105 protein-coding genes, 1 tRNA gene and 2 pseudogenes (1 of these 108 running past the window's edge) are annotated in these 114527 nt (G+C 60.5%); 60 read left to right on the forward strand and 48 right to left on the reverse strand.

Annotated features, from left to right (window positions below):
• From OOZ52_RS12010 to OOZ52_RS12030, 6 genes and pseudogenes are all read left to right on the forward strand, one after another.
• On the forward strand, window positions 1–696 hold a 696-nt coding region (locus tag OOZ52_RS12010; RefSeq protein ID WP_274698773.1), incomplete at its 5' end, for an RHS repeat-associated core domain-containing protein.
• Entirely contained in the window at window positions 696–953 is a 258-nt protein-coding gene (locus tag OOZ52_RS12015) for a hypothetical protein (protein WP_274698774.1), read from the forward strand. The genes OOZ52_RS12010 and OOZ52_RS12015, both read left to right, overlap by 1 nt.
• Window positions 954–1448: 495 nt before the next feature.
• Window positions 1449–1748: pseudogene (locus tag OOZ52_RS12855) on the forward strand (hypothetical protein); the annotation flags it as partial.
• 12 nt (window positions 1749–1760) lie between these two features.
• A pseudogene (locus OOZ52_RS12860) lies at window positions 1761–2033 on the forward strand (DDE-type integrase/transposase/recombinase); the annotation flags it as partial.
• A gap of 120 nt (window positions 2034–2153) precedes the next feature.
• Complete coding sequence (locus tag OOZ52_RS12025) at window positions 2154–2606, forward strand: hypothetical protein (protein WP_274698776.1); 453 nt, start codon at window positions 2154–2156, stop codon at window positions 2604–2606.
• Window positions 2599–3615, forward strand: a complete 1017-nt coding sequence (locus OOZ52_RS12030; RefSeq protein WP_274698777.1) for a FecR domain-containing protein — start codon at window positions 2599–2601, stop codon at window positions 3613–3615. The genes OOZ52_RS12025 and OOZ52_RS12030 overlap by 8 nt, the downstream gene beginning before the upstream one ends.
• Window positions 3616–3631: 16 nt before the next feature.
• Here the strand turns inward: OOZ52_RS12030 and OOZ52_RS12035 are convergent, their stop codons facing one another.
• The 3 genes from OOZ52_RS12035 to OOZ52_RS12045 all read right to left on the reverse strand — a co-directional run bounded on the left by OOZ52_RS12035 (window position 3632) and on the right by OOZ52_RS12045 (window position 7189).
• On the reverse strand, window positions 3632–5866 hold the full coding sequence (locus OOZ52_RS12035) for a CHASE2 domain-containing protein (protein WP_274698778.1): 2235 nt from the start codon (window positions 5864–5866) through the stop codon (window positions 3632–3634).
• A 336-nt stretch (window positions 5867–6202) separates the two neighbouring features.
• A tRNA-Leu gene (locus tag OOZ52_RS12040) sits at window positions 6203–6290 on the reverse strand.
• 113 nt (window positions 6291–6403) lie between these two features.
• A complete protein-coding gene (locus OOZ52_RS12045) occupies window positions 6404–7189 on the reverse strand; it encodes a zinc-ribbon domain-containing protein (RefSeq protein WP_274698779.1) in 786 nt (261 codons plus the stop codon).
• Window positions 7190–7350: 161 nt separating this feature from the next.
• Between OOZ52_RS12045 and ftsE the strand changes: the two genes are divergently transcribed.
• Genes ftsE through OOZ52_RS12065 form a run of 4 tightly spaced genes read left to right on the forward strand, consistent with a single transcriptional unit; the run spans window position 7351 to window position 10237 of the window.
• Complete coding sequence (ftsE, locus tag OOZ52_RS12050) at window positions 7351–8076, forward strand: cell division ATP-binding protein FtsE (protein WP_274698780.1); 726 nt, start codon at window positions 7351–7353, stop codon at window positions 8074–8076.
• Window positions 8073–8969, forward strand: coding sequence for a cell division protein FtsX (locus OOZ52_RS12055; protein ID WP_274698781.1), 897 nt, complete (start codon window positions 8073–8075; stop codon window positions 8967–8969). Before ftsE ends, OOZ52_RS12055 begins: the two co-directional genes overlap by 4 nt.
• A 37-nt stretch (window positions 8970–9006) precedes the next feature.
• Entirely contained in the window at window positions 9007–9534 is a 528-nt protein-coding gene (locus tag OOZ52_RS12060) for a YdcF family protein (RefSeq protein ID WP_274698782.1), read from the forward strand.
• A 10-nt stretch (window positions 9535–9544) separates the two neighbouring features.
• Window positions 9545–10237: a lysophospholipid acyltransferase family protein gene (locus tag OOZ52_RS12065; RefSeq protein WP_274698783.1), complete on the forward strand. Its 693-nt coding sequence runs from the start codon at window positions 9545–9547 to the stop codon at window positions 10235–10237.
• On the opposite strand, the gene OOZ52_RS12070 is transcribed toward OOZ52_RS12065, so the two are convergent.
• Window positions 10234–11037 carry an Nmad3 family putative nucleotide modification protein gene (locus tag OOZ52_RS12070; protein ID WP_342454960.1) on the reverse strand — a complete coding sequence of 268 codons (804 nt, stop codon included), beginning with the start codon at window positions 11035–11037 and terminating at the stop codon, window positions 10234–10236. The genes OOZ52_RS12065 and OOZ52_RS12070 overlap by 4 nt on opposite strands.
• A gap of 16 nt (window positions 11038–11053) precedes the next feature.
• Between OOZ52_RS12070 and putA the strand changes: the two genes are divergently transcribed.
• The 3 genes from putA to dcd all read left to right on the forward strand — a co-directional run bounded on the left by putA (window position 11054) and on the right by dcd (window position 15939).
• A complete protein-coding gene (gene putA / locus OOZ52_RS12075; protein WP_274698785.1) occupies window positions 11054–14161 on the forward strand; it encodes a bifunctional proline dehydrogenase/L-glutamate gamma-semialdehyde dehydrogenase PutA in 3108 nt (1035 codons plus the stop codon).
• Window positions 14162–14373: 212 nt separating this feature from the next.
• Window positions 14374–15252, forward strand: coding sequence for an NAD-dependent epimerase/dehydratase family protein (locus OOZ52_RS12080; RefSeq protein ID WP_274698786.1), 879 nt, complete (start codon window positions 14374–14376; stop codon window positions 15250–15252).
• A gap of 132 nt (window positions 15253–15384) precedes the next feature.
• Window positions 15385–15939, forward strand: a complete 555-nt coding sequence (gene dcd / locus OOZ52_RS12085; protein WP_274698787.1) for a dCTP deaminase — start codon at window positions 15385–15387, stop codon at window positions 15937–15939.
• A 395-nt stretch (window positions 15940–16334) separates the two neighbouring features.
• On the opposite strand, the gene OOZ52_RS12090 is transcribed toward dcd, so the two are convergent.
• Window positions 16335–18479 carry a TonB-dependent receptor gene (locus OOZ52_RS12090; protein WP_274698788.1) on the reverse strand — a complete coding sequence of 715 codons (2145 nt, stop codon included), beginning with the start codon at window positions 18477–18479 and terminating at the stop codon, window positions 16335–16337.
• Window positions 18480–18606: 127 nt separating this feature from the next.
• A complete protein-coding gene (locus OOZ52_RS12095) occupies window positions 18607–19974 on the reverse strand; it encodes a glutamate--tRNA ligase (RefSeq protein WP_274698789.1) in 1368 nt (455 codons plus the stop codon).
• A 116-nt stretch (window positions 19975–20090) separates the two neighbouring features.
• Here OOZ52_RS12095 and OOZ52_RS12100 point away from each other — a divergent pair, with 116 nt between their 5' ends.
• Window positions 20091–21653 (forward strand): hypothetical protein, encoded by a 1563-nt coding sequence (locus OOZ52_RS12100; protein WP_274698790.1) that lies wholly within the window; start codon window positions 20091–20093, stop codon window positions 21651–21653.
• A 31-nt stretch (window positions 21654–21684) separates the two neighbouring features.
• Here the strand turns inward: OOZ52_RS12100 and OOZ52_RS12105 are convergent, their stop codons facing one another.
• The 4 genes from OOZ52_RS12105 to rpoB form a co-directional block, all read right to left on the reverse strand.
• Window positions 21685–22137, reverse strand: coding sequence for a hypothetical protein (locus OOZ52_RS12105; RefSeq protein ID WP_274698791.1), 453 nt, complete (start codon window positions 22135–22137; stop codon window positions 21685–21687).
• Window positions 22138–22221: 84 nt separating this feature from the next.
• Entirely contained in the window at window positions 22222–22725 is a 504-nt protein-coding gene (locus OOZ52_RS12110) for a hypothetical protein (RefSeq protein ID WP_274698792.1), read from the reverse strand.
• An 86-nt stretch (window positions 22726–22811) separates the two neighbouring features.
• On the reverse strand, window positions 22812–27098 hold the full coding sequence (rpoC, locus tag OOZ52_RS12115) for a DNA-directed RNA polymerase subunit beta' (protein ID WP_274698793.1): 4287 nt from the start codon (window positions 27096–27098) through the stop codon (window positions 22812–22814).
• 69 nt (window positions 27099–27167) lie between these two features.
• Window positions 27168–31364 carry a DNA-directed RNA polymerase subunit beta gene (gene rpoB, locus OOZ52_RS12120; RefSeq protein WP_274698794.1) on the reverse strand — a complete coding sequence of 1399 codons (4197 nt, stop codon included), beginning with the start codon at window positions 31362–31364 and terminating at the stop codon, window positions 27168–27170.
• 261 nt (window positions 31365–31625) lie between these two features.
• On the opposite strand from rpoB, the gene OOZ52_RS12125 reads away from it, so the two are divergent.
• From OOZ52_RS12125 to OOZ52_RS12155, 7 genes are all read left to right on the forward strand, one after another.
• Window positions 31626–32363, forward strand: coding sequence for a hypothetical protein (locus tag OOZ52_RS12125; RefSeq protein WP_274698795.1), 738 nt, complete (start codon window positions 31626–31628; stop codon window positions 32361–32363).
• A 36-nt stretch (window positions 32364–32399) separates the two neighbouring features.
• Complete coding sequence (locus OOZ52_RS12130; RefSeq protein WP_274698796.1) at window positions 32400–33032, forward strand: LuxR C-terminal-related transcriptional regulator; 633 nt, start codon at window positions 32400–32402, stop codon at window positions 33030–33032.
• A gap of 313 nt (window positions 33033–33345) precedes the next feature.
• Entirely contained in the window at window positions 33346–33477 is a 132-nt protein-coding gene (locus OOZ52_RS12135; protein WP_274698797.1) for a hypothetical protein, read from the forward strand.
• A 24-nt stretch (window positions 33478–33501) separates the two neighbouring features.
• Entirely contained in the window at window positions 33502–34029 is a 528-nt protein-coding gene (locus OOZ52_RS12140; RefSeq protein ID WP_274698798.1) for a DUF2975 domain-containing protein, read from the forward strand.
• Entirely contained in the window at window positions 34029–34268 is a 240-nt protein-coding gene (locus OOZ52_RS12145) for a helix-turn-helix domain-containing protein (protein WP_274698799.1), read from the forward strand. Before OOZ52_RS12140 ends, OOZ52_RS12145 begins: the two co-directional genes overlap by 1 nt.
• A 174-nt stretch (window positions 34269–34442) precedes the next feature.
• Entirely contained in the window at window positions 34443–36299 is a 1857-nt protein-coding gene (locus OOZ52_RS12150; protein ID WP_274698800.1) for a serine hydrolase domain-containing protein, read from the forward strand.
• 82 nt (window positions 36300–36381) lie between these two features.
• Window positions 36382–36657: a hypothetical protein gene (locus OOZ52_RS12155; RefSeq protein WP_274698801.1), complete on the forward strand. Its 276-nt coding sequence runs from the start codon at window positions 36382–36384 to the stop codon at window positions 36655–36657.
• A gap of 97 nt (window positions 36658–36754) precedes the next feature.
• Here OOZ52_RS12155 and OOZ52_RS12160 read toward each other — a convergent pair whose 3' ends face one another.
• Window positions 36755–37480 carry a hypothetical protein gene (locus OOZ52_RS12160; protein WP_274698802.1) on the reverse strand — a complete coding sequence of 242 codons (726 nt, stop codon included), beginning with the start codon at window positions 37478–37480 and terminating at the stop codon, window positions 36755–36757.
• A gap of 433 nt (window positions 37481–37913) precedes the next feature.
• Here OOZ52_RS12160 and rplJ point away from each other — a divergent pair, with 433 nt between their 5' ends.
• The 3 genes from rplJ to OOZ52_RS12175 all read left to right on the forward strand — a co-directional run bounded on the left by rplJ (window position 37914) and on the right by OOZ52_RS12175 (window position 39579).
• A complete protein-coding gene (gene rplJ / locus OOZ52_RS12165) occupies window positions 37914–38429 on the forward strand; it encodes a 50S ribosomal protein L10 (protein WP_274698803.1) in 516 nt (171 codons plus the stop codon).
• Window positions 38430–38507: 78 nt separating this feature from the next.
• Complete coding sequence (gene rplL, locus OOZ52_RS12170) at window positions 38508–38885, forward strand: 50S ribosomal protein L7/L12 (RefSeq protein WP_274698804.1); 378 nt, start codon at window positions 38508–38510, stop codon at window positions 38883–38885.
• A gap of 136 nt (window positions 38886–39021) precedes the next feature.
• A complete protein-coding gene (locus OOZ52_RS12175) occupies window positions 39022–39579 on the forward strand; it encodes a hypothetical protein (RefSeq protein ID WP_274698805.1) in 558 nt (185 codons plus the stop codon).
• Between the two features lie 23 nt (window positions 39580–39602).
• On the opposite strand, the gene OOZ52_RS12180 is transcribed toward OOZ52_RS12175, so the two are convergent.
• Window positions 39603–41069, reverse strand: a complete 1467-nt coding sequence (locus OOZ52_RS12180) for a serine hydrolase domain-containing protein (RefSeq protein WP_274698806.1) — start codon at window positions 41067–41069, stop codon at window positions 39603–39605.
• Between the two features lie 149 nt (window positions 41070–41218).
• Here OOZ52_RS12180 and OOZ52_RS12185 point away from each other — a divergent pair, with 149 nt between their 5' ends.
• Window positions 41219–41710, forward strand: a complete 492-nt coding sequence (locus OOZ52_RS12185) for a MarR family winged helix-turn-helix transcriptional regulator (RefSeq protein WP_274698807.1) — start codon at window positions 41219–41221, stop codon at window positions 41708–41710.
• A gap of 86 nt (window positions 41711–41796) precedes the next feature.
• On the forward strand, window positions 41797–42822 hold the full coding sequence (locus tag OOZ52_RS12190; RefSeq protein ID WP_274698808.1) for a S41 family peptidase: 1026 nt from the start codon (window positions 41797–41799) through the stop codon (window positions 42820–42822).
• On the opposite strand, the gene OOZ52_RS12195 is transcribed toward OOZ52_RS12190, so the two are convergent.
• Window positions 42819–43364 (reverse strand): acyloxyacyl hydrolase, encoded by a 546-nt coding sequence (locus OOZ52_RS12195; protein ID WP_274698809.1) that lies wholly within the window; start codon window positions 43362–43364, stop codon window positions 42819–42821. The genes OOZ52_RS12190 and OOZ52_RS12195 overlap by 4 nt on opposite strands.
• A 141-nt stretch (window positions 43365–43505) precedes the next feature.
• Between OOZ52_RS12195 and OOZ52_RS12200 the strand changes: the two genes are divergently transcribed.
• The 5 genes from OOZ52_RS12200 (at window position 43506) to OOZ52_RS12220 (ending at window position 49546) form a co-directional block, all read left to right on the forward strand.
• Window positions 43506–43913, forward strand: a complete 408-nt coding sequence (locus OOZ52_RS12200; protein ID WP_274698810.1) for an STAS/SEC14 domain-containing protein — start codon at window positions 43506–43508, stop codon at window positions 43911–43913.
• A 139-nt stretch (window positions 43914–44052) separates the two neighbouring features.
• Window positions 44053–45462, forward strand: a complete 1410-nt coding sequence (locus tag OOZ52_RS12205) for an MATE family efflux transporter (RefSeq protein WP_274698811.1) — start codon at window positions 44053–44055, stop codon at window positions 45460–45462.
• Window positions 45463–45594: 132 nt separating this feature from the next.
• A complete protein-coding gene (gene groES / locus OOZ52_RS12210; RefSeq protein ID WP_274698812.1) occupies window positions 45595–45882 on the forward strand; it encodes a co-chaperone GroES in 288 nt (95 codons plus the stop codon).
• Window positions 45883–45934: 52 nt separating this feature from the next.
• Window positions 45935–47584 carry a chaperonin GroEL gene (gene groL, locus OOZ52_RS12215; protein ID WP_274698813.1) on the forward strand — a complete coding sequence of 550 codons (1650 nt, stop codon included), beginning with the start codon at window positions 45935–45937 and terminating at the stop codon, window positions 47582–47584.
• A gap of 129 nt (window positions 47585–47713) precedes the next feature.
• Window positions 47714–49546, forward strand: a complete 1833-nt coding sequence (locus OOZ52_RS12220) for a DUF885 domain-containing protein (RefSeq protein ID WP_274698814.1) — start codon at window positions 47714–47716, stop codon at window positions 49544–49546.
• A gap of 88 nt (window positions 49547–49634) precedes the next feature.
• Here the strand turns inward: OOZ52_RS12220 and OOZ52_RS12225 are convergent, their stop codons facing one another.
• The 6 genes from OOZ52_RS12225 to OOZ52_RS12835 form a co-directional block, all read right to left on the reverse strand.
• On the reverse strand, window positions 49635–50717 hold the full coding sequence (locus tag OOZ52_RS12225) for a transporter (RefSeq protein ID WP_274698815.1): 1083 nt from the start codon (window positions 50715–50717) through the stop codon (window positions 49635–49637).
• A gap of 32 nt (window positions 50718–50749) precedes the next feature.
• Window positions 50750–51091 (reverse strand): hypothetical protein, encoded by a 342-nt coding sequence (locus OOZ52_RS12230; protein ID WP_274698816.1) that lies wholly within the window; start codon window positions 51089–51091, stop codon window positions 50750–50752.
• A gap of 164 nt (window positions 51092–51255) precedes the next feature.
• On the reverse strand, window positions 51256–51831 hold the full coding sequence (locus OOZ52_RS12235) for a DUF2231 domain-containing protein (RefSeq protein ID WP_274698817.1): 576 nt from the start codon (window positions 51829–51831) through the stop codon (window positions 51256–51258).
• A gap of 13 nt (window positions 51832–51844) precedes the next feature.
• Window positions 51845–52588, reverse strand: a complete 744-nt coding sequence (locus tag OOZ52_RS12240) for a glutaredoxin (protein ID WP_274698818.1) — start codon at window positions 52586–52588, stop codon at window positions 51845–51847.
• Complete coding sequence (locus OOZ52_RS12245; protein ID WP_274698819.1) at window positions 52585–52839, reverse strand: hypothetical protein; 255 nt, start codon at window positions 52837–52839, stop codon at window positions 52585–52587. The genes OOZ52_RS12240 and OOZ52_RS12245 overlap by 4 nt, the downstream gene beginning before the upstream one ends.
• Window positions 52840–52883: 44 nt before the next feature.
• Window positions 52884–53342 carry a metal-sensitive transcriptional regulator gene (locus OOZ52_RS12835; RefSeq protein ID WP_342454961.1) on the reverse strand — a complete coding sequence of 153 codons (459 nt, stop codon included), beginning with the start codon at window positions 53340–53342 and terminating at the stop codon, window positions 52884–52886.
• On the opposite strand from OOZ52_RS12835, the gene OOZ52_RS12255 reads away from it, so the two are divergent.
• Complete coding sequence (locus OOZ52_RS12255; protein ID WP_274698821.1) at window positions 53244–55001, forward strand: copper resistance system multicopper oxidase; 1758 nt, start codon at window positions 53244–53246, stop codon at window positions 54999–55001. The genes OOZ52_RS12835 and OOZ52_RS12255 overlap by 99 nt on opposite strands.
• Window positions 54998–56029 (forward strand): copper resistance protein B, encoded by a 1032-nt coding sequence (locus OOZ52_RS12260; RefSeq protein ID WP_274698822.1) that lies wholly within the window; start codon window positions 54998–55000, stop codon window positions 56027–56029. Before OOZ52_RS12255 ends, OOZ52_RS12260 begins: the two co-directional genes overlap by 4 nt.
• Window positions 56030–56089: 60 nt before the next feature.
• Here OOZ52_RS12260 and OOZ52_RS12265 read toward each other — a convergent pair whose 3' ends face one another.
• On the reverse strand, window positions 56090–58366 hold the full coding sequence (locus OOZ52_RS12265) for a DUF305 domain-containing protein (protein ID WP_274698823.1): 2277 nt from the start codon (window positions 58364–58366) through the stop codon (window positions 56090–56092).
• 136 nt (window positions 58367–58502) lie between these two features.
• Here OOZ52_RS12265 and OOZ52_RS12270 point away from each other — a divergent pair, with 136 nt between their 5' ends.
• A complete protein-coding gene (locus OOZ52_RS12270; protein WP_274698824.1) occupies window positions 58503–59300 on the forward strand; it encodes a class I SAM-dependent methyltransferase in 798 nt (265 codons plus the stop codon).
• 156 nt (window positions 59301–59456) lie between these two features.
• Window positions 59457–60482 (forward strand): serine hydrolase, encoded by a 1026-nt coding sequence (locus OOZ52_RS12275; protein ID WP_274698825.1) that lies wholly within the window; start codon window positions 59457–59459, stop codon window positions 60480–60482.
• 144 nt (window positions 60483–60626) lie between these two features.
• Here OOZ52_RS12275 and OOZ52_RS12280 read toward each other — a convergent pair whose 3' ends face one another.
• Window positions 60627–60893 carry a hypothetical protein gene (locus tag OOZ52_RS12280; RefSeq protein ID WP_274698826.1) on the reverse strand — a complete coding sequence of 89 codons (267 nt, stop codon included), beginning with the start codon at window positions 60891–60893 and terminating at the stop codon, window positions 60627–60629.
• A 245-nt stretch (window positions 60894–61138) separates the two neighbouring features.
• Between OOZ52_RS12280 and polA the strand changes: the two genes are divergently transcribed.
• Window positions 61139–63973, forward strand: a complete 2835-nt coding sequence (polA, locus tag OOZ52_RS12285) for a DNA polymerase I (RefSeq protein ID WP_274698827.1) — start codon at window positions 61139–61141, stop codon at window positions 63971–63973.
• Between the two features lie 41 nt (window positions 63974–64014).
• Window positions 64015–65097, forward strand: coding sequence for a mechanosensitive ion channel family protein (locus tag OOZ52_RS12290; protein ID WP_274698828.1), 1083 nt, complete (start codon window positions 64015–64017; stop codon window positions 65095–65097).
• 290 nt (window positions 65098–65387) lie between these two features.
• On the opposite strand, the gene OOZ52_RS12295 is transcribed toward OOZ52_RS12290, so the two are convergent.
• The gene (locus tag OOZ52_RS12295) at window positions 65388–67694 is read right to left on the reverse strand and encodes a CDC48 family AAA ATPase (protein WP_274698829.1); all 2307 of its coding nucleotides are present in this window, start codon (window positions 67692–67694) and stop codon (window positions 65388–65390) included.
• 452 nt (window positions 67695–68146) lie between these two features.
• Between OOZ52_RS12295 and OOZ52_RS12300 the strand changes: the two genes are divergently transcribed.
• From OOZ52_RS12300 to OOZ52_RS12320, 5 genes are read left to right on the forward strand one after another with little or no spacing between them, the layout of a single operon-like run.
• A complete protein-coding gene (locus OOZ52_RS12300; RefSeq protein ID WP_274698830.1) occupies window positions 68147–68866 on the forward strand; it encodes a CoA transferase subunit A in 720 nt (239 codons plus the stop codon).
• Between the two features lie 4 nt (window positions 68867–68870).
• Complete coding sequence (locus OOZ52_RS12305; RefSeq protein ID WP_274698831.1) at window positions 68871–69665, forward strand: hypothetical protein; 795 nt, start codon at window positions 68871–68873, stop codon at window positions 69663–69665.
• 10 nt (window positions 69666–69675) lie between these two features.
• A complete protein-coding gene (locus tag OOZ52_RS12310; protein ID WP_274698832.1) occupies window positions 69676–70317 on the forward strand; it encodes a CoA transferase subunit B in 642 nt (213 codons plus the stop codon).
• Between the two features lie 2 nt (window positions 70318–70319).
• The gene (locus OOZ52_RS12315) at window positions 70320–70781 is read left to right on the forward strand and encodes a hypothetical protein (protein WP_274698833.1); all 462 of its coding nucleotides are present in this window, start codon (window positions 70320–70322) and stop codon (window positions 70779–70781) included.
• Window positions 70778–71461, forward strand: coding sequence for a glutathione S-transferase family protein (locus OOZ52_RS12320; protein ID WP_274698834.1), 684 nt, complete (start codon window positions 70778–70780; stop codon window positions 71459–71461). Before OOZ52_RS12315 ends, OOZ52_RS12320 begins: the two co-directional genes overlap by 4 nt.
• On the opposite strand, the gene OOZ52_RS12325 is transcribed toward OOZ52_RS12320, so the two are convergent.
• Window positions 71458–72960: an ABC transporter permease gene (locus OOZ52_RS12325; protein ID WP_274698835.1), complete on the reverse strand. Its 1503-nt coding sequence runs from the start codon at window positions 72958–72960 to the stop codon at window positions 71458–71460. The genes OOZ52_RS12320 and OOZ52_RS12325 overlap by 4 nt on opposite strands.
• A complete protein-coding gene (locus OOZ52_RS12330; protein ID WP_274698836.1) occupies window positions 72957–73880 on the reverse strand; it encodes an ABC transporter ATP-binding protein in 924 nt (307 codons plus the stop codon). The genes OOZ52_RS12325 and OOZ52_RS12330 overlap by 4 nt, the downstream gene beginning before the upstream one ends.
• Window positions 73881–74051: 171 nt before the next feature.
• Here OOZ52_RS12330 and OOZ52_RS12335 point away from each other — a divergent pair, with 171 nt between their 5' ends.
• The 4 genes from OOZ52_RS12335 (at window position 74052) to OOZ52_RS12350 (ending at window position 76917) form a co-directional block, all read left to right on the forward strand.
• Window positions 74052–74603: a GbsR/MarR family transcriptional regulator gene (locus tag OOZ52_RS12335; RefSeq protein WP_274698837.1), complete on the forward strand. Its 552-nt coding sequence runs from the start codon at window positions 74052–74054 to the stop codon at window positions 74601–74603.
• A gap of 82 nt (window positions 74604–74685) precedes the next feature.
• Window positions 74686–75165 carry a hypothetical protein gene (locus OOZ52_RS12340; protein ID WP_274698838.1) on the forward strand — a complete coding sequence of 160 codons (480 nt, stop codon included), beginning with the start codon at window positions 74686–74688 and terminating at the stop codon, window positions 75163–75165.
• 29 nt (window positions 75166–75194) lie between these two features.
• Window positions 75195–75572 carry a hypothetical protein gene (locus tag OOZ52_RS12345; RefSeq protein ID WP_274698839.1) on the forward strand — a complete coding sequence of 126 codons (378 nt, stop codon included), beginning with the start codon at window positions 75195–75197 and terminating at the stop codon, window positions 75570–75572.
• Window positions 75573–75642: 70 nt separating this feature from the next.
• A complete protein-coding gene (locus tag OOZ52_RS12350) occupies window positions 75643–76917 on the forward strand; it encodes a spinster family MFS transporter (RefSeq protein ID WP_274698840.1) in 1275 nt (424 codons plus the stop codon).
• On the opposite strand, the gene OOZ52_RS12355 is transcribed toward OOZ52_RS12350, so the two are convergent.
• From OOZ52_RS12355 to hisS, 7 genes are all read right to left on the reverse strand, one after another.
• Entirely contained in the window at window positions 76907–78118 is a 1212-nt protein-coding gene (locus tag OOZ52_RS12355; protein WP_274698841.1) for a DUF418 domain-containing protein, read from the reverse strand. The genes OOZ52_RS12350 and OOZ52_RS12355 overlap by 11 nt on opposite strands.
• Window positions 78119–78145: 27 nt before the next feature.
• Window positions 78146–79354 carry a methionine adenosyltransferase gene (gene metK / locus OOZ52_RS12360; RefSeq protein ID WP_274698842.1) on the reverse strand — a complete coding sequence of 403 codons (1209 nt, stop codon included), beginning with the start codon at window positions 79352–79354 and terminating at the stop codon, window positions 78146–78148.
• A gap of 50 nt (window positions 79355–79404) precedes the next feature.
• Complete coding sequence (lnt, locus tag OOZ52_RS12365) at window positions 79405–80970, reverse strand: apolipoprotein N-acyltransferase (RefSeq protein ID WP_274698843.1); 1566 nt, start codon at window positions 80968–80970, stop codon at window positions 79405–79407.
• A gap of 73 nt (window positions 80971–81043) precedes the next feature.
• On the reverse strand, window positions 81044–81709 hold the full coding sequence (locus OOZ52_RS12370; protein WP_274698844.1) for a DUF4167 domain-containing protein: 666 nt from the start codon (window positions 81707–81709) through the stop codon (window positions 81044–81046).
• 191 nt (window positions 81710–81900) lie between these two features.
• Window positions 81901–82752 (reverse strand): peptide chain release factor N(5)-glutamine methyltransferase, encoded by an 852-nt coding sequence (gene prmC / locus OOZ52_RS12375; RefSeq protein WP_274698845.1) that lies wholly within the window; start codon window positions 82750–82752, stop codon window positions 81901–81903.
• On the reverse strand, window positions 82749–83816 hold the full coding sequence (gene prfA / locus OOZ52_RS12380; protein WP_274698846.1) for a peptide chain release factor 1: 1068 nt from the start codon (window positions 83814–83816) through the stop codon (window positions 82749–82751). Before prfA ends, prmC begins: the two co-directional genes overlap by 4 nt.
• On the reverse strand, window positions 83813–85108 hold the full coding sequence (hisS, locus tag OOZ52_RS12385; protein ID WP_274698847.1) for a histidine--tRNA ligase: 1296 nt from the start codon (window positions 85106–85108) through the stop codon (window positions 83813–83815). Before hisS ends, prfA begins: the two co-directional genes overlap by 4 nt.
• Window positions 85109–85235: 127 nt before the next feature.
• Between hisS and ppa the strand changes: the two genes are divergently transcribed.
• Both ppa and OOZ52_RS12395 read left to right on the forward strand, forming a co-directional pair.
• The gene (gene ppa, locus OOZ52_RS12390; RefSeq protein WP_274698848.1) at window positions 85236–85766 is read left to right on the forward strand and encodes an inorganic diphosphatase; all 531 of its coding nucleotides are present in this window, start codon (window positions 85236–85238) and stop codon (window positions 85764–85766) included.
• A 160-nt stretch (window positions 85767–85926) separates the two neighbouring features.
• Window positions 85927–86184 (forward strand): hypothetical protein, encoded by a 258-nt coding sequence (locus OOZ52_RS12395; protein ID WP_274698849.1) that lies wholly within the window; start codon window positions 85927–85929, stop codon window positions 86182–86184.
• Window positions 86185–86312: 128 nt separating this feature from the next.
• Here the strand turns inward: OOZ52_RS12395 and OOZ52_RS12400 are convergent, their stop codons facing one another.
• A complete protein-coding gene (locus OOZ52_RS12400) occupies window positions 86313–86702 on the reverse strand; it encodes a hypothetical protein (protein WP_274698850.1) in 390 nt (129 codons plus the stop codon).
• 215 nt (window positions 86703–86917) lie between these two features.
• Here OOZ52_RS12400 and lptB point away from each other — a divergent pair, with 215 nt between their 5' ends.
• The 7 genes from lptB to trmB all read left to right on the forward strand — a co-directional run bounded on the left by lptB (window position 86918) and on the right by trmB (window position 96405).
• Window positions 86918–87682, forward strand: a complete 765-nt coding sequence (gene lptB / locus OOZ52_RS12405; RefSeq protein WP_274698922.1) for an LPS export ABC transporter ATP-binding protein — start codon at window positions 86918–86920, stop codon at window positions 87680–87682.
• 169 nt (window positions 87683–87851) lie between these two features.
• Window positions 87852–89306: an RNA polymerase factor sigma-54 gene (rpoN, locus tag OOZ52_RS12410; protein ID WP_274698851.1), complete on the forward strand. Its 1455-nt coding sequence runs from the start codon at window positions 87852–87854 to the stop codon at window positions 89304–89306.
• Between the two features lie 141 nt (window positions 89307–89447).
• On the forward strand, window positions 89448–92315 hold the full coding sequence (locus OOZ52_RS12415) for a TonB-dependent receptor (protein WP_342454962.1): 2868 nt from the start codon (window positions 89448–89450) through the stop codon (window positions 92313–92315).
• A 29-nt stretch (window positions 92316–92344) separates the two neighbouring features.
• Window positions 92345–93337: a phytase gene (locus OOZ52_RS12420; RefSeq protein WP_274698852.1), complete on the forward strand. Its 993-nt coding sequence runs from the start codon at window positions 92345–92347 to the stop codon at window positions 93335–93337.
• Between the two features lie 81 nt (window positions 93338–93418).
• On the forward strand, window positions 93419–94309 hold the full coding sequence (locus OOZ52_RS12425) for a hypothetical protein (protein WP_274698853.1): 891 nt from the start codon (window positions 93419–93421) through the stop codon (window positions 94307–94309).
• A gap of 523 nt (window positions 94310–94832) precedes the next feature.
• A complete protein-coding gene (ctrA, locus tag OOZ52_RS12430) occupies window positions 94833–95528 on the forward strand; it encodes a response regulator transcription factor CtrA (protein WP_274698854.1) in 696 nt (231 codons plus the stop codon).
• Between the two features lie 175 nt (window positions 95529–95703).
• Window positions 95704–96405 (forward strand): tRNA (guanine(46)-N(7))-methyltransferase TrmB, encoded by a 702-nt coding sequence (gene trmB, locus OOZ52_RS12435; protein WP_274698855.1) that lies wholly within the window; start codon window positions 95704–95706, stop codon window positions 96403–96405.
• Window positions 96406–96408: 3 nt separating this feature from the next.
• On the opposite strand, the gene OOZ52_RS12440 is transcribed toward trmB, so the two are convergent.
• The 3 genes from OOZ52_RS12440 to OOZ52_RS12450 form a co-directional block, all read right to left on the reverse strand.
• Window positions 96409–97518, reverse strand: coding sequence for a DUF1501 domain-containing protein (locus tag OOZ52_RS12440; protein ID WP_274698856.1), 1110 nt, complete (start codon window positions 97516–97518; stop codon window positions 96409–96411).
• 4 nt (window positions 97519–97522) lie between these two features.
• Window positions 97523–98932, reverse strand: coding sequence for a DUF1800 domain-containing protein (locus OOZ52_RS12445; protein WP_274698857.1), 1410 nt, complete (start codon window positions 98930–98932; stop codon window positions 97523–97525).
• 63 nt (window positions 98933–98995) lie between these two features.
• Entirely contained in the window at window positions 98996–101287 is a 2292-nt protein-coding gene (locus OOZ52_RS12450; protein ID WP_446698129.1) for an NADP-dependent malic enzyme, read from the reverse strand.
• Between the two features lie 110 nt (window positions 101288–101397).
• Here OOZ52_RS12450 and mutS point away from each other — a divergent pair, with 110 nt between their 5' ends.
• Genes mutS through OOZ52_RS12465 form a run of 3 tightly spaced genes read left to right on the forward strand, consistent with a single transcriptional unit; the run spans window position 101398 to window position 104750 of the window.
• Window positions 101398–104022 (forward strand): DNA mismatch repair protein MutS, encoded by a 2625-nt coding sequence (gene mutS / locus OOZ52_RS12455; RefSeq protein WP_274698859.1) that lies wholly within the window; start codon window positions 101398–101400, stop codon window positions 104020–104022.
• Between the two features lie 23 nt (window positions 104023–104045).
• Window positions 104046–104294 (forward strand): hypothetical protein, encoded by a 249-nt coding sequence (locus OOZ52_RS12460; protein WP_274698860.1) that lies wholly within the window; start codon window positions 104046–104048, stop codon window positions 104292–104294.
• A 39-nt stretch (window positions 104295–104333) separates the two neighbouring features.
• Entirely contained in the window at window positions 104334–104750 is a 417-nt protein-coding gene (locus OOZ52_RS12465) for a YidH family protein (RefSeq protein ID WP_274698861.1), read from the forward strand.
• On the opposite strand, the gene OOZ52_RS12470 is transcribed toward OOZ52_RS12465, so the two are convergent.
• Genes OOZ52_RS12470 through gluQRS form a run of 3 tightly spaced genes read right to left on the reverse strand, consistent with a single transcriptional unit; the run spans window position 104747 to window position 106406 of the window.
• Window positions 104747–105313 carry a cob(I)yrinic acid a,c-diamide adenosyltransferase gene (locus OOZ52_RS12470; protein WP_274698862.1) on the reverse strand — a complete coding sequence of 189 codons (567 nt, stop codon included), beginning with the start codon at window positions 105311–105313 and terminating at the stop codon, window positions 104747–104749. The two genes, OOZ52_RS12465 and OOZ52_RS12470, sit on opposite strands and share 4 nt — an antisense overlap.
• 23 nt (window positions 105314–105336) lie before the next feature.
• The gene (locus OOZ52_RS12475; RefSeq protein WP_274698863.1) at window positions 105337–105564 is read right to left on the reverse strand and encodes an HIG1 domain-containing protein; all 228 of its coding nucleotides are present in this window, start codon (window positions 105562–105564) and stop codon (window positions 105337–105339) included.
• Window positions 105561–106406, reverse strand: coding sequence for a tRNA glutamyl-Q(34) synthetase GluQRS (gluQRS, locus tag OOZ52_RS12480; RefSeq protein ID WP_274698864.1), 846 nt, complete (start codon window positions 106404–106406; stop codon window positions 105561–105563). The genes OOZ52_RS12475 and gluQRS overlap by 4 nt, the downstream gene beginning before the upstream one ends.
• A gap of 125 nt (window positions 106407–106531) precedes the next feature.
• Between gluQRS and OOZ52_RS12485 the strand changes: the two genes are divergently transcribed.
• Complete coding sequence (locus tag OOZ52_RS12485; RefSeq protein ID WP_274698865.1) at window positions 106532–107140, forward strand: HNH endonuclease; 609 nt, start codon at window positions 106532–106534, stop codon at window positions 107138–107140.
• Window positions 107141–107150: 10 nt separating this feature from the next.
• On the opposite strand, the gene OOZ52_RS12490 is transcribed toward OOZ52_RS12485, so the two are convergent.
• The 5 genes from OOZ52_RS12490 to dksA form a co-directional block, all read right to left on the reverse strand.
• The gene (locus tag OOZ52_RS12490) at window positions 107151–107846 is read right to left on the reverse strand and encodes a hypothetical protein (RefSeq protein ID WP_274698866.1); all 696 of its coding nucleotides are present in this window, start codon (window positions 107844–107846) and stop codon (window positions 107151–107153) included.
• 54 nt (window positions 107847–107900) lie between these two features.
• Entirely contained in the window at window positions 107901–108362 is a 462-nt protein-coding gene (locus tag OOZ52_RS12495) for a DUF4112 domain-containing protein (protein ID WP_446698130.1), read from the reverse strand.
• Window positions 108363–108383: 21 nt separating this feature from the next.
• Window positions 108384–109877, reverse strand: a complete 1494-nt coding sequence (locus tag OOZ52_RS12500) for an ABC transporter substrate-binding protein (protein WP_274698867.1) — start codon at window positions 109875–109877, stop codon at window positions 108384–108386.
• Between the two features lie 76 nt (window positions 109878–109953).
• The gene (locus tag OOZ52_RS12505) at window positions 109954–110292 is read right to left on the reverse strand and encodes a PilZ domain-containing protein (RefSeq protein WP_274698868.1); all 339 of its coding nucleotides are present in this window, start codon (window positions 110290–110292) and stop codon (window positions 109954–109956) included.
• A gap of 158 nt (window positions 110293–110450) precedes the next feature.
• Entirely contained in the window at window positions 110451–110909 is a 459-nt protein-coding gene (dksA, locus tag OOZ52_RS12510; RefSeq protein ID WP_274698869.1) for an RNA polymerase-binding protein DksA, read from the reverse strand.
• A gap of 305 nt (window positions 110910–111214) precedes the next feature.
• On the opposite strand from dksA, the gene OOZ52_RS12515 reads away from it, so the two are divergent.
• Window positions 111215–111547: a hypothetical protein gene (locus OOZ52_RS12515; RefSeq protein WP_274698870.1), complete on the forward strand. Its 333-nt coding sequence runs from the start codon at window positions 111215–111217 to the stop codon at window positions 111545–111547.
• On the opposite strand, the gene OOZ52_RS12520 is transcribed toward OOZ52_RS12515, so the two are convergent.
• The 5 genes in view from OOZ52_RS12520 to OOZ52_RS12540 are tightly spaced (at most 9 nt apart) and all read right to left on the reverse strand, a layout consistent with a single transcriptional unit that may run on beyond the window.
• The gene (locus OOZ52_RS12520; RefSeq protein WP_274698871.1) at window positions 111544–112683 is read right to left on the reverse strand and encodes a GNAT family N-acetyltransferase; all 1140 of its coding nucleotides are present in this window, start codon (window positions 112681–112683) and stop codon (window positions 111544–111546) included. The genes OOZ52_RS12515 and OOZ52_RS12520 overlap by 4 nt on opposite strands.
• A gap of 9 nt (window positions 112684–112692) precedes the next feature.
• Window positions 112693–113430, reverse strand: a complete 738-nt coding sequence (locus OOZ52_RS12525) for a glycerophosphodiester phosphodiesterase family protein (protein WP_274698872.1) — start codon at window positions 113428–113430, stop codon at window positions 112693–112695.
• Between the two features lie 5 nt (window positions 113431–113435).
• The gene (locus OOZ52_RS12530; protein WP_274698873.1) at window positions 113436–113891 is read right to left on the reverse strand and encodes a RidA family protein; all 456 of its coding nucleotides are present in this window, start codon (window positions 113889–113891) and stop codon (window positions 113436–113438) included.
• Window positions 113881–114519 (reverse strand): HAD family hydrolase, encoded by a 639-nt coding sequence (locus OOZ52_RS12535; RefSeq protein WP_274698874.1) that lies wholly within the window; start codon window positions 114517–114519, stop codon window positions 113881–113883. Before OOZ52_RS12535 ends, OOZ52_RS12530 begins: the two co-directional genes overlap by 11 nt.
• Window positions 114516–114527 carry the final stretch of a DUF3572 family protein gene (locus OOZ52_RS12540; protein ID WP_274698875.1) on the reverse strand. Its footprint extends 312 nt past the window's final position, so 12 of the gene's 324 nt are visible here — the last part of the coding sequence; the start codon falls outside the window, past its right edge; it ends in the stop codon at window positions 114516–114518. Before OOZ52_RS12540 ends, OOZ52_RS12535 begins: the two co-directional genes overlap by 4 nt.

Below are 114527 nucleotides of genomic sequence, written 5' to 3' on the forward strand. Positions count from 1 at the left end.
ACCGGGCGGTTCCAGTACACCGGCCAGATCTGGCTCGAGGCGCTCGGCCTCTACTACTACAAAGCCCGCATGTACTCGCCGACCCTCGGCAGGTTCATGCAGACCGATCCCATCGGGTATGAGGATAATGTGAACCTCTATGGGTATGTGGCGAATGATCCAGTAAATTTGGTGGACTTTAGTGGCTTGGGTCCGTGGATTGTTCGGCTGGTCAACGCAGGTGTCAGGCGAATAAGGCGAGTCTCAAGGTCAGATGCGATACGCGAGCGTCGTCGTGGAGGTAATATCCAAGCTGAAAATCGCCAGCAGGCGCGCTCGATTGAGCGGGCTAGCACAAATGAACCAGAAAATATCCGTAGACACGAGGGGCATCAAATTCGGGACAGTAATGGCAATGAAACCGGCAATGTTGGTCGACCACACTATCAAACTGAAGGCAATACGGGCCATACATTTTGGTCAACGGCGGCGGCGACCGTGACAACAGTCACTACTACGGCATTGGATGCCTTGGAGGCTGGAGACCCAATATCCTTGTTGCTAGGAGAGAGCACTTCGCCTTGCGCTGACATTGGTGCCTGCGACCAAGACGGGAACGTGTTGGAAGGCGAAGAGAGAGAGAAGCTGAAATTGAACGTATCCAGAATGGGCTTCAGCGTGAAACTGATGAAAATTGATCGAGCAGGTGTCAGGTAATGAACACATTTCGGGTCGTTTTGGAGGGTTCACTTCTACCGCTAGAAACTGGGGAACTCTCAGGTTTCTTTGCTGGACGCTTTGTGCAGGCTTCGTCGTCGGCGGAAGCTACGGCCCTGGCAATCGAAACGGTTAGGAGAGAGTTTGAGCGATCTACTCTTGTGGATCATTATGTATTGCAGCAGATGATAGTCGATGAGATTGTTGAAGTCAGCGTGTCAGAAATTGAATTGCTAAGAGGATTCACTCTATATTGAGCTAAGACTGCAGGATTACGGTGACAGTTGCAATAACTTCTAAACTTCAACAAAGTTCTGAGCACCGCAAATCTAGCCACCCGCAACCCCGCCTCGCAAATCCTCACGGAAACCAGCACCAACGGCGTGTTCGCGTGGAATGCGCATCCCACAGGCACCACGACCGCGAACTACACCGTCAACGGTCTCAACCAGTATACCCAGATCAACGGCAACGGCATCTGCCACGATGCCAACGGCAACCTCACCGCGGATGGCACTTACGCCTATCTCTACGATAACGAGAACCGCCTGGTACAGATGCGCGCGCGGGTGGGCTCAACCTGCCCGACCAACACCACCGGCTATACCGGAGCGCTTTCAGCGCAGCTCGAATACGATCCGATGGGGCGCCTGTACGAGGTGCGTTCCTACACCAATGGCGCGCTGACCGACACGCGGCGCTTCCTCTACGATGGCGATGCGCTTGTGGGCGAGTACAGCACATCGGGCACGATGCTCGCGCGCTACCTGCACGGGCCTGCTGCGGGCGTGGATGATCCGCTGGTGAGCTTTGCCGGATCGACCACTGCGGCCAACAATGCGATCTATCTCTACTCGGACGCACGCGGCTCGATCGTATACAGCACCAATCGCTGGCGCTGGGGTGTGTTGACCAGTGCCAACACCTACGACCCCTACGGCGTACCGGGCACCGGCAACACCGGGCGGTTCCAGTACACCGGCCAGATCTGGCTCGAGGCGCTCGGCCTCTACTACTACAAAGCCCGCATGTACTCGCCGACGCTGGGCAGGTTCATGCAGAAACGAGACACAAAGCCTGCATTGAAGTTCTTTCGCAAGGCGCTTCGCTGTCAGGGTCAGGCTGAGAAGATTGCCACCGGTGATCTAAAGTACCCTTCAAGCATGCGAGAATTGGGCAATGAGAGTCGCCGCGAGATGGGAAGGCGGCTCAACAATCGGGCCGAAAACTCGCACTTACCCTTTCGACGACGAGAGCGGGTTATGCAGAGATTTCGCAGGATGAAGTCTCTCCAAAATTTCGCTTCCGTTCACGCCAACATCTACAACCACTTCAACTCCGTTCAACTCTGCCATTGCTGCGCCAATCGGAGACGAGTTGCGGTTGGTCTGACAGCAAGTTTGCCTTGCGGCGCGCTTCCATGACATAAGCATCTCTGAGTGCAAAGGGGGGCTTAAATGCCGATTTTCGTGATCAAGCGCACCTGTCTCGTGCTGCTGAGTGCTGGTGGATTGGGCCTTGCCAGTCCACTGCACGCACAATCCTTCGAGGAGCTGGATAGGCTTTCCGATGTTTCAGTCGATGAAGCGAGCGGTATCGCCGCCGCACAGGATCAGGCTGGACGCGGCCTTTTACTCGAAGCTTTGGCAACGCTGGAGCGTGTCATGGCCGTGCATCCAACTTCGCTCAATGCACGTATGCTGCATGCCTATTACCTCTGCGCGATTGACGATCAGCAGGGCGCTCGTGTCGAAATCGACAATATGGACGAGGATGATTTTGGCCGAGAGAACTTGGCCGAATTGCGCGCCCGCTGCGCGACTGCGAGCAGCGAGTTTCGTGTCTTGTCCGCACAGGACGGCAATCGCGAGCCGGTGGATTCGAGCAAGAAAGAATTAGGTAATGTATAAAACCAAACGCCTGTTCGTGTCGCTTGCTTGCGGCACAATGCTCGCAACAGGTCTGCTGGTTGCCCCGGCCCATGCCCAGCGAACCGAAGTCGGGAATGCATCTGCCGTGGTGGGCGAAGTCACGTTGGATAACAACACTTTACGCCGCCCGCGCGAAGTGCGGCGTAGGGACAGGATCGCATGGGGCGATCTGATCGAAACCGAACGCCGTTCACAGTTGCAGATATTGCTCCTTGACCGCTCATCCTACGGCATCGGCGCACGTTCGAGCGTGCGGATAGATCGGCATGTCTATGATCCCAATGGCGGCAGTTCCACAGTAGTGACCTTCCTAAGGGGCGCTTTGCGCTACTTGTCCGGCAGGCAGGATAACGGGAGCGATACCAATATCCGTACGCCAGCTGGCCGGATTGGCATTCGCGGAACTGCGCTCGACATACTGGTCGGCGAGGAAGCCGAGGATATCGCTGAGGATGAAGATAGCGTCGGCGGGATGCGTAGCGACGACGATGAGGCGACTCTGGTGATCTTGCGCGGACCGGGTGCAAATACCGGCGGCGGGCTGACGATTGGATTGGTTGAGGTTGAGGCTGCGGGTGTCACTGTGATACTCAGCGAACCCGGTCAGGCAGCATACATTCCCTTCAACGGTTCACCGCCAATCGGACCTTTTCGCATTTCGGACGACGGTCTGGCCGACGTGCAGGAGGAGCTTGCACCAGAAGTTGCCCGCGCGAACAGCGGCGGCGGTCTCCTAGAAGCGCTGATACCAATCGCGATCGGAGCGGCTGCGATCGGCATTTTGCTTGCTGATGGTGACGATGACGCGCCAGGTGCGTCCACCGCAGACAATCCTGATCAACCTAACGATCCGCCAATTGCTGGAATACCGCCGCGTCAGCCGCAGTCTCCGCAAGATGATGTGTTAGGAACAGCGGAAGTACCACCTGATCAATCCCAGGATGAAACAGCGGAATCGCCGCCATCGACCGATCCTAAAATCGATTAGCTAATCGCGCTAAATATTACTTTTGGGTTGCTTCGAAAACGCCATCCCAATCTTCGGCCAATGTGTTGTTGCGCAGTTGCGCGACCCGGTCGCAGTACAGAGAATGCAAGCCTGCAATGCCAAGAGCTTCATATTGCGTACGGCTCTGTTCCAACTGGCGATCAGCCTTATCCCAGTTCTGATGCCGGTAGGCGTCAATCAGGGCGGAATGATTTTCCGCCAGTCGCACAAACCCATCATCAATCCGAATGCTTTCATCGCCAAGCAATGCAAAGATTGTTTCCGGAGCTGCGCGCCCAACCACTCGCACGCGATCTATTTCCAGCAGCGCGAACCCCTCCAGCTTATCGGCTAGCGCGTGGCCTGCAATAATCGGCACGCCATATTGCTTGGTCAGCCCTTCCAACCGGGAGGCGACATTCACCGTATCTCCGATAAGTGTGTAGGATAGGCGCTGCCGTGAGCCCATGTTTCCGACACAGCACACGCCCGAATTGAGACCGATGCCAATCTTGACCTCGCCCGGCCAGACCACATCGGTGCGGCCCGCCATGACGTTGTTGAGTTTGTCTGTTGCCTGGATCATTTCCAGCGCTGCACGCGCTGCGTTACGGTGATGGTCCGGATCGTCAACGGGCGCGTTCCAGAAAGCCAAAATCGCATCGCCGATATACTTGTCGAGCGTAGCCTTGTGAGCGAGCAGGATTTCACTCATCGGCGAGAGGAAATCGATCAGGAATTCGATGACTTCGCGTGGAGTGTGACGTTCGGCAATGAGTGAGAAACCGCGAATGTCACACATCATCACGCTCATATCGCGCTCCTCACCTCCAAGCTCCAGCGTTTCTGGACTGGCCGCGATCTGGCGTACCATTTCAGGAGAAAGATAGCGGTCGAAAGCTGAGTGAATATAGCGCCGCTGACGTTCTTCGCGGAAGAACACCGCAGCTGTTTGTACGACGTAGATCGTGGCGATTGCAATCAGCGAATAAGTTGGATCGAGAAGGTAGCGGAGCTGGGTGAAGGCCAGCCAGCTGCATGCCGTGACCGCCGCTATCATGCAAGCAGCGACCAGAGCGCCGGGCAACGCGCCAAGCCTTGGCAGCAGCAATACCAGCCCACCGCCAAGAACGAGCACGAGCAGCAGTTCGAGCCCGAGGGCCCAATCAGGCCGGTCAAGAAACTCGCCCGACAGGATTTGCTGGGCTGCAGCTGCATGGACGGTAACGCCAGCCACCTGATCCGCGCTGACGGGTGTCGCAACAAGATCTTGTAAGCCTTGCGCGCTGCCACCGACAAAGACGATCTTGCCCGCGACCGCATCGGCCAATTCGGTGTCGCTCATCGCGTCGGTGATTATCGGCGCGGCAGAGATCATCTCAATCGAATTTGGCGGCTGGAAATGTATCCACATTTCTCCGGCATCGTTTACCGGAATTTCTGTATCACCGAGTCGTACCGATACGGCGGCACCCGGAAAAGAAAGCGTTTGGCCAGAACCATCGCTTGCCAACAAGTTTGGCGAGCCGAGATTCTGCGCAACCCTGACGGTTTCCAGTGACAGCGTCGGCACCAAAACTCCGCGATGGATGGCCACCATGCTTGCACGCCGGACAATTCCATCGGCGTCGGGATCGATAGTGACCGATCCTATTCCGGCCGATGCCTCCTCCAATTCTGGAAGTGGTAAGAGTGCGCCGGGATATTCGCGCACATCTGTACTCGGCATGGTGCCGTTGATGGTGAAGCTGGCGGCTAGCTCTACATCGCGCCCTATCTCGGCTGAGTCGAGAAAAAAGCCGGTTACAGTCGGGACAGTGCCAAGCGCCTCGGCAAACAACGCATCATGACTCGGCAAGTTGGCGAAATCTGCCCCAAGCGTGCCATTCTCTCCAAGCTGAGAATACCGTTGCACGATGGCCGCCGGCGAAGTCCTGTCGGGTTCGGAAAAGACGATATCGTATGCAACCACAACCGCCTCCGCTTCGCCAAGTCGGCGTGTCAGTTTGGCAAGATCAGTGCGTGGCCAGGGCCATTGCCCAAGCTGCGCTATGGATGCTTCATCAATATCGACGACAACAACCTGTCCATCGCCTTCTTGGATTCGCGGTGCAGCAGCCTGATAGAAATCGAATACTTGCCAGCGCATGCGTTCAAACGGCACGAAGTTTGCAAATTGCAGCAGCGCAACGAGAAGCAAGACCAATAGGCCGGCCACTTCCGGACCAAGTCGCCGTAGCTTATCAATCACTGTGTCATCCCCCGGTGCACAGCATAGGCTCGCCCTAGGCGCATGTGCAAGCAAGGGGAGCGCTCATGGTCTTGGTAGAGAACCATCTCCTTTAGCTGACGCTTTGAAACTATCCTCATCACGATGTCTCCATATTTGAAGAGCATCGCGATGCCCTGGGTTTAACAAACACCCGGGTCGCTAGACATTATCAGGGCCGCATGGAGTCGCCAAATAAACTGAACATGGCGACACACTCATGATCGCTGTGACGCATGATTTGAGGTGGGCTGAAGGGTGGGCTATTTATCAACCCTTCGTCTAAATTTTTGAATTGTCGTTATAAACTCAAAGAGATGGTGCGGTCGAGAAGACTCGAACTTCCACGGGCTATTCACCCACAACGACCTCAACGTTGCGCGTCTACCAGTTCCGCCACGACCGCACATCAATGAAGGAAGGACCGCAGGTCGGTCCGCCTTGGTAGGAGCGCGCCACTAGCAAAAGGGTTTGGGGGCTGCAAGCACTCTATTCGCCTGCGTAAAACAAGGCTGCAGCCTATTCGGGTTTCCAGCCGATTTGCACGTTGCGCGCAGAGCGCGGAACGTCGGTCACCGCCTCGTTCACCACCAGCGTTTCACCCGGGGCAATCGTGCGCTGCTGTGGCGGAACTTCCCACGAATAGACGATCCGGTCACGCGAATCGCGTAGCACGATCAAGATGGTCGGAATCTCGCGAGTGGTCGTGCCGATATTGGTGACCGTGCCGCTCGCGCCGAAGAACTCCGTCCCGTTGGGCAGCGTGCGTCGTTCCCACTGGTCGGGCGGGAAATCGAGTTGCAGGTCGGCGTCACCGGCAGCGAAGGTCGGGCGATCAACCGGCACCCAATCAGGCAGCCCCCAATAGGACACAGCGAAAATAGTGGCTGCGGCGACCACGGCAAAAATGCCCGCGGCCCAGGTCCACAGCTTCAGCGGATTGCGACGCGGGCGGAACGGCGGCTCGTGATCGAAGTGCGAAGGCTCGTCATCACCGTAGATCGTCTCGACCGGCGGCGGGGGTACTTCCTCTCGCGCAGGCGGCGGCGGGGATGGCGGAGGATCGGGAAGCGGGGCCTCTTCCGCTTCCGGCTCTTGCACCGGAGCGGGCACAGCGTCCTCCGGCTGTGGCGCTGGCGGCGGCGGCGCTGCGACCTCTTCCTGCTTCTCAGGCACGTCAACAACCGGACCGTCCTGATACCAGCTGTGGCGGCACTTCGCGCAGCGCACAGTGCGGCCTTCCACGCCAATGGCGGCATCAGGCACGACATATTTGGTCGAGCAGGCGGGGCACTGAATGATCATGGACCTCAAAGATTCCTAGGCGCGGGCGGGCGCGGCAACAAGATTAACAGCGCCAAGCATTGCTCTGCTTGCCGCTTTTTCCACAAGGAGCAGCGCAATTTTCACTGTCGCACGGCCCGATAGCCCTTTCCGTTGCCACCGCAAGGCCTTAGCTAGGCGCCATGGCCGGTTCCGATAGCTCGATTGTCCAGTTCGCCAATGTCGGGCTGCGCTATGGCACCGACCGCGAGGTTTTGAGCGATATTTCCTTCACGCTCTACCCGGGCAGTTTCTACTTTCTGACCGGTGCCAGCGGCGCGGGGAAGACGAGCATGCTCAAGCTGCTCTACCTTGCCCAACGCCCCAGCCGTGGCATGATTTCCATGTTCGGAGAGGATGTGATCACCCTGCCGCGCAAGGCCTTGCCCGATGTGCGGCGGCGGATCGGGGTGGTGTTTCAGGATTTCCGCCTCGTCCCGCACCTTTCTGCTTTCGACAACGTGGCTCTGCCATTGCGCATCACCGGTATGAGCGAGAGCCAGATCCAGAAGCCGGTGGCCGACATGCTCGAATGGGTCGGACTGGAACACCGCATGGAAGCGCGGCCCGAAACCCTATCGGGCGGGGAACAACAGCGTGTCGCCATTGCCCGCGCCGTGATCGCCCGGCCTGAAGTGCTGGTGGCGGACGAACCGACGGGCAACGTCGACCCCGAAATGGCCGTGAAACTGCTGCGCCTGTTCGAAGCGCTCAACCGCCTTGGCACGACCGTGGTGGTCGCCACGCACGATGTGCACCTGCTGCGCAAGGTGCCGGATTCGCTGATCATGCGACTCGACAAGGGGCGCCTGTCCGATCCGACGGGCGCGCTCAAATACCCTCCCAAACGTGAAGGAAACGGGCGATGAGCCGCGCTGCCTTTGGCGATTCCGCGCGCATCCTGCAGCAGGCCCGCATTGCCGGACCGATGCCCTGGGTGATCGCCATCATGATCGCGCTGACCGTGATGGCAGCATCAGCGGGCCTCGCGCTCAAAAACGTCGCCGACAATGCGCGCGACGAGATTTCCGGCGGCATCACGGTGCAAATCGTGGAAGGCGCGCCTGCCGAGCGGGACCGTCAGGCTGAACGTGCCGTCTCCTACTTCTCCAACCGCGACGATGTCGCTTCGGTCCGCCGCGTACCCGATGATGAGCTGGCCGAATTGCTCGAGCCGTGGCTGGGCGAAATGGGTGCGAGCGAGGAAGACGGTGTGCCCATCCCTGCGCTCGTCGATGTGCGGCTCTCCGGCCCGGTCACCTCTGCGCGGCTGTCCGAAATGCGCAGCGAATTGCTGGCGCAGGCCCCCGCTGCCCGCCTCGATGCACAGGCCAGCTGGCTTGGTCCCGTGTTCGATGCCATCCGCTCGCTGCAATTCCTCGCAATCGGGTTGATCGTCCTGCTCACGCTGACCAGCGCGGCAGCCGTGTGGCTGGCAGCCCGAAGCGCCTTGGGCTCCAACCGTGATACCATTGAAGTCATTCACCACCTCGGCGGCTCCGACGGGCAAATCGCCGGTATCTTCCAGCGCTCTGTCGCGTGGGATGCAGCGCTTGGCGGGGCTGCTGGCCTGCTGCTCGGTCTCGCCGCTGTCTTCGTACTTGGCCAGCAATTTGCCGGGCTCGGATCGGGCCTTGTTGCGGGAGGGGGGCTTGGCCCCGTCGACTGGATCATTATAGGGGCCATTCCGGTCATCGGCATTGTGCTGGCTGTCATTACCGCGCGGTTCACGGTAATTGCGGCATTGAGGCGCATGCTGTGATGACCGATACGCTGACCCAAGGAACGAAAGTCCGGCCATGATCCGCCGTATTATCGCCATTCCGCTCATCGTGTGGGCGCTGGGATTCGTGTTGTTCGCGATAACGCTGCCACAACCGCTGGCGCTGTCGGAAACCGATGCCATTGTTGTGCCTACAGGAAGCGGCGGGCGTATCGAGCGCGGACTGGACATGCTCCAGCAGGGCGCAGCCGAACAGATGCTGGTCACCGGCGTCGATGTCGTAGTGCAGCCGGGCGAGTTTCAGGCCGAATACAACGTGCCCGACCGGCAGATGGAATGCTGCGTGGAGCTGGGCTTCTCCGCGCTCGACACCCGCGGCAATGCGCGCGAGACTGCAGAGTGGATGGAGACCCAGCGCTACACCTCGCTGCGACTGGTTACCGCAGACTGGCACATGCGCCGCGCGGCGGTAGAGCTAGAAAGCCAGCTGCCGGACAACATTCGCGTGGTGCGCGATGCGGTGCGGTCCGAAGCCAGTCTGATGACCCTGTTTGTCGAGTATCACAAGTTCATCGCCGCATGGCTGCTGAAGGCTCTGGGCTGAGGCCAATGCCATGATGATCCTGCGCAACATCGCATTCTACATTGCCTTCTATATCGGCTCTCTGCTGATCTCGGCCTGCGCTGCAGCGGCAACCTATATCCGCCCACAATGGGTGCGGCCGCTGTGCGATACCTGGTCTGACTGGCACCACTGGTGCTGCACACGTCTACTCGGGCTGAAAATCGTCGAAACGGGCAAACGGCCAGATGGCCCGGCGCTCTACGCTATCAAGCATGAAAGCTACTTCGAGGCGATTGCGATGGCTCACACCTTTGATCACCCTGCGGGCGTGGCCAAGGCAGAGCTGTTCGAGTTGCCCTTCTGGGGCCGAGCAGGGCTTGCCTATGGCCTGATTCCGGTGGCGCGCGATCAGGGCGCAACGGCGCTACGGGCCATGCTGAAGGCAGGAAAGAAGGCGATTGCCGATGACCGCCCGATTGTGATCTTTCCGGAGGGCACGCGTGTGCCGCATGGTGAACACCGCAAGCTGCGTTCCGGTTTTGCGGGGCTGTACAAGTTGTTCAAGCTGCCGGTGGTACCGGTCGCCGTGAACAGTGGTCCGGTCTATGGTCCGTTCCTCAAAAACAAAGGCACCATCACCTGGCATTTCGGCGAAGTGATCGAACCCGGCCTGCCGCGTGAGGAAGTCGAACGCCGCGTCCACGAAGCGATCAACGCGCTGAACGCACCGCAGGCGGACTAACTCTCGATCAGTTCGATAATGCTTCGCGCCCACTCGCGCACGTCTTCGCGCTCACCTACATCGGCGACGAATTCCTGCCCGCGCGCAACGCTTTGCAAGCGACCCTGGCCAAGCCAGCGGGTCTCCCGCGCATGATAAGACAAACCGACTTCTTCCAGCCATGCCGGCACTTGCCAAAGCGACGGGTTCTCGCCCGGAATCGTGAGCCGCAATGCGTCCAGTGCGGGCGCATTGCTCGCCCCGCGGCCGCAATAGATCGCATCGTTGGAGGCATGCAGACCCAGCGCGTGCGGGTGATCGAGCGCGACAAATTCGGCGCGTTCTGCCTCGCTGCACGTCGTCAGATCAACCATGCGTTCGATATCCAGAAATCCGAAAACGCGGTGATGCGGATCGCCATCGTCTCCGCAGAACAAGCCGAAAAACAGGAATAGGTCCCCCGGTCCTACACCGTGATTGGCAAGATGCGTCTGCGCCGCGCCGCACTGGCCGAGCATCGCGGCCCCGCTCTCCAAAAACATCGGATCGTTGTGGCAGCGATGGCGCCCCGATAGCTTCCCCCTGCTCGCCCTTTTGGCATGTCCGCCCAGCCCCAGGTTACCGTATGTTGTGCGCGAAATTCTTTGCCCATCGGGAATCGGCAAGCTGAGCGCACGCCCATCCACAATCGGCGAAGGCCCGCCCCCGGCGCTGCTATCAAACCCCTTGCGAGAGAAGATGATCTTCATCGCTCCCGCCTTAGCGCCGATACCTTGCAAAGCCACCCCTATCGACTTTGCTTGATTGCGCCTGAACCCCATGCAAAGGGCGAATCATATGACGATTGATCGACTCGCGCTTCGTTCTGCCTATCGCATGGAAGAGGAAGCCTGCATCGCCGAGCGGCTTGACCAGGCCGCCACCGTTACCGCCCATCATGGCGAAGCCAGCGCGCTCGCTGCGCAGCTGATCGAAGGCGCGCGCAAACGCACCAGCAAGGGTCTCGATGCGTTCCTTGCGACCTATGGTCTCAACACGGAAGAAGGCATCGCGCTGATGTGCCTGGCAGAGGCTCTGCTGCGCATTCCCGATCAGGAAACCGCCGATGCGTTGATCAAGGACAAACTCGCCAACATGGACTGGGGTGAGCACCTTGGCGAAAGCAAGAGCATGTTCGTCAATGCGGCGACATTCTCGCTGATGCTGACGGGTGAAGTGCTGCGCGGCGGCGACAAGCGTGAAACGGGCCTCGCCAATACACTCCGCCGGACCACGGGCCGCCTAGGTGAGCCGGTGATCCGGCAGGCGGTGCAGCAGGCGATGAAGATCCTTGGCGGACAGTTCGTCTATGCCCGCACGATTGACGAGGCGATGAAACGCGCCGCGCCAGAGCGTAAAAAGCACCTTGTCCATTCGTTCGACATGCTCGGCGAAGCGGCGATGACCATGGCCGATGCCGAGAAGTACCGCCAGGCCTATGCCCGCGCGATCGAGCGGCTCGCGAGAGAAGAGGGAGGCGTGCACGGCGGGCCGGGTATTTCGGTCAAGCTGTCCGCGCTCTATCCCAAGTACGATTTCCTTCATGCAGAGGCGGCTTGTGCGCATATCGTGCCGGTCCTGCGTGATCTTGCCGAGCAAGCGCGTGAGGCCGATATCCACTTCACCGTCGATGCCGAGGAAGCCGAGCGGCTTGAGCTCAGCATGGATATCATCGAGGCGCTGGCAGAAGACGACAGCCTCTTCACCAAGTCCGATGGCACCCGGTGGGACGGCTTCGGGATGGCCATTCAGGGCTACCAGAAGCGCGGCGTGCCCATGTGCCGCTGGGCCGCGCGGCTGGCGCGCAAGCATGACCGCAAGTTCTTCGTCCGGCTGGTCAAGGGCGCCTATTGGGATGCCGAGATCAAGCTCAGCCAGGTCGGCGGGCATGACGACTATCCGGTTTTCACCCGCAAGATCGCAACCGATGTGTCCTATCTCGCCTGCGCCAAGGAACTGCTGGCCGCGGACGATGCGATCTACCCCGCATTCGCCACGCACAACGCCTACACCATCGCCGCGATCAAGTCGCTGGCGGGCTCTACCCCGTTCGAGTTCCAGCGGCTGCACGGCATGGGTGAAGAGGTCTATGACGTGCTCGCCAGGATCGAGCACAATGGCCCCACCCGTGTGCGCATTTACGCGCCGGTCGGCGGTCACAAGGAACTGCTCGCTTACCTCGTTCGCCGCCTGCTCGAAAACGGCGCGAACTCCAGCTTCGTCAACCGCATGGCCGATGTCGACGTGCCGATCGAGGAGATGACGGGCAATCCGGTAGAGGAACTCACCGCGATGTCCCCGCGCCGCAATCCGGCCATCCCGCTGCCTGCTGACATCTATCCCAACCGTCTCAATTCGATGGGCGTCGATCTTGCCGATCCACTGGTGCTCGCCCCGCTGCGTGAAGAGCTGGCCGAATGGACGCAGGACGATCCGCTCGCTCGCCCCACCTTGCGCGCGCAACGCGGCGGACAGATGTTCCCCGTACGCTCTCCGTTTTCGGGAGAGGAAGTCGGCGGTTGGGTTTCCGCGACGGAAAAAGACATCGACCTTGCTATTGCCCGCGCCGTTGCCGCCCAGCCGACATGGGACGCGCGCGGTGGTGAGGAACGTGCTGCGCTGCTCAGTGCTGCCGCCGACCTGCTCGAAGCAAACATGGCGCGCCTGCTCGATCTATGTCAGCGCGAAGCGGGCAAGTCGCTGCCCGACGCGGTTCTCGAAGTGCGCGAAGCGGTCGATTTCCTGCGCTATTACGCCTGCGAAGCGCGCATGCTGTTCGGTGCCCCGCAACCCTTGCCGGGACCAACGGGCGAGACCAACCTGCTGCGCCTGCACGGACGCGGCGTTTTCGCTTGCATCAGCCCGTGGAACTTCCCGCTTGCCATCTTTATGGGTCCCGCCGCAGCCGCGCTCGCCGCGGGCAATTGCGTGCTCGCCAAACCCGCCGAACAAACCCCGCTGATCGCCGCACTCGCCATCGACCTGTGCCACGAAGCAGGGATCCCCAAGGATGTGCTGCAATTCGTTCCGGGTGACGGCAAGGTCGGCGCTACCATCACTTCCGATCCGCGCATCGCGGGTGTCGCCTTCACCGGGTCGACCGGAACCGCGCACGCCATTAACCGCACGCTCGCCCAGCGCGACAGCCTGATCGGCACGCTGATTGCCGAGACCGGCGGCCAGAACGCGATGATCGTCGATTCATCCGCGCTGCCCGAACAGGTGACCCGCGATGTTGTCTCAAGCGCATTCCAGAGCGCGGGCCAGCGTTGCTCGGCGCTGCGCGTGCTCTACCTGCAATCGGACATCGCGGACTCGATGCTCGAGATGATCAAGGGCGCCTTCGATGCGCTTGTGGTAGGCGATCCTGCTGACCTCGCCACCGACGTCGGCCCTGTGATCGACCAGGAGGCGAAGGACAAGCTGGAAGCCCACGTTGCCGAGATGCAGGCGGAAGGCTTCCCCGTTACCCGCCTGCCGCTGCCCGATACATGCGCCAACGGCCACTTCGTCGCGCCGACGATTATCGAAATCGGCTCGATCCTCGATCTGGACGAGGAACACTTCGGCCCGATCCTGCACGTCGTGCGCTACCCCGTGGGCACACTGCGGCAGGTGATCGATGATATCAACGCGACCGGATACGGCCTGACGATGGGCCTGCACAGCCGCATCGAGGAAACCCGCAAGTTCGTGGAAATGCACGCCAAGGTCGGCAATTTCTACGTCAACCGCAACCAGATCGGCGCAGTCGTCGGCAGCCAACCCTTCGGCGGCGAAGGCCTATCCGGCACCGGCCCCAAAGCTGGCGGCCCGCACTATGTGACACGGTTTGCGACCGAGCGGGTAACGACGATCGATACGACTGCCGCCGGCGGCAATGCGAGCTTGCTGGCTGGGGGGTGAGCGGAACATACAGCACGATCAGCTTTGTAGCGAATGTAGCTCAATTGCCCCCAGAACCATTCGTGTCACGCTTTCCACCTGAGTAAAGGCAGCCGTAGTTTGGTTGAGGCTGCCGCCCCCATGCCCGCAGTTCACCTGAAAACTGACGCTTGATCTCAAGTTTGGTTGAGGTTGTAGGCTGCGATCTGCGGAGCAAACTATAGAGGCGATTAGTGGAGGTTTTTGTTCTTGGCGGCACTGGTTCCATTGGAACGGCAATTGCCCGTGAGCTACATCTTAGGGGGCACCAAGCGACCGGATTGAGTCGTTCACTTGCTGCGGACAAAAAGCTTTTGTCGTGCGGAGTGAAGCCAGTGAGAGGCCGCCTAGAAAACCCTAAGCAATGGCTACATCACGCTGCTGTGAGTGATGCAGTCATACAGGTCGCCGCAACCTTTGGCGATGATATGAGCAATGTGGATTGGGTTGCAATGTCAGCGTTGATTGAAGCCGCTAGGACTCGATCTAAGAAATTGCGAATGATCTATACTGGAGGTTGCTGGCTCTATGGGCAAACTGGCAATCTGATTGCTACAGAGAATAGACCATTTAAGCCGCTCAAGCCATTTGCTTGGATGGTTGCGCACAGCAGGGAACTCTTGAGGGCTCCAAGCATGTCAACGGCCGTTGTACATCCTGCGATGGTTTACCATTCTGATGGTGGCGGAGTATTTGAGCGGTTCTCAACTGCAGCGAGAGCAGGTCATGAAATCGAAGTTTGGGGCAGCATCAACACACGTTGGCCGCTGATTGAGCGATCCGATTTGGCGAGAGCTTACTGTGATCTCGTTGAGCGCCCGGAACTGATCGGACATTTCAATGCTGCGGCAGAGACTGGCATCCCAGTTGGCAAGATCGTTTCCGCGATCGCGCAGGCCCATGGTTGTTCGGCAAACTTGACAGTACGCAACGTCGAAGAAGTTGTAGCTGAGCATGGCGCATGGGCCGAAGGCCCTACGCTAGATCAGCAAATGTCGAACCAGAAACTCAGATGCACTACTGGCTGGAAACCTTTGATTACCGACTTTGAACAATCAGGCTTTCTCGACTAGCCGATCTCGAAGCACAAGTTGATCGCGGATCTGCCCACTTTCAACCGCTATCCCAGACTCTGAGTTGAGGTGCGCAGGGGATAAGCACGCGGAGCCCTTGCCCCCGAGCCCACGTTCGGGAATCTCTCGTGCATGACCATTCTCTCAGACAAGTGGATTCGCGAACAAGCGACGCAGCACGGCATGATCGAGCCTTTCGTCGAGGCGCAGCGGCGTGATGGGTGTATCTCCTACGGCGTCAGCTCGTTCGGGTATGACGCGCGAGTGGCGGACGAGTTCAAGATCTTCACCAATGTCGATAGCGCGGTGGTGGATCCCAAGAACTTCGACGGGAATTCGCTGGTCGACCGGCAGACCGATGTCTGCATCATTCCGCCAAACTCCTTCGCGCTCGCGCGCACGGTAGAATACTTCCGCATCCCTGACGATGTGCTGGTGATCTGCCTTGGCAAGAGCACCTATGCCCGTTGTGGGATTATCGTGAACGTGACCCCACTGGAGCCCGGCTGGGAGGGCCATGTGACGCTGGAATTCTCCAACACCACGCCGCTCCCCGCCAAGATCTACGCCAACGAAGGCGCGTGCCAGTTCCTTTTCCTGCAGGGCAACGAACGCCCCGAAGTGACCTACGCCGACAGGGCTGGAAAATATATGGGGCAGCGGGGGGTGACTCTGCCGAGGTTGTAAATCCTCCCCCACAGCGGGAGCGGCGGGACCGCTCGCGAGGCGAGGGGTGGAGGGCACGGTTGCAATCGCTGAGCCAAGTTTCCGCGAGTTGTTTGTTTTTCGCACCGACCTCCGTCGGTGCGTCCTCGCTAGATGCACTTCGCTTCGCTGCGTGCCCGCTGCGGGCGGGCAGTCGCCCTTGCCCTCGGCTAGTCGCCGAGCGAGCTCCGCGACACGGTAGCAAACTAGGGCAAGGTTCTTGGTGAAAGCTGACAGCATCGCGCTTGCCTCGGGCGCGACTAGCGAACGACAGAGCCCGACCGGGCGACCGCAGGTGCCGCGCAGCGGAGCGGAGCGAATAGCACCGAGGACGAAGCGGCGGAGGCCGCTTCATGAGACAAAAATTCCCGCGAGAATCAGAAGCTCGCCCTAGCCGTCAGCCTGAAATTCCGCCCCGGCAGCGGCACGAAGTCTTTCGTGAAGCTCGAGTGGCGGCGGCCTTCGGTGTCGAACACGTTGTCCACCTGTGCCAGCAGCGTGAAGTTCTCGCGGCCTTCGAACGGGTGCCATGCGATTGAGGCATTCACGAATGCGAAGCTCTCTGTCGGGGTTTCGAACGCGGCTACCTTGTTCTGGCTGTCATACCATTCAACTTCACCGCGAATGTCGAAGTGACCGGTGCGCGCTTCCAATGCGCCGTAGAGGCTGAGCGGCGGGACGCGCGGAGCGTTGGTACCGTCATCCAACTCGATGCGAGTGTAGGAACCGCGCACGTCGCCGAGCAACGAGAACGTGTTCGCCTCGATAAGCGGGAAGGTGATCTGCGCCTCCGCGCCCCACTGGTCGGCATCCTGCTGGCCGAACTGGAACACCGGAAGATCGTCTTCCTCGTTACCGGTAGCAGCCAGGAAAATGAAGTCATCAAACCAGTTGCGATAGACGCTGGCGTTGATCTTCACCTCGCCCACTTCGCCGCGCAGGTAGAGCTCACCGCCAAGGCTGGATTCGACGTCGAGCGTGGTATCGCCGACCTCGAATTGCTGGGTGGCAATGTGCGGACCTTCGGCGAACAGTTCCGCAGCAGTCGGCGCGCGCTCCGTGCGTGAGAGGTTGAGCCCGAGACGGAAATCATCGAACAGCACCACGCCGCCACCGATAGATGCGGAGAAGGTATCGAAACTGCGTGTGAGGCCCAGCGTGCTCGCTTCCAGCTCGGTCGTTTCGAAACGCGCGCCGGCTTCGACTTCAAACCGGTCGAGATCGATTTCCTGCAGCGTGAACAGAGCGAAATTTTCCACGTTGTTGGGCGGGATATAGGCTTCGGCCCCTACGGCCTCGAAATCCACGGCGGAGAATTGCGCGCCGATTGAGCCGCCCCAGCCACCCTGGCGGGTCTGCACCAGTTCGGTGCGGCCTTCGACGCCGGCGATGTTGAACACGGTGCCAACCTCGTCACCTTCGAATTCGGTATGGCTGTAATCGGAGATGCCGATCCGCGTCTGCAAGCGATCAAAGAAGCCGGAGCCAAGATCGATATCGGCGCGGAAATCACCACGATATCGGCGCAGGCCGATGGATACCGCTTCTTCGCCTTCCTCTTCGGCCTCTCCTTCTTCACCTTCTTCCTCACCGTGATGATGGCCAACGCCCGGAGCGCCCGGGACGCCGTATGTTGTGTCGTAATAGTCAAAGCTGACACCGAAGTTGTGGCCGCCCGAGAAGAACGCAACGCCCGCGCCGGCAGACCAAGTTTCGCTGTAGCTGTTGGGCAGTACATCGCGCACATTGGCAGCTTCGCGCAGCTCTTCGGCTTCCTCGAATTCGCCTTCTTCCTCTTCTTCGGCTGCATCGGCTAGCAGGTCTGCGCGCAGAATGTCCGAAGCAGCGAAGCCCGGAATCTCGATATCGTCAGTATTGCGATAGGAGCCATCGACGTGGAACACGATGTTCGGCGTGATCGCAGCATCGATAGAGACGCCACCTTCCCAAAGGCCCGTGGCGGTATCTGTACCGGCGAGCAGGTCAATGTGGAGCGGCTCGTCCAGCGGCGCAGGCGGGATTCGCTTCGACACGACATTCACCGCACCGCCAATCGCCTGGCTGCCGTAAAGCAGCACTGCAGGGCCCCGCAGCACTTCGATACGCTCGGCAATCAGCGGGTCGGCGGAAACAGCGTGGTCATCCGATGCTCCCGAGGCATCAAGCGTGCCGATACCATCGTTAAGGACCCGCACGCGGTCACCACCAAGGCCGCGCAGGATCGGCCGCGCGGCACCCGGGGCAAAGCTGCTGGAAGTTACACCCGGCACATTGACCAGAATGTCACCCACCTGCCCGGCGCTTTCACGCTGCAACTGGATACCGTTGATCACAGAGGTGCCCGCGATCACGTCCAGCCGGTCGACACCGGCGGCGGTCACATAGATGACGCCATGAAAGTCGTCATTCGACGGCTCCGCGCGATCCGTTGTTTCAGGTGCATTATCTTGCGGTGCATCCTGCGCCAGAACCGGCAGCGGGAGGGCAACACTCGCGAGGAGAAGTACGGAATTACGGATCATGAGGGTAGTTTCCTGAATGAGGTAACGATGTAACATCGCACGACCTAGCGATCTTCCTCTGACCGTCAAGTGAATACCGGCAAGATTCGCCAAAATGCGATGCAGAGCCGACGAACTGCGTCGAAAATCAGTCTGCGGCAGCGCTCTTCAGGCGTTCGCGTGCGCGATCCTCACCGATCAGCGGGAGCAGCTCACCCATGTCCGGGCCATGATCCTTGCCCGTCAACGCCTGCCGCAGCGGAAGGAACAACGCCTTGCCCTTGCGTCCCGTAGCTTCCTTGAGTGCTCCGGTCAGATCCTGCCACGGGGTTTCACTCCAGGCGAGCATCTCGGCAGCCTCGGCGAGATAGGTGCGGTCGTCCTCATCAAACGCGCGAGCGTCAATCGGCCCGACCACCAACTGCCACCACTCTGCTGCCTCTCCGACTGTTGTCAGGTTCGGCCGGATGGCGTGCCAACCGGCAGCATCGATCCCTTCAGGCAGTCGATCCGCCACTTCGGCGAACTCCATCGCATGGACAATCGCGGTGTTCACCCGTTCCAGCTCTGCATGGTCGAACTTGGCAGGGGCGCGGCCGAAGGTGGAAAGGTCGAATGTTTGCAGCAGGACATCGCGATCGGCAATCGGTTCGACCGGCAGCGATGTGCCCAGTCGCGCCAGCATGGCGATGAGTGCTTCGGGTTCGATGCCCTGCTCCCGGAAAGCGTCACAGCCCAGCGAACCGAGCCGCTTGGACAGCTTCCCTTCCTTGCCCACCAGCAACGCCTCATGCGCGAAATGCGGGCAGGCATCGTGGACCGGGCATTCGCTATGATCGAAACCGACATCATGCAGAGCGTCGAACATCTGCTTTTGCACCGCGGTGTTGGAGACGTGGTCTTCCCCGCGCAGCACATCGGTAATGCCCATGTCGATGTCGTCGACCGCGCTCGGCAGCATGTAGAGCCAGGACCCGTCGGCGCGGCGGATCACCGGATCGGACAGCTGTGCCGGATCGAACTTCTGCGGTCCGCGAATGCCGTCTTCCCAGTCGATGATCTCTTCATGGTCGAGCTTGAAGCGCCAGTGCGGGGCAATACCCTCCGCCTCTTTCGCTGCCCGCTCTTCGTCCGACAGTTTGAGCGCACCGCGATCATAGATCGGGGGCAAACCACGCCCCAGCTGAATCTTGCGCTTCAGTTCCAGTTCCTGCTGGGTTTCGTAAGCCGGATAGACGCGGCCCGCCGCCTTGAGCTTTTCGAATGCGGTATCATACAGGTCCAGCCGCGCGGACTGGCGTTCTTCCCCGTCGGGTGCCAGCCCCAACCAATCGAGATCGGCACGGATGGCCTCGACAAAACGCTCCTCGCTCCGCGCCGCATCGGTATCGTCGATCCGCAATATAAAGCGTCCACCGCTCTTCCGGGCGAGCATCCAGTTGTGCAGTGCCGTGCGGATATTGCCGACATGCAGCGTGCCGGTTGGCGAAGGCGCGAAACGGGTAATCGTGGTCATGCTGGTCCGGTTAGACGTGTGGCGCGCAACCCACAAGCATGGTGCAAGGCCACTTGAATTTTCCTCGCAATTCTTAATGGTTAGCCGCAGGGATCAAACCTAGGGGACGCACAATCATGAAAAAGCTAGTTGCTGCGGCGGCGATGGCGGCCTGCGCATTCACATCGACCGCTGCCCATGCGCAGCGGGAGCCATCGCTATATCTTCGCTGCGACGGTGAACCGAACAATATGACCGGGGGTGAGCAATTCGCCCGCTTCCTGGGTGCAATCACGCTGCTAGGCCTGTTCGCTCCCTCGCCCGAAACACCTACGCCCAGCGCACGCTGGTTCGGCCAGCGCGGGGTCGATGCGTGCACCCAGCTGATCGACGGCGAAGATGGCGAAGGCAACCCGGTCCGCCGTATACCGCTGATCCTGGCACGCGCGCTGCACCGGATCGAGGCAGAGGACTATGCCGGCGCACTGACCGATGTCGAGATCGCCCGGGCCGAGGCAGAGGCGGCCGAACTTGCCGGCAACCCATATTTCGACCGTTCAATGGGACTCAGTTTCAACAACATCGCCGCTGCGGCACATTTGCGCATGGGCAATCCGGAATTGGCGCGCGACACCTCACTCGCGAACATCGCAGACATGCAATACAGCTTCGTGCCAAGCCTGTTCTCCGACACCTACAGCCGCTTTGTGCGAGATCTTTCGCCGGAAGCGGACATCAAGCTTTCCAGCGAAGCGGCGATCATGCCGGTCTTTATGGTCGGTTATGCAGCCGCTCTCGATGAAGTCGGCCGTTTCGGGGATTCTGCCGCAGCCAACGAAGCGCTGATTACAACGCTGGAAGGCATCGCGACCGAGAACACCGGTTCGCTGCCCTATGCGCGCGCCGCTGTGGCGCATGGTCTGGCTGACAACTGGAGCGAAGCACGCGATCGCGCCCAGTTCGCTCGTCGCAACATGAGTGAGCGCACCAATCGCGGCCAGCCGGAGGACAATCAGGCGGCTGTGGTCGAGCTGCTCGACTTCTTCTCCATTGTCGAGATGGAAGAAGAGGGCGATCTGGAAATGGCACGCCGCATGTTTGCCGCCCGTTCGCAGTGGACCGCGCCTAGTTTTGGCGCAGTTCTGGCGATGACCGACCGCTTGCGCGAAGGCGCGGCGCCCGAAGAGCTATTCGGTTCGCTGGCGCTATCGGGCAACGAGATGTGGCAGCGACGCTACGATGACCTGATGGCGATCGAGCTGCAGAACGATACCGACAACGATAGTCTGTTCAATCTGATCGTGAACTATGCGCAGGTGGACGAGTTTGAAGATCGTGCCAGCCACACGTGGAGACTCGAGCGGTCACGCCTGATGGCGGATGAGGCAGACGAAGACGGCCAGTGGGCAATTTCCGCACAGGGCAGCCCTTATTCCTCGATCGATTCGATCATGCTGCACGCCGCCTTGCAGGCGCAAGAGCGGGGCTATCAGGGCTTCACCATGCTTCTTGGTCAACCACGTCCGGCCTATGGCGGAGCGATCACGACCGGTTGGGCGCGCTTCGTCAATCCCGGCGATCCGCATACGGACGACCTGCTGTTCATTCCTGCGGACGAGGTGATTGTGGAACTTCGCGAACTGATCCCGACGCGTGATGAAGTACGCGAAAGGCGGCGGGAGCGTCGCCGTAACCGCTGATCGGCGGAGCGGAACGTACGGTGGCGCGCCCTCAGGGCAGGAGCGCCACCGCTTCCACCGCATGAGCGTAGAGACGGTCATGCTGGTTGCGGGAGATGAAACCTTCGATCGTGCGGGTGAATGCGGCGCGGTCACCGGCAAGAGCCGCATTGATCATGCCAACGAAGGTATTCTCATCCGGGCTGACCATGCAGCAACACGGTTTGAAGACCTGCACATTCTCCGGCCATGCCTGCCCCGCACAGTCAGCAAGTTCCAGCACCGCACGCGCTGCGGGGACCGAGCCGATCTGGCATGTCAGCTCCCCAACGGGATCGCGGCCGTTCTGCGCGCACAGCGCAATCAGACGGATCGCCATCACAATCCGGACTGCACGAGGACTTTGGTACGCAAGGCGGAGCGGCTGCGCCAATTGCTCGATAATAGCTGCACTGCGAGCCGAACCGGCACGGGCCTCACGGGAATTTGGGCGTTTCTCGGACATGCGAACCTTCTTTTGCGATTGATTCGCAAAAATGATAACGCTTCGGTTCGCTATTGCAATGCGAATGCTTCGCAATAGCGATAATTATTGGGGAGACATAAAAATGCTGCCCCGGTCGCCTGAGATTATCAATCCCGAAGGGCCGACGATATCGCTCTGTGTCTGCTGGACATGATCGGCCTCGTGGAAAATCTCCGCAATGTCCGAGAGGCGTGGAGGGTGCGCGACCAAGCAGACAGGTGGCGGCGGCATCGGCGGACCATCGACTTCCCGAGGCACGTCTGACGAAACCGGATCTAGTAGCAGCCGATTGCCTTCGATGACGTATTGCCGGACGAAACCGGCACAACGCGGCTCCCACCATATCTCGCTCTCGTCAGCCGACAGATTGACGATCTCGGTCTCGCGCAGAACCTCGCCATTGATTGCCACAACGCGCCAATCACCAGCGAGCGTTTCGGGCGCTGTGACTGCGGCAATACGACCTGCGCCTGCTTCATCATGCGACACCTGGGCTGATCGCGAAGCGTCCTCTCCACACCCGAAGAGCATTATAGTCGCTGTGAAGGCCAGCAACGACTTGCGCATTTCTTTCTCCATCAGCCCCACAAACAAAAAGCCCCGGAAGCGTGAACTCCCGGGGCCTTTGTCAGCCAGCGCTGATGAACGAGGGCTTATTCCTCGCCACCATCCTCTGCCTTGGGTTCTTCCGCCGGAGCCGGTGCGGCTGCGGCCATTGCTGCTGCCATTTCCTCTTCGGACATCGGGGCATCGGCTGCCTCTTCTTCCTCTGCGGCAGCGAGAGCTTCCTGCTCCTTCTTGTACTTGGCGCGGATGGCCGCGTCGCGCGACGAAGCCGTCACGCGCATGCGGTTCATGCCGGCACCCGTGCCAGCCGGGATCAGGCGGCCCACGATCACGTTCTCCTTGAGACCGATCAGCGTGTCCTTCTTGCCTTCCACCGCAGCCTGCGTGAGCACGCGGGTGGTTTCCTGGAACGAAGCGGCGGAGATGAACGAGCGCGTCTGCAGGCTCGCCTTGGTGATCCCGAGCAGGATCGGCGTGCCTTCGGCCTTCTTCTTGCGCGGGGCAAGCTTGGCATTGGCTTCGTTCATTTCTTCCAGATCGACCTGCTCGCCCGGAAGCAGCGTGGTGTCGCCACCGAAAGTGATCTCGACCTTCTGCAGCATCTGGCGAACGATCACCTCGATGTGCTTGTCGTTGATCTTCACGCCCTGCAGTCGGTAGACTTCCTGGATCTCGTTCACGAGGTACTCTGCGAGCGCCTCGATGCCGAGAACTTCCAGAATGTCATGCGGGTTCGGCGAACCGGAGATGAGCGTATCGCCCTTCTTCACAAAGTCGCCTTCCTGCACGTCGATCACCTTGGTCTTGGGAACCAGGTATTCGACCGGATCGCCCTCTTCCGGAACGATCGCGATCTTGCGCTTCGCCTTGTAGTCACGGATGAATTCCATCCGGCCGGAGATCTTGGCGATCACGGCAGCATCCTTCGGAATGCGCGCTTCAAACAGCTCGGCAACACGCGGCAGACCACCGGTGATGTCGCGCGTCTTGGCAGCTTCACGCGATGCACGCGCAAGGATGTCACCCGCTTCGACTTCCTGACCGTCTTCAACCGAGAGCGTCGTGCCCGGAGCCAGCATGTAACGCTGTGCTTCGGTTTCTTCGCCCTTCTTGGTCTTGCCCTTGCCCTTGGCATCGTCTTCACCAAGGAAAGTCAGGCGCGGACGCAGGTCTTCCTTCTTCGAACGACCCGTGGCGCGGTATTCGGTCACCACACGCTGGGCGATACCGGTGGCATCGTCCACACGCTCTTCCAGTGTTTTGCCTTCGACAAGATCCTGGTAGCGGACGGTACCCGCCTGTTCGGTGATGATCGGCAGGGTGAACGGATCCCACTCTGCCAGACGATCGCCTTCCTTAACCTTGGCGCCGTCCTTGAACATCAGGACAGTACCGTAAGGCACACGGTGGATGGCGCGTTCGCGGCCTTCGTTATCGACCACGACCATTTCGCCCGAGCGGGCGAGCGAAAGGCGACGGCCCTTCTTGTCGGTGATCGTCGGCATGTCGCGGTACACGACCTTACCGTCCGAGATGCTTTCGAGGTGGCTGGTTTCGTTCACCTGCGCCGCACCACCGATGTGGAAGGTACGCATGGTCAGCTGGGTGCCCGGCTCACCGATCGACTGTGCGGCGATAACGCCGACAGCTTCACCGATGTTCACCGGCGTACCGCGAGCAAGGTCACGGCCATAACAGGTCGCGCAAACGCCCTGCTCGGCTTCACAGATGAGCGGCGAACGGATCTTGGCGACCTGTACTTCGGCCTCCTCGATTTCCTTCACCAGCGCTTCGTCCACCATCGTGCCGGCCTTGACGATGACTTCGTCGGTGCTGGCATTGATGATGTCTTCGGCAACCGTACGGCCAAGGATACGTTCGCCGAGCGAGGCGATAACCGAGCCGCCCTGAACGATGGCACGCATGTCCAGCGCGTTCTTGGTCTTGCAGTCCTCTTCCACGATGACACAGTCCTGCGACACGTCGACGAGACGGCGGGTCAGGTAACCCGAGTTTGCCGTCTTAAGAGCGGTGTCGGCCAAGCCTTTACGCGCGCCGTGGGTCGAGTTGAAGTATTCAAGAACGGTCAGACCTTCCTTGAAGTTCGAGATGATCGGGGTTTCGATGATCTCGCCCGACGGCTTGGCCATGAGGCCGCGCATACCGGCAAGCTGCTTCATCTGCGCGGGGCTACCACGCGCGCCCGAGTGGCTCATCATGTAGATCGAGTTGATTTCCGCCTGACGACCATCGTCGTCCTTCGGCATCGCCTTAATCTCGTCCATCATGGCGTTCGCAACCTGGTCACCGCAACGCGACCACGCGTCGATCACCTTGTTGTACTTTTCCTGCTGGGTGATGAAGCCATCCTGGTACTGCTGCTCGTAATCGGCAACCAGCGCCTTGGTTTCTTCGATCATGCCGTTCTTGCTGTCCGGAATGATCATGTCGTCCTTACCGAACGAGATGCCGGCCTTGAACGCGTGGCGGAAGCCAAGCGCCATGATGGCATCGGCAAACAGCACCGTGTCCTTCTGACCGGTGTGACGGTAGACCTGATCGATCACGTCACCGATTTCCTTCTTCGTCAGAAGGCGGTTCACCACGTCATAGGGAACGGTGTGCGACTTCGGCAGGCATTCGCCGATCAGCATGCGGCCCGGCGTGGTTTCCACGCGCGCCATGTATTCCTTGCCGTTCTCATCCGTCTGCGGAACGCGGGTGTGGATCTTCGAGTGCAGCGTAACCGCACCGACGTAAAGCGCCTGATGCACCTCGTCGATATCGGCCAGCACCTTGCCTTCGCCCGGCTCGCCTTCGCGGTCCATCGAAAGGTAGTAGAGACCCAGAACCATGTCCTGCGAAGGAACGATGATCGGCTTACCGTTGGCAGGCGAGAGGATGTTGTTGGTCGACATCATCAGCACGCGCGCTTCCAGCTGGGCTTCGAGGCTCAGCGGAACGTGGACAGCCATCTGGTCACCGTCGAAGTCGGCGTTAAAGGCCGAGCAGACGAGCGGGTGCAGCTGGATGGCCTTGCCTTCGATCAGCACCGGCTCGAACGCCTGGATGCCAAGACGGTGAAGCGTCGGCGCGCGGTTCAGAAGAACCGGGTGCTCGCGGATCACTTCGTCAAGGATGTCCCAGACTTCCTTGCGTTCTTTCTCGACCCACTTCTTCGCCTGCTTGAGGGTCATCGAGAGACCCTTCGCATCGAGGCGAGCGTAGATGAACGGCTTGAACAGTTCGAGCGCCATCTTCTTGGGCAGACCGCACTGGTGCAGCTTAAGCTCAGGGCCGGTCACGATGACCGAACGGCCCGAATAGTCGACGCGCTTACCCAGAAGGTTCTGGCGGAAGCGGCCTTGCTTGCCCTTGAGCATGTCGGAAAGCGACTTCAGCGGACGCTTGTTGGCACCCGTGATCACGCGGCCGCGGCGACCGTTGTCGAACAGCGCATCGACAGCTTCCTGCAGCATGCGCTTTTCGTTGCGGACGATGATGTCCGGCGCGCGCAGCTCCATCAGGCGCTTCAGGCGGTTGTTACGGTTGATCACACGGCGATAGAGATCGTTGAGATCCGAGGTCGCGAAACGGCCACCGTCCAGCGGCACCAGCGGGCGCAGTTCGGGCGGAATGACCGGCACGACTTCAAGGATCATCCATTCCGGACGGTTGCCCGAATCGATGAAGCTTTCAACGACCTTCAGACGCTTGATGATCTTGGCAGGCTTGAGCTTGGACTTAGTGGTTTCCAGCTCTTCGAGCAGATCCGCACGTTCCTGTTCAAGGTCGAGGTCCATCAGCATCAGCTTGACTGCTTCGGCACCGATGCCGGCGGTAAAGGCGTCTTCGCCGTACTCGTCCTGTGCTTCCAGAAGCTCGTCTTCAGTGAGCAGCTGGAACTTCTCCAGCGGGGTCAGGCCCGGCTCGGTGACGATGTAGCTTTCGAAGTACAGCACGCGCTCGAGCTGCTTCAATTGCATGTCGAGCAGCAGGCCGATGCGCGAGGGCAGCGACTTCAGGAACCAGATGTGCGCAACCGGAGCAGCAAGCTCGATGTGGCCCATGCGCTCACGACGCACCTTGGTGACGGTGACTTCAACGCCGCACTTTTCGCAGACGACGCCCTTGTACTTCATGCGCTTGTACTTACCGCACAGACACTCGTAATCCTTCACCGGACCGAAGATGCGCGCGCAGAACAGGCCATCACGTTCCGGCTTGAACGTGCGGTAGTTGATCGTTTCCGGCTTCTTGATTTCGCCGAAGGACCAGCTGCGAATGCGCTCGGGCGAGGCAAGACCGATCTGGATCTGGTCAAACGTCTCCGGCTTGGAGAGCTGGTTGGTGAATTTGGTCAGTTCGTTCATTTTTCACTTCCCTTGGGGGGATTAACAGGGGTTGGCGGGGAGGCGACCCGTGGGGCCGCCTGACCCCTGTTATTCAGCTGCCATCAGCGCAGGATCGTCATCGTCGTCATCGGTGCCATCCGTCAGGCTGGTGAGTTCGACGTTGAGGCCCAGCGAGCGCATTTCCTTGACGAGAACGTTGAAGCTCTCCGGAATGCCGGCTTCGAAGGTATCGTCACCCTTGACGATCGCTTCGTAGACCTTGGTACGGCCGATCACGTCATCCGACTTGACCGTCAGCATTTCCTGCAAGGTGTAGGCGGCGCCGTAGGCCTGGAGTGCCCAGACCTCCATCTCACCGAAGCGCTGGCCACCGAACTGCGCCTTACCGCCCAGCGGCTGCTGGGTGACAAGCGAGTACGGGCCGATCGAGCGGGCGTGGATCTTGTCGTCGACCAGGTGGTGCAGCTTGAGCATGTAGATCACGCCCACGGTCACCTTGCGGTCAAACGCTTCACCGGTGCGGCCGTCATACAGTGTCGACTGGCCCGATGAATCGTAGCCTGCCTTCAGCAGCATGTCGGTCACGTCACCTTCGTTCGCGCCGTCGAACACCGGAGTGCCCATCGGAACACCTGCGCGCAGGTTTCCGGCGAGTTCGGCCAGCTCTTCGTTGGTGCGGCTGGTGATGTCACCGTGATACTGCTCGCCGTAGACGTCCTTCAGCTTGTCCACGAGCGCGGCAGGCGGCTTGCCTGCCGTGATGTCGGGATTGGCTGCACGCCATTCGTCGAGCTGCTCGGCGATCTGGTGGCCAAGGCCACGCGCTGCGAAACCGAGGTGGGTTTCGAAGATCTGCCCGACGTTCATGCGCGAAGGCACGCCCAGCGGGTTGAGCACGATATCGACCGGCGTACCGTCTTCGAGGAACGGCATGTCTTCTTCCGGCAGGATGCGCGAAATCACACCCTTGTTACCGTGACGGCCGGCCATCTTGTCGCCCGGCTGCAGCTTGCGCTTCACGGCAACGAAGACCTTGACCATCTTGAGCACGCCCGGAGCGAGCTCGTCACCACGCTCAAGCTTCTCCTTGCGGTCCTCGAACTTGTCCTTGATGGCCTTTACCGCTTCATCATACTGGCCTTTCACAGCTTCGAGCTGAGCCTGCATGTTGTCATCGGCAACGGCGAACTTGAACCAATCGCGCTTGTCGACACCTTCCAGAACCGACGCATCGATCTTGGTGCCCTTCTTCACGCCTTTCGGCGCGGCAGAAGCGGTCTGGCCGTCGAGCATTTCTGCAAGGCGGTTGTAGGTCGCGCGGTTGAGGATGTTGCGCTCGTCTTCGCTATCCTTCTTGAGGCGTTCGATTTCCTCGTTCTGGATGGCGCGCGTACGGTCATCAATTTCGATACCGTGACGGTTGAAGACGCGGACTTCCACGACGGTCCCTGCAACGCCCGGCGGCAGGCGGAGCGAGGTGTCGCGCACGTCGCTGGCCTTTTCACCGAAGATGGCGCGCAGCAGCTTTTCTTCCGGCGTCATCGGGCTTTCGCCCTTCGGCGTGATCTTGCCGGCCAGAATGTCGCCCGGGTGCACTTCGGCACCGATGTAGACGATGCCCGCCTCGTCGAGGTTGCGCAGGGCTTCCTCGCCGACGTTCGGAATGTCGCGGGTGATGTCTTCCGGGCCAAGCTTCGTGTCGCGAGCCATGACTTCGAATTCCTCGATGTGGATCGAGGTGAAGACGTCGTCCTTCACGATACGCTCGGAAATGAGGATGGAGTCCTCATAGTTGTAGCCATTCCACGGCATGAAGGCGACGAGCGCGTTCTTGCCGAGTGCGAGTTCACCCAGGTCGGTCGAGGGACCGTCTGCGATGATGTCGCCCTGCTCGACCACGTCACCCACCTTCACCAGCGGACGCTGGTTGACGCAGGTGTTCTGGTTGGAGCGCTGGAACTTCTGCAGCGTGTAGATGTCCACGCCCGGGTTCGTCGTATCGACTTCACCCGAGGCACGGATCACGATGCGTGTGGCGTCAACCTGGTCGACAATACCGCCGCGGGTCGCGCCGATCGCAGCACCGGAGTCGCGGGCAACAGTTTCTTCCATGCCGGTACCGACCCAAGGCGCTTCGGCCTTGACCAGCGGCACAGCCTGACGCTGCATGTTCGATCCCATCAGCGCGCGGTTGGCGTCATCGTTTTCCAGGAATGGAATGAGCGATGCGGCGACCGAGACGAGCTGCTTGGGCGAAACGTCCATCAGCGTGACTTGCTCGTTCGGGCTCATCACAAACTCGCCGTTCTGGCGCGCCGAGACGAGCTCTTCGACGAACTGGCCCTTCTTGTCGGTTTCAGCCGATGCCTGCGCGACGGTGTGCTTCTGCTCTTCCATCGCCGAGAGGTAGTTCACCTCCTTCGACACCTTGCCGTCCTTCACCGAACGGTACGGCGTTTCGATGAAACCGTACTTGTTCACGCGGGCGAAGGTCGACAGCGAGTTGATCAGACCGATGTTCGGGCCTTCCGGCGTTTCAATCGGGCAGATACGACCATAGTGCGTCGGATGAACGTCGCGGACTTCGAAGCCAGCGCGCTCACGTGTAAGACCACCCGGGCCAAGCGCCGAAACGCGGCGTTTGTGGGTGACTTCCGACAGCGGGTTGGTCTGGTCCATGAACTGCGACAGCTGCGAAGAGCCGAAGAATTCACGCACGGCAGCAACCGCAGGCTTCGCGTTGATCAGGTCATTCGGCATGACAGTCGACACGTCGACCGAGCTCATGCGCTCCTTCACAGCACGCTCCATGCGCAGCAGGCCGACGCGGTACTGGTTTTCCAGCAGCTCGCCCACCGAACGCACGCGGCGGTTGCCGAGGTTGTCGATGTCATCGACTTCGCCCTTGCCGTCCTTCAGGTCGACAAGTTCCTTCACCACAGCAAGGATGTCTTCCTTGCGCAGAGTGGTGACGGTGTCTTCGGCATCAAGGCCAAGACGCATATTGAGCTTCACGCGGCCAACTGCGGAAAGGTCATAGCGCTCGCCGTCGAAGAACAGGCCTTCGAACAGCGCTTCCGCGGTTTCCTTGGTCGGCGGTTCGCCCGGACGCATCACCTTGTAGATGGCTTCGAGGCCTTCTTCGCGGTTCTCTGCCTTGTCGACAGCCATCGTGTTGCGCATCCATGCACCGGTGGTGACATGGTCGATGTCGAGCAGTTCGAGCTGGTCGATACCGGCAGCGTCGAGCTTTTCGAGATTCTCCGGCGAGACTTCCTCGCCCGCTTCGATGTAGATGCGGCCGGTCTTCTCGTCGATCAGGTCGGCGCTGGCGTAACGGCCGAAGATTTCCTCGGTCGGGATCAGCAGGGTCTTGAGACCATCCTTTTCCGCCTTGTTCGCAGCGCGAGGGGATACCTTCTGGCCAGCCGGGAAGACTTCTTCACCGGTCTTGGCATCAACCAGCGCGAAGGCCGGCTTGGCACCGCGCCAGCTTTCAGCGACGAACGGGATTTCCCAGCCCTCGCCAGTCTTCTTCTTGCCCTTGCCACCGGCACGCTTCCAGGTGACCTTGTCATAGAAGTGATCGAGGATCTCTTCGCTATCGAGGCCCAGTGCATAAAGCAGCGCGGTGACCGGCAGCTTGCGCTTGCGGTCGATACGCACGTTGACGATGTCCTTGGCGTCAAATTCGAAATCGAGCCACGAACCACGGTACGGAATAACGCGGGCAGCGAAGAGGAACTTGCCCGAAGAGTGCGTCTTGCCGCGGTCATGGTCAAACAGCACACCCGGCGAACGGTGCATCTGGCTCACGATCACGCGCTCGGTGCCATTGATGATGAACGTGCCGTTCCCGGTCATGAGCGGCATGTCGCCCATATAAACGTCCTGCTCCTTGATATCGAGCACGGAGCGGGTTTCAGTTTCCTGGTCGACTTCGAACACGATCAGGCGCAGCGTCACCTTCATCGGGGCTGCATAGGTAATGCCGCGCTGGCGGCATTCGGTGGTGTCGTACTTCGGCGGCTCAAGCTCGTAATTCACGAAGTCGAGTTCGGCAGTCCCGGCGAAATCGCGGATCGGGAAAACGCTGCGCAGCGTCTTTTCCAGGCCGGACACATAGTCGGTCGCCGGATCGGAGCGCAGGAACTGTTCGTAGCTTTCGCGCTGCACCTCGATAAGGTTCGGCATTTCCACGGCTTCGTGGATGTCGCCGAAGATCTTGCGGATGCGCTTCTTCTTGGAACCCTGGAGTTCAGGAGCTTTCGCTTTGGTCGCCATAATAAGGACGGGCCTCTTCTTCGCGTATGCGCGCCGACGCGTATCGGCGCTGATAAATCAAGCTGTGCGGGAAGGTCGCGTGAGAGGTGCCGGACGCCAAAAAGGCCGCAAACAGGCGCGCTCCGGTTGGGAGCACTGCCTTCGCAGCCTTGATCCAGTTGTCTCACGCAGATGCCGAAGCTTCCGTTCTTTGATGAACCCCCGCGTTAAGGCCCACCTTGCTCGAAGCATTTCAGCGATGGCGGCTATATAGGAGCCGTGTTGGATTCGGTCAATGGGGTGGACTGGATCAAACGTGACGAATATTTGCGCCCGATGATGACATTTGACGAAATTCGCGAAGCGTCAAAAAGGCAGCTCGCCTCTGAGCGCGCTCAAGCAGGTGAGATAACTGAAACAACACCTCCCGCAATAACTGATAAAATCGTAGATTTCGCTGCGAAACTCGGCGGGCCTACGCCAGCTTATGTGCCGGTCGTTGACGATCCATTTGGTCTGTATGGCTGGTGTAGCGATGGCGTTATCGAGAAAGTGAGGCACGACGGTGGATCCATCGTGTTTGGTTGGACTATCTGGGAATGGCCAAATGTCATGCTGACGGCCGAGTTTCACGCGGTCTGGCGCGACCTTGGCGGAAAACTGCAAGACATAACTCCAAAGCCAGCCGAGCAATCCAGAATCCTATTCCAGCACGATCCAAGCTATCCAGAGGATTTCAATTTCGACAATCGTCCGCGAAATCGTCGGACGCCTCTCTACCCGACTGTTGACGCGCATGCCCAAGTAACCCTCAGAAAGTCCAATGTCTCAGTTGCGCAACTCAACTATGAGGAGCGTCGAGCAGCGAAAGCTGGATTGTCCCTCGATGATTGGTTGCTATCCAAAGTCAAACCTGACGAGTTCTCCGAAGCGGTCGATCAGAGATTCGTCTCGCTGGCACGTGAGCGACTAAGGCTCCAAGAACGGGTTAAGAAGTCTGCTCCCAAACTAGCCGGGTAGGGAAAATCCCCTCACCATCCGCTACACCCGCTCCCCATGAGCAATGCCCGCCCTCGTGGACGCCCTGCGCATCCTGACACTCTTACGCCTGCCGAGTGGCGGGTGGCGGAGGGGGTGCGGCATGGGCTTTCCAATCCGCAGATCGCGGCGCGGCAGGGGGTGAGCCTCGATGCGGTCAAGTTCCACGTCTCCAACATTCTCGGCAAGCTGGGGCTTTCCAGCAGGGCCGAGCTGCGGCGGTGGACGGGCGTGGCAGCGGACTCGGCAATGGTGAAAGGACAAACGGCTATGACAGAAGGCACTTCAACAATCGGCACCATCGGCCAGATCGCGCGGACGGTAAGCGATATCGACGCGGCGCGGACCTGGTACCGGGATGTGTTGGGGCTCGAGCCGCTGTTTGATGCGGGCAATATGGCCTTCTTCTCCTGTCAGGGCACGCGGCTGATGCTGGTCGAGGGCGAGGCAGGGCCGGAATCGATCCTCTATTTCACCGTCGCAGGCCTGCACGGCAGCCTTGCCCGGATCGAAGCCGCCGGAGCAAAAGTGGCGAGCGCCCCGCACCGCATCCACACGCACGAAGACGGGACCGAGGAATGGGTGGTTTTTGTAGAGGACAATGACGGGCGCCCGCTCGGCCTGATGGCGAAAGTCGCGCCCGCCGACTGATTCGTCCGTCATCGCGCACGGAGAACTTTCCTACAGATATGCCAATTTGGCAGGCCGGAAGATAACAGGTGCCTCCGGACCCCGGAGGCTATGCCGCCCATGTGTCAACTTCGTTTCTGATATGCAAAGCATTGATATAGCAAGATAAAGAACCGCATTGAGCTATCGTCACGATGTCAACTTCGTCACCCTGCATCCTCCCTGCTTAACGCAAAACGATACGCTGCATATCGTTTTTCAATATTATTGATTGACAATAAGAATCGAATCGATCATATCGTTTTTCAACAAACGAGATAAAGGAGATCGATAAATGACCCGTTTTACCAACAATGCACTCGCCGCTTTTGCTGCCATCGTCATCATGGCCACCAGCTTTACCGCCGTTACCAGCGTGCCCATGGATGCGCAGCCTGTGGCCGTCACTGCCACGATGCTGGCCTAAGCCAATTCAAAGAGGGGACCTCTTATGAGCACACTCACCAATGATCCGCTGCTGATAGCCGCCAAGGCCATCATTTATTTCATGCTCGGCGTAATCGCCTTTGCCGGCATCATCGTCGCGATTGCCATACCCGGCGTGTTCATCTTTGGCGCAGAATTCGCCGGAGAACTTGCATCGGGTGAGCTGACAATGGGCAACAAGGTGCTTGTGTCGGCCTTCCTGGCTGCGGTTGCCGGACTGCTGTTCCTCGCCTGGCGCTTCCTCTGGGCCATGCTCAACATCGCCAAGAGCGTGGGCGAAGGCGACCCCTTCGCGCCCGCCAATGGAGACCGCCTGACTACGATGGCGTGGATTGCGCTCGCAATAAACGTGCTGGCGCTGCCCGTTGCCGGATTGGGCGTCTTCATCGCACAGACGATCGGTGAAGAGACCGGCTCTGTCGATGCAAGCCTCGACTTCGGCGGCATTCTGCTTGTCCTCGTCCTCTTCATCCTCGCCCGCGTGTTCCGCCACGGCACCGCGATGCGCGACGACCTGGAAGGAACCGTGTGATGGGCGCTGATTCAGAAGGAACCAAGATCATGGTCAAATTGGACGACCTGCTGCACGAACGCCGCATGACGCTGACCGAGCTAGCCGAGCGTGTCGGCCTGACCCTCGCCAACCTCTCGATCCTCAAGACCGGCAAGGCCAAAGCGATCCGTTTCTCCACACTGGAGGCGATCTGCCGCGAACTGGAGTGCCAACCGGGCGACTTGCTGGAGTATGGCACCCGCTTCGAATCCGATTAAGGTCCAACGCGGCGTTCCTGCTTCAACAGGGACGTCGCCACGTACCGCCGCGCAAAGCTTTTACTGACCTTGCAGATGCGAGGAATAGCCGGACTGAACGCGCATCAGAAGCTCGGCGAAGCTCCCCGAGGAAAGAGAACTGATATGTCGCATTCTCAGCGATTTCCCCGTTGCATGAACTGGCTCCGCTCGATGGTGCCAAGCTGCGTAAGAGCGGCACTGGCGATACTCGCGACCTCGATCGCCATTTCGTCTGGCGCGCAAGCTCAGGTGCAGCCACTTCCTCCGGAACTGCGAGGCGAGATCGAAGGGATAGTAGAGGAAGCAGAGGTTCCCGGGACAGCAGTGGCCGTTATCGAAGGAGGGGAGCTGCGCTTCCTTGAGAATTTTGGCACAAGCGATTTGGCACGCGAACGCCCGGTTGACGATGAAACGATCTTCAGGGCCGGATCGATCAGCAAGAGTTTCACTGCGATCGCGATTATGCAACTGGTCGAGGACGGCCGTCTTCAACTCAACGGTCCGGTGTCAGATTACTTGCCCGATCTGGTGATCGATAACCCTTGGGAGGCGACAGACCCGGTGCGCGTGGTCCATTTGCTGGAGCATACAGCAGGCCTGAACGATATCGCTTTCAGGCACTATCTGATCGAAGGATCGGAATACACAATCGCCGACGCAGTAAGGCTGTATGGCCCATACCGTTCTCGTTGGCGGCCGGGCTCGCGGACGTCGTACAGCAATGCCGGGCCAGTAATTGCTGGCCGCATCGTCGAGATCGTATCGGGTCAGCAATTCGAGGATTATGTCGCAGAGCATGTCTTTGGACCTCTTGGCATTGAGAACGCCAGCTGGACGCGAACGGCAGCGGTGGAGCGGAATCTTGCAGACAGCTTCTCCTTCGATGGAATGACGCCAGAACCATTTGTCGAGATCGTGGGCAGACCCAGCGGCTCATTGAACGTTTCCGCCAGCGAACTGGCGTTGCTTCCGATGTTGATGCTGCGTCGCGGCACCTGGCGCGGTGAGCAATTGCTTTCTTCGGCAAGTATTGATCGCATTGAGCGCCCGAGTTCTTCCGACGCGGCGAGGGCAGGTCTACAGTTCGGATATTCGCTCGGTAACGATCCCAACCTTGAAGGCAGAGTGACTTTCTTCGGCCATGACGGATCGATCGATGGCTTCGTGTCGACTGCACGATATGCGCCAGAGCTGAACGCGGGCTACGTGGTCCTGATGAACATGACTTCCCCGGCGCTGGCCGATGTTGCGACCGCAGTTCGTGCCTACCTCGAGCGCGAGGCAAGGGAGCCTTCGATTGTGGCGGCGCCCATCCCTGAAGAGCTGCGACAGATGCTCTCCGGACAGTTTCAGACCTCGACGCCGCGGCGCAGCTTCCTGGCTCCATTGATCGGCCTGTCCCAGTGGGAAGGCGCCCGGCTCGAAGGCGATAGCTTGCGCTTCAAGGGCAAGAACTGGACGCATGTGGGAGACGGGCGTTTTCACGCAGAGGGCGAAAGCGCGCCGGGTCTCATCGCACTGGCTGACGGCGATGGGTTCGTACTGCAATCCGGGACCGTGACCTATCGCAGGTCGAGCACAGCCCAGATGTGGCTCAAGTTGATCACTGTGGTCTTGATCGGCGCAGTTTCAGTTGCAGCAGCGATCTACACGCCGGTGTGGCTTTTTGGGGCGTTCAGAGGAAAGCTTGCGGAACGAGGCGGCGTCGCCCCTCGCGTTCTGCCAACCCTGGCGCTTGTCGTGGCCCTCGCGGCAGCAATCGCACCCTTGATGCTGTTTGGCACCGGCAGTTTCGAGTTGCTTGGTCAACCGACAATCATGGGGTGGCTCGTCTTTGCGATCACGTTCGCAGCACCATTCGTCGTGGTGATCAGCGCGGTCTGGTTCTGGCGTCGCCGAGGTAACCGGGTCAGTACATTGATCGGCATGACTCAATTGACCGCAGCGTCGATCATCTGTCTCTACCTGATGCATGGAGGCTGGTTTGCGCTCCGCATCTGGAACGCCTGATCAGAGTTTTTTTGGAACACGCGAAAACCTGACCCGTTGGGTCGGCATAACGGAAGCCAAAAAATTCTGGAAGGATTACAACATGAAAAAGCTTATTTTCATCGCCGCACCACTCGCCTTTGCCGTCACCGCGTGTGATGGTCCAGCGGAGGAAGCCGGAGAAGAAGCGGACGATATCATGGAAGCCCAGGGCGACATGATGGACGAGCAGGCTGACGTTGCAGAGGCCCACTCAGAACTCGCCGAAGAGCGCGCGGACGCAGCCACCTCTGAAGCCGACGAAGCCGCTCTTGAAGAGCACGCGGAAAACCTGGAAGAAGAAGCGGATATGCTGGAAGACGCGGCAGATCAGATGTAGGACAAACGCACATCAGCAGCATACGGCCCGTTGGCCAGCACTGCGATACACGAGCAACGGAGAGCGGGCGTTCGAGCGCCCGCTCTCTTGTTTTGCCCTAGCTGGCCTCGTCGAAACTCTCGGCTTCTTCGTCTTCCCTTCTCCCGCGAAAGAAGATGAAGCCCATCACCAACAGCAGGACAATCCCAGCACCGATCATGCCGAGCGAGCGGCTCATGCTGGCAGGCTCCCAGCCCGGCTCAATCACCATGAAATCGGGCGCGAGACCGGGACCACCGATTTGCAACGCTTCTTCCCGCGTCCAGCCGTGTGGCAGATCACTGCTGATCAGTCCTTCGATAGTTTCGGCTCGGGCGTATCCGGCTTCCAGAGCTTCCAGTTCATCGAGCGCCGCAATCGCATCGGCTATCTGCGTCTCGTCCACCGGCGCACCAGCCGCTTCTTGCTGGGCGACGTACATTTCACCTTGCTGGATCCGCATGTCGAGCGCGCGCGCCTGCTCGATGGCATCGGCAAGTTCTGCGCCCTCTTGCGGCATCATCAGCCGTGCCTGTTCCATCGGCTCGATTGTCTCGGGCAAGACGAAAACGAGCATGCCGTTGCTTTGGATCTGACCGTTCTGCTCATCTTCCTGGTAAAGTGATTGGAGCTCATTCCAGGTCGCCCCGGTGATACGATACCAGCCTTCAACCGGCTCGCCGGACGCGAGCTCGTCCATCGTAATGTCCTGCCGCTCGCCGTACGTGTTTGCCTGGTGGGCATCGAGCCCGCCAAACGCAATTAGTCCCAAGCCGGCAATCAATCCCACAACACTCAAACGCATTCCTCACAACCCTCTCCGCGAGCCAACGCTCGCGATACGATCCAAACTGTCCAGGAAAACTGCTGTCTTAGCGATGACAGGGCGTACGCCAGTCGCGGCGCTCCCATTATTCCCCCGATCCTGAGACGTACCGCTCAACCAAAAGCGCGCAGAATGCAATTCTTGACACTCTGCCCATTTTCGCTAAATGCGCGCTCGACCGGTTCGCCGGTCATCCGTCCGAGACAGTTGGTGAGCCGAATTGGCGGCTCTTAATTTCCAGCCTAGACGGGGAAAAGAGATTTTCAGGCAAACCCCTCGCGGTTCGCCCACCAACATGCTTCGGCATGCTCCTTCCCCATCAACGGACCCTTACGGCGTGGCATGAGCTGCATCGTGATTTGAGCCGGTCGTCCGCACGAATACGCGGTCGGCCATAGTGAAGGAGTACGGCATGGATCGTTCGCAAAAAACCGAAGCGGTCGCACAGCTGAACAGTGTCTTCAACGAGGTTGGCGTGGTGGTTGTCACCCGCAATCTCGGCCTGACGGTGGACCAGTCCACCGAACTGCGCACGAAGATGCGTGAAGCCGGTGCGTCCTACAAGGTCGCGAAGAACCGTCTCGCCAAGCTCGCCCTGAAAGACACCGATTATGTCGGCATCGAAGAGTATCTCTCCGGTCCGACAGCACTGGCCTGGTCGGAAGACCCGGTTGCAGCCGCCAAGGCTGCTGTCGAGTTCGCCAAGTCGAACGACAAGCTGGAAATCGTCGGTGGATCGATGGGCACGCAGGTACTCGACGAAGCTGGTGTGAAGGCCCTCGCCTCCATGCCGAGCCTCGACGAACTGCGCGGCAAGATCGTGGGGCTGGTCAATGCACCGGCAACCAAGATCGCACAGGTCGTCAATGCGCCTGCTGCCAAGCTCGCTCGTGTCTTCGGTGCCTATGGCGCCAAGGACGCTGCGTAAGAGACGCTTTCTCGCACGAGAGACGAAACATTTTTGGGACGCAAGAAACGTCCCGCCTATATTTTGGAGTGATACATCATGGCTGATATTGCCAAGCTTGTTGAAGAACTGTCGTCGCTGACCGTCATGGAAGCGGCTGAACTTGCCAAGGCACTGGAAGAAGAGTGGGGCGTTAGCGCCGCTGCTGCAGTTGCTGTTGCTGGCCCGGCTGGCGGCGGCGACGCCGGTGCAGCTGCTGAAGAAAAGGACGAATTCGACGTCGTTCTCACCGGCGACGGTGGCAAGAAGATCCAGGTCATCAAGGAAGTCCGTGCCATCACGGGTCTTGGTCTGACCGAAGCAAAGGCCCTCGTCGAAGGCGCGCCGAAGCCGCTCAAGGAAGGCGTGAACAAGGCAGAAGCCGAAGAGATCAAGGGCAAGATCGAAGCAGCCGGCGGTACCGTCGAACTGAAGTAAGCCCAGCTTACGCTTCGATCCTAAACCGGATCACCAAGGGGGCGTCACCAGCGATGGTGGCGCCCTTTTTGGTTGGCTACAGGTTGGGTTCAGGTTCCTAAGCGCTCTATTTCTAGGGAATAACAGGGGACTAGCCATGATCGCATATGCGTTTGCACTCGCAACCGGCCTAATCGGTGTTCCGGCGATAGAAGACTGCCCAGCTGCAGAAGCTTCCACTGATGGCCACCTCTCCGACGTGTGCGCAGCTCTGCCCGAGGTCGATGTGGCGTATTCGGCCACGATGCGCGCCAGCCTCAACCCTCGGCCCGCGTCGCAGCAGGTGATGGTCTACCGGATGGAAGGCCAGTGGTTTGTCCGCACAGCCGGCTACCGCTGGACCCCGGGCACCTCGGTCGTCACGACCCGTCGCAACGATCTGCCGATCGCACCGGAGGATGCCTCCATGATCGAAACGCGACTAAGCCAGACATCGCTGTCCCGGTTGGCCGAGCTGCCTTACTATGGAGCAGACGATGTGATTTGTACCGACGGGTCGAACCTCGAAATCGCCGCCGCGCTCGATGGGGCGCGGTTTGCTGCGCGCCAGCATAGTTGTGCTGGCCAGACCGAACTCAACGAGATCGCCGCGCTCTTCCGAGGCATCGCGATCAAGTACGACAGCGAGTTCGAGGGATACCTGTCGGGACTATAGCGCACCCGTCCCCGGCCTGAGGCTCAGCCCAGCGGCACCAGCCGGATTTCATCCTGCACGATGATCGCGGTCACCTTGCCCGCAACGTCGAGTTCGGCCTCGAAGTTGAGTCCCTTCGTCACGAAGTAACGCGTTCCGCTTTGTGCGTGGAGCCGGGCCCTGTCGACCACGGCGCCATCCACCCAAAGTTCCCCGTCGACGATGGAGATTGTCAGGAAAGGATCATCGTCCTCGCTGCTCCAACCGTATTGGCCAGCGATGGCCTGCATGGCGGCTGCTCCGGGCGCAATCGTTTCGCGCACTTCGTGTGCGTCCTGCTTCCAGCCATAGATATGGCCAATGGCACTCAGGATCTCGCGGATAAGATCACCGCCGCTATCGGAATTGGTCAGCACAGCCACGCTTGCCCGACCGTCGGCGTAGTTGATCCACCGTGCGCTGTAGCCGGGGTTGTGTCCGCTATGGACAAAGGCCACGCCATCGCCGTCATTGTTGAGGCCGAACCCGAGGCCGGGCTCACCCGCATTGTCGGGTACCAACTGCCGCGCCAAACCCTGATCGAGGAAGAAGTGTTCGGTATTGCGCGAACGCGCGACCAGCGACCCCAGGCGAACAAGTTCGCTAGGCGTCGTCCACATTCCGGCTGCAGCAAGTTCCGGGTAAGCGAGCTGTTCGTCCGACATCGACGCCGATTCTGGCCCTGCGTGGCCGATTGCCGCGTTGGCGTCCCCGACCGGATAGCGGAAGTGGCTGCGTGCCATACCTGCCGGATGGAAAATCCGCCCTTCTACGACATCGGCAAAACTGCGCCCGCTCGCATCCTCGATGGCGAGCTGCAGGATCGTGTAGCCGCCGCCGGAGTAGCGATAGCTTTCGCCCGGTAGCTGCGTGACGATCACAGGTTCTGTATTGGCCGGTTCTGTTCCGGCAAGGATCTGCGGAAGGCTCGGCAGCCCTGCCCCGAGCGGATAGCCTCGAAATCCGTGAATAGTCGTTCCGCCCCGATGCGAGAGGAGGTGGCGGATGGTAACCGGCTGCTGCGCGGTAAATTCGTTGTCCGGGATATGCCAGCGGGTGAGAAATGCATTTGCCGGTTGGTCGAGCGCGAGAACCTCATCCTGCACCAGCGCTAGCGCCGCGAGTGCCGCGACCGGCTTTGACAGCGAAGCTGCCTGGAACAATGTATCGGTATCGACTGCACCACCGCTTTCACTGTCGCGCACGCCGTAGCCCCGCGCCCAGACCAACTCTCCATCGATCGCCACCGCGATACTCACGCCGGGCACGTTGTAATGCTGCATCCGCTCTTCGAGGGACCAGACCTCTGGCTCCTCGCCGGCAACACCGTATGGGGGACGCAGACCGTTCTCGAACTCGGCGATACGGGCCGATTGCTCCGGGTCGCTTTCCTGAGGTCGGGCATCGGCAGACGGCAGCAAAGTCGCAGACACCAAAGCCAAGATACTGATTACGTCGCGCAGTTTGATCACATTTATCTCCGATGATTGTCCCCGACGACATTCGATTACAACTGTAGTCAAGTCAAGCGCGTGGAATCATCTGCCGGGCTTGACTGCCATGCAAAACCAGTTATGCAAATAGTTGCGCAATTGATTGCATATATTGAAAGGTCGCCACTTTGCCGTTTGACAATGCCTACCTTGGAAAACGCCTGCAGGACTTGCTCACGCTGGCACACAGCCAGATGAAAGAGGTCTACGAGGCCCATGGTCTGGTCATCCCGGTTGAGGGTTCCTCCACCCTCCACGCGATCGCCCCGGGCACCTCCGCATCGCTGACCGAGATTGCCGCCACACTCGGCCAGTCGCACCAGTTGATTGCACAGCGCATTGGCAAACTGCTTGCGCTAGAGCTTGCTGAAAAACGGGCCGATCCGAATGACGGACGCCGGTCAGAGTACATTTTGACCCCAGCGGGCGAAGAGCAATGGCATCGCCTCGACACGCTCATGCAAACCATAGCCAAGGTGAACCAGCGCTTGTTTGCCGAGATCGGCTGCGACCTTGTCGAGGGACTTGATCGAGCGCTGACCGCACTGGCGAAAGAAGACTACCAATCACGTTCTGGGACTGTCTCAACACCAACGTACAAGGAAGAGGTACAACCATGACATTCCCTTCATATTCCAGGCAACAAAGACACGCTCGCACAGCGCTCAGGACATGTCTGATCACAGGCCTCGCCAATCTCGCCCTGGTGGGTTGCACGAGCGGCAACCAGACATTCACCCCCGAAATTGCTGCATCGCAGCCTGAAAGCTCCGCGCGACAGGAAGTTCTTCTTCAGCTCGCCGATCGGCTCGAGATGGCTTATCTTTTCCCCGAGTGGGGGGCTGCCTATGCCGCACACCTGCGCAACCGCAGAGTGAGTGCAGCAGAGGGCGTCCTTCCTGCAGAAGACTTTGCGACACTCATCACCGACGAACTGCTCGCCATCCATCCCGACGGACACTTGCGGCTAGAAGTCATGGCGGGAGAGATGGAACACCGCGAACCCTCCGGGCCGCCTCCACCACCGCCGCCTTCCAACTTCACCACCCACCATGCCGATGGGGTTTCCTATATGCGGATCGACGCGATGTTCGGCCTCGATGAAACAATGACGCAGCTGGAAAACTTTGTTGCGGCCGTTGCTCCCACCGACACCGTCATCCTCGACCTTCGAGAGAACCGGGGCGGCGGACTGCGTGAAATGGATTTCCTGTTTGCGGAGATGTTTGCCGAGCCCACCGATCTGGTCATCATGGAAATCCGCCAGGTAATCTGGGAGCAGGACGGCGCGCCGTTCGGGGCGCCTGCCACACTGCAGCGTATCGATGCGCCGGACGGGCTCGTCCACAACATGCATCGCGCCATCCCGACCGACTCCCCGCAACTTTCCGCGAACCCTGTTGTCATCCTGACATCGTCAACAACGGGTTCTGCGGCGGAGCACTTGACCATGGCCCTGCAGCGCACTGGCAGGGCCATGGTCATCGGTGAGCCCAGCCGCGGCGCAGCGCATTTTGGCGGAATGTTGCCTGTCGGTGGGGGTTTTGCCGCCTTCATTCCGGCGGGCCGGACCTTCAACCCCGATACGGGTGAGAGCTGGGAAGGCACGGGCAATCAGCCCGATATTGCCACCGATGCGACAACGGCTTTGGAGCTTGCACTTTCCCGCGCAGGCCTTGACGAGGCGCAGGCTCGGGCATTTGCCGCATCAATTGCACAGCCTGCCGGCTAGAAACCCACGTTCACCCGCAACCCGATCATATCGATGCCCGGGTTCTGGTCGCCGTCGAAGATCTGGCCCTGGCTGATGTGCATCCAGTGCGCTTCGGCGGAGACGCTCTCTGAAATCCGATAGCCCACCCCGATCTCGGGCTCGAACAGCACGCGGCTGCCGAGGTCGGTGCGATAGCCCGTTTCGGGGTTCACGCGGAATTCGGGTCCGTCGTGCACCACGATTCCGATACCGGGGCGCACGTAGACCGGGCCATTACCGATAGTCCAGGCGAGGCCTACGCCTGCAAAGCTCGTATCGCCCGATGTGTTGAGCGAACCGACTACATAGGGTTCGGGCGAGCCGATAAAGTCGAGCGCCTCGATCCCGCCGAAACGCACGCCCACCGCGACATCGACCGATCCGGTCTCTGTCGTCTCGAGCGTGAACGGGGTGTCTACGGCATGGGCATAGACGCCGCCGAACACTTCCTGTGCGGAAGCGCCCCCGGGCAGCAGGGCGAGCGCGGCAGCAGCCGCGGCGATAGCGAGTGGTTTCTGCATGGCGGATCCACTGCCATTGCGCAGCTTTCTGCATGCTGAAAGCGCCGTTCAGCGATGTGGAGAAATGTAACTTTCGTAAAGTCTTGTCACAACCTCCGAAACATTACTCTGCGTTAACTCCCGCGCCGATAGCCCGGCATCATGACAAACGCGCAGAACCGCTATGCTATCGCTTTGAATGAAGCCAACCGAGAAGTGCATTTCTCCATCGAAGGCCTTTGGTCTACTGAAGAGATGCAGCAGTTCCTGCGCGAGCTTACCGATGCAGCACGGCCGTTCATGCACTGGAATGAGGCCTTCGCGGTCATCGCCGATATGGACGAGTTCGTGCCGCAAGACCGGCAAACTACCGAAACCATCGCCAGACATTTGCAGTGCGCGCGAGGTTTCGGCTTTCAGCGGCTCGCCATTGTCACGCATTCATCGATCCTGAGGATGCAATACCGCCGGATTGCAGGGGATCTCGAACTCGATTTTTTCGCGACCAAGCTGGAAGCACTTCAATGGTCACGCAATCGCGGTGCGGCGCATCGCAATCACGCTGCCTGACAGCCGATTGCTCGCAACCGGTTTGTGACTTTCTGGTCGCAGCAATCGGGCAAATGTCGTTGCCCCCTAGCCCGGCAGCGGCAAGAGGCCTATTCGGTCCGGCTGTTCGGCGCAGAAACGCGGGGCAGCATGAAAGACCATGCGGCCCATTGCCCACCCTGAAACGCCCGGCTGGAAAGCCGAGACGCGCGAAACGCTGAAGCTGGCAGCACCGCTGGCGCTCGCCAACCTGCTGCAGATGCTGACCTATGCCATCGACGTGATTTTCATCGCACGGTTGGGGGCAGACGAGCTTGCGGCAGCTTCACTCGCGATTGCGCTGTTCGGGCTGGTCGTCTGGGGATTGCAATCGCTCACTGGCGCCGTCGCTCCGATCATGGCGGCGGAAATTGGAGCACGCGGACCCGCGCTCCGGCCGGTACGCCGCGCTATGCGCATGGCGATCTGGCTCAGCCTCATCTTATCAGCAGTGGGGATGGCAATCTGCATGTTGGCCGGGCCACTGATGCGGATGACGGGACAAGACCCGCACATCACCGCGCTCGCCGTATCCTACATGGACATCCTGGTCTGGTCCGTCGCGCCCATGATCCTTGCCGGCGTACTGAGGAACTATGTCTCGACACTGGGCAAGCCGGTTTTTGCAACGCTGATCACAGCTGTCGGGATCGGCGTGAATGCACTCGCCAACTACGCTTTCATCTTCGGCAACCTAGGCGCGCCCGAGATGGGGCTTCCCGGCGCATCGGTGGCGACGCTCATTACTTCGCTGGCGATCCTTGGCATGTATGCGCTCGCAATCCGGCTCGACCCGCGTTTGCATCGCTATCACATCATGGGCTTCTTCTGGCGCCCGGATTGGCAACGCTTTGTCGAGATCATCCGCATCGGTACGCCCATCGGCATCACCGTTGTGGCGGAGGCCGGCGTGTTCGGCGCGGCGGCATTCCTGATGGGGCGGATCAGCGGGCTGGAGCTTGCCGCACATACGGTTGCGCTAAACCTTGCCGCATTCGCATTCCAGGTACCGTTCGGTGTCGGGCAGGCCGCGACTATCCGCGTGGGCTACTTCTATGGCGCGCGCGATGCAGATGGCATGGGAAGGGCAGGTTGGACGGGCATCATCATCGGCACCGGCTTCATGGTGTTCTCCGCCATCGCTTTCCTTGTTGCGCCGGGTCTGCTGCTATCGATCTATCTCGATATCGGCGATCCTGCGAATACGCAGCTCGTGGCAGCCGCAGCCGGCTTCCTCGCTATTGCCGCCGCGTTCCAGCTGTCTGACGGACTACAGGCGGTGGCAGCCGGGAGCCTGCGCGGCCTAAAAGACACCCGCGTGCCGATGTGGATCGCCATCTTCAGTTATTGGGTGCCGGGCTTCGGTCTGGCTGCGGGTCTGGGCCTTGGCACGGACCTCGGCGGAACGGGTGTCTGGATCGGGCTCGCGACAGGGCTTACATTTGCTGCGGTACTGCTTATGTGGCGGTGGCTGAAACGCGAGAAACTCGGCCTCACGCTGCGCGGCAAGTTCAACGCTTCGCCTGCCTGACGCGGACTCGTCAAAAAACCGCTTTCCTACCCATTGACTCCACGCCTACGGAGCCTATTTCCGCCCCCGCTGGCACTCTCAACCGGAGAGTGCCAATCACGTTTAACCACTCTAATGGAAGAGGTCATACTTATGGCATTCCGTCCACTGCACGACCGCGTTCTGGTCCGCCGCATCGAGGCCGAAGAAAAGACGGCCGGCGGCATCATCATTCCCGATAGCGCCCAGGAAAAGCCGAGCGAAGGCGAAGTTGTCGCTGTCGGCAACGGCTCCAAGGCCGATGACGGCACCGTAACCCCGCTCGACGTCAAGGCAGGCGACCGCGTCCTGTTCGGCAAGTGGGGCGGCACCGAAGTGAAGATCGACGGCGAAGACCTGCTGATCATGAAGGAAAGCGACATCATGGGTGTGATCGGCTGAGCCGACCCCCTGACAACGCTACCGAACCAAATCTAATTCTGGAGAATCCACTATGTCTGCCAAGGACGTAAAATTCGGCCGCACAGCCCGCGAAGGCATCCTCAAGGGTGTCGACACGCTCGCCAACGCCGTCAAAGTCACGCTCGGCCCGAAAGGCCGCAACGTCGTGATCGACAAGAGCTTCGGCGCACCGCGCATTACCAAGGACGGCGTAACCGTCGCCAAGGAAATCGAGCTCAAGGACAAATTCGAAAACATGGGCGCGCAGATGCTGCGCGAAGTCGCATCGAAGGCGAACGACGCTGCCGGTGACGGCACCACCACTGCAACCGTTCTGGCCCAGGCCATCGTTCGCGAAGGCATGACTGCGGTTGCTGCCGGCATGAACCCGATGGACCTGAAGCGCGGCATCGACCTCGCAGTCGGCAAGGTTGTTGCAGACCTGCAGGGCCGTTCGAAGGATGTTTCCGGATCTGACGAAATCGCCCAGGTCGGCATCATCTCGGCCAATGGCGACAAGGAAGTCGGCGAGAAGATCGCGGAAGCCATGGAAAAGGTCGGCAAGGAAGGCGTCATCACCGTTGAGGAAGCCAAAGGCCTCGAATTCGAGCTCGACGTTGTGGAAGGCATGCAGTTCGACCGCGGCTACCTCAGCCCCTACTTCGTGACCAACCCTGAAAAGATGACGGTTGAGCTCGAAAACCCCTACATCCTGATCCACGAGAAGAAGCTCTCCAACCTGCAGGCTATGCTGCCTGTGCTGGAAGCCGTGGTGCAGGCCGGCCGTCCGCTGCTCATCATCGCAGAAGACATCGAAGGCGAAGCGCTGGCGACCCTCGTGGTCAACAAGCTGCGTGGCGGCCTGAAGGTTGCTGCTGTGAAGGCTCCGGGCTTCGGCGATCGCCGCAAGGCGATGCTGCAGGACATCTCGATCCTCACCAATGGCGAAATGATCAGCGAAGATCTTGGCATCAAGCTCGAGAACGTTGGCCTGTCCATGCTGGGTGAAGCCAAGACAGTCACCATCGACAAGGACAACACGACCATCGTTGACGGTGCAGGCGATGCAGAAGGCATCAAGGCCCGCGTCGAGCAAATCCGTGCACAGATCGAGACGACCACGTCCGACTACGACCGTGAAAAGCTGCAGGAACGTCTTGCGAAGCTCGCTGGCGGTGTTGCCGTGATCAAGGTTGGCGGCGCTTCGGAAGTTGAAGTGAAGGAACGCAAGGACCGCGTTGATGACGCGCTCCACGCTACCCGCGCTGCGGTTGAAGAAGGCATCGTCCCGGGCGGTGGTACCGCTCTGCTTTACGCAACGAAGGTGCTTGCCGGTGTCGAAGGCGAAAACAACGACCAGACGCGCGGCGTCGAAATCGTTCGCCAGGCCATCATGGCTCCAGTCCGCCAGATCGCTTCGAACGCAGGCCACGATGGCGCTGTTGTCTCAGGCAACCTGCTGCGTGAAGATGACGAAACGCAGGGCTTCAACGCTGCAACCGACACTTACGAGAACCTCGTCGCATCCGGCGTGATCGACCCAACCAAGGTCGTGCGCACCGCGCTGCAGGACGCTGCCTCGGTCGCTGGTCTGCTGATCACCACCGAAGCCGCGATCAGCGAGATCCCGGAAGACAAGCCGGCCCCGGCAATGCCTGACATGGGCGGCATGGGCGGCGGCATGGGTGGCATGGGCTTCTAAGCTCGCTACCCACGTCAAACCGACACTGACAAGGCCCGGCGGGAGCAATCCTGCCGGGCCTTTTCTTTTGTCCGCCATATCGCCATGGTCCCGCGCGGGACTCGGGATTGACCGAAGGAAGAGACAATCATGAAACGTTACGCCGCCATCTTACTGGCATCAGTCGCACTGACGGGGTGCGAAGTGAGCGGGCCGACGCCCGCCAGCATCGAATGTGCCGAAACACAAACCGAATGCATCAATGCCTGGTTCGACGAGAAGTTCGATGAATTCCTCGCATTCAGCCCGATCCAGCAAACCAGCCTCGGCATCAAGACCGACTATGACAAACTCGATGATTTAAGTGTCGAAGGGATCGAGGCACAGAATGCCTGGATCCAGCAGGTCCGCGCCGACATGGAAGCCAACTTCGACTATGACGAGCTGACCGACGAGGCCAAGCAGTCATACGACATGATGATCTATCTCGCCGAAAGTTCGGCTGACGGGATGGAGTATCTCGATAACCAGTACATCCTGCACCAGATGCAGGGCGTCCACGCCTTCCTGCCGAGCTTCCTGCTGAGCCAACACACGGTGGAAAGCGAAGAGGATATGGTGGCCTGGAATTCGCGCCTTGCCGCAATGGGTCCTGCGATGGATCAGCTACTCGCCCGCGCGCAGAACAATGCCGAAGCTGGCACCCGCCCGCCGCGCTTTTCCTATGATGCGGTTATCTCGGAATCGCAGGGTCTGATCTCGGGCGCTCCGTACGATGATGGCGAGCCGTCAGCACTATGGGCGGGCACCGAAGAGCGCCTCGCAAGCCTTGTTGAGGCCGGTACCATCACTGAAGAACGCGCCGAAGAGCTGCGCGAAGATGCACGCGTGGCGCTCACCGAAAGCATGGCGCCTGCGTACCAGCGCGTGATCGACTGGTTCACCGAAGACCGGCCAAATACGGACGAGATTGCGCAGGGTGTAGGTGCGCTGCCGGGCGGCGCTGACTTCTACAACTACATGCTTGCCCAAAGCACCACGACCGATCTGACCGCTGACGAGATCCACGAAATCGGCCTTGCCGACGTCGCCCGCATTCGCGGCGAAATGGAAGCCATCAAGGAACAGGTCGGGTTCGAAGGCACGCTGGACGAATTTTTCGTCTTCGTGCGCGAGGACGATCAGTTCTTCTTCCCCGACAATGAGGCTGGCGCACAAATGTATATCGACCGCGCGACTATGCACATTGACGCGCTGACCGCGCGGCTGCCCGAATTCTTCGGACGCTTGCCGCAGGCCGAGCTGGAGGTGCGCCGCGTGGAACCGTTCCGTGAACAGGATGGCGCCGCGCAGCACTATCGTCCGGGCACGCCCGACGGCTCTCGCCCCGGCGTCTATTACGCTCACCTGTCAGACATGACGGCAATGCCGATCCCGCCGCTGGAAGCCATCGCCTATCATGAAGGTAATCCGGGCCACCACATGCAGATCAGCATCAGTCAGGAGCTGGAGGGCATTCCGCGTTTCCGCACGCAGGGCGCATTCCAGACCGCCTATGTCGAAGGTTGGGCGCTCTATTCGGAAGCTCTGGCGAAGGAAATGGGCGGCTATCAGGATCCCTATTCCGAATTCGGCCGCTTGCAGAGCGAGATGTGGCGCGCGATCCGCCTAGTGGTCGATACCGGCATCCACTCGAAGGGCTGGACCGAGGATGAAGCGGTTGCCTACTGCCTCGAAAATTCGCCCAATCCGGAGACCGTCGCGCGCAGCGAAGTACAGCGCTATTTCGTGCTGCCGGGCCAGGCGACAAGCTACAAGATCGGCATGATCCGAATTCAGGAAATGCGCGCGGCTGCGGAGGAAGAAATGGGTGACAATTTCGACATCCGCGGCTTCCACGATACGCTGCTGAACGGCGGTTCGATGCCGCTCTCCATTCTGGAGCGCCGCGTAAATCTTTGGCGGGAGAGCCAAGAGGGCTGACCCTCGGGTGCAACGAAAAAGGGGCCGGAAGTTTCACGACTCCCGGCCCCTTTTCTTGCCTGGGTGCGCACACCGGAGAGTAGACTGGCTAGAAGGCCTTCTGCAATCCGATGGTAAGCGTGTAATCGGTCGGCATTTGTGGACCGTTGAGGTCCTGCACCAGTGGCATGCCCGCCTCGACGCCCAGACGCCAACCGGACAGCGGCCCGCGTGGCACGGCGAAGTTTACGCCAGCAATCGCGCTTACCCGCTCCCCGCCATGAAAATCGGGATTGGCGGTCTGTACCGGCCCCGCGATCTGCGCATCGATCCCGTCGACTGCGCCCACGGTCTCGGCTTCGATACGGCCTGAGATCGCCACTGACTGGTCGAGCGAATAGGCCAGCCATGCGGTCGCCATGAAGCGATCACCCAGGCTGTAGTCGGCGCTGTTCTCGCCCAAGCGTATAGTCGCGCGGGCCTGCGCACCCCAGCCCCACGTATCGGACTGGCCGCGCCAGGTGATCCCCGGTTCCAGATCCCACGTGCCCGATCCAAGCTGCATCGGGTAAGGCAAACGAACCGGCACGGTCATGCCCATCGGGGTGAGCGCCTCGCCCGTTTCCTCGATCGAACCGGTCGGGATGGAAACGCCGAGGTTGAGGTGCACGTCATCCACCAGTCCGATCAACGCCCCGACCTTCGTATCGCCGAAACCATCCGGCGCGGTGCGGAAATTACCAAGCTCGGTCGTACCCATGCCGCCCTGATAGGTGACATGATCCATTTCCTTGGCGACGTAATTGCCCATCGCCATCAGGGTGATGTCGTCGGAAAGGCCGTACATCACACCGACCATATGCATATCCATACGCATGCTGGTGGGCACGATGCGCAACGTCGGGGGCTGGCCGGGATTGCCAAAAAAGCGATTAGGTACGGTTGTGACAACCGTATCGGGGCTGACCGCATCCGTGCCGATCTGCACGCCGCCCATATCCATATGCATCAGGCGATAGCTCACCATCCACTCGCCTTCGCCGTGGCGATGGTCTCCCATCACACCAATGGGCGCATGGTCGAGCGCATCGGCACCGCCGCCGGCTTCGTTATCATCGTCCGCCTGTGCCGCTATGGGCATACAGGCAAATGCGCAGGCAGCGCCCAGCGCCGCCTTCATCGAAAAAGTCATGATTATCTCCGTTGTCTGAATTGGGTTGGATGTCAGACGGAGATTGGTGGTCCTGTGGCGAGATAGCTGCGGACAGCTTCGAGCGAAGGAACCGGGCGTTCGGGCCCGGTCGAATAGTCGCCCATCACCAGCTGCGGCGCGATAATACATGCGGGTGTTTCTGCCAAAGTGGGCCCGCAAGCCGAACAACAGGGATTGGCCACGTTCTCGCCGTCATGATCGGAGTGACCAGGAGGCTCGGGCACATGCAGGGCCATGTCGTGCCCATCATGGGCGGACATCATCACTGCCTGGGCAGGCTCAACGCCATGCACTGCACTATACGGGCCGGAAGGCAGGCAGCACGGCGCACCCAGCGCCACGCGCAAGATCACGGAGGCCAGCAGGCAGGAAAAAAGCAAGGGGCGGAACGAATGAGACACTGTATCATACGGCCTGTACCTCCGCCCCGCTCCCTGGGCAATAGGGTTAAGGCCGCTATTCCCTTAGTGTGGGAAGGCAGGGGACGCTTTCTTTCCGCCTTTCTTTGTTGAGGAAGCTAAGCGAACAGGTGTCCCGCGCCATGTGCGATTTCTCCGCCAAGCCATCCTTGCAGCAGCACTGCGGCAGCAGCGAAGGCGAGCAGAACGCGAAGCAGGGTCCGGCTCGCATTATGACGAAGCGCCAGCCAGGCGATCAGCGGGCCCGAAACACCAAGCGTCGTCCCGATCCAGCGATGCCACTGCATCGTGTCCCCACCTCCAAACCATAAGCCGGTGTGCATCCAGCCGAACAGCGCCGCCACTACCGCCCCTGCTCCGCCAATGGCCGCCATCACGCTGGCCGCGGATCGCAAGCGCGCTTCGCCACGATAGATGCTCAGGAATTCTGCCAAGGCAGCGAAAAGCAAGAACGCGATCGGAACATGGACTGTCGCAGGGTGCAGATTGGTGAATGCCTTCGCAAGGCTGGGATCGCGCGGCTGTTCTGGTTCGATGACGTGGGGATCGCCATCGTGCAGTGGCGCCGCAACCTCTTCCGTCAGGTTGGCCTGCCCGTCTTCATGATGGTTCGGGCCGTGCGCGATTGCCGGCATCGCTAAACACAGCAGCAGCGCCGCGAGCACGTTGCGCATGATGGCGCGACATTCAGGCAATGGTCGTCTTCGCCAGCATCCACACGGCCATGCCGATCATGAACAGGTTTTCGGTAAACGAGACGAAGCCGAGCGGAACTTTGCTGTCTCCGCCAACGCAGGCACATTTGAGTTCGCGCTTGTCCACGTAGACCGCCTTGAACACACTAATCGCACCGATCGTCCCGATAAAAAGCGCGACAGGGATGGATAGCCAGGGAAGGACTTGCGCGCTCATCAGCACGCCCGCCAGCCCCTCGGCCCAAGGATAGACATAGCCATAAGGCACCCACCGCTTCGCCAACAGATCATAGTTCAGGAACATCGTTGAGAAGCTCTCGACATCGCGCAGCTTGAGGTACGCGAGAACGCACATCGAAAAGCTGACGAACCATTCGGCGGAGAGGATCGAGACGGGCTGTCCGGTCGCCACAAAGGCCGCACCCAGCGCCATCAGCGCGGTCATGGCGAACAGCACGGCGACGGGCCAATAGCTGGTGCCACCCTTGTCCATCGGATTGCCGAAATGGGCGCGAAGATCGGTATAGCCTCCGATGCGCTCGCCCCCGATCCAGGTCTGCGGGGTCGTCTCAACGCCATGCTCCTGTTTGAAGGCGTCGGTTTCCTCGCTTGAAGTCAGAGTATGGTCTTCGACCGCATAGCCCTTGTTTTTAAGCAGCCATTTGGACTTGAGGCCATAGGGGCAAGTGTGCCCCGGCATGACCATGCGGTGGAGGCGTGCCGTTGGTTTGGTCATACAGCAGCCCTGCGCGCGAAGTATCGATAGAGGGGGACAAATATGAGGGCTATGTACCAGCCATAGGCATAGGTCTCGGCCGCGCCCAGCAACCAGGTGACCGGGCTATCGAAGTCAAATCCCGGTAGCCACGCCTCCCACGCAGAATGCATGTGCCATTCAACCGGCATTACAGCACCCCATGCGAGACAAAGCGCATAGCTAATGAGAAAGAACAGCGACAGCGCGTGTCCTACTGGTGCGATTTTCATGGCATTCCCCTTTCATCGATATGCTTGTTGCGTTGTCGTGACTTTCAGCGCCTCGCCCTTTCGATCAGGTCCACAAGTTCACTGAATTTCTGCCGTTGTTCAGCCTCGTCTCCCGAGGCGATGGCTTGCGAGACACAGGTCGCGGCATGCCGCTTCAAAACAGCACTTTCCACCTTGGCGAGCGCAGATTTGATTGCCTGCATCTGAGTCAAAACATCAATGCAATAGCGATCTTCCTCGATCATGCGGGCAACGCCTTTCGCCTGCCCGGCTATACGATTGAGGCGTTTCACGATGTCTTCTGAAGATTCATTTGCGGCCATGTCATTTCCATCTTGCAATACCCCCTGGGGGTATATATGTAACGCTCCATTCCAGCAATTGCAACTCGGTGAACAAATAAAATGACTTTCGACCGCCGCCAATTTCTTGCTGGCTCCGGCTTGCTCGCTACCGCCGGACTTACGGTCCCCGCATGGGCGCGCGGCCAATCGCTGAGCCATGCGCGCAACGGATTCGGTGAGATTTCGGGAGAGGTCATCAATCTCGACATCCGCAACCACCGCTTCACCACGGGCGCGCGCAGCGGCCACGCCGTTGCGATCAACGGCAGCGTGCCGGGCCCGCTGATCCGGCTGCGCGAAGGGCAGGACGTGACGCTCAACGTCACCAACCATCTGGACGAAGACAGCTCGATCCACTGGCACGGATTGCTGCTTCCGTTCCAGTTCGATGGCGTCCCCGGCGTCAGCTTCCCCGGCATCAAACCGGGCGAGACGTTCCAGTATCGCTTTCCTGTCCGCCAGACGGGCACATACTGGTGGCACTCGCACTCCGGCTTGCAGGAGCAGGCAGGACACTACGGTCCGATCGTGATCGAAGGCGAGCACGCGCACCACATGCCCGATCCGCGTTACGACCGTGACATCGTGGTGCTGCTCAGCGAGTTCACCGCGCGTGCGCCCCACGAAATCGCCCGGATGCTGGCGGTGGGTGAGCATTACTTCAACCGCCAGATGCAGACGGTCAGCGATGGTTCGATGACCATGGAAGAGCGGCTGATGTGGGGCCAGATGCGGATGAACCCGCGCGATATTTCCGATGTCACCGGCTCCACCTACACTTACCTTATCAACGGCCACGGCCCCGCCGATGACCTGCAGTTCGATTTCGAACCGGGCGAGCGCATCCGTCTGCGGATCATCAACGGTTCGGCCATGACCTTCTTCAACGTGCGCATTCCGGGCGTGCCGATGGCAGTGATCGCGGCGGACGGGATCGACGTGGACGATGTGGTGGTCGATGAGTTTCAGATCGGCACTGCAGAAACCTACGACGTGATCATCACCCCGCCCGATGGCAGCCACGCGCTGGTGGCGGAGGCGATGGACCGTTCGGGTATGGGCGTCGCCAGCCTGACTTCGCACGCAGGGCACCGCGCGACTCCGCCCCCGCTTCGCGAGGTGCCGACGCTGACCATGGTCGATATGGGTATGGGATCGCATGGCGGCACCGCGATGGATCATGGCGCGATGGGGCATGACATGCCCGAAAGCGAAAGCGCGATGGATATGGAAACGAGCGGCGGCATGGAGCATTCCATGCGCGATACCTCGCTATTGCCGCCCGATGTGGAGGTTGGCCCAGGCCTCGATATGGTCGCGCCAATGCCGATGGACCGGATGGACTTCCCCGGCCTGGGTCTCGACAATGTGCCGCACCGCGTGCTGCGCTATACCGATCTGCGCTCCAAACAGCCCAATCCGCACCGCATGCCGACGCGCCAAATGGAAATCCATCTTACCGGCAATATGGAACGATACATGTGGTCGCTCGACGGACGGCAGTTCAGCGCAGTCACCGACGATCCGATCCGTTTCGCCTACAACGAGCGTGTGCGGGTGAAGCTGGTCAATGACACGATGATGGCACACCCGATCCACCTGCACGGGCACTTCTTCGAGCTAGTGAACGGTGCGGGAATGATGAACCAGCCGCGCAAGCACACGGTTGTCGTACAACCGGGCAGTACCGCAACCTTCGACCTGACCGCAGACGAGCCCGGCGACTGGGCGTTCCACTGCCACCTGCTCTATCACATGCATGCAGGCATGATGCAGACCGTCACCGTCCGCCCCTTCCCGATGGAGGATGAGCAATGATGCGCGCGCTTCTTCTTGCAGGTGCTGCGCTGATCGCCACCCCCGCCGCCGCGCAGGACCATTCCGGCCACGGCAACGATACACCTCCACAGGAGCAACCTGAACCTGATCACTCCGAACATCAGGATCAGAGCGCGGAGGACAATCATCAGGCGATGGATCATTCGCAGCATGAGCAGGAAACCGATGCGCATGCCGACCATGGCGCGATGGATCACGGTGCCATGGATCATAGCCAGCATGGGCAAATGGATCACGATATGTCGGGCCTGAACCTCGACATTCCCGCCGGACCACCACCACCCGAGGCTTTTGAAGGCCCGCAGCACGCGGCAGACGAGATTTGGGGCGCCCAAGCCATGGCCCCTGCGCGCGCCTACAATCACCAGAGCCACGGCAATGCCACCTTCGGAGTAGTCCTTGCCGAGCGCCTCGAAGCGCGCATCGGCGAAGGACATGACGAGTACCTGTGGGATGTGTCCGGCTGGTACGGCACCGCCACCGATCGCGTGGTCTTCAAAAGCGAGGGCGAGGGCGAATTCGGCGGCGAGCTGGACGATGCCGAAGTGCAGCTGCTCTGGGCTCATGCCATCGGGCCGTGGTTCGATCTGCAGGCAGGAGTGCGACTGGATATCGAGCCCGATACGACTCCGTACCTCGCGCTCGGTGTGCAGGGCCTCGCGCCCTACATGATCTATGTCGATGCCACCGCCTTCCTGTCTGATGACGGCGACCTCACCGCACGCGTCGAGGTAGAGCATGACATGCGGCTGACCCAGCAGCTGGTGCTGCAACCGCGTGTCGAATTCGAGCTGGCCGCACAGGATATTCCCGAACGCGGGATCGGCGCAGGTATTCCGAAAGTCGAACTGGGCGCACGCCTACGGTACGAATTCGTCCCCGAATTCGCGCCCTACATCGGCGTGGAATATGAAACCGCGACAGGCCGCACGGCAGATATCATCCGTGCCGGAGGAGACGATCCCAGCGGCTTTGTTTTCCTGATCGGGCTGAGAACCTGGTTCTAGCGTATAGAAAAGGGGCGCCCCGCCAGAAGCGGAGCGCCCCTTTTTCTTAGTCAGCTATGATCAGCCGCCGCTACGGCTGGCTTCGAGCTGCTGCAGCACTTCCGCGCTCCAGGTTACCGGAACCTGTGTCTGCGGGTTGAACGTTTCGCCCATGTCGGCAGCGACTGCGGCGTCGATTTCGGCCTGTGTCAGGAACTCGCTCGGCTCAAGCTCGAACACGTCGATACCGCGCGCGATTTCGGTGCCGTAGATCTTGCCGTTGTACCAGTAGACCGACCAGTAACCGCCCATCGAGAGGTACTCGTCATTGACCGGGCCACGGTCGAAATAGGCGATTTCGAAGGGGTTGTCCGGATCGGTAAAGTCGATCACCGACAGACCGCCCTGGTACCATGCCTGCACGAAGATATCGCGGCCCGGGACAGGGATGATCGAACCGTTGTGCGCGACGCAGTTCTCGTTCTCGCTCTGCGAGCCCGGGATCTTGTAGGTGCCGCGACGGACCAGTTCGCCGTCCTCAATCGAGTAGAACGCATCGGCGCCCCAGGTTTCGGGATCGGCTGCCTGACAACGCGGACGGCCACCGCCGCCCCATTCGTCGGTGAACAGCACCACAGTGCCATCGTTGTTGAAGGTGGCCGAGTGCCAGTAGGCGAAACCCGGATCGGTAACGGCATCGAGGCGGACCGGGTTGTACGGGTCCGATATGTCCATGATGATGCCGTTGCCCGAACATGCACCCGCCGCCAGGTTTGCGCTTGGGAACACAGTGATGTCATGGCACTGGTTGGTCTGGTTGGTGCTCTGCGTACCTTCACCATGGTCACCACCGTCCCACAGGCCGGCGATGTTGCCTTCATCATCGGCGAACACACGCGGAGAAGAAGTGATGCGCGCAGCCGCCGGATTGGCAACCGGAATTTCGATCACGTCGATGCTGAACAGAGCGGTGCGCTCGCTACCCGGTTCGAAGAACACGCAGCCTGCCAGTTCTTCTTCATCACGGACGCCGGCAGTACCGGAGTTGTAAACCACGATCCGTTCGTCATTGGCATCGACGACCGAGTGCGTGTGGCTGCCGCGGCAGGTCTGCACCTGGCCGACCTGCACCGGGGCGGCGAGATCGGAAATGTCGAAAATGCGCAGGCCGCGGAAACGCTCTTCGCTGACGCGGTCCTGCACGCCCTGCATGCCGCAATCGACGCGGCCATTGTTGGCCTCGACGCTCATGATCAGCAGATCGCCAACAATCGAAACGTCACCCTGGCCACCCGGACATACGACCGAACCGATCAGTTGCGGGACACCGTCCGCGCCAAGGCGATAGGTGTTGAAGCCGTGGTAGTTACCCGCGACCATCACGTCGCCGGAGAAGGCCATGTCGGTGTTGGCGAAGCTGAGCGGACCGCCGCGCTGGGCGTAACGGACAGGCGGTGCCGCCGCTTCTTCCGCTTCGCCTTCACCCTCGGCGTCATCGCCTTCGTCTTCATCGGCCATTTCGTGGCCTGCATGCTCGTCTTCGTCTGCAGACTCTTCGCCCTCTTCGGGTTCGTCAGCGGGGATGACCACGCGACCACCCGAGGGATTTGCCGGATCGAAGAAACCGTCAGGTTTCGGCAGGAAGGAGACATGGCGCAGGTTGCTGATGGCATATTCTGCATCAAGGAAACCACCTGTGAGGCCGGCACGCGGATCTTCCGAAAGCTCGGTCAGTGCTGCAACCATTCGGGTAATTTCGGCCGTCTGGTCGTTCACGATCTCGCTGGTGAATTCATAGAACGCCGGGTCCGCAGCCGTGCCACGGTTAGAGAGCAGTTCACGCACCATGGTGATCGCGCCCTGGTGATGGCGAGTCATCAGCGTGAGGAACAAGCGGTCAAAGTTCACACCGCGTGCAGCAGCCAGCCGCGCCATATCCTCTGCACTCGCCATACCGGCCATGCCGGAATGTTCGGCGTGACCCATCGCGCCCATGGTGGAAGTTTGTCCGCGATCGGCCAGCCATTCGCGCATGAAGGTAATCTCGTCTTCCTGCGATGCGTCGATACGTTCCGATACGGCAATGATCGTCTCGTTATTCGTCCGGTCTGCCACCAACGCGGACATTTCGACCGCTTGCTGGTGGTGGATAATCATGTCGCGCATGAAGCTGATGTCGGCAGCAGAGATATCGTTGCGGGCAAGGTTGCGCGCTTCTTCCGCGCTCAGGGTGCGAGAGCCTTCGCCCGGCGCGCCCGGCTGCACGATCTGGACATCCTGCGCGAGCGCGGGCGCGGTCGATGCCATCAGCATCGCGGCAAAAGACAGCGAAAGCCGTGTCGTATTTCTCGAAGTCATTCAGGAGTCCCTTCCAATGTTACATTGTTTTGCGCGCACCAAGCCTATCCGTCCCACTTCGTCAATACGGTATCGGGATTGCGGTCTGCCAAGAGAAGACTAAGCTCGACGAAGGACATTTGGGGAGGAGTACACCATGAAACGCCTGACGATTGCCGCGCTCGCGGCCACGGCCACCTTGCTGACGGCTTGCAGCGGCGAACCCGCCGCAACGCAGGAAGAAGCGCAGGAATATACGGCGCGCCAGTATATGCAGGCAATCAACGATATCGCGCGGTCCGATGATGTCGAGAACGACGAGGCGCGCAAGCCCGGTGAACTGCTGGCCTTCGCGCAGATCGATCGCGGCGATGTGGTCGGCGACTATGTGATGGGTGGCGGATATGTAACCCGCCTGCTCGCTACAGCCGTTGGCGCGGATGGCAAGGTCTATGCCTTCCAGCCGACCGAATTCATCGCCTTCAACGCCGATTACGGGCCGCAACAGGACGACACCGTGCGCCGCTATTCGGACAATGATGGCAATCCCGTGCACGTCTTCCCGCTGCGCGCACCATTGGCCGAACCGGGCTGGCCCGAGCAACTCGACACGATCATCACGGTGATGAACTTCCACGATCTCTATCTGGAGAACTTCCCCGAAGACACTGCAACGACGGCAATTGCGGGTCTGTATGATGCCCTCAAACCCGGCGGCTCACTGGTTGTGATCGATCATCTGGCGGCAGAAGGCTCCGGCATCGAGGCGGCTAACACGCTGCACCGGCTCGATGCGCAGGTGGCCCGCGATGCTCTGGAAGCGGCTGGCTTCGTGCTCGAGGAAGAGAGCGATCTCTACGCAAACCCTGACGATCCGCGAACCGCAAACGTCTTCGATGATGGCATTCGGGGGCAGACCGATCAGGTGGCTTGGCGCTGGCGCAAGCCGGAATAGGCGGGATAAATCGGGGGCGTTCTTGCGCCTGATCGGCCCCGATTTGCGCCTCTCGGACTCAACACAGCGAAAATTCGGGGCGATTCGTCGCGGCGAACTCGTCACATCATGTTACATTAAGCATTTACAAACCACGTTTCTGGCATGGCTTGCAGCATGATGATTCCAAAACTCGGTCGTTTCCTTTCTATTGCCGCACTGGCGGCAGCTCCGCTTGTGGCAACTCCTGCTTTTGCGGATACCGATCCCACCGATCTGGAGGCCGCGTTTGACAGCGCCTTCGGCACCGAGGAACGCGCGCCGCGGGACTATACGCCCACTTTCGACAGCGCGCTTGAAGAGCGCATTGCCCAACTGGCCGATGCCAGCGAAGGCCGCATCGGGGTTGCCGCAATTGATCTGGCAACGGGCGAGAGCATTTCTATCCTGGGTGACCAGCGCTTCCCGATGGCCAGCACCAGCAAGATTGCAATTGCCGCTGCCTATCTCGAAGGCGTGGATGAGGGCCGATGGAGCCTGACGACCGAATTCCCGCTACTGTGGCCTGTGCGCTCACGACCCTTCTCTTCCGCCGCCGCGCCGGTTCGCCAGGGCGAATATATGAGCGCGCTCGAACTGATCGATTTGATGATCACGCGCAGCTCCAACCCCGCTACCGATGCGCTGATTGCAGCGCTGGGCGGTACAGGTGCGGTGAACGACTGGGCGCGCCGCGCCGGTCTTGAAGGGTTCAGCCTCGATCGTGATATTGCCACTCTTGTGCGTGATGATGGCGAGTTCGATCCCGAGACACATATCGACCTGCGCGATTCCGCAACGCCTGAAACGATGGTCCAGCTACTGTCCGGTCTCTATCAGGGCCGTTGGCTAAGCGCTTCGAGCCGCCATGTGATTATTGATGCGATGGAGCGTTGCCGCACCGGAACGCGCCGTATTCCGGCATTGATGCCAAGCTATGTCACGGTGGCGCACAAGACGGGCTCACTCAACAACACCTCGAGCGATATCGGCTTTCTCACTGCGCCTGACGGTCGCACGGTGGCGCTGGCAATCTATGTGACGGGCAATACCACCCGACGCAATCGTGAAGCGCGCATCGCTTCGATTGCTCGCGGGATCTATGATGGCTTCGCACAGGAAGCCGGGCGTAGCTACGCCAATGCGCATTACGACGCCAACTAAGGCGATCGCTTCCTAACCCTGGTATCACGAATTCGCGCTTGTTGCGCGGGGGCCTTGCTTTCTTGGCCCGAGCGGTTCGGGCAAAAGAAAAGGGCGCGGCCATCGCTGGCCACGCCCCTTCTTTGTAGGAAAACCTACTGAGAATTACTCAGCAGCTTCTTCCTGCATTGCTTCACCAGCGTCTTCCATAGCTTCGCCGGTTGCGTCCATTGCAGCGTCAACACCGTCTTCAGCGGTTTCGACAGCGCCGTCGACAGCGTCACCCATAGCGTCGCCAGCAGCTTCAGCGTTAGCTTCGGTGTCGGCCATTGCACCTTCAACGGTGTCTTCAGCAGCTTCTTCGGTAGCTTCCGAGCAAGCGGCGAGCGAGAGAGCAGCGGTTGCGGCTGCTACGAGAGCGATCTTACGCATAGGTTGAACCCCTTTATCTGCGATAATTTGAGAGAGGATAATCCCCCGTCCCAAGTCAGCCATCTGGCCGACCTGATGCCTAAATAATGCCACAATTGGGGCTGCGCAAGCAGAATATGGCGTAATTGAGGCAAAATCCTGTCGCGAATGAGGCGTCTCTATCCGTAAAACTGCCAGAAATATGGTGGAAAAATATGCGAGCGATCCATGCTGACCGGGCCTGTTTTGCATGCTAGCAGGCGCATATGGCCGACAAAAAACATCTCTACCTGGTCGATGGCTCGGCCTATATTTTCCGCGCTTATCACCGCCTCCCGCCACTGACCAACCCGGAGGGAACGCCGGTAGGTGCGGTTTACGGATACACGACCATGCTGTGGAAGCTGGCCGATGATCTGGACAAGGCAGACGGGCCGACTCACCTTGCAGTGGTGCTCGACAAGTCGAGCAAGTCATTCCGCAATGAAATTTACTCCGAATACAAGGCGAACCGGCCGCCGCCGCCCGAGGATCTGGTGCCGCAATTCCCGCTGATTCGCGATGCGACACGCGCCTTCTCGCTGCCGATGATCGAAGAGCCCGATGTCGAGGCGGACGATATGATTGCGAGCTATGCCCGCGCCGCGCAGGCCGAGGGCTGGGACGTCACCATCGTCTCCTCCGACAAGGACCTGATGCAGCTCGTGGGTGAGCGCAACGGCGGCAAGATCGATATGCTCGACACGATGAAGGATGCGCGCATCTACATCGACGAGGTGAAGGAGAAGTTCGGCGTCGAACCCGAGCTGGTTGGTGACGTGCTGGCGCTGATGGGTGACAGTGTCGACAACGTTCCGGGTATCTACGGCGTCGGCCCCAAGACCGCGTCCAAACTGATCGCCGAGAATGGCAATCTGACCGCTGCGCTCGATGCAGCACCAGACATGAAGAAGTCGAAGTTGAAAGAGCGGCTGCTTGAAGGGCGCGAAGATGCCGAGCTCAGCCGTGTGCTGGTGGAGCTGAAAAGCGATTGCCCGCTGCCCATCGCGATCGAGGACATGGCGATCCAGACCATCCCGCCCGAGCCGCTGGCCGAATTCCTCACATTCCACGGCTTCAACTCGCTGCTCAAGCGACTGGAAGCAGGTACCGGCAGCCCCGTCCGCGCGAACAATCTCAATCCAGCGAAAGCGGATACCAATGGGGAAGATGCCGCACCCGAAGGCAGCGTGCAGCCGCTGCCCGAATGGCCCGATATTGATCGCAGCACCTACAAGACAGTTCAGTCCAAGGAAGAACTGCAAGAATGGATCGCCCGCGCACAGGTGCTGCGGTTGGTCGCGGTCGATACCGAGACGAACAGCCTCGACGCGATTGCAGCCGAGCTTGTCGGTGTCAGCATGGCTCTCGGCCCCAACGATGCCTGCTATATCCCGCTGGGTCACGGCGGATCAGACATGTTCGCCGAAAAGCCGCAGCAGGTGCCGTTTGATGAAGCGATAGCCCTTCTCAAGCCATTGCTCGAAGACGATGCCATCCTAAAGGTCGGCCAGAACATCAAGTACGATATCAACGTGCTCGCCCAACATGGCATTGCGATGGCGCCGGTCGATGACACGATGATAATGAGCTTCGATCTCGATGCCGGACGAAGTCAGGACGGCATCGGCGGCGGACACGGGATGGACGAGCTGGCCGAGCGTCACCTCGGCCACACCACAATGAAGTTCAAGGACGTCTGCGGCACAGGCAAGAAGGCGATTCCCTTCGGCGAGGTTCCGCTGGACAAGGCCACCGAGTATGCCGCCGAGGATGCAGATGTCACCTGGCGGCTGCATGCGCATCTGGCACGCCGCATGCCCGGCGAAGGCGCGACGCGGATCTATCAGAGGGCCGATCGCCCGCTCATCCCGGTGGTCGCGAAGATGGAGCGCGAAGGTATCAAGGTCGATCGCGCCGAGCTATCTCGCCTGTCCGAGACTTTTGCCGAAAAGATCGGCGAGCTGGAGAAGGCCATTCATGAGGACGCTGATGAGGAATTCACCATCGGTAGCCCCAAGCAGCTTGGAGACATTTTGTTCGACAAGCTGGGGTACAAGGGCGGAAAGAAGGGCAAGAGCGGCCAGTATTCAACCGACCAGAGCGTGCTCGAGCGCCTTTCTGGCGAAGGCCATGCCATTGTCGACAAGGTGCTCGAATATCGCCAGCTCTCGAAGCTGAAGAGCACCTACACCGACGCACTGCAGGAAGCGATCAACCCGAAGACGGGCCGCGTACACACGAGCTATTCGCTGGTCGGAGCGCAGACCGGGCGGCTCTCATCGACTGATCCGAACCTGCAGAACATCCCGATCCGTACCGAAATCGGCCGCCAGATTCGCAAGGCCTTCGTGCCCGAGGCGGGCAACACATTGCTCGCCGCCGACTACAGCCAGATCGAGCTTCGGCTGGCTGCGCATATGGCCGATGTGCCCGAGCTGAAGGAAGCCTTCGAAAACGGCGAGGATATCCATTCGCGCACGGCAAAGGAAATGTACGGCGAAGTCGACCGCGACACACGCGCGGCGGCCAAGACGATCAACTTCGCCATTCTCTACGGCATTTCACGCTGGGGGCTTGCAGGTCGCCTCGGCATCGAGCCGGACGAGGCGCAGGAGAAGATCGACACCTATTTCCAGCGCTTCCCGGGCATCCAGAGCTACATCCACCAGACGCTCGAAAGCGTGCGCGAGAAGGGCTATTCGGAAACGCTGTTCGGCCGCAAAACATGGTTCCCGCGGATCAACTCCAAGAACCAGATGGAACGGCAGGGCAGCGAACGCGCTGCGATCAACGCGCCGATCCAGGGCACCAGTGCAGACATTATCAAGCGTGCGATGGCGCGTATGCTTCCGGCGCTGGAAGAGGAAGGCCTCACCGATGTGCGCATGCTGCTGCAGGTGCATGACGAGCTAGTGTTCGAATTGCCCGAAGATGATGTTGCCGCAGCAAGCCCGGTAATCGAACGGGTCATGGCCGAGGCCGCGCAGCCTGCAGTCACGCTCGACGTGCCGCTCGGCATCGAGATCGGCACCGGCCCCAGCTGGGATGATGCACATTAGGTTTGGTTGAAACACGCAAGGCAGGGGGCTAGGTGGCGGCAATGTTAGAACGATACGATCCCCGCAATCTTTCCATAGACTGGGCTGCAACGGGAGAAGCAGCTATTTTTGTCGGCTTCGCCGTGCTCGTTGCCTGGCTGCTATATCGCATCGCTTTTGCAATTCTCATCAGGCTGGTGGCAAAGTCGGAATCGTCGATCGACGATCTCATCATCCAGCGCATACGCCATCCGATAAAGTGGTCGGCGATTGCCATTGCCGTAACGATTGCCGCACAGAATGATCCGCTGCTGGCAAGTTATTGGGAACCTGTCGGCCAGTTTCTGCGCCCTGCTCTGCTTGGCTGGATCGCATATTCGCTGGTCAAAGCCTTCTCTGCAGTGCTCGAACTGCGGCTTGACCAGGCCGTCGACCCGGTGGCCGTGCGCAGCCGCCGCACGCGCATCGCCATCCTGTCACGTACCGCGATTTTCGCCATCGTGGTCATCACCGTGGGCCTGATGCTCCTCACAATTCCATCGGTCCGCGCAATCGGAACAACGCTCCTCGCATCGGCCGGCCTGGCCGCACTTGCCATTGGCGCCGCAGCCCAGCCGGCGCTGAAATCGCTGATTGCCGGACTGCAGATCGCAATTACCGAGCCTCTGCGGCTGGGCGATCTTGTTGTCATCGATGGCCATACGGGCCGGGTGGAGGAAATCCACATGGCCTTTATTATCGTGCGGACGTGGGATGAACGCGCGATCGTCGTGCCCACCAGCCAGATTCTCGATCAGAGCTTTGAAAACTGGTCGCGCACAAATGAAAAGCTCACTGGCCCGGTTATGCTGCATCTCGATCCGATCGCCGAGGTTGCCCCCATTCGCGCCGAGTTCGAACGGTGGGTGGGCGAGCACGAGCTATGGGACGGCCGCACTGCCGAAGTCCTGATGACCGACGCCTATCCCGAAAGCATCGCACTGCGCCTCTCGGTCAGCGCGGCGACCATCGGTAACCTGTGGCGCCTGCGCTGCGCCCTGCGCGAACACATGCTCGACTGGCTGCGCGAAAACCAGGAACAGGCCCTGATCCGCCACCGGTTGGAATTGCCCGGCGGACACCCGAAGGCCGAAGAGGCAATATAGTTTTTCGCACCGACCTCCGTCGGTGCGTCCTCGGTGCTGTTCGCTCCCCCGGATCAAGTCCGGGGTACGCGGCACCTGCGGTCGCGCAGTCGCGCTCTGTCGGTCGCAGTCGCGTCCGATTTCAGCGATACCTAATTACCGTGTCGCGAAGCTCGCTCGGCGACGAGCCGAGGGCAAAGGCGACTGCCCGCCCGCAGCGGGCGCAGGTTGTCCTCCCTGCGGTCGTTCAGCTTCGCTTCGCCTGCGCGTCTAGCGAGGACGAACCCGCGGAGGCGGGTTCATGAGACAAACTAATGCTTCGAATCCCGCGTACTCTCCACCATCCCGTCGGTGAGGAATCCTATCGGTTTGACCGCCGCAGCGCGCTTCTTCAGCTCACCCTTCATCTTCTTATACTCGACTTCCATCTTCGCGGTAACGGTTGCACGGCTGTCTTCCATCGCCTCGTCGAAGTCGGACTTGCTGACAGTGTCGGGCACGCCTTCGGCACGGCGAATGGCGACGAGACCCGCGCGGCGCACCACGTCTTCCAGGTCCGCTCCGGTAAAACGCTCGGCCTTCTTGGCGATGGCGGCAAGGTCAACGTCTTCGGCCAGCGGCATATTCGCCGTGTGGATCTTGAGGATGTGCTCGCGGCCCTTGGCATCGGGCGCGCCGACATAGACCAGCTCATCAAACCGGCCAGGGCGCAGCAGCGCTGGATCAACCAGCGCCGGGCGATTGGTCGCGCCGATCACGACGATGGAGGAGAGGTCTTCCATACCGTCCATCTCGGCAAGGATCGTGTTGACCACGCGCGCCGTGACCTGCGGTTCACCCGCGCCTGAACCGCGCGCGGGAACCAGACTGTCGATCTCGTCGATAAAGATCACGCACGGTGCCACCGCACGCGCCCGCGCAAACATCTTCGCGATCTGCTGCTCGCTCTCGCCAAACCATTTGCTCAGCAGGTCAGAGCTTTTCATCGAGATGAAATTGGCCTCTGCCTCTTTCGCGACAGCCTTGGCGAGCAGGGTCTTGCCGGTGCCGGGAGGGCCATAAAGCAGGAAACCCTTGGCCGGACGGATACCGATCTTCTCAAACGCCGTGGGGTTCTTGAGCGGTAGCTCGACGCCTTCTTTCAGCTTGTCGATGGCGTCATCCAGGCCGCCCAGATCGCTCCAACTGACCGTGGGTGCCTGCACCATGACTTCACGCATGGCCGACGGCTGGACGCGCTTGAGCGCCTCGCGGAAATCACCCTTCTCTACGCACAGCTCTTCAAGCACTTCGGCAGGAATTTCCTGCGCATCAAGATCGAGCCTGGGCATGATCCGGCGGACAGCCTCGATCGCGGCTTCGCGAGTGAGCGCGGCCAGGTCCGCGCCAACAAACCCGTGCGTCGAGCGCGCGAGTTCAAGCAGGTCGACGCCTTCACCCAGCGGCATGCCGCGCGTGTGGATGGCAAGGATTTCGCGGCGACCCTGCGTATCGGGAACGCCGACGATAATCTCACGGTCAAAACGGCCCGGACGCCGCAGCGCCTCATCAATCGCATCAGGGCGGTTGGTCGCTGCGATCACGACGAGGTTGGAGCGTGCCTGCAAGCCGTCCATCAATGTCAGCAGCTGCGCGACAAGGCGCTTTTCCGCTTCGCCTTGCGTACGCTCGCGCTTAGGAGTGATGGAATCGATCTCGTCGATGAAGACGATGGCCGGCTGACTCTTCTCGGCCTGTTCGAAAACTTCGCGCAGGCGCTTTTCAGACTCGCCATAGGCGCTGCCCATGATCTCGGGCCCGTTGATGGTGAAGAATTCGGCATCGCTTTCGTTGGCGACAGCCTGCGCCAGCCGCGTCTTGCCGGTGCCGGGAGGACCATGCAGCAGCACGCCCTTGGGCGGATCCACGCCAAGCCGCGTAAACAGCTCTGGATAGCGCAGCGGCAGCTCGACCATTTCGCGCAGGGCGGTGATGGTATCGTCCATGCCGCCGACATCGTCATAGTTGATCATGCCGCGCGCATCGCGCGGTTCCTCGAATTCGCTGCGCAGTTCGACTTCGGTATTCTCGTCAATATGGACGATGCCTTTGGGACTGGTCGAAACCACCTGAAGGCGGATCTGGGTGAGCGCATAGGCAGGCGTGTTGAACATGCGCCGCACTTCGGGCGGCACATTCTGCACAGGCTGCTGACCATGCGTGGCGACGAGGTCACCGGCGGTTACCGGCTTACGGAAGAAAACACGCTTCAATGCTTCGGTTGGTCCCTGCAGACGCATTTCCTTGCGAGCGGGAGCAAACACCACGCGGGTGGCGGGCTTGCTGTCCACACGGCTTACCTGGACATGTTCGCCCGAAGAGGTTTCGGCATTGGCGCGCTGCAAACCGTCCAGCCGGATGACATCGAGCGATTCGTCTTCAGCGTAAGCGGGGGCTGCGATAGCCACGGTCTGCCGCTTGCCTTCAATGCCGACGACATCGCCTTCGGTAATGCCCAGCTCCTGGAACGCACTGCGCGGCATCCGCACTACGCCTCTGCCCGATTCTTCCTGCCGCGCGGCTGCGACCTGCAGCTTGACCGTGTTCTCGTTTGTAGTTGCTGCGTCTTCTTGCGCCATGCGCGGCCAGTCCTCTCGAAATTTCGTGTCACGGAGACCTAGGTATCACAGGCTGCGAATGCAATTGGTCCCGCTAAGCTGAACCTGACAAGCATATGCAAAGAATCGCTCACCACGCGGATAAGAAAAAAGGCCCGGTCGAAACCGACCGAGCCTTGGAAGTTTTGGGAGAGGATGCCTGAAAGGCAGGGTCGATATGCTTGTAGACGCCCGATTCCGCAAGTGCGAAAAGGTCACTATGTGTTGCGTGAAATGCAACTTATCGTTTTACCACTGATATAGAGGGATAAATTTTCGCTTTATGGAGCGGTGTAGCAATGCCCAAAAGCGTATTTGCCTCACCAATAGGTCAATCTATTGTGCGCCGCAGCATGCTTCTTGCGGGGTGACATACCCCCTCGCAGTGTCTATTCCGACGCCAAACATGCGCAGTGCCGCCAACAGGAGTTTTTATGCAGAAGCTTTACCCCGATGCCGCCGCCGCTCTCGATGGATTGCTGCGCGATGGCATGACCATTGCCGCAGGCGGATTTGGCCTGTGCGGAATTCCCGAGCGCCTGCTGGTCGCGATTCAGGATAGCGGTGTGAAGAACCTGACCTTCGCCAGCAACAATGCCGGGATCGATAATGAAGGCATCGGCAAGCTGCTGCGCACCAAGCAGGTGGCCAAGATGATCAGCTCCTACGTCGGCGAGAACAAGGAGTTCGAGCGGCAGTATCTTGCAGGCGAGCTGGAAGTGGAATTCTGCCCGCAAGGCACACTGGCCGAACGCATGCGTGCTGGTGGTGCGGGTATCCCCGGCTTCTACACCAAGACCGGCGTCGGCACACAGGTGGCAGAAGGCAAGGAAGTAAAGCAGTTCGACACCGGTGACGGCCCGGAGGACTACATCCTCGAGCGCGGCATCTTTGCCGATCTCTCCATCATCAAGGCGTGGAAGGCGGACGAGACGGGCAACCTGATGTTCCGCAAGACCGCACGCAATTTCAACCAACCCGCGGCAACCTGCGGCAAGGTCTGCGTCGTCGAGGTTGAGGAAGTGGTGAAGGCTGGCGAGCTTGATCCTGACAGCATCCACCTGCCCGGCGTCTTCGTGAACCGCATGGTGATCGGCGCGCCCTACGACAAGAAGATCGAATTCGTCACCACGCGCTCGCGCGAGGCAGCCTAAGCCCTTGCATCTGCCCCGCGCCTTTCTGCTGCTGACAGCCACGCTTGGCCTGCAAGGCTGCGTGCTGGCGGCTGCGGCGATTCCGCTGGCAGCGGGCGGGGCGATTGTCGGCAGTCAGGCGTTCGGAGAGCGCACCGCGCAGGCGATTGCCGAAGGAACCGATATCGATCCCGAGACCATCACCGAGGCGAGCTTCGGACAATATGCACTGGTGCCGGGCGGGGTCCTGCCCGAACCTGTCGCGGCCTTGCCGAGCAGCGGAGCCTACGGCGACTGGCACAGCTTCACCCTTTCCCAACTGGGCGCGGACGCATCGGGCCTTTCGGCACTGCTTGATGATCCTGCCAGCCTCGAGCCGACACGCTCGCCATGCGAAGCCGAAGTCCCTGCAGTCCTGATCGATCTCGATCCCGAAGACGGACTGATGGGGCTCGACAGCACCGCCTTGCCCAGCCCGGAACTGCGCGCTGTACTCGACAATTTCCGCCGTCAGGGCGTGGCGATTGCCTGGATCACCGATCGCGAACCGACCGATGCCGGGCGCATCCGCACGCTTCTGCTCGGCAGCCGCCTTGACCCGACCGGGCGCGATCCGTTGTTCGTTCAGCGCTTTCCGGGCGAAGGCAAGCAGGCGCGCCGTCAGGCCCTGTTGGAAACCCATTGTGTGATCGCCATCGCCGGTGACACGCGCGCCGACTTTGACGATCTCTACACCTATCTCATCGACCAATCCTTTGCCGGCGGGCTGGAGCCCATGATCGGCGATGGATGGTTCATCATTCCCACCCCGCTCGACTGAAGGATATTCTATGCCCTGGACACGTGATGAAATGGCCGCCCGCGCCGCGCAGGAGCTGGAGGACGGTTACTACGTCAATCTTGGCATCGGCATCCCGACGCTCGTCGCCAACCACATTCCTGAAGGCATGCAGGTCACCCTGCAGAGCGAGAACGGCATGCTCGGCATTGGACCGTTCCCGTACGAAGACGAGGTTGACGCCGACCTGATCAACGCGGGCAAGCAAACCATCAGCGAGCTGGCTCACAGTGCCTATTTCGACAGCGCGACGAGCTTTTCCATGATCCGTGGCGGCCACATCGACCTGACCGTGCTCGGCGCGATGGAAGTGGCGGAGAACGGCGACATCGCCAACTGGATGATCCCGGGCAAGATGGTGAAAGGCATGGGCGGCGCGATGGATCTGGTTGCGGGCGTGAAGAAGATCATCGTGGTGATGGAGCACACCAGCAAGCACGGCGATCCCAAGTTCATCCCCGAATGCACCCTGCCGCTGACCGGTACCAACGTGGTCGACATGATCATCACCGACATGTGCGTATTCCACCGCAAGGACCACGACAGCCCCTTCCGCCTGATCGAACTGGCTCCGGGCGTGACGGCTGAAGATGTGGCCGAGAAAACGACGGCCGCTTACGAGGTTGCACTCTGACGATGGCCCGGGTGGCACCAAACCCGGGTTCGCCTTGGCTTATCGTAGGCGGGTGGCTCTCGGTCGCGGCCTCGCTGCTCCATATCGGCTGCATCATCGGCGGCGAGGAATGGTATCGCTTCTTCGGCGCGGGTGAAGAAATCGCCATGGCTGCCGCGCGGGGCGAAGTGTGGCCACACATTATGACCCTCGGCATCGCGACGGTGCTAGCGATCTGGGCGTTGTTCGCATTCTCAGGCGCGGGAAAGTTCGCGCGTCTTCCGCTGCTGCGCACAGGGTTGGTGGTGATTTCCGCGATCTACCTGCTGCGCGGATTGATGTTGGTTCCGCTACACCTCTGGCGGCCCGAGATGACTGACGCCTTCACCGTATGGTCTTCGCTCATCGTGCTCGTGTACGGCGTCGCCTATGCGGTGGGCACATGGAAAGCATGGCCTGCAATGTCTGACAGGAGCCCCAGATGACCTACACCCTCATCACCGCCAACCGGAACTATTCAAGCTGGAGCCTGCGCCCGTGGGTGCTGATGAAGGCGCTGGGGCTCGACTTTACCGACCGCATTGAACCTTTCGCAGCGGCGGTGAATTACGAAGCGTTCCGCGCATTCTCACCCACCGGACAGGTGCCGGTGCTGCTGGATGGGAATCGCACCGTCTATGACTCGCTCGGCATCGCGCTCTACCTGGCCGACCGGCATGAGGACATTTGGCCGAAAGACGAGGCGGCGCGGGCCTTTGCCATGTGCGGCGTCACCGAAATGCACGGCGGCTTCTCCGCTCTGCGGGGCCAGTGCCCGATGAATGTCGGCGTGCGCGTACAGATGAAACCGCATCCGGTCGATCTCGCCAAGGACGTGGCGAGACTGCGCGAGCTCTTCGAAGAAGGGCTGGAGCGTTTCAGCGGACCGTACCTGGCAGGGCCGGACTTCACCGCGCTCGATGCCTTCTTCGCACCCGTGGCCTATCGCATCCGCACCTATGGTCTGGACGTTGGCAATGGGCAGGCCTGGGTCGACCATGTCCTCGCCCATCCCGCCATGCAGCAGTGGGAATCCGAAGCCCTTGCCGAAAGCTGGCGCGAGGAAAGCCACGAAACAGAGACCGGCGAGACGGGCGTGATCACCGCAGACTATCGCAGCGGCTAACCGGCGCTATCTTTCGAGCCCATCCAGCTGAAAATCCGCTTCCATGTGGGCTTGCCATCGTTGAGCAGGCTGGCGCGGAAGATATTGCCGAGCAGCTTGAGCTCCAGCCAGATGAAGGCAATCAGCAACACGATGGTCCCGATAATCTCCCACGTCGCCACACCGCTGCCCAGCCGGGCGAGCATGGCGAAGGGAGTGTAGAGCGGTATCCAGCTGAGGATTAGTGCCACCGGTTCGTCTGGCCCTTTCAGCGCTGCCTGCATCACAATGACCACCGGGATCATGATCAGAAAGATCACCGGCGTCAGATAGCTTTGTGCATCCTGCATGGATTCGCTGATTGCGCCCACGGCGAGGAACACCATCGCGAGCACCACGTAACCGCCAAGGAAGTAAATGATCATCGCCAGGATAAGCAGCGGATCGTCAAGCGCTTCGAGCGAAGGCCGCAGAACCTCGGCAGCAAAGCCTTCAAAATAGAGCGCCGCGACCAGACCCGTGCCCGCCCAGGTGAGCACAATGATCAGGCCGATAGCGCCCAGCCCCAGCAGCTTGCCCTGCATCAGCGTGTCGGGCTTGATGCAGGCAAGGACACTCTCGAACAGCTTGTTCGAGCGTTCCTCCACCACGCCCTGCAACATCATCGAACCTGTCGTCACCGCAGTGATCAGCAGCAGATAGACAAGCGCGATGGGCACGAGCGAACGAGTGGCCACAAGACTGCGCCCCTCTCCCGGAGGCGGTTCGATAACCGACACAGGAGCCTGCATCGTCTGTAAAGCGATAGCCGTGTCGGGAGCGATCCCCTGTGCGGCGAAAGCGTCCTGCCGCACGCTTGCTGAAAGGATCTCTCTCATATTGCGGATCAGGCTGGCGTTGGACCGGCCATTGGTAAAAATGCGCGCCTGTGCACCGGGCTGCCCGAAATTGGCGGGTATATGCAAAATCGCGCCATAGGGCAGGCGGCGATCATCCACCGTAATGTCATCCTCCAACACGGACCGCAGTCTCTCTCCAACCTCTTCTCCAACCGCAGGAATTGCCACGCCGTCGGGCAATGCAACTTCGGTGTAGTAAGGATCCTCGATTTCAAACGGAGGGGTGTCCTCGTCCAGCTCCGGCTCGAGCAGCGCAACAGCTGCCTCTGCCCCGCCCGCTTCGGCAAAACGCTGGATCTCGGCCGGGTTCAGCCACGCCTGCCGGTTAGCCCAGGGCGCTTCCGGATCGACATGCTGCAGCTCCCACTTCTCGGCATACTCGGAGAGTTCACGCAGCGTTGCCTGACGGAAACTCGCCTGCATCTGCGTCTCAAGAAGCGGTGCATAGCGCCCGCTCTCGTCGACAACCGAGTAGGCGGTGGTTCGTTCTGGCGCGAGCTGGTTGCTGGCGAAGCCCGAGATCGCAAGCGCGATGGGCACCGCAGCCAGCATGATCCAGAAGCCCTTGGTGGCAATCACCTGGCGCATTTCGCGTTTCGCTACGAGCAGGATCTCTCTCATCGCTCGATCTCCTCGTCCGCACCGACAAAGTGGATGAAGGTCTCGTGCAGGCTGGGCACCTGCACATCGAAACTGCGCAAGGGCACACCGTTGGCGGTGCAGTGTTCGAGCAGTGCATCGGGTTCGATACCCTGTTGCAATTCGACCTCGTAGCGGGTCCAGCCATCGTGGCTTTCCCCAGCATGGGTTCGCTCGACGCCGGGCAAGGCTGACGGATCGGCCTTCGCGGTCAATGCCAGGCGGCTGGGCAAGGCTGCGCGGGCTTCATCCTGCGTGCCGTCGAAAGCCTTCTTGCCACGCGCAAGCATCAGCAGCCGATCACACAACCGCTCGGCATGCTGCATCACATGGGTAGAGAAGATCACTGTCGCACCGTTGCGGGCGGACTCGGCGATCAGGTCTTCGAGCATAGCCTGATTGACCGGATCAAGGCCCGAGAACGGTTCATCGAGCATCAGCAGCTTGGGCGAATTCACCAGCGCAGTCGCGACCTGCACCTTTTGCGCCATCCCCTTGGATAGCTTTTCGATCGGAGACTTGGCCCAGTCGGCCAGTTCGAGCCGCTCGAGCAGCGCCATGGCAGCGGACTTCGCGGGTGCAGCTTCCATCTGCTTGAGCTGGGCGAAATAGATGATCGTATCGAGCACGCTCATCTTCTTGTAGAGCCCGCGCTCTTCGGGAAGGAAACCGATCTCCGCCGCGTTTTCGCGGCTTGGCTCCTTGCCCATAACCTCGATCCGGCCCGAAGTCGGTGACAGGATATCGAGCGCCATGCGCAGCGAAGTCGTCTTGCCCGCGCCATTGCCGCCCAGAAAGCCGAAGATACAGCCTTCGGGTATTGCAAAGTTCAAGTTGTCGACCGCGGTAAAGTCACCAAACTGCTTGGTGACCCCGTCAAAGGCCATCGCCGTTGCTGGCATGTGCTGGAAGCTCCCCGGAAAATGCTTGCCCGATGTGATGGCATTGGCGCCAACGGGTCAACCCCAAAGCGACCAACGACTTACGAAGCTTGACTTGGCGCGCCATTCCTGTATTTCTGAAATTACAGAAATTGGGAAAGAGGCGAGTGAGTCGCCACAGAGAACAAACGTATGACCAAGGTAATCGACATCCCCGAAGCGCGCGATTTCATCCTGCATTGGGGTGAGATGGGTAGTCATTGGGGTGTCAATCGCTCGGTCAGCCAGGTGCATGCACTGCTCTACCTGAGCGAAGACCCGCTGCATGCCGAAGAGATCTGCGAGACGCTGGGTCTCGCACGCAGCAATGTCTCGACCGCGCTCAAGGAACTGCAGGGTTACGGCATTGTCCGTCGCACCCATGTGATCGGCGACCGGCGCGACCATTTCCTCGCGGAAACCGACCTTTGGGACATGCTGATGAAGATCGTTGTCGAGCGCAAAAAGCGCGAGATCGACCCGACAATCCAGACCCTATCCGACCTGACCGACCAGATGGCCAAGCGCGATGACGTGCCCAAGCATGTGCGCGAACGCATCGGCCGGATGCACGACTTTATGGGCACGCTTTCAGGCTGGTACGACGATGTCCGCCGCCTGCCCAAAAGCACGCTCGTCGCGCTGATGAAATTGGGTGGCAAAGTCGCCCGCTTCGTCCCGACCCGCTCGCAGACGAAGCACTAACTCTCGAACGAGATTGAAGATGACCGCCACAGCCAGCTCCATTCACGCCCCTCAATTTCGGAAATTACAGAAAGGACAGGATATGATGCACAATCCTGACGTCGCCGCCTTCTTCCGCGCGCTTGGCGCAGGGACACTGATCGGCGGAGTGCCGTGGTTGATCGTGACTGTTCCATTTGGGCTTGGATTCTTCGCCTACGGTGAAATCGGTGGAGGAGTCACAGTCATTGCGATGCCTCTAGTCGTCGCCGGGGTAGTCACCCTGCTGGCCATGACAGTTTTCGGCCTCCCGTTGACCGCTTTTCTTGCGGAACACGGCGAGGAGTGCCCCCGCAGATATGAATTGGCAGGAGCGGTATCGGGGTTTTGCATTCCTCTCACCGTGCTCATTGCCACCAGCGATATCAGCGTTCTCGCCCAAGGCTTTGCCTACCTCTTCGCAGCGAATGGTGCGCTGGCCGGGTTTGCCGCCGCCGCAAGCTGGGGCCGGTATCGCCAGCGCCGCGCAACCCCTGCCGCAGAAGTCGATACCCCCAACCCCATCCACGACCTGTTGTTCTGACCCCACCCTCCAAACCAAAGAGAAGTACAATGATCGAAGTCAGCTATTTTGCCTATCTCATCATCGCTATCGGCATGACCGCGTGGGTTGCGCGCACGCTCAGCAAGAATGGTGAGGTGTTTCTGATCGACTGCTTCGGCCATGACGAGAAGCTGGCGCGCAGCACCAATCACCTGCTGGTGGTGGGGTTCTACCTCGTCAACATCGGCTTCATCCTGCTGACCATCAGCCTCGGCAGCGAGCCGGAGACCTGGCCCGAAGCGATCCGCTTTGTCGCCACCAAGGTTGGCCTTGCGGTGCTGGTGCTCGGCTTCTGGCACTTCTTCAACATGAACGCGATTGCCAAGTTCGGCCGCAAGGTCGGCCACTGGCTGCGCGAACAGGGAGATGTTGTTCCCAGCGCCTGATCACTCCTCGTCAAGCGTAGCGAATGGCGGCTCCATTGCGGGGCCGCCATTTTCGTTTATGCCTCGCATCATGAAAACCCGCATCAACTCTCCCTGGCTGGCACTTGCTGTGCTGGCCAGCTGTGCGACAGTGGGCTTTATCGATCGCATCGTGGTGAACGTTCTGGTCGAGCCGGTGAAGGCGGAATTCGGCCTGTCCGATGTGCAGGTGTCGATGATGGGCTGGGCCTTCGCGCTGCTCAACGTGGTCGGCGGATTTGTTACCGCACGCTTTGCCGAACGGGTACGGCGGCTGACGCTGATCGCCGGCGGTGTGACGCTCTGGTCACTGTTCACCGCGTTATGCGGCGCGGCGGGAAGCTGGGTACAACTGCTGGTCGCACGCATGGGCGTGGGGCTGGGCGAGGCGATCGGCCTGCCGCCCAACCAATCGGTCATTTCGGATTACTTCCCTGCGAACAAACGTGGCCTCGCAATTTCCTGTCTGCTGCTTTCCCCGCCACTGGGGGCCTTTATCGGGTTCGTCGGCGGCGGCTGGATCGCGCAGGAGTTTGGCTGGAAAGCGACCTTCCTGATCGCCGCGATACCCGGCTTTGTGCTCGGCATAATCGCCTATGTCTTCGTGGCAGAGCCCAAGCGCGGCCAGTTCGATGCCGAAGCGAGCGACGAAGTCCCACCCATGTCCGCCTTCTTCCACCGCATATGGTCATTGAAGAGCGCGCGCTATCTGGTGATCGGATCGTTTATCGCCGCCGCACTGAGCTATGCGCTCAACTTCTTCTTCGCATCGCTTCTGGTGCGCAAGTTCGACTTGGGACTGGCCGAGGCGGGGCTCTACACCGGCATTCTGGCAAGCTTGCCGGCGGCGCTTTCCATCGTCGGTGCGGGGTGGCTGGGAGACCGGCTCGGCGAACGCAATCCTGCCGCTTATGCGCTCATCCCCGGCGTGGGCTTGCTGATCGGTGGGCCGCTCGGGGCCTTCGGAATGCTGCAAGGTGATTTGCACACGCTGCTGACGCTCGTCGCCATGTCGATCTTCCTGACCGTAAGCTATCTCGGCATTACCTTTGCGACCGTACAGAACCTGATGCATCCACGCATGCGTGCCACCGCGTCTGCCACGCTCAACGGCATCTATACGCTGGCGGGAGGCCTCGGCCCGACGCTGATCGGCCTGCTGAGCGACCGCTTCTCCGCAAGCATGGGCGAGGCTAATGGACTGGCCACCGCGATGGCCACGGGCGGCATGGTTTATCTGGTGGCAGCCGCGTTCTACTTCCTCGCCGCACGGCATTTGCGCGGTGATACCGCTAAAGTCGCAGCAGGCGTGCGCGCTACCGTTTGAAGGGCAGAATGTGTCCTTGAGCGACTGAGCGCCAAAACCACTCAGCAGGGCCTTGCCGGAAGCGCGCAAGCCAGAGCGGCGACCAGCTGAACATCAACGCGATGGGAATGAGACCAAGCAGGAGAGCCTGCCCACGCGTTACTTGCGCGAACAGGTCTAAGCCCAAACCCATGAACACGGCGGCGAATACGAGGCTGGTGGCGAGATAGTTGGTCAGCGCCAAGCGCCCCGTTGCGGCAAGCCGCTCCGCTAAAGTACCACCGCGCGCAAACGCGGCCATGCCTAGCGCTGCCCAGCCAATGCCCAGTAGCAGGTCGAATGGTGCAGACCACACGAGCGCATTGGCGGTTGTGATGATGGGATCGAACCCGGAAGTAATGCTCCACGCAGCCAACCCAATCAGCACCGGAATCGCGATAACAACGCAGCGCCTCGCCAGCCGCATTATGCGCTCGCCAGACCACTCGCCGGCAAACAGGCCATTCTTCCATAACGCCATTCCCACCAACATCGCGGCGAGCGCTGAGGGTAGCGAAGCCACCACGAAACCGGACTGTTGCGGAAGCGTGCCGAGGCGCTGTGCCACACGCTCTGCCAGCCCGGCATCGGCGCGCGCCGCAGCGTCGGCCAGAGCGGAAGGATTCTCGCCATACAGGCTTTCCGCCACCTCCTGCGCCGCCGGATCGCCTACCGCCATCAGCCAGTCCCATGCATACCAACCCGATATGGCGAGCTGTGCGAGAACAATTACCCCCGCACTCCAGAGTAGTGTTCGTGTCTGCCAATTCACAGCAAAGGGCAAGAGCAGCCCCGCCACGGCATAGACGCGTAAAACATCGTTGTTTGCCAGCAGCACTGCATGCAGCATTGCGATTACGAACAGCACCAGCATCCGTGCGTAGTGCCCCCGCAGCGGATGCTCGCTCGCCTTGCCCAGCAGGATAGCCACGCCTGCGCCGAACATCATCGCGAAGAGCGCGCGAAACTTGTCTTCGATCAGTACGAAACCTACCGCCCAAAGAGCGATCTCCAGCGGACCGTCGCCGCCAAACACGCGCGGGTTGAAATAGGCAGCGGGCGGCATCGAAAAGGCGATGACGTTCATCGGCACAATACCGACCACCGCCAGGCCGCGCAGCGCATCGAGCGCCACGACACGGTCTGCTCTATTGCCGGGTGAAGCGGTGAGTTCAGTCTGCATACCGCTCACCGCCCTACAGCATTTTCCTCAGCCGAGCGCGGCCTTCAGATCATCGACCAGATCGGTGCGCTCCCACGGGAAGGCATCACCTTCGGCTGTGCGGCCGAAGTGGCCATAGGCTGCGCTCTGGCGGTAGATCGGCTTGTTGAGGCCCAGATGCGTGCGGATGCCGCGCGGGGTCAGATTGCCGAGCTTCTCGATACCGGCAATCGCCGTCTCAATGGCAGCATCGTCCGCCGTGCCCGTGCCATGCGTATCGACATAGAGCGAGAGCGGCTTCGAAACGCCAATCGCATAGGCCAGCTGGATGGTGCACTTGGTGGCAAGACCTGCAGCAACAATGTTCTTGGCGAGATAGCGGGTGATGTAGGCTGCCGAGCGGTCAACCTTGGTCGGGTCCTTACCCGAAAACGCGCCGCCGCCATGCGGAGCTGCACCGCCATAGGTATCGACAATGATTTTGCGCCCCGTAAGGCCGGCATCGCCATCGGGTCCACCGATTTCAAAGCTGCCGGTTGGGTTGATGTGCCACACGGTGCCATCGGTGATGAAACCTTGGGGCAGGATCTCGCCGACAACGCCCTTCACATAGGCGTGCAGCTCGGCTTCTTTCTCACCCTCGTCATAGCCCGGCGCGTGCTGGGTCGAGACGACCACAGCGGTGCACTCGACAGGCTTGCCGTTCTCGTAACGCAGCGTGACCTGGCTCTTGCTGTCCGGCTCCAGAAACGGCGCGGTGCCGTTCTTGCGGTCGGTCGCCAACTGCTGCAGGATCTTGTGGCTGTAATCGATGGGTGCCGGCATCAGGTCGGGCGTTTCATCGCAAGCGTAACCGAACATGATGCCCTGGTCGCCCGCGCCTTCATCCTTGTTGCCGCTCGCATCCACACCCTGCGCGATATGCGCACTCTGGCCATGCAGGTGGTTTTCAAAGGTCAGCGTTTCCCAGTGGAAGCCGCTCTGTTCGTAACCGATTTCTTTCACCGTTTCGCGGGCAATGCGCTCGATCTCTTCTTTCGCACCATCGACCCATTCGCCGTTTTCGTAGACGCCCTTGCAGCGGATTTCACCGGCGAGCACCACGCGCTGCGTAGCGGTCAACGTTTCGCAAGCGACACGGGCTTCGGGGTCTTTGGCCAGCATCATGTCGACGATGGCATCGGAAATCTGGTCGGAAACCTTGTCCGGATGGCCTTCGGAGACGCTTTCGGACGTAAACAGGTAGGATTGGCGCATGTTGGAGATTGCCTTCTCTTGAATTCGAATAAGTTATTCAGCGGGCGGCTCTAACGAGACCTTCGCCGGGTTGCAACGATAGCGGCACAAAGCATGAGCATGGCCCAGCCAAGCGGAAGTATGTTCCCCAGCCGCGCAAACAGTGTTGGCGGTGCAGCAAGCGGGATCGCGCTATCGATCCGGTCTTCGTCAAGCGGGGTAAGATAGTGCTGCACCACGCCGCGCGGATCGATCACCGCGCTGTAGCCATTGTTGGTGGCACGGATAACCGGCAGGCCCTCCTCTATCGCGCGCATACGCGACTGCGCGAGGAATTGCGGTGGGCCATTGGCGCCGAACCAGCCTTCACTGGAAGGATTGAAGATGTAGTCCGGACGATTGTTGCGGTCGACGACCTGGCCAGAGAAGATGATCTCGAAGCAGATCTGCGGGCTAACCGCGCCGAATTCACCCAGATCGATGGTCCGTGGCCCCGGTCCTGGCCAGAAGTCGATCGACCCGGGCACAAAACGGTTCAGACCAATCGGCTCCAGCCACTCGCGCATAGGGAGGTATTCGCCAAACGGCACCAGATGCGCCTTGGCATAGCCGCCCAGAAGCTCGCCCTCGGGTGATACCGCCGTCACGACATTGCGCGCACCAATTGCGCGGACAAAGCCTGCCTCATCCTCACCGATCTCCAGATCGATCGCGCCGGTCAGCAGCACACTTTCCCCACCTGCGGCGCGCCCTATCAATTGCCGGGCGAATTCGGGGCTGCCTAGCACGGTCGTCCGGTCATAATATCGCTGCGGATACCCCTCGCGCAGGTAATCGGCGAGCCCGCTTTCGGGCCACAGCACCACACGCGGGCCATCGCCCTGTTCGGGTGTGCGAGGAGTTAATTCCACCAGTTCGCGGAAGTTGTCGTCGTAGCGGGTCGGGTCGGCAATATCGGGTTGCGGGATCTGCGGCTGAACCACGGTGAGAGAGGTGCCGCCTTCGTCCTGGACCGGCGCGGGCCAGTACATGCCGGCAGTGATCAGCGCGCTCACCAGCACGCCAACGCGCCACCGCCGTTCTGCCGCGAGCAGGACAACCGCCGCGCCCAGCAGCACGGCCACGCCGGACAGCGCATAAGTGCCCATGATGGGTGAAAGCGCGGCAAGTCCCGGCCTGTCGAACGGGCCGAGCAGCACCATGGCAAACGGGTTCCACGCATAGCCCGAGAAGGCCCAGCTGCGCAGCCATTCGGCGACAATCCATGCACCTGCAAAGATCAGGAAAAAGGCCCAGCCCGGTCCGCTACGGACCACCAGCCTTGCCGCAAGTGCGGCGAGCGCAGGAAAGAGCCCGAGGTAGATCGCCAGGAGCGGTACGGCGGCCCAGCCGAGCACTGCTGGCATTTCAGATTGGTAGGCAAAGGCCGTTGCGATCCAGTTGTTGCCTAGGGTGAAATGCGCCCAGCCAAACAGCCAGCCGAGCCACAGCGCCTGCTTCCAGCTCCCTGTACGCGCGGCGAGCACGACCATCAGGCCCATGGCCAGCAGCGCGACCGGCCAGAGCCCGAGCGGCGCAAACCCGGTTGCTGCAGCAAAGCCAAGGCCAATCGCCCACGCCCATGCGCGGTGCGGCATCCTATCGATTATTGGCAGGTCTTGCGCGGGAGCACTCATGCGTGTGGCCTGTTGCTCCCGCCGGGTCAGTCGCTCAGCCTACGGCTTCGAGCGCGTCTTCACCGTCATCCTTGGGCTTGCGACGGGGCTTCAGACCCTTACGCGCCTTCGGCTTCTCGCCATCGCCGCTTTCTTCATCAGCCCGCGCGATTGCTGGAGGCAAAACGCCCAGATCGAGGCCGTCTGTGTCCTTGCCACCATCATCGCCGACGACTGCATCGTCCTGCTTCTTGCGGCGCGGCTGACGCTTCGGCTTGGCCGCATCGCGGGTGAAGGGATTGTCGTCATCCGACTGGTCGCCGCTATCACCTTCGTTGCCGGTTCGTTGATCGTCACCCTTGCGTGGGCGCGAATTCTTCCGGCCGCGCGGTTTCTTGTCTTCCTGGCCGTCATCATCGTCATGCGATGAATTGTCCTGCCCGCGTTCGGCAGCGCGCTTTGCCTGCGCTTCTTCCTTCTGCGCCTTGTTGTCAGCGATCACGCGGAAATAGTGGTCGGCAAACTGCAGGTAATATTCGGTCTGCACCCGGTCGTCATTCAGCGAGGCTTCGTGCGCCAGCTTCTTGTACTTATCGAGCATCTGCGGAGCGTTGCCCCGCGCGCGACTATCGATCCGGTTGTTCTGCATAGGGTTGCCGCCGCCACGATTATTGTTGCGACCACCACCACGACGACGATTGTTATTACGATTACTGTTCAAAGGAACTTCGCTTCCTTGTTGCGATCCCCCGGCCGAAGCCGGCGAATTTGCGCCCATTTAGCGCAAGCACCCAAATGGATGCGGGTTTGCCCTTCATCTGCAGAGTATTCTGGCGGTTTTACGCCCGGTTCAGCAAATGTTGGAGTTACGGCGGAGCGCGATCCCATCGCATCTCTTGCCTGATTCGAGGGTTAACTAGTCGATTCGCCTTTGCCAACCCTTAATCGCAGAGTGAGTGCACGGTCCCTCCCGCCAAGATCCTGACTCACTTCAACCGAAAATCCATATTCTTTCGCGATTTCCGTGACTTGTGCCGCCTGCAATGCACCAATTTCGAGCACAGCGACGCCAGATTCTGTCAACAGACCGGGCAATTGCGGTATCAGGATGCGGTAATCATCGAGTCCCTTGGGGCCCGCAAACAGAGCCTCGGCAGGTTCAAAATTGCGCACATCGGGCGCGAGGACCGCGCCGTCCTCAACGTAGGGCGGGTTAGAAATGACGAGGTCAAACCGGCCCAGATCGTTTACCCATCCGGGCTTGGTCCAGTCGGCCTGCACCATGTCGCAGCGCGGCGCGAAGCCAAGCCGTGCGGCATTCTCGCTGGCGATAGCGAGGGCGGCGGCGGATGCGTCCACGCCCACACCTTCGGCCTCGGGGAGATTGTCCAGCAAGGCGAACAGGAGCGCGCCTGATCCCGTGCCGCAATCGAGAATGCGCCGCGCATCAGTGACCGCAGCGAGCGCAGTTTCGACCACGCTTTCGCTGTCCGAGCGCGGAATCAGCACATCGCGCGTAACGCGCAAGGTAAGGCCGTAGAAGTCCTGATGCCCGACGATATGCGCAACCGGCTCCCGCGCGGCACGGCGCTGCAGGAAGTTCGCAAATTCTACCGGCACCTGGTCGCCCATGTGATGGATGAGCAGGCCCGAACGATCGACACCAAAGGCATGCGCCATCAGCAATTCGGCATCGAGCCGGGCTGTGTCGCTGGTGGCAGAAAGGCGCGCAGTGGCCTCTCGCAAGGCCTGAGCGACGCTCACTCGGTCATCGCCGCGAGACGCTTGGCTTCATCTTCGGCGATCAGCGCGTCGGTGAGTTCGGTGAGGCCCGTTCCCGCAAGCACCTCGTCCAGCTTGTGTAGCGTCAGCCCGATGCGGTGATCGGTCACGCGGCCTTGCGGGAAATTGTAGGTGCGGATGCGTTCGGAGCGGTCGCCCGAACCGACCATGGCCTTGCGCAGGTCGGCCTCCGCCCCGTGCGCTTCCTCGCGCCGCTTTTCATAGAGCCGCGCGCGCAGGACCTTCATCGCCTTGTCGCGGTTCTTGTGCTGGCTGCGCTCGTCCTGCATCGCGACGACTATCCCGGTTGGAACGTGCGTGATGCGCACCGCAGAGTCGGTTGTGTTGACGTGCTGTCCACCCGCCCCGGACGAGCGATAGATGTCGATCCGCAGATCGTTGTCGTCGATGGAAACATCGACTTCGGTCGGCTCGGGCAGCACCGCCACTGTCGCTGCCGAGGTATGGATGCGCCCGCCGCTTTCAGTAACGGGCACGCGCTGCACGCGGTGGACGCCGGACTCGAACTTCATCTTGGCGAACACGCCGGTGCCGGTGACGTTGGCGACGATTTCCTTGAAGCCCCCGACTTCGGCCGCGTTCATGCTGACGGGTTCGACCTTCCAGCCGTTCTCGGCGGCGAACTTTTCATACATGCGATAAAGATCGCCCGCGAACAGGGCTGCTTCATCGCCGCCGGTGCCCGCACGGATTTCGAGCATGGCAGGCCGCTGGTCGGCAGCATCCTTGGGCAGCATGGCAATGGCAAGCGCGCGCTCGGCCTCGGGCAGCGCTTTCTTGAGCGCGTCCAGCTCCTCCTCCGCCATGGCTTTCATTTCGGGATCGGCGAGCATTTCGGTGAGCCCCGCGATCTCCTCGCGCATGGCCTGCACTTCGGCTGCCGACTTCGCCACCGGCTCCAGCTCGGCATAGTCGCGCGAGGCTTGCACGAATGCTTCGCCCTCCAACTGCCCAGACGCCATCCGCGCCTCGAGCTCGGCGAAGCGATTGGCGATCTGGGAAAGGCGTTCGGCTGGGATGGTCATCCCCGAAACGATGCCTCACCTGTCAGTACCGACAACAAGCGTTGCGTGACCCCATCCAATTGCCACTCGACTTGTTCACCTGAAGACAGCTCTTTCACCGCTGCCCTTCCCTTGGCCAATTCATCGTCACCAAGGATAATTGCAAAGCGAGCACCATCCGCATTTGCACGCTGCATGCGCTTCTTCATGTTCCCACGGAAACCCAAGTCCACCACGAGCTGCGCGTTGCGAAACTCAGCAGCCAACTCGGTTGCACGATGCTCCGCCGCTTCTCCGAGCGGAATAATTGCGACTTCAGGTTGTCGCTGGCTAACTTCACCAACCAACATCGCCAGCCGCTCGATCCCCGCAGCCCAGCCGACCGCAGGCGTCGGCGCGCCGCCTAGGCTTTCCATCAGCCCGTCATAGCGACCACCACCGAGGATCGTGCTCTGCGAACCCAGCGCATTGGCCGCAGCCGAGCCTTCGTCCGGGATGAATTCAAACGCAGTGTGGCGGTAATAATCGAGCCCGCGCACCAAACTCTCGGCGCGGGTCCATTTGACGCCCGCTGCATCGAGGCCGCTGGTCACGGCATCGAAGAAGGCCTTCGCCCCGTCCGACAGGAAAGCATCGATCTTCGGCGCATCGGCAACGAACTTGCGATCCCTCGGGTCTTTCGAATCCAGAATGCGAAGCGGGTTCTTCTCCAGCCGCTCCTGCGAGTCTTCGGACAGCTCACCCTTCACCGCGCCGAAATAGTCGACCAGCGCCGCGCGCCATGCTTCGCGGCTGTCGCCATCGCCCAGCGTATTGAGGTGCAACGTCACGCCCTCGATCCCCAGCTCGCGGATCATCTGGTCGGCCATCGCCAGCAGCTCGACATCGGCCTGCGGTTCCGCCGCACCGATGATCTCGGCATCGATCTGGTGGAACTGGCGATAACGGCCCTTTTGCGGGCGTTCGTAGCGGAACAGGGCCCCGTGCGTTGCCACCTTGAGCGGCGCGTGCTGCTGCCAGCCGTTGCTGATGTATGCACGCGCAATCCCGGCAGTAAATTCGGGCCGCAGTGTCAGGCTCTCGCCGCCGCGATCCTCGAACGAGTACATCTCTTTCGACACCACATCGGTCGTCTCGCCAATCGCGCGGCTGAACACTTCGGTCTTTTCGAACACCGGCATTTCCACGCGGCGGAAGCGGTAGAGCTTGCGCACCCGCTCGAACGTTTCGACGACAAAGGCGAATGCCTCCGCATCGGGTCCGAAAATATCCTGCGTGCCGCGGATTGCCTTGGGTGTATTGCCTTTTGCCATGGCGCAGCCCTTAGCCCCCTTCGCCGCGTTCGCAAATCCCCTCTCGCCTTTCGCTTACGAACAGGCTAGGCGCGCCAGCAGTTTTGGGAGGGGGTGCCACCAGATTCCTTAAGGGACGGAGCATTCCATGCGTATCGAACATATCCCCGTCGGCGACAATCCGCCGGAGAGCCTGAATGTCATCATCGAAGTCCCCACAGGGGGCGAGCCGGTGAAGTATGAGTTCGACAAGAAGTCGGGCGCGCTGTTTGTCGACCGCATTCTGCACACGCCGATGCGCTATCCGTGCAACTACGGCTTTATTCCGCACACGCTGTCACCAGATGGCGATCCGCTGGATGCGCTGGTGATTGCCCGTTCGCCTTTCATCGCCGGCTGCGTGGTGCGCGCTCGCCCGATCGGTGTACTGAACCTGGAAGACGAGCACGGCGGTGACGAGAAGCTGATCTGCGTGCCGGTGGACACGACCTTCCCCTACTATTCCGACGTGGGCGAGACGAAGGACCTGCCAAGCATCATCTTCCAGCAGATCGAGCACTTCTTCACCCACTACAAGGATCTCGAAGCCGAGAAATGGGTGCGCGTGGGTGCCTGGGGTGACGCTGCCGAGGCGCGCCGGGTGGTCGAAGAGGCGATTGAGCGCGCGAAGAGCGCTTAACTTTCTGATTAAAAGTGGTTTTCACCGCAAAATTGCCACGGTTCCCGACGATTCGTGCCTTGCGGCAGATACAATGAGGTTAATCGGCACAAAGCCGTCACGATTCGGTGCTCGTTAGAAAAGTGCTTTACTTTAAAGCACTTGAATGAGGAGTACCAATATGAAGAAGCTTTTTGCAATCGGAGCCGCCGTTGCAATGGCGGTCAGCGGGACCAGTGTGGCCTACGCTGCACCTCCCGGAGACGTGCCGGTCGAAGGCGATTTCCACTATATTGCCAAGTACTACAACCAGTCGTACGATCTTGTCGGCTATGACATTCACCGTTGCGATGGATCGATCGAGCGCTATCGCGAGCCTGGTCAGAATCTCATCTATATTGAACACGAGATGGGCAACTGCATACCGTTCCCGTTCTAAGCGAACCGCCTGGCTGCTTGGTCATCATGGAGATGACGGGCCGAACTTTGCAGAGTTCGGAACCCTCTTTTGAAGACTGATTGGCAAGTTGGGCAATTGATCTGACGGGTGCCGCGACCCGCACCCGATCAGAACGCGGCCATTATGCCCTTGGCAAGCATGGTAAGACCAATCGGCAAACCGACGGCGCAGAGCCACAGGATCCCCATTTCCCTCTTGAATTGCGGCGCGAGAGCTTCATCGCTCGCCTCTCCATCAGACAGCCCGTCCCAACGCTTCTCTACCCAGCGGCAGGCCGGGATAATCGCGCCGACCAGCACCACCAGCGCGAAATAGGGCAGCAGTGATCCGCCGCTGCTTTTCAGCTGGGTCATTGTCACGAAAATGTGCAGCCCGGTGTAAACCAACAGCCCCCAGGCCACGTGATCGCTCACCTTGCCACGCCAGTCCACATCCTGGCCGTTGATCTCGTCCGCGCGCTCTTGCGTCTGCGGATCGTGCGAAAGCGCCTTTGCCATGCGCGTTCTCCCTCTCCATGAGAATTGCAGGTAATCACAAGCGCGCCACGCATGCAAGCGCATCAACCATATGTTCAGCCGCGGGACGCATGATTTTTCCCGACCATGCAGGAATCTTGCCAAACACCCTTCAAACCGGAACGGACCATGCTTATGGAGGGTGTATGAGCGCGCTTGATGACGACTATCTGGACGAGGCAGCCCTTGCCGAGTCCATGGCAGAGGCCCCTTCCAATGCGGCCCCCGAACTGCCCGACAGCGGCGGGCTGGAAGTTGTCTCAATCGCCAAGAGCTATGACAAGCGCAGCGTCCTGTCGGACATATCGCTGACCGTCGCCAAGGGCGAAGTGCTTGGCCTGCTTGGCCCGAACGGCGCCGGCAAGACGACGTGTTTCTACTCGATCATGGGGCTGGTGAAGCCCGACAGCGGCCGCATCCTGATGGATGGCGTCGATGTCACTAGCCTGCCGATGTACCGCCGCGCGATCCTTGGCCTCGGCTACCTGCCGCAGGAAACCTCCATCTTCCGCGGCATGACGGTGGAACAGAACATCAGCTGCGTGCTCGAAATGGTCGAGCCGGACAAGGAAACCCGCGCCAAGGACCTTGAGCGCCTGCTTGACGAGTTCGGCCTCACGCGTCTGCGGGAAAGCCCCGCGATGGCACTGTCCGGCGGTGAACGCCGCCGCTGCGAAATCGCTCGCGCGCTCGCGGCAAACCCCTCGATCATGCTGCTTGACGAACCTTTCGCCGGCATCGACCCGCTGTCGATCAGCGACATCCGTGATCTCGTCAAGGACCTGAAACAGCGCGGCATCGGCGTGCTGATCACCGACCACAACGTGCGCGAAACGCTCGATATCGTCGACCGCGCCTGCATTATCTACGGCGGCCAGGTTCTCTTCGCGGGCTCACCGCAGGAACTTGTGGCGGACGAAAATGTGAAGCGCCTGTACCTCGGCGATAACTTTGAATTGTGACCTATTCTCCCAGCCTTGCGGCTGGAGGGCGGTGCCAGCCCACTCCCCCTCCCAGCCACCCGATGATTGCCCGTCACCCTGTCGGGTGGCTGGGAGGGGGAGTGGGCCGGAGCCGCAAGGGAGGGGCGGACGCCCCGACCGCACCCGACAAGGGAGCTAGGTAAAACCCATGGCTCTCGGCCCGAGACTGGACCTCAGGCAATCGCAATCGCTGGTGATGACGCCGCAGCTGCAGCAGGCGATCAAGCTGCTGGCGCTGTCGAACCTCGAGATCGAGACCTTCATCGGCGAGGCACTGGAAAGCAATCCGCTGCTCGAAGCGGGCGACATGCGCGTGACTGACGGTGAGGTCCCGGCCGAGCCGGAAATGCGCGATTCCTCGTCAGCCGAAGGAGACCGCGCACTCGACATCGACGAGACCGCATTGGACCGTGACCGCGACACCGGCGACTGGTCCGAAGCCATGGCATCGGGCGGCGGGGCAGAGAGCACTTTCGACCTCGAAAACCGCGAGGACGTCGCGCTCAGCCTCGCCGATCACCTTGAACAGCAAGTCGGCACCTGCGCACCGTGCCAGCACACCGCCTTCATCGCGCACCACCTGATCGCGCAGCTGGACGAGGCGGGCTACCTCACCACATCCTTGCGCGACATTGCCATCTCACTCGGCGTCCCGCTAGCCGATGCCGAGCGCGCGCTCGACTGCGTGCAGAGCATGGACCCGACCGGCGTTGGCGCGCGCGACCTTGGCGAATGCCTCGCGCTGCAGGCGAAAGAGGCCGACCGCTACGATCCGTGCATGGAAGTGCTGCTCAACAACCTCGATCTGATCGCCAAGGGCGCCTTCGCCCAGATCAAGCGCATCTGCCGCGTCGATGATGAAGACCTGGCAGACATGCTCGCCGAGATCCGCAGTTATGACCCCAAGCCCGGCTTGGCATTCGGCGGCTCTACCAGCAGCGCGGTTGTGCCCGACGTGATCATCACCGAGGGCACGCCGGACGAGAACGGCGTGATCGGCTGGGACATCAAGCTCAACGAAGCCACGCTCCCGCGCCTCGTCGTCAACCGCAGTTACTACCTCGAAATGCGCGCAGGCTCCCCCGGCAAGGAAGCAAAGAGCTGGCTGTCCGAAAAACTCGCCGACGCCAACTGGCTGATCAAGGCATTGGACCAGCGGCAGAAGACGATCCTGAAAACCGCCGCCGAGATCGTGAAGCAGCAGGAAGGCTTCTTCCGCAACGGCGTGAGCGAACTCAAACCCCTCACGCTGGCACAGGTGGCCGAAGCCATCGAGATGCACGAAAGCACCGTCAGCCGCGTGACCAGCAACAAGTTCCTCCACTGCGAACGCGGGACGTTTGAGCTGAAATACTTCTTCTCCAGCGGCGTCGCGAGCGCGGACGGCGAAGGCGCGAGCGCCGAAGCGGTGAAAGCGCGCATCAAGGCGCTGACCGATGCCGAAGACCCGAAGAAGATCCTCTCCGACGACAAGCTGGTGGAGCTGCTGAAAGCTGAAGGCTTCGACCTCGCGCGGCGTACGGTGGCGAAATACCGCGAGGCTATCGGGATCGGGTCATCGGTGCAGCGGCGGCGGGCGAAGAAGCTCGCGGCCATGGGGTGAGGTCCGCGGCCCCGCTTGTGACCATTGTGCAACGTCATCTTTCGGACACCTAACGGACTTCTACCTGTCACCAAATCGCCGCGTGGTTGTAATCCGGCATCCCTATCGGGCTCCACAACTTGTTTGATGGAGCTTTCTGAAATGAAGATGTCCCGTTTGTTCGCCAGCGCCAGCGCAGGTGCACTCGCCATTGCCGCCACTCCTGCGATTGCGGGCGATGTTGTCGGCGTCGTGGTGGATGAAACCGAAACCGTTTCGCTGCAATCCGCGACTGTTCGCATTGTCGAGCTTGGCCGACAGGTCGTGACCGAGCGTGACGGCACCTTCCGCATCGCAGATGTACCCGCCGGCACTTACACGCTCGAAGCGCGCTTTCAGGGTGTACCTGCCGAGAGGCAGACGATCACCGTACCGGAAACCGGCTCGGTAACTGCCAATTTCCTGCTGGGCGGAAACAATGCTTCCAGTATTCTGGTCTACGGCCAGCGCGCCAACCAGTTCAACGCGTTGAACCGCGAATATACGTCGGACACGATTGTCGACGTGCTGAGCCGCGATGCCATTGGCCAGTTCCCTGACCAGAACGTGGCGGAAAGCCTGCGCCGGCTGCCGGGTATCAACGTGCTGAATGACCAAGGCGAAGGCCGCTTTGTGGCCGTGCGCGGCCTCGATCCGAACCTCAACTCGACCTCGATCAACGGTGTGCGCGTGCCCTCGCCCGAAGGAGACATCCGCGCCGTGGCGCTGGACGTTGTCGCCAGCGACATCATCGAAAGTATCGAAGTGCGCAAATCGCTCACTCCGGACATGGATGCCGACACCATCGGCGCCAGCATCGAAATCAACACCGTTTCCGCCTTCGACCGCCGCGGCAACTTCCTCACCCTCTCGGCAGAGGGCAGCTACAACGAATATTCGGAAAAGCTGAACCCGAAAGCAAGCGCCAACTTCGCCTACCGCCTGACCGACAACCTCGGCATTTCGGGCGGCCTTTCCTACTACAACCGCTTCTTCGAAACCGACAATATCGAAGCGGACGACTGGGAAGAGGATAACGGCCTCGTCTACGCTGAAGAGGTGCAGTACCGCGATTACGATGTGGAGCGCGAGCGCATCAGCGGATCGCTGGGCCTCGACATTCTCGTATCGGACAGCACTGAATGGTATGTCCGGGGCCTCTACTCGCGCTTCGACGACCAGGAATTCCGCCGCCGCCTGACCTTCGACTTCGGCGATGCGCTTGTCGGTGGCACCAGCAATAGCGTGACCTATGCCGATTTCGATCCGCTCGATCCGGGCGAGGAATATGCGATTACGGTAGAGCGCGACATCAAGGACCGTTTCGAACGGCAGGAAATCTACTCGCTCGCCATCGGCGGCGAAACCAATACCGGCCCGTGGACGATCGAATATCTCGGCAGCTATGCCCGTTCTTCAGAGCGCGAGAACAACAGTGTCGACCCGACCCAGTTCGAACGCGATTTCGAAGGTGACGGCCTTGTCACCACGGTTGATTATTCCAACCCGCGCACGCCGTTCTATTCGGTTGCAGGTGTTGCCGACTTCTTCGATCCGGCCACTTACGAACTCAACGATGTCGAGCTGACCCAGCTGTCTGATGCGGTGGACGAGGAATATACGCTGCAGCTCGATGTCGCGCACGAGATCGTCCTCGATAGCAGCATCTTCACCCTGCAAGGTGGCCTCAAGGGCCGTTGGCGCGACAAGACCTTCAACGGCGATATCGCGTTCTATGAGCTCGACGGTTACACGCTGGCCGATGTGCTGGGCGAACCAGCCACATACCGCATCACCAATCTCGATCCGCTGCCCGGCTACACCGCGGCCACCGATTACTTCTTCGCCAATTTCGACCAGTTCGAATTCCAGTCGATCGACAGCCAGTTCGATAGCGCAGTCGAAGACTATGCGATCGAGGAAGACATCCTTGCCGCCTACTTCATGGGCCGCTGGGAAAGCGAGACGCTGACCGTGATCGGCGGTGTGCGTTATGAATATACGCAGACCGATATTGTCGGCAATTTCGTGCAGCTGATCGAGGAAGACGGCACGTTGCCCGATAGCACTACGGCTACTGACGACACAGTCATCATCACGCCGCAAACCACGGGCAGCAATTACGGCTTCTTCCTGCCCAGCCTGAACGTGCGGTTCGAGCCGGTGGAAGACCTCGTCTTCCGCGCCGCGGGTTATCGCAGCCTTGTGCGCCCGGGCTTCTCCCAGATCGCCCCGCGCTTCGTCACCGAACAGAACGACGATGACGAGGTCGAAGGCGAATTCGGCAATCCCGATCTGGAACCGTATGAAGCATGGAACCTCGACTTCGGCGTTGACTATTACTTCAGCGGCAGCGGCGCGATCAGCGCCGGGCTGTTCTACAAGGATGTGTCCAACTACATTATCGAAGTCGAGTACGAGAGCGATGGCGAACGCCTCGTCTATAACGGCATTGCCTTTGATGAAGCGGTGATCCCGGTGAACGGGGACAGCGCGCAGGTCTTCGGCATCGAGCTTGGCTTTGCCTATCAGTGGGACATGCTGCCCGCACCGCTCGATGGCCTCATCACCCAGGCGAACTACACCTGGACCGATGCCAGCGGCGATGTGCCCGGTGGCGGTGTCGACCAATTGGGCGTTGTCGGCCAGACCCGCTCAATCGCGCTGCCGACCACTTCCGAGCATACGCTGAACGGCGTGCTGGGATACGAGAAGGGCCCGCTCAGCCTGCGCCTCGCGGCGACCTATCGTGACGACTATCTTGATGAGCTAAACGGCTCGCCGGAAGAAGACCGCTTCGTGGACAGTCACTTCCAGCTGGATGCCAGCGCGCGTTACCGCATCACCGACAACGTCCAGGTCTTCGTGGAAGCGGTGAACCTGACCGATGCGGAATACTTCGCCTACAACAGCGTGGGCGGCCGCCAGAACAACTATCAGTATGAAATCTACGGCCGCACCTTCAAGGGCGGTGTCCGGGTGAGCTTCTGATGCGTTCAAGCGCGATAGTATGTGCAGCGATGGCAGGCCTGCTGGCGGGGTGCGCAACCTCTCCGGTAGGCCTGCCGCCGGTTTCGGTGGCGGCGAGCGGAGAGACCGTTCCTGTCGGCACCGCCAATGAAGATGCGGCGGATGACCCCGCGATCTGGCGCAATGCCGCCAATCCCGCCGCCAGCCTGATTGTCGCGACCGACAAGAAGGCGGGGCTCTATGTCTACAACCTTGCGGGCGAGATCATGAGCTTCACCGATGCGGGCCAGGTCAACAATGTCGACCTAGTGGAGCTGGAGGACGGCACCGTCTTCGTCGCCGCTAGCGACCGCAACGATCCGCTCAATTCGCATATCGTGTTCTTCACGCTCGATACCGCGGCGGGAGAACTCGTGCCCGCAGGCCGCGTCCCCAGTGGCCCCGGCGAGGGTTATGGCCTGTGCCTCTCCACCCACGGCGGTTTGTCGGTTCTCGCCGTGATCAAGGATGGCACCTTGCGCGAATACGAGATTGCCGAGAGCCTTCCGGGTGAGACCCCGATGGTGGAGCTCACCCGCGAGTTCTCCGTCCCGACCCAGCCCGAAGGCTGCGTGTATGACGACCGCGACGGCACGCTCTATGTCGGCGAGGAAGTCGCCGGTATATGGCGCTTCGCCGATGGCGCGACCGAAGGCGCGCTTGTCGCTCCCATCGACAACCAGTACCTCGTCGCCGATGTCGAGGGCCTCTCCATCGTCACCCAGGGCGAAGATGGCGGCTACCTCGTCGCCTCAAGCCAGGGCGACAACGCCTACGCCGTCTACCGCCTCCCCGACATGACCCCGCTGGGCCGCTTCGCGATTGGCGAAGGCGCATTCGGCGCGACGCAGGAAACCGACGGGATCGACCTGGTGACAGGCAATTTCGGCCCCGATTATCCGGATGGGCTGTTCGTCGCGCAGGACGGGCAGAACGCCCCCGAAGCGCAGAACTTCAAGCTGGTCAGCTGGGGCGCGGTGCTGGAGGTGCTGGGGCTGGAGTAGGTGGTGTCGAAGGAAACGGCGAAGCCGCCTTGCGTACCACCTGACGGCTGGTAGTCTCCTCACAAACGAGGGAAGACCACCATGCACCGCCCAGCCCTAGCCATCCTCACCAGCCTCGCGCTCGCCTCGCCCACACTCGCGCAGGACGCGCCCGAGCCGCAGCCGGATATCTTTCTCTTTGCCTATGATGCCTCCGCCTCGGACGACGCGCTCTCGAACGGCATCAACACCACCAATCGGCCGACGCTCTATGATAACCAGCCGTTCTTTACGTCCGGCGGGGACACCTTCGTCTATTCGCGCGGCGATGGCACGCAGACCGATGTATGGGAGTATGACATTGCGAGCGCCACGCACGCGCAGATCACCGATACGCCCGAGAGCGAATATTCGCCAACGCCTTCGCCCGATAATCGTACGGTGTCCGTGGTGTTCGAGCGGAACCGGTCGATCTGGGAGATCGACCGCGCCGATCCGGACAATCCCGTGTGGCTGCTCGAAGCGGCGGGGGTGGATGAGCCGGTCGGCTATTTCGCGCGCAACCATGCGAGCGGTGATGTGCTGTTCTGGTCGCGCTATGGCTTCAACGTCGCGCTCACCCATGCGAGCGAGCCTGCCTATCACTTTGTCAGCGGCCATGCGGTGCCTGCCTCACCGCACCTGATCCCGGGCACGGGCGAGTTCAGCTTCGTCCACCGGCAGACCAATGAAGAGGTGTGGATCAAGGCGCTCGATCCCGAAACGCGCGCGGTGCGCCCGCTCACCCCGATTGCGGGGACGAACGCGAACTACACCTGGGCGCCCGACGGATCGATCCTGCAGATCGAGGGGACACAGGTGCACCGCTGGCGCGAGGGCGGCAAGGGGTGGGAAGTGATTTCCGACCTTGCCGATCATGGCCTGGCGTCGGCCTATCGTATTGCGGTGAGCCCCGACGGCACGCGCGTCGCGGTGGTGGGGATCGGGGAGTAGGTTGATCTCTTGTGGTTACGCACTCGCCTCCGCGAGTGCGTCCTCGGTGCTATTCCCTCCGCTTCGCTGCGGGGCACCTGCGGGCGGCCAGTCGGCCTATGTCGTGCGCTAGTCGCGCACGATTGCAGCGTTCTATTGCCGGTGGAAGAATAGTCTTTCCTACAGGTTTCACGCCTGCCTAGCTTCGCTTCGCCCTTCTTCAACCGAGGGGCAGGCTATTTGACATCGCTGGCTCCACCACCCCTCCGCGCGGAGATACCGCAAGGCCCAAATCCGTATGTATTAATTCAACGAAACCCTGTTTTGCAGTGATCGTCACGCTGCGAATCGCGTAAAATCTTGAGAACGCCAACGCCGGAAACCGCAGAAATTAACGGCTTTCGAGTGTGACTCGAAAGACTCACCCAGAAAGTCTTAACGCGGGAAACAAATTATTAACCTTTTTTGGTGACAACCCTCGTGGTTAATTCACGGAAACACCTCTTACGGGAGGGTTACCAATGGGGACAAAAGGGGACCCACAATGCGCGTTCTGTTGATTGAAGACGAGCCGACAACGGCAAAAGCTATCGAGCTGATGCTCACGACTGAAGGCTTTAATGTTTACTCGACCGATCTGGGCGAAGAAGGCCTCGATCTGGGCAAGCTGTATGATTACGACATCATCCTGCTCGACCTGAACCTGCCGGATATGCACGGCTATGACGTGCTCAAGAAGCTGCGCGTCGCCAAGGTGCAGACGCCGGTCCTCATCCTTTCGGGTATTGCCGAAATGGACAGCAAGATTCGCTCGTTCGGCTTTGGTGCCGACGACTATGTGACCAAGCCGTTCCACCGGGACGAGCTGGTTGCCCGCATCCACGCTGTTGTGCGTCGTTCGAAGGGCCACAGCCAGTCGATCATCCGCACCGGCAAGCTGGCGGTAAACCTTGATGCCAAGACCGTTGAAGTCGACGGCGCCCGCGTCCACCTGACCGGCAAGGAATATGCGATGCTCGAGCTGCTCTCGCTGCGCAAGGGCACGACACTGACCAAGGAAATGTTCCTCAACCACCTTTATGGCGGCATGGACGAACCCGAACTCAAGATTATCGACGTGTTCATCTGCAAGCTGCGCAAGAAGCTTTCGAGCGCATGCGGCGGTGACAACTACATCGAAACCGTATGGGGCCGCGGCTATGTGCTTCGCGATCCCGACGTAGAGGCAGAAGCTGCCTGAGAAATTACCCGCTTGATTGAACCCCAAGCGATAATGTGACCTGATTTCGTCCAGTACTTCGGACGGGGGGTACCCGGGAAAAGCCCCGGAAGCGCGAAACCGCTTCCGGGGCTTTCCTACATCCGCGCGATGTGAAACTGGACAGCGCGTAGGCCAAACTCTAGCGGACGCAGCCATGAGTGCTTTTAAAGAAGGCGATCCGACCACGCTGAACCGGCTCTATGGCCGCAGTCAGGGTAAACCCCTGCGCGCCGGCCAGCAGGACCTGGTCGACAATCTGCTGCCGCAAATCGCGGTTCCGGAAGATGGCGAGGTCACTGCAAAGTCGCTTTTCGGTGAAGACATGCCGCTGCATTTTGAGATCGGCTTCGGCGGCGGAGAGCACATGGCCTACCGCGCCGACCTGCTTCCAAACCACGGCTTTATCGGCGCAGAACCCTTCCTCAACGGCGTTGCACAGGCGCTCGGCCATGTTCGCGACGAAAACCTGGGCAACGTACGCATCTATCATGGTGATGCGCTGCAAGTCCTCAATCGCATTCCCGATGACGCGCTCACCATGGCTTACCTGCTGCACCCCGATCCCTGGCCCAAGAACAAGCATGCCAAGCGGCGGATGATGAATGATGGTCCGGTGCAAATGATCGCGGACAAGCTGAAACCGGGCGGCGAATTCCGTTTTGGCACCGACCATCCGATCTATGTCCGCCACGCGCTGATGGTGATGCGCCGCTTTACCGACCAGTTCGAATGGGTGATCGACGGGCCGGACAAGTTCCGCAATCGCCCCTCCGGCTGGCCCGAAACGCGCTACGAATACAAGGCGCGCAACACCTTCGGCCACGAAGTCTGGTACTTCCGTTTCAGGCGAAAGTAGCGCTTAGGCCCGCAAGGCTGCGAGCGCCCGATCGCGATCAATCCCGAAATGATCGGCAACCGCGCGAGTGGACAATTCGAGCAGATCCGCGGTCGGGCGCAAATCCCGATTCTGGTAAAGCTGTCCGTCGGCCAGCCCCGGCCAATCGGCGACGACCGGAGGGCCGGCCTCCAGGCCGCCGCCCAGCATCAGTGCGGCTGAAGCCGTGCCGTGATCTGTGCCCTGCGTGCCATTGACCCTGGCAGTGCGGCCGAACTCTGTCGCCAGGATCACCAGTGTGTCTTGCCATGCCCCTGCGAGGCCATCACGCAGAGCGCCCAGCAGACTGTCGAGCCCTGTCAGCTGATTTCCAAGACGCCCACGCTGCGCCTGATGGGTATCCCAGCCGCCGGTTTCGATCATCAACACACGCGGACCGCCGGCGGCAGTCATCAATTGCGCAGCGAGCAAACCGACATCACCGCCATTGCGACCATTATCGCCGCCGATATCGCTTGCCAGCATCCGCGTTCGCAATGCCTCGCCCCATAGAGGAGCAAGCTGGGCATCTTCTTCGTAAAGCGTAGTCAGTTGCAGCAGCAGATCATCGCTGGGATCAGGCAAGCGATCGGTTGAATAGGTGGCCACGGGTATTTCTCCGCGCATGGAGAGAGGCACGGTCGGGGCCATGGCCATCGGCCCGGGTGAGTCGGGCAAAAGCGGAAGCAAGCGACCGAGCCACCCGGTTCGCAAACCGTAAGGCTGAGAGGCACCTGTTTCGAGAATGTTCTGGCCATCGAAATGCGAACGCTCACGATAGCGGGTCGCCACCGCATGAAAGCCACGACCCTCGCCTTGCCGCATCAACTGCGCCGTACGTGCCAATGCAGGGTGGAGCGCGAAGAACCCGTCGATATCGTGCGCGTCATCATCGACGAGCGCGCCGCGCAAATCACGCAAAGCCGGATCACCGTGCGGCTGCAACAGCGCCAGCCCGTCCGCTGCTCCGCGCTGAATGATGTAAACGAGCCGTTTTTGGTGTTCTTGTCCGAATGCGATTGAGGGAAAACTGATCCCGGCAGCTGCAATGGCGGATGAAACAATGAGACGGCGACGGGAGATTGGCAGGATCATGATACTATCTCCGCAGGAATTCCGGACTAGCCAGCAGCAGCGCAAACCCCACGCCCCGCGCGCTCCGCGATGCCTCGATCGCATCAAGCGTTGCCGGCCGCAAAGCATCACCAAGCACTTCTCTGGCCCGCGACACAGCATCTATTCGCCCGCCCGGCCCAGACGCCAGGCGATTGGCAATTTCTACCCTCGTCAGAAGCGCACCGGGCGAGGTCCAGTCCTCCGCACTGTCGCTCCAACCGGCAGGGTGCCCCGGACGCCACAACGGCTGGCCCAACATTCCCAGCAGACGCAGAGGCGCGTGACCTCCCAGCATCTCACCGCCAGCCGCACGCAAACTTGCGACCAGCCAATCCCACGGGTTGCGAAATTTGGTGCGCTCGGCAGCCCACACTTCCGGTTCGGCAACAAGCGCCGCGTAAACCGTGGGCAGGTGGCCTCCACTTCCCAGGAATGCACGCTCGAGTCTGGCAATCGCGGACGCAGGCGGATCGTCGGATATGAAATGCTTGGCCAGCTTGGTAGCAATATGCCGTGCCGTTGCCGGATGGCCGGCAAGGTCGGCGATAATAGCTTGCGCCTGTTCCGCACCATGATCCTGATATCGTCGGCCCATTACGGTGCGAACACCCGGCTCATGCAAGGCCGGCACGAAAGTCGTTTCACCCGGAGAACCTTCCGCAAAGCGAGCCGCACGACCGCGAGCGAATCCGGCTACCGTCCACCCGGTGAGTGCCCTGGCAAGTTCGGTCACGTCTTCTTGCGTGTATCCCGTGCGGACACCCAGCGTATGCAGTTCCATCAACTCACGCGCCAGATTCTCGTTTAGCCCGAGTGCGCCCGCACCACGGCGGCGGTTCACACGTAATCCGGCTTCGCTTCCCGGACCTGCTGACCGCACCTGATCAAGGAATACCAGCATAGTCGGATGACCTACTGCAGAACGCAGCAGCTGGGCAAAATTGCCCATCACATGCGGCCTTATCGCGCGGAACTCGTAGTCAGCCGCCATCGAAGCGAGCGGTAGCTTGTTAACCGAGACGGCGAAGTGGTTGGACCAGAAGTGCACCAGCCTCTCGGCGAATGGCGTACTCGTCGCGACGGCATGGGCAAGCCGTGCAGCGCCGCTGATCCGCGCCTGCTCCTGATTGTCCCGGCGTATGGCCCGCATTCCTGAACGTGCCGCTTGTGAATCGGCACCATCTCCGCGAGCTGCAGCGCGTAGCCCGGTCATGCGCACATAGTCGGCGGCAATTTCAGATATTGAAGGAGAGCCATCCAGGGCGGTCGGCGAATGATCGAAACGGCGCAGCTGATCGTGCAGATAGCTACGCACATCCTCTCGAGGCACGCGGCTATCAGGCCTTGCACCAAGACCAAATCGATCATGCGTTATGCTCAGCGGATCAGCCATGACTTAACGTCATAACCGATCCACATGAACCTGAGTGTACGAATTTGTCGTAATGCGTCGCGGTTACCCTACGATCCCTGCACTCGCGAGCACGGCCAAGGTCAGCACTTCGGGCGCAATCGCGGTCATCGGAGCGATCTGGACGGGCTTTTCCATGCCGATCTGCATCGGGCCGATGGTCGCATCACCGCCCAGTTCGCGCAGCAGCTTGGCCGAAAGGTTGGCGCTTTGCAGGCCGGGCATGATGAGCACGTTCGCCGGGCCGGAAAGCCGGCTGAAAGGATAGAGCGCCATAACCTTGGGGTTGAGCGCCGCATCAGGGGCAATTTCGCCCTCGTACTCGAAGCCCGGATCCTCGGCATCAAGGATCGCGACCGCATCACGGATATTGCCGAGCCATTGGCCCGCCGGATTGCCGAAAGTAGAATAGGACATGAAAGCGACCCGCGGTTCATGCCCCATGCGGCGCGCAACAGCCGCGGTTTCCTTGGCAATATGGGCGAGTTGTTCGGCACTGGGCCGCTCGTTAATCGTCGTATCGGCAAGGAAAGTGGTGTGGTTCTTGCCCACCACCATGTGAATGCCAAACGGTGTCGCACCCGGTTTCGGATCGATGACCCGTGCTACTTCGCGCGCAGTCTGGCTGAATGTACGGGTGAGGCCCGAAATCATCCCGTCACCGTGACCCAGGGCGACCAGCAGCGCTGCGAAGACGTTACGTTCCTGATTGACCATCCGGCGCGCATCACGCTCGGTATAACCGCGGCGCTGGAGGCGCTTGTAGAGGTAGTCCACCATCGGCTCGATATCTTCAAAGTTTGCCGAATTGGCGATCTCGAAGCTTTCGGGATCCTCAACAGAGAGCTCGCGCAGCTTCTCCATGACTTTTTCGGTCCGGCCCACCAGAACCGGCGTCCCGTAGCCGAAATCGCGGAACTGGATCGCAGCGCGCAGAGCCACTTCCTCTTCCGCTTCGGCAAATACCATCCGCTTGGGATTGGCCTTGGCATCTTCATACACGCGGGTGAGCGCGGATGACGTGGGGTTGAGCCGCGAGCGCAGCTGCAGGGTGTATTCGTCGAAATCCTTGATCGGTGCCTGCGCGACACCCGAATCCATCGCCGCCTTGGCCACCGCGCAGGAAACCCGCTCCATCAGACGCGGATCGAACGGGGCGGGAATGATATATTCGGTGCCGAACTTGTGGTTGATGCCGTAAGCAGCCGCCACTTCTTCCGGCACTCGCTCACGCGCCAGCTCGGCAATCGCCTGCGCCGCTGCGACCTTCATCTCCTCGTTGATCGCGGTCGCCTGTACGTCGAGCGCGCCGCGGAAAATGAAGGGGAAGCCGAGCACATTATTGACCTGGTTCGGGAAATCACTGCGCCCGGTAGCGATAATCGCATCGGGGCGAACTTGCTTTGCCTCGTCAGGCATGATCTCGGGCGTCGGATTGGCCATCGCAAAGATGATCGGACTGTCCGCCATCTTCTTCACCCATTCGGGCTTCAATGCACCTGCCGCTGACAGGCCGAGGAAGATGTCCGCGCCTTCCAACGCTTCTTCGAGGCTGCGATGCGGCGTATCGACTGCATGCGCGCTCTTCCACTGATCGACACCATCGCGGCCGGGATAGATCGGTCCGGAGCGGTCGCAGACGATCACGTTTTCGTGCGGCACGCCAACCGACTTGATCAGCGCGGTGCAGGCGAGCGCCGAAGCGCCCGCACCGTTCACCACCATCTTGCAATCTTTGAGATCGCGCCCGGTCAAATGGGCTGCATTGATCAAGCCGGCAGCAGCGATGATCGCAGTGCCGTGCTGGTCATCGTGCATGATCGGAATGTTCATCCGTTCACGCAGTGCCTGCTCGATGATAAAGCATTCGGGCGCGGCAATGTCTTCCAGATTGATGCCACCGAAGCTCGGTTCCATCAGAGCAACCGCTTCGATGAACTTTTCGGGGTCTTCTGTGTCCAATTCGATATCGATCGAGTCGACGTCGGCGAAGCGCTTGAACAGCACCGCCTTGCCTTCCATTACCGGCTTGGACGCAAGCGCGCCGAGGTTGCCGAGGCCAAGGATAGCCGTGCCGTTGGAGATCACTGCGACAAGGTTGGAACGCGCGGTATACTTTGCGGCATTGGCAGGATTTTCCGCAATCGCTTCAACGGGGACTGCAACGCCGGGCGAATAGGCGAGGCTCAGATCGCGCTGGGTTGTCATCGGCTTGGAAGCGATGATCTCTATCTTACCCGGCCGAATGGTCTCGTGATAAAACAGCGCTTCGCGGGCGGTGAAGCTGCGGTTGGAATCTTCTGACAACGTGGATTCTCCTTGTTCGCTGCTTCGCATAGAGCGATTGCGTGTGAAACGATAGAGGGTGCGCCAAAGGTGAGACAGGGGATAGCCTTGCGCCATGCCCTTCCCGAATCGCAACGAGTCCCGCTAGCCATGATCGCGCAATGGCTGGCTCCGCAACTCCCATGATGCAGCAGTATTTCGACCTTAAGGTCGAGGCTGATGATTGCCTGCTGTTCTATCGCATGGGCGACTTCTTCGAGCTGTTCTTCGACGATGCGAAAAAGGCCGCAGCCGTGCTCGATATCGCGCTCACCACGCGCGGTGAGCACAATGGTAAACCGGTGCCGATGTGCGGCGTCCCGGTACATTCGGCAGAAGGTTATCTCGCACGACTGATCAAGGCCGGGTGCCGGGTCGCGATTGCCGAGCAGGTGGAAACGCCCGACGAGGCCAAGGCCCGTGCCAAGCGCGAAGGCACGCCCAGTTCGAAAGCCCTGGTGAAGCGCGACATCGTGAGATTTGTGACCGCCGGCACGCTCACCGAAGAGGCACTGCTCGAACCGCGACGTGCCAATATGCTGGCGGCTGTATGCGAGGTGCGGGGCACCTGCGGGGTGGCGAGCTGCGATATCTCCACCGGCGTGATGGTGCTGGAAGAGTGCGCGTCCAAGCGATTGGGCGCGGTGCTCGCACGGATCGGCGCGAGCGAAGTCGTGGTGCCCGAAGGTTTCGAAGACGCGCCCTACGAAGCGGTCGAGCGTCCGCAACGCACTTTCGCCAGCGAAGCGGGCGAAGCGCGGTTGGCCAAGCTGCACAACGTAGCGACACTGGATGGGTTCGGACAATTCAGCCGTGCGATGCTGGCGGCGGCGGGAGGGCTCGTTGCCTATCTTGAGCATGCCGGCCGTGGGCATATGCCGCTGCTCCTGCCACCGGTTGCGCGGCAGTCAGGCGGGCACATGGCGATGGACGAAGCGACGCGCGCCAGCCTCGAGATCCTCGCCAGCCAACAGGGCGGACGAACCCACTCGCTGATCGCCGCAATCGACCGCTGCGTGACAGGTGCGGGTGCGCGATTGCTGGCGGAAGACCTGTCTGCACCGCTGGCAGATAGAAGCGCGATCGAGGAGCGACTGGCACTCGTCGCCTATCTTCACGCCGATCCCCTGCTGCGCGGTGATCTGCGCGGCCTGCTGCGCGCCCTGCCCGATATTGGCCGGGCACTCGGCCGCCTGGTGGCAGGGCGCGGCAGTCCGCGCGATCTTGGTCAGGTTCGCGATGGCCTGATCGAAGCGCGGCGCATCCATGACATATTGGCAGTAAAGGCGGACAAGCCTGCCTTGCTCGCTCGCCTGCTGCCCGCACTCACCGGGCATGCCGAACTGACCGACCTGCTCAGCCGCGCGCTCGTCCCCTCGCCGCCTACCGAGCGGCAGAACGGTGGCTATATCGCTGGCGGATACGATCACGCGCTCGACGAATTGCGTGAAGTCTCCGGCAATGCCCGCCGTGCCATCGCCGCGATGGAGGCGCGCTATCGCGAGGAGACCGATACCCCCTCGCTCAAGATCAAGCACAACGGTGTGCTCGGCTATTTTATCGAGGTGCCTGCCAAGCACGCCGACAAGTTGATGGCGCCCGACAGCGGCTTCACCCACCGCCAGACGATGGCCAACGCCGTGCGCTTCAATTCGCTGACGCTGCACGAAGAGGCCGGACGGATTGCCGAAGCGGGCGGCCGTGCGCTCGCAGCCGAAGAAGCGCACTTCGAGGAACTGACCGGGCATGTCGACAACCGCCGCGAGGAGATTGCCGCCACCGCCGCTGCCCTTGCCCGCCTTGATGTCTCCGCTGGTCAGGCCGAACGCGCGAGCGAAGGTGAATGGTGCAAGCCCGAAATCGCTGAAGACCCTGTGCTCGCTATCGAGGCTGGCCGTCATCCGGTGGTCGAAGGCGCACTGGCACAAACGGGTGAGCGCTTTGTCGCGAATGACTGCACACTGTCGGCAAGCGACCGCCTCTGGCTGGTCGGAGGGCCGAACATGGGCGGTAAATCGACGTTCCTGCGGCAGAACGCGCTGATCGTGCTGATGGCGCAGGCAGGTGGTTTCGTTCCCGCCAAGGCAGCAAGGATCGGCCTGGTCGACCAGCTGTTCAGCCGCGTGGGTGCATCGGACAATCTTGCCCGCGGCCGATCCACCTTCATGGTCGAAATGGTCGAGACCGCAGCGATCCTCAGCCAAGCGAGCGAACGCAGCTTTGTCATTCTCGACGAAGTCGGGCGCGGTACCAGCACCTATGACGGGCTGGCGCTGGCATGGGCGGTGGCCGAAGCGATACACGAAACGAACAAGTCACGCTGCCTGTTTGCCACGCACTATCACGAGATGGCGCGGCTGGCGGAGACCTGCGAGGCACTCAGCCTGCACCACGTCCGTGCCAAGGAATGGAAGGGTGATCTCGTCCTCTTGCACGAGCTGGCAGAGGGTGCGGCAGACCGTTCTTACGGCCTTGCCGTCGCCAAACTGGCGGGTGTTCCTGCCCCTGTCGTGAACCGCGCAAAGGGTGTGCTCAAGAAGCTGGAGAAAGGCCGCGAGGAAACCGGCGGTCTGGCTGCGGGGCTGGGCGAGCTTCCGCTCTTTGCCGCTGTTGCGGACGAAGACGAGACCCATGGCGATGCCTTGCGCGAAAGGCTCGATGCGCTTGATGTGGATGCCCTCGCCCCGCGCGATGCGCTGGAATTGCTGTATGAATTGAAGCGTTTGGCGGAGCAAACCGCAGATTAACCGCCAAGCGTTACCGTGCGCCCATGCGTGGATACATGTTCAAGAGCAGGATAGGGGCGCTCGTTTTCGTGGGCGGCATACTGTTTGCCGTGTTTCGCATGGTCGGGACCGAGGAGAACGCCGGCGACCTGCTCACCGCGACCGGTCAGCTTGAAGAAAAGCGCGCTGCAGCCAGAGGGCAAGGCGCACCCGAGCCGGCGCAAAACCAGTCTGCCAATGCCCCTGCCGAAACCGGCGGCTGGGGTGACGGCGGCTTCGGTGAAGAGAAGTAGACCCGGGAACCCGCATCCAGCCCCGTTCATTGGCTGATCATGGCAGACGGGAATTTTAGTGGCGAGAAGGACCAGTCGACCGCGATGGCGGAAGATCGGACCGACTGGGCCGAAGACCGCACAATCATGGCGCTCGAACGCACTTTCGCCGGCTGGATGCGCACCGCATTTGCCGCGATTGCGATAGGCATCGGTTTTCGCGCCCTCTTCGGCGAGTTCGAGCCGCCGTGGCTCGCCAAGGCTATTGCCACGATGTTCATCGCACTCGCGATTGTGTTTGCCATCAGTGCAGAACGGCGGGCGTGCAGGGCGTTCAACCGCCTTTCATCGCACGCGATAGACTCGCCCAAACTGCCCAACATCCGTTTTATTGCCTACGCCATATCTGCGGGCGCCGCGCTGCTGATTGCCGCGCTTTGGGTGCTGAACGACGGAACTATTGCCGAAACCGCCTAACGGTTCGCGCCGGGAACCCATTTCACATCGGCGGCACCATTGTCATTCACAACACGGCACAACACGAACAGAAAGTCCGACAGCCGATTTATGAAAGCGAGTGCGGCCGGATTGACCGGCTCTGCATCAGCCAGTGCGGTCAGGCGACGCTCCGCGCGGCGTGCACACGCACGGGCGACATGCAATCGCGCTGCTGCTTCATTGCCACCGGGAAGGACGAAGCTGGTGAGAGGCTCCAGCCCTTCATTCATTGCATCAATCCGCGCCTCCAGCCATTCGGCTTGAGCGGGGATCATGCGCAGAACCATTTCGGATGGCTCGAAGTCCTCACCCGGCGTGGCGAGATCGGCGCCCAGATCGAACATGTCATTCTGCAGGCGGTAGATGTCGTCGGCGTGCTCGCCCGCGAGAACAACTGCAGCGAGACCGAGCGCCGAGTTCGCCTCATCCACCGCGCCAACGGCTTCCATCCGCAACGCGTGCTTGGGCAGACGCGAACCGTCGACGAGCCCCGTAGTCCCATCGTCTCCCGTGCGGGTATAGATCTTGTTGAGTTTGACCATCTTACCCGGACTCCGATCCGGTCTCAGCTATTGATGGCGAGAAGGATCACAACGGCCACTATAGCAAGTGCCTGATACTTGATCCGGGCAAACATCGCCTGATTCTGGCGTATCTGCAGCTCTTGCGAATTCTCGCCGCCGTTCTCCAGATCAACCTTGGTTGTCTGCAGGAAGGCGATCACGCCGCGCACGAGCGAAACCACCACCATGATGGCGAGGACGATGATGATTATGGTCAGAAACGTGTTCATGTGCCCTCATGTGGGTAGTGTGGCAGTGTAATTCCACACGGCATTTGGCCTATACGCAGCGATTCTGCCAGTGCCTTGCCGTCTTCACCCGCTTCACGCCGATCTGCAAGCGAGGGTGAGCCGCGCCGCTTCGCCAGCTTTTTGCCGTCTTCATCCAGCAGCAACCCGTGATGATGCCAGCGCGGCACCGGCAAACCCAGCAACTCTTGCAACAAGCGGTGAATATGGCTGGCGGCGAACAGATCCTGCCCACGGGTGACAAGCGTGACGCCGTCCGCAGCATCATCCAACGTCGCGGCGAGGTGATAGCTGGCGGGCGCATCCTTGCGGACGAGCACGACATCGCCGAATTCACGCGGGTCGGCCACCTGCTCCCCGGCCAGCGCATCTTGCCATGAGAGCTGCCCGACCTTCGCCATGACCGCGTCTACATCCAGCCGCAGCGCCGCCTTTCGATCGGGATCGAAGTTCTCGCCCTTGCAGGTTCCCGGATAGATCACGCCCTGCGCGCCGATCCGCGGCTCCAGCGCGTCAATCTCCGCGCGGGTGCAGGTGCAGGGATAGAGCATACCCATTTCGAGCAACCGATTGGCCGCCGCCTCGTAGCTCGCCAGCCGCGTGGACTGCGCGGGCACTTCCTCCCACTCCAGCCCCAGCCATTCAAGATCCCGGCGGAACTCATCGGCCAGTTCCGGGCGTGAGCGGGCGCCGTCAATATCCTCGATCCGCAGCAGAATGCGGCCACCGGCATCGCGCGCCAGATCGTGTGCGACAATCGCGGAATAGGCATGGCCGAGATGCAGCGAGCCGTTGGGGCTTGGGGCGAAACGCGTGACAATCATGGTGCTCTGCGCCCCATGCCAGATCGCGGCCCGTGTGCACATCCCTGTGGATAGCCTGTCTGTAACAGTCTTGACGCTTTCCTGTGCAAATGCACACTCCAGTCAATCACGGGAGGACACCACACGTGTTCAAAGCCGAACTGATTGAGAGAACCGCGGTTTTCCGCAGCGCTGCCGATGACCCGACGCGCAAGCTGGAAAGCTGCCCCGCGCTCGTCCTCAATGCGGATTACACGCCACTTTCCTATTACCCGCTCAGCCTCTGGCCGTGGCAGACCGCGATCAAGGCGGTTTTCCTGGAGCGGGTGGATATCGTCGCGACCTATGACCGCGCGGTGCATTCGCAATCGCTCGACATGAAGGTCCCCAGCGTCATCGCGCTGCGCCAATATGTGAAGCCCAACCAGTTTCCCGCCTTCACGCGCTTCAATCTGTTCCTGCGCGATCGCTTCGCCTGCCAGTATTGCGGGAGCGAGAGGGACCTGACCTATGATCACGTCATTCCGCGCCGTCTGGGCGGGAAGACCACGTGGGAAAACATCGCCACCGCCTGCGCGCCCTGCAATATGAAGAAAGGTGGCCGCACACCGCAGCAAGCGAACATGCGGCTACAGTACAAGCCCATTAAACCGACGAGCTGGCAGCTCCAGCAACAGGGCAAAAGCTTCCCGCCCAATTACCTGCACGAGACATGGCGGGACTGGCTCTACTGGGATATCGAGCTGGAGGAGTAGGCGCGCCAGCCTAGTCGATTGGCTCCAAGCTAACGGCCTCCATCGCGCGACCGATCAAGGGCGGCATCAATTCGGCGAAAGTCACGCCTTCTCGCCCCTCCATCATCGCGCCGCCCATTTGGGTGAGCACCGGATCCATGTTCTCGACATAGAGAATGAGCAGCTCTTTGCGCAGCGTGGGCTCGAACAGCTCCACAAACCGTACAGTCGCCATGTACGTCGGCAGGCGATAGCCCGCATCGGTGACCAAACGGCGGAACTGCGCACCGTCGGAATCCGCGCGCGAATTCGGATTGACAGCACGCATAAAGCCGGGTCGCACATGCAGCGTATGGCCATTCAGCTCGACCGTTTCAGGGTTACTTTCGGCGTAATTGTAGGCGTAGTCATTGTCCGGCAGATACTGCTCGAATTGGACAAGATAGGCACGCTGGACGAGGCCATGCTCGTCAGCTTCGACAAAGGCATGAATCTCTGCATCGGCAACGCCATAGAGCGGCCAGCGCACCGCACCGACATAGGTCGCATTTTCGGGAACGCGGACGCGAATCTCAGGGTCGGCAAGCGAGACGACACTTGCTCCTTCAGCACTTCGCATTGGCTCCATGGTTACGATCTCTTCGGCATCGGCGGATTGATCCTGCGCATTGGCTGGTGCGGAAAGGCCGGCGGCAAGCGCAACGGCAGCAACAAGCATATTTTTCATGCTGTTCTAGTGTAGCAACACACTAACTCTGTCAACCACGAATGGGCAAGCCTATCATTGCTCAATCACCTTGCTTTCCGGGTGATGCTTGTCGAGGTGCTTCTTCACGATCCGCAGGTTGCGGGTGTTGGAACGGAAGAGGAAGTCGAACACGTCGCCCACCACCGGCACAGCGCCTACCAAGCTATCAAACCCGACATTGGCGGCCATGCGCGCCAGCTTCCATTTGGGAAGGTTCAGGTTGCGCGCTTCCCAGACGATGTAGGCGCCCATGCCCATGGCGATGATGTCACCCACCACCGGCACCAGGCCGATGATAGAATCGAGACCGACGGGACGATTGAGACCGGGGATGACGAAGCTGCGCTCCAGCACCTGCTCCATCACTTCAATCCGGCGGCGGATCGAGTGCACATCCTTACCCATCGGCAGGTCAAAGTGCATCTGGCCGGGCCGCGCCGCATCGGCGCCAAACGGCTCTGGCTGCATCGGAACAGGTTTGCGATTGTCGACCATCAGCGGCTTCCTCCTCACCCCCTATCTGGGGATTTGTGCCAGTTCAGGCAAGGGATGGAAGGCATTGGCATTGGCCGAGTAGCCATCCACGCTGCCACGCACCAACGACCAGCGAAGCGGCGAAGCTAATGGAATATAGACGTTTTGCAGCGTTAGCTCGGCTTCGGCCTGCGCCATCAAGGTGGCTCGCTGGGCGGGATCAATCTGCGCTACCGCCTCTTCGACCAGAGCGTCCACTTCTTCACTGCACAGACCGCGGCGGAGCGAGCAATGGAACTGGTTGAGAAACCAGCGTGGCGCGGGATAGCGGGCGATCCGGTCGATCAGGAGCAGGTCGGCTTGATTGCGTGCTTCTGCGCGCACCAAGCGGATATCGATCTCTGCCAGTTGCAAGGCCAGATTATTGAAAAGTGTATCCCAGCCCGCACCCTGCGGCATGGCAATGGACATGGTCACCAGCTGTGCAGGGTTTCCCTCACCCGATCGCTGTCGCCAGGCGCGAACGCGCGAGCGGGCAACATCGCGGCGATCAGCCATCAGCTGGTCGGACCAGCGCTCTGCCACCAGCCCGGGATCACCCGGCAGGCCGGGCGAGACCGGGCGTGTTGTGGGTAGCCATCCGCTGACATTGAACTCGGCCAAAAGACGTTCACGGTCGATCGCCATGGCAATCCCTTCGCGCACCCCGGAATCACCCAAAAGGCCGCTTTCCTGCCGCACCAGAAGTCCAAACAGCCCAAACGGGGAATCGATGCGCAAGGTGCCTGTTGTGAGCGGGCCGGTTTCGACAAGCGGCAATCCGCCGAGATCGCCACCCAGCACCACGCCTACCTCACCATCATTGAAGAGGGTGATTGCATCTTGGGAACCGGCGACGTGAATATTGATATCGCGCACGTAGTCCTGCCAATCCTCCTGCATGGGCTCCCCGCGATCGAGCGGTGGCTTGAACATCAGTAGCGTTCGCTCGTCATCCCGCTGCAGGATCATGGGTCCTGTCCCGCCACCGGGTTGGCGCAGGGCCAGTTCGGGTTGTGCGAGCAATTGCAGAAGGTACGGTTCGGGCGCGCTCAGCCGCACTTCGAGCACGCGATCCGTCATCGCACGTATGTCTTCGATCACTGCGAGATCCCGGCCGAGCGAGGTGTTTTCCAGCTGACCGATCGCGGTCAACAAGGCTGTCCGCGCTGAAGCGGCGTTCAGCTCCTCACCGTTTGGCCATGCGCCTTCGCGTAGCCGGAAGAAGAAGCTTTGTCCCTGATCGGTTGGCACCCAGCGCTCTGCCAGTGCGGGCACAATTTCACCTCTGCCATTGAAGGCGACGAGACCCGATTGCGTAGCGGCACGCACATGCTGCGCATCAGCGGCAAGGCGCAATCCATCGGTATATGCCGATTCTTCCGATCCGATCAGTGCGACATCGACAGCACCTTCGCGATCACTGCAGGCAGCAAGCAAGGCACTGGAAAGCAGCAGTGCTATGGTGCGCAAGAAGTCCTGTGGCGAACGTAACATCACGCTCATGAATAGGGCGGTGTGAAGGCCGCTTCAACCGAAAGACTTTTGCCGCGCACGTCGCGCAGCAAAACCATCAGATATTACGGAACTTCTGTTCGCCGCCTGCATCGTGGTTGACGGTGGTGCCCGCGACAGGTGCACGCGCCAGTTTGGGGTCAATCTCGTCCACGAACGCAATTCCGAAGCGATTGCCCTGGCACCACGCAACCGTGCCGGCGACCCAGCCGAGATTGCGCAATTCCACCTCGACACGGGCGCCGCGAATGACGTCCATTTCGCCTTCGGCCATCATGCCGCCAGCAGAAAGGTTGCGGACCTTCACGCGGCTGGCGTTGTCCTGACCATCGACCCGCACCTGCGCGAGCAGGAACAGGCTGTCACGGCCAACTTGGCGGGTGTCGACATTGCTCATCGCGCTCACTCGAGTCCTCGATCATCGCTTTTTCGGTCATCCCGTGCGCGCCAGAATGCGCGCACTCGTCGTGATCAAATCACTCAGGCGGAATGCGCGAAAACCCGCTAACCGAAAGTTAATTCCTGTCAGGACTTGTAAAACTGTCCCAAACTGGATCAGTCGTCGCGCGAAATCTTTTCGCGGCGCTCGTGTGCCTGCTGCGCCTCGACCGTCATGGTCGCGATCGGGCGCGCGATCAGACGATTGATGCCGATCGGATCACCGGTGACATCGCACCAGCCATACTCACCTTCATCGATGCGGCGCATGGCGGAATCGATCTTGGCGATAAGCTTTCGCTGACGGTCACGGGTACGCAGTTCGATACCCCAGTCAGTCTCGCTCGAGGCGCGATCATTGAGGTCCGGCTCGCGGATCGGACCTTCCTGCAAATGCTGCAGCGTGTCTTCTGCTGCAGCCACTACAGACTTCTTCCATTCCAGCAGTAAAACACGGAAATAGTTGAGTTGTTTGGTCGACATGTATTCTTCGTCATCGCTCGGCGTGTAGTCAGCGGACAGGGCCCGCTTCGCCTTGGCAAGAACATCAATGTCATCATGCATGGCAGTTGCCATCAGTCACTCCAAATCCCGTTCAGCGCGTGCTTCCCCTGCAGCAGCGTCGCCTGTCCGTTGTTGCGGATCTTTCAGCGATCATCTGCAAAAGCACCGTGATCGGGCGCGCCTATACGGACAGGCAAAGCCACACACAAGAAGCAATCGCCAAAACGCACAGAAACCCTGCACGGCGGCCTTCATCAAGGCCAAGGTTAACAAACATGGCCTGGCGTTAACCATTTATTGACCACGTTCGTCAAAACATCGGGTCATTGGAAAAGCCGGGCATTTGGGAAACCGGTTGGAAATAGGGGAATGCGGTCATGGAACTTGCCAAGATCGAAACGTTTGCAAAAGTTGAAGCCGCCGATGTTAGCGGTGCCGACATGCTGGTAGCACGCTGCCTGACGGCGGCAGCCGACGGGGACATCAACGCCTATTACGACTTGGGCGTTGCCTTCTCGACCGGAAGCCACGGTGTTGAATGCGACATGGTGGAAGCACACAAGTGGTTCAACCTTGCCGCATCGAAAGGCCACGAAGCTGCCAGCTGGTGCCGCGCCGACATTTCTGACGAAATGACCGCTCGTGAAATTTCCGAAGCGCAGCGCCGCGCCCGCGAATGGATGCGTCAGGGTTCGAGCCGCGCCGCCTAAGCGATCTGGCGAAATGGCGTGTGCCGCGAAAGGTGCATGCGATCCATCGCCAGTCCGTGTCGTTCGGCTTCGAGAAAATCGGCCACTGCTGCGCGAAAACCGGGGTCGGTAATCCAGTGCATGCTGGTGGTGGTGACAGGCTCATAACCTCTGGCGAGCTTGTGTCCGCCCTGAGCACCCGCTTCAACCCGCTTCAACCCGCGCTCGATCGCTGCATCGATCGCCCGGTAATAGCATAGCTCGAAATGCAGGAACGGCTTGTCCGCAAGGCAGCCCCAATAGCGGCCATAGAGCGCCTCGCCGCCGACGAAGTTTAAAGCACCGGCAATCGGCAGACCGTGTTCGTAGGCCAGCAGAAGCAACAGCTTCTCTCCCATCCGCTCCCCGAACAATTCAAAAGCTTCGCGTGTCAGATAGGGCGTGCCCCATTTGCGTGCGCCGGTATCCTGATAGAACAGCCAGAAGGCATCCCAATGCTCGGGCTTGATATCATCGCCCGAGAGCGCCTTCACCGAAATACCTGCATTTGCAGTGCGCCGTTCCTTGCGCAGATCCTTGCGCTTGCGCGAAGTTAGCGTGGCAAGAAAATCGTCGAAGCTGGCAAAGTCGCGATTGCTCCAGTGAAACTGGATATCCTCCCGCCGCAGCCAACCCGACTGTTCGAAGAGCTCCACCTGTCGAGGCTCGACAAATGTCGCATGCGCACCCGACCAGCCGTTCTGTACGAGCAATTGCATGGCTGACTGGAGTAGCGGCGCGGCCGACCTCTCGTCCGCCATCAGCAGCCGCGGGCCGGTTGCAGGCGTAAAGGGCGCGGCGATTTGAAGCTTGGGATAGTAGTCACCGCCAGCCCGCTCGTAGGCATCGGCCCAGGCATGATCGAACACATATTCGCCCTGGCTGTGCCCTTTGAGATAGCTCGGCAGGGCGCCGAGCAGGTGTCCCGCATCGTCTTCCAGAATAATGGGCGCGGGCTGCCAGCCTGTTCCCGGTCCGACACTTGAAGATTCTTCAAGTATCGTAAGAAAGTCATGACAGACGAATGGATTGTCCGTGCCCGCCAGCCGATCCCAGTCGGCCTTGGCAATCTCGCCAACCGATCCCGAAATTCGCGCGCGCAGTTCGCTGTCAGCCATTAGACTGATTTAGGTAAGCGATTCCCATGCCGCCACCCCCGGACCTTCGGCGATGGGCGTAGCGCCGCATTCCAGGGCAGTTTGCGCATGCGCACTGGAGCGCACCGTCCATGTGAGCAAGGGCAATCCGCGCGCGGCCTGCTTGCTGGCAAAGCGACTGGGCAAATCACGGATATCATAAGCAAGGAATTGCGGCTTGGCATGGCGGATAAAGGCGGCGCGCTTGAAGCCGCCGGTTAGCGTACGCGCACCTTCCTCGGTTATCACCAGGCCACGCGCCATGCCCGGCACACGCTGGGCAAACCACGCAGAAATCCGCGGGTCGAAGCTCATCACGGCAACATGGCCCGAATAGCCTTCAAGATCGCGCCGGACCGCGCGGCAGAGCTTGTGAACATTGGTAGTTTTGTCGCTCTTCAACTCAAGCAGCAGTGGCACCTTGCCAGCCGCATGCGCCAGCATATCGCGCAAGGTCGGAATGCTTTCTTTCGAGCCGAGTAGCGTCAGCGCCGTCAGCGCGCCCACACTCTGGTCAGCGGTTTTTCCTGATTGCCCCGTCAACCGATCCAGTTCGGCATCATGAAAGACCATTGCCCGGCCGTCGGCGCTCACCCGCACATCACATTCAATGCCAAAGCCCCTCTCCATCGCAGCGCTGAATGCGGCTAGCGAGTTCTCCGGCACGCCAGTCTCGTGCAGTCCACGATGGGCGTAGGGGCGTTCGGAAAGCCAGGAGTGGTCGGCCATGGCGATCAGTCTTTCAGTGTGATGATCGCATCGACTTCCACACAGGCACCAAGCGGCAAGCTGGGAACACCAACCGCCGCGCGCGCATGCGTTCCGGCATCGCCGAAGATCTCTGACATCAAATCAGAAGCGCCGTTAGCGACCTTGGGCTGATCGGTGAAATCCGCTGTTGAGGTAACAAATGCGCCCAGTTTCACAATCCGGTCTACGCGGTCGGCCAGGCCGGCGGAAACGAGCTGCGCGATGATCATCAGTCCGCAGGCTCGCGCAGCAGCAGCTCCCTGTTCAACCGAGACATCATCACCCAGCCTACCGACCATCACTTGACCGTACACAAATGGTAATTGCCCCGAGACGAAAGCCATATTGCCCGTCACAACGACGGGGACATAGGATGCAACCGGTGCGGCAGCTTGAGGCAAGGTGATGCCAAGTTTGGCGAGGCGGTCTTCAACGGCCATTGCTATTCTCTCCGTACAATGTGTTCTGGATCCAATGCAGCGCATCATCCCAAGTGTCTATCCGCGCATGGGCATTGCCCGCCTCCAGCGCGCAAGGAATATGTGGCGCAATCGCCGGTTCTCCGCAGAAATGCAGGCGATGGATCGCGGGCGAATGCTTGGCGGCAGAGGCATGATGCACCGCCAGATCATCGATGAAAAGCGCACTGCTGGGCGAATACTCTTGTACGATAGCATCCAGCGCACGGCCCTTGGGCCCCTGATTGGTGTAAACCTTCGCGGTAATGCCAAGGTCCAGCAACTGCGCCCGGCGCGATTCGTAGCGGTGATCGGCGAGATTGGTAAGCACGACGACATCGGCATCACGCTGCAATTCGGCAATCGCATTCACCGCGCCTGCGATGGGCGTCTGCGTGCTCATTTCGGTGTCGAAGAAACTGCCGAGCAGCGCCCAGACCTCCTTCTCGTCCAGCGCTTCATCGCTACCGCGGCGGGTCATCGATTGGGCAAACGGGTTTCCCTCAAGCGCAAAATCGATGTCATGCTCGCGCCCCAGCCAATCGGCAAAATGGCGCACCATGTGCAGCAGCACCTCATCGCAATCCGTAACGACCAACGGGCGGCTCATGCACCGAA

This window comes from Aurantiacibacter sp. D1-12, from assembly GCF_028858515.1.
In the GTDB taxonomy this organism is placed as follows: domain Bacteria; phylum Pseudomonadota; class Alphaproteobacteria; order Sphingomonadales; family Sphingomonadaceae; genus Alteraurantiacibacter.

Coding starts and splice junctions, on each gene's coding strand:
- OOZ52_RS12335 (WP_274698837.1), top strand. CDS start 74,052: ATGACCAAGGTAATCGACATCCCCGAAGCGCGCGATTTCATCCTGCAT.
- OOZ52_RS12525 (WP_274698872.1), bottom strand. CDS start 113,430: ATGGCCGACCACTCCTGGCTTTCCGAACGCCCCTACGCCCATCGTGGA.
- hisS (WP_274698847.1), bottom strand. CDS start 85,108: ATGGCAAAAGGCAATACACCCAAGGCAATCCGCGGCACGCAGGATATT.
- OOZ52_RS12425 (WP_274698853.1), top strand. CDS start 93,419: ATGCACCGCCCAGCCCTAGCCATCCTCACCAGCCTCGCGCTCGCCTCG.
- OOZ52_RS12245 (WP_274698819.1), bottom strand. CDS start 52,839: ATGAAAATCGCACCAGTAGGACACGCGCTGTCGCTGTTCTTTCTCATT.
- OOZ52_RS12055 (WP_274698781.1), top strand. CDS start 8,073: ATGAGCCGCGCTGCCTTTGGCGATTCCGCGCGCATCCTGCAGCAGGCC.
- OOZ52_RS12160 (WP_274698802.1), bottom strand. CDS start 37,480: ATGCGTTTGAGTGTTGTGGGATTGATTGCCGGCTTGGGACTAATTGCG.
- OOZ52_RS12290 (WP_274698828.1), top strand. CDS start 64,015: ATGTTAGAACGATACGATCCCCGCAATCTTTCCATAGACTGGGCTGCA.
- OOZ52_RS12835 (WP_342454961.1), bottom strand. CDS start 53,342: ATGGCTCAGCGATTGGCCGCGCGCCCATGCGGGGACCGTAAGTCCGGC.
- prfA (WP_274698846.1), bottom strand. CDS start 83,816: ATGACCATCCCAGCCGAACGCCTTTCCCAGATCGCCAATCGCTTCGCC.
- OOZ52_RS12535 (WP_274698874.1), bottom strand. CDS start 114,519: ATGAGCCGCCCGTTGGTCGTTACGGATTGCGATGAGGTGCTGCTGCAC.
- rpoB (WP_274698794.1), bottom strand. CDS start 31,364: ATGGCGACCAAAGCGAAAGCTCCTGAACTCCAGGGTTCCAAGAAGAAG.
- rpoC (WP_274698793.1), bottom strand. CDS start 27,098: ATGAACGAACTGACCAAATTCACCAACCAGCTCTCCAAGCCGGAGACG.
- OOZ52_RS12235 (WP_274698817.1), bottom strand. CDS start 51,831: ATGCGCAACGTGCTCGCGGCGCTGCTGCTGTGTTTAGCGATGCCGGCA.
- OOZ52_RS12315 (WP_274698833.1), top strand. CDS start 70,320: ATGGCCCGGGTGGCACCAAACCCGGGTTCGCCTTGGCTTATCGTAGGC.
- metK (WP_274698842.1), bottom strand. CDS start 79,354: ATGCGCCAATCCTACCTGTTTACGTCCGAAAGCGTCTCCGAAGGCCAT.
- dksA (WP_274698869.1), bottom strand. CDS start 110,909: ATGGCAACTGCCATGCATGATGACATTGATGTTCTTGCCAAGGCGAAG.
- OOZ52_RS12095 (WP_274698789.1), bottom strand. CDS start 19,974: ATGACCACGATTACCCGTTTCGCGCCTTCGCCAACCGGCACGCTGCAT.
- OOZ52_RS12060 (WP_274698782.1), top strand. CDS start 9,007: ATGATCCGCCGTATTATCGCCATTCCGCTCATCGTGTGGGCGCTGGGA.
- OOZ52_RS12505 (WP_274698868.1), bottom strand. CDS start 110,292: ATGAGCAATGTCGACACCCGCCAAGTTGGCCGTGACAGCCTGTTCCTG.
- OOZ52_RS12350 (WP_274698840.1), top strand. CDS start 75,643: ATGAAAACCCGCATCAACTCTCCCTGGCTGGCACTTGCTGTGCTGGCC.
- OOZ52_RS12135 (WP_274698797.1), top strand. CDS start 33,346: ATGACCCGTTTTACCAACAATGCACTCGCCGCTTTTGCTGCCATCGTC.
- OOZ52_RS12105 (WP_274698791.1), bottom strand. CDS start 22,137: ATGTCCGAGAAACGCCCAAATTCCCGTGAGGCCCGTGCCGGTTCGGCT.
- OOZ52_RS12100 (WP_274698790.1), top strand. CDS start 20,091: ATGAAAAAGCTAGTTGCTGCGGCGGCGATGGCGGCCTGCGCATTCACA.
- OOZ52_RS12320 (WP_274698834.1), top strand. CDS start 70,778: ATGACCTACACCCTCATCACCGCCAACCGGAACTATTCAAGCTGGAGC.
- OOZ52_RS12295 (WP_274698829.1), bottom strand. CDS start 67,694: ATGGCGCAAGAAGACGCAGCAACTACAAACGAGAACACGGTCAAGCTG.
- OOZ52_RS12225 (WP_274698815.1), bottom strand. CDS start 50,717: ATGACTTTTTCGATGAAGGCGGCGCTGGGCGCTGCCTGCGCATTTGCC.
- OOZ52_RS12475 (WP_274698863.1), bottom strand. CDS start 105,564: ATGAACACGTTTCTGACCATAATCATCATCGTCCTCGCCATCATGGTG.
- OOZ52_RS12355 (WP_274698841.1), bottom strand. CDS start 78,118: ATGCAGACTGAACTCACCGCTTCACCCGGCAATAGAGCAGACCGTGTC.
- OOZ52_RS12340 (WP_274698838.1), top strand. CDS start 74,686: ATGATGCACAATCCTGACGTCGCCGCCTTCTTCCGCGCGCTTGGCGCA.
- lnt (WP_274698843.1), bottom strand. CDS start 80,970: ATGCCGCACCGCGCATGGGCGTGGGCGATTGGCCTTGGCTTTGCTGCA.
- OOZ52_RS12440 (WP_274698856.1), bottom strand. CDS start 97,518: ATGATCCTGCCAATCTCCCGTCGCCGTCTCATTGTTTCATCCGCCATT.
- OOZ52_RS12450 (WP_446698129.1), bottom strand. CDS start 101,287: ATGCGAAGCAGCGAACAAGGAGAATCCACGTTGTCAGAAGATTCCAAC.
- OOZ52_RS12025 (WP_274698776.1), top strand. CDS start 2,154: ATGCCGATTTTCGTGATCAAGCGCACCTGTCTCGTGCTGCTGAGTGCT.
- OOZ52_RS12465 (WP_274698861.1), top strand. CDS start 104,334: ATGGCAGACGGGAATTTTAGTGGCGAGAAGGACCAGTCGACCGCGATG.
- OOZ52_RS12330 (WP_274698836.1), bottom strand. CDS start 73,880: ATGCCAGCAACGGCGATGGCCTTTGACGGGGTCACCAAGCAGTTTGGT.
- OOZ52_RS12090 (WP_274698788.1), bottom strand. CDS start 18,479: ATGATCCGTAATTCCGTACTTCTCCTCGCGAGTGTTGCCCTCCCGCTG.
- OOZ52_RS12140 (WP_274698798.1), top strand. CDS start 33,502: ATGAGCACACTCACCAATGATCCGCTGCTGATAGCCGCCAAGGCCATC.
- OOZ52_RS12280 (WP_274698826.1), bottom strand. CDS start 60,893: ATGCGTAAGATCGCTCTCGTAGCAGCCGCAACCGCTGCTCTCTCGCTC.
- ctrA (WP_274698854.1), top strand. CDS start 94,833: ATGCGCGTTCTGTTGATTGAAGACGAGCCGACAACGGCAAAAGCTATC.
- lptB (WP_274698922.1), top strand. CDS start 86,918: ATGGCAGAGGCCCCTTCCAATGCGGCCCCCGAACTGCCCGACAGCGGC.
- polA (WP_274698827.1), top strand. CDS start 61,139: ATGGCCGACAAAAAACATCTCTACCTGGTCGATGGCTCGGCCTATATT.
- OOZ52_RS12275 (WP_274698825.1), top strand. CDS start 59,457: ATGATGATTCCAAAACTCGGTCGTTTCCTTTCTATTGCCGCACTGGCG.
- OOZ52_RS12470 (WP_274698862.1), bottom strand. CDS start 105,313: ATGGTCAAACTCAACAAGATCTATACCCGCACGGGAGACGATGGGACT.
- rplJ (WP_274698803.1), top strand. CDS start 37,914: ATGGATCGTTCGCAAAAAACCGAAGCGGTCGCACAGCTGAACAGTGTC.
- OOZ52_RS12200 (WP_274698810.1), top strand. CDS start 43,506: ATGACAAACGCGCAGAACCGCTATGCTATCGCTTTGAATGAAGCCAAC.
- OOZ52_RS12195 (WP_274698809.1), bottom strand. CDS start 43,364: ATGCAGAAACCACTCGCTATCGCCGCGGCTGCTGCCGCGCTCGCCCTG.
- OOZ52_RS12065 (WP_274698783.1), top strand. CDS start 9,545: ATGATGATCCTGCGCAACATCGCATTCTACATTGCCTTCTATATCGGC.
- OOZ52_RS12445 (WP_274698857.1), bottom strand. CDS start 98,932: ATGGCTGATCCGCTGAGCATAACGCATGATCGATTTGGTCTTGGTGCA.
- OOZ52_RS12400 (WP_274698850.1), bottom strand. CDS start 86,702: ATGGCAAAGGCGCTTTCGCACGATCCGCAGACGCAAGAGCGCGCGGAC.
- OOZ52_RS12260 (WP_274698822.1), top strand. CDS start 54,998: ATGATGCGCGCGCTTCTTCTTGCAGGTGCTGCGCTGATCGCCACCCCC.
- OOZ52_RS12175 (WP_274698805.1), top strand. CDS start 39,022: ATGATCGCATATGCGTTTGCACTCGCAACCGGCCTAATCGGTGTTCCG.
- OOZ52_RS12015 (WP_274698774.1), top strand. CDS start 696: ATGAACACATTTCGGGTCGTTTTGGAGGGTTCACTTCTACCGCTAGAA.
- OOZ52_RS12325 (WP_274698835.1), bottom strand. CDS start 72,960: ATGAGAGAGATCCTGCTCGTAGCGAAACGCGAAATGCGCCAGGTGATT.
- groES (WP_274698812.1), top strand. CDS start 45,595: ATGGCATTCCGTCCACTGCACGACCGCGTTCTGGTCCGCCGCATCGAG.
- OOZ52_RS12460 (WP_274698860.1), top strand. CDS start 104,046: ATGCGTGGATACATGTTCAAGAGCAGGATAGGGGCGCTCGTTTTCGTG.
- dcd (WP_274698787.1), top strand. CDS start 15,385: ATGACCATTCTCTCAGACAAGTGGATTCGCGAACAAGCGACGCAGCAC.
- OOZ52_RS12530 (WP_274698873.1), bottom strand. CDS start 113,891: ATGGCCGTTGAAGACCGCCTCGCCAAACTTGGCATCACCTTGCCTCAA.
- OOZ52_RS12520 (WP_274698871.1), bottom strand. CDS start 112,683: ATGGCTGACAGCGAACTGCGCGCGCGAATTTCGGGATCGGTTGGCGAG.
- groL (WP_274698813.1), top strand. CDS start 45,935: ATGTCTGCCAAGGACGTAAAATTCGGCCGCACAGCCCGCGAAGGCATC.
- trmB (WP_274698855.1), top strand. CDS start 95,704: ATGAGTGCTTTTAAAGAAGGCGATCCGACCACGCTGAACCGGCTCTAT.
- OOZ52_RS12490 (WP_274698866.1), bottom strand. CDS start 107,846: ATGAAAAATATGCTTGTTGCTGCCGTTGCGCTTGCCGCCGGCCTTTCC.
- OOZ52_RS12515 (WP_274698870.1), top strand. CDS start 111,215: ATGGAACTTGCCAAGATCGAAACGTTTGCAAAAGTTGAAGCCGCCGAT.
- OOZ52_RS12155 (WP_274698801.1), top strand. CDS start 36,382: ATGAAAAAGCTTATTTTCATCGCCGCACCACTCGCCTTTGCCGTCACC.
- ppa (WP_274698848.1), top strand. CDS start 85,236: ATGCGTATCGAACATATCCCCGTCGGCGACAATCCGCCGGAGAGCCTG.
- OOZ52_RS12265 (WP_274698823.1), bottom strand. CDS start 58,366: ATGACTTCGAGAAATACGACACGGCTTTCGCTGTCTTTTGCCGCGATG.
- rpoN (WP_274698851.1), top strand. CDS start 87,852: ATGGCTCTCGGCCCGAGACTGGACCTCAGGCAATCGCAATCGCTGGTG.
- OOZ52_RS12255 (WP_274698821.1), top strand. CDS start 53,244: ATGACTTTCGACCGCCGCCAATTTCTTGCTGGCTCCGGCTTGCTCGCT.
- OOZ52_RS12500 (WP_274698867.1), bottom strand. CDS start 109,877: ATGTTACGTTCGCCACAGGACTTCTTGCGCACCATAGCACTGCTGCTT.
- OOZ52_RS12070 (WP_342454960.1), bottom strand. CDS start 11,037: ATGGGGTTCAGGCGCAATCAAGCAAAGTCGATAGGGGTGGCTTTGCAA.
- mutS (WP_274698859.1), top strand. CDS start 101,398: ATGGCTGGCTCCGCAACTCCCATGATGCAGCAGTATTTCGACCTTAAG.
- OOZ52_RS12220 (WP_274698814.1), top strand. CDS start 47,714: ATGAAACGTTACGCCGCCATCTTACTGGCATCAGTCGCACTGACGGGG.
- OOZ52_RS12240 (WP_274698818.1), bottom strand. CDS start 52,588: ATGACCAAACCAACGGCACGCCTCCACCGCATGGTCATGCCGGGGCAC.
- OOZ52_RS12415 (WP_342454962.1), top strand. CDS start 89,448: ATGAAGATGTCCCGTTTGTTCGCCAGCGCCAGCGCAGGTGCACTCGCC.
- OOZ52_RS12420 (WP_274698852.1), top strand. CDS start 92,345: ATGGCAGGCCTGCTGGCGGGGTGCGCAACCTCTCCGGTAGGCCTGCCG.
- OOZ52_RS12030 (WP_274698777.1), top strand. CDS start 2,599: ATGTATAAAACCAAACGCCTGTTCGTGTCGCTTGCTTGCGGCACAATG.
- OOZ52_RS12495 (WP_446698130.1), bottom strand. CDS start 108,362: ATGGTCGACAATCGCAAACCTGTTCCGATGCAGCCAGAGCCGTTTGGC.
- OOZ52_RS12270 (WP_274698824.1), top strand. CDS start 58,503: ATGAAACGCCTGACGATTGCCGCGCTCGCGGCCACGGCCACCTTGCTG.
- OOZ52_RS12205 (WP_274698811.1), top strand. CDS start 44,053: ATGCGGCCCATTGCCCACCCTGAAACGCCCGGCTGGAAAGCCGAGACG.
- rplL (WP_274698804.1), top strand. CDS start 38,508: ATGGCTGATATTGCCAAGCTTGTTGAAGAACTGTCGTCGCTGACCGTC.
- OOZ52_RS12310 (WP_274698832.1), top strand. CDS start 69,676: ATGCCCTGGACACGTGATGAAATGGCCGCCCGCGCCGCGCAGGAGCTG.
- OOZ52_RS12300 (WP_274698830.1), top strand. CDS start 68,147: ATGCAGAAGCTTTACCCCGATGCCGCCGCCGCTCTCGATGGATTGCTG.
- ftsE (WP_274698780.1), top strand. CDS start 7,351: ATGGCCGGTTCCGATAGCTCGATTGTCCAGTTCGCCAATGTCGGGCTG.
- putA (WP_274698785.1), top strand. CDS start 11,054: ATGACGATTGATCGACTCGCGCTTCGTTCTGCCTATCGCATGGAAGAG.
- OOZ52_RS12110 (WP_274698792.1), bottom strand. CDS start 22,725: ATGCGCAAGTCGTTGCTGGCCTTCACAGCGACTATAATGCTCTTCGGG.
- OOZ52_RS12150 (WP_274698800.1), top strand. CDS start 34,443: ATGAACTGGCTCCGCTCGATGGTGCCAAGCTGCGTAAGAGCGGCACTG.
- OOZ52_RS12145 (WP_274698799.1), top strand. CDS start 34,029: ATGGGCGCTGATTCAGAAGGAACCAAGATCATGGTCAAATTGGACGAC.
- OOZ52_RS12130 (WP_274698796.1), top strand. CDS start 32,400: ATGAGCAATGCCCGCCCTCGTGGACGCCCTGCGCATCCTGACACTCTT.
- gluQRS (WP_274698864.1), bottom strand. CDS start 106,406: ATGATTGTCACGCGTTTCGCCCCAAGCCCCAACGGCTCGCTGCATCTC.
- OOZ52_RS12345 (WP_274698839.1), top strand. CDS start 75,195: ATGATCGAAGTCAGCTATTTTGCCTATCTCATCATCGCTATCGGCATG.
- OOZ52_RS12045 (WP_274698779.1), bottom strand. CDS start 7,189: ATGATCATTCAGTGCCCCGCCTGCTCGACCAAATATGTCGTGCCTGAT.
- OOZ52_RS12395 (WP_274698849.1), top strand. CDS start 85,927: ATGAAGAAGCTTTTTGCAATCGGAGCCGCCGTTGCAATGGCGGTCAGC.